Origin of the sequence: Prescottella agglutinans, assembly GCF_004011865.1 — a bacterium.
Classification (GTDB): Bacteria; Actinomycetota; Actinomycetes; order Mycobacteriales; family Mycobacteriaceae; genus Prescottella; species Prescottella agglutinans.
This window is the reverse complement of the sequence record NZ_RKLP01000013.1, coordinates 1-113,498: the sequence shown is the minus strand read 5'-3', so window position 1 is coordinate 113,498 and position 113,498 is coordinate 1. Positions and strand designations below refer to the sequence as shown.

Here is a 113,498-nt window from a genome sequence, read left to right as displayed (position 1 = left end):
GGTCCCGGGTCGGCCACGCCAGGAACTCACCGCCGGTGCCAGCCACGAGCTTGCCGACCTGGTTGCCACCTTCAACCGCTCCGCCGCCGAACTCGACCGCACCGTCGCCGATCTCGCGGCCAAGGAGGCCGACGCCAGGCGGTTCGTCGCCGACGTCTTCCACGAACTCCGCACGCCGATCGCGGCGCTGGTCGCGGTCGCCGAGGTGCTCGAGGAGGATGCCGAGTCGATGGACGCCGACACAGCACGGGCCGCCCGCATCGTGAGCCGGGGCGCGGGGCGATTGTCCCGGCTCACCGAGGACGTCATCGAGATCTCTCGCTTCGACTCCGGCCGCGCCGATCTCGCCACCGAACCGCACGACCTCGTCGACGTCGTGCGGGAGTCGTTGCAGACCCGCGGATTCGAGTCCCGCGTACGCATGGAGGCCACCGCACCCGTGGTCGTCGTCGCGGATCGGCGGCGGATCGACATCGCGGTCGGGAACCTCGTCTCCAATGCGTTCGCGCACGGTAGCCCACCGGTGGAGGTCACTGTGTGCGCCGACGGCGACGATGCCGTGATCACCGTGACCGACCACGGCACCGCCATCCCGGAGGACGTTCGCGAGCACTTGTTCGAGCGGTTCTACAAGGCCGACGCGTCCCGGGGCCGGACCAGCGGCAGTGGCATCGGGCTCGCGCTCGCCGAGGAGAACGTGGTTCTTCACGGCGGGACGATCACCGTGACCTCGGACCCGGCGGGCAACACCTTCACAGTCCGGTTGCCCGGCGCGGCACGCGCGGCAACAGCGGATCGGCCGGGTTGACCGTCGGCCCACCGGAGGCTCACCGGATCGTCGCGGGGCCGGCTCGAGGTGCGATGCCGGCATCACCTCAGTGGGCGATGCTCCGCAGCAGGTCGTTGAGGTGGGTGCAGGTGTCCACGCCCCGCAGTTCACGACGCACCGTCCCCTCCACCCGGTCGAGCGTCATGCCGACCAGACGTCCGGCGCTCGCCACCGCACCCGGGCAGTCGAACCACGGCAACACCCGCGGGGTCGCGACGGCCTCGCGGATCACCCCGGTGCCCTCGTCCGCGATCACGGTCAGTTCGTACTCGTGGATCACGGTCTCGACGCCGTCGGCCCGACCGTACGTGTCGCGGAACATCGCGTCGATGTGGATCGCGCCGTCGACGACCCACCGGTCGATTCGCCGCCGCCGGCGCATCGAGTGAACCGCGAGCGGGCGCGGTGAGCGCCCGAACGCATCGTGGGCGGGCGGGGCGGCCGGCCCGTCCGCGACGGGGCTGCGTCCACGCACCGCGATCGTCGTGATCAACGCTCCGTTCGCGGAGTAGCCCGCGCACTGGTCACCGACGGGGACATATCCGGTACTGGCGGTCACGCTATCGCCGTCCCGTTCCCTGGCCGCGGACACCGCGTGGCCGGAGATCAGCGTCCCCATCGGAACGTCGTCCAGCAGCAGGGCCAGTGGCGCGGACACCCGCGGGGCGGCATCGGCCACGCGCCCGCGGAACCCGGCGATCGCGGAGTGCCCGACGAGGGCGGCGAGTTCCGGCACGGCCGGCGAAGTCTCGATGCCGGAGAGGGTTCGGCCGCCGTGGTAATCCACCGAGGCCCGCAGCGTGACCGCCTCGCGGACCGACGGCCGCCGGTCCGCGTCGATCGCGAAATCCCACGCGCGCCCGCCGAGGACGAGGGTCCCACCGACTCCGTCCGGTCGGTCGATGTCGAGGTATGCGACGCGCCGGACGGAACTCGGATGCACCTTCGGGGAATCGGGTCGCGGTGCGCGGACCGACCCGTGCAACGCCGGATCCGGTACACGCTCGCTCATCTCGCCGAGAGTGCCGCAGGGCTGCCGGGCGAGCAATACGAGGTCTCACCCCGCGGGAACCGCAGGCCACGACGACCCCCGAAACCGTAGTTTGCAATGATCGAGATCGAATAGGTTGATGGAGCGACTGTTCCGCCCGTCGTTCCCACGAGGCGGGCTCAGCCATGACCGAGCCGGGGGGTGCTTCTTGATGACACGGCGAGACGGCAGCAGTTCGAGTCCTGTACCGAGCCGCAATGCCGCATGGGCGCCTCCGCGCACGCGACTCCTGGCCCGGCTGGACCGGAACTCGCCCATCACCGTCATCCGAGCACCGCGCGGGTTCGGCAAGACCGAACTGGTCGTGTCGTGGCTGGAGGCGACTCGATCGGACGTCCGCGCGGTGCTGCGGATTCCGGCCTTCGCGGGCTGCACGGATGCCGAGATCTACTGGCAGTCCATGGCCGACCGAATCCGGGCGTCGGGCATCGTTGCCGGAGAAACGATTCCGAGCACCCGATCCGGGTCCGGTGCCGAGGAGGTTCGAGAATCCCTCGCCCGCAGTGGCGCACCGGTCCTGCTCGTGCTGGACCGCATCGACCTGGTGGAGGACGAGCGGATCGAGGAGGAGATCCTGCATCTCCTCGACCGCTGTCACAACGTGAACATCGTTGCCACGGCCTGCGGGCGCTCGTTGTTCGGTGATCCGATCTTGATGGAGCCGACGCACGAACTCATTCTCGCGCGGGACCTGATGTACACACCGGCGGAAGCCGAGGATCTGTTTGCGCATGCGGAAATCAGCCTCAGACCTGGTGAATTGGAGTACATTCTCGGGCGCGTCTCCGCCGTGCCGGCCTTGATGCGGATCGCGGTCGTCGTCGCCAAGAGCCTCCCCGCCGCCCGCGATCGGCGCGGGCTCCTCGTGTACCGCCTGGACGTCGCGATCGACCGGTTCGTGCAATCGGTTGTCCTCCAACATCCTTCGGTTGACGCCGATCGAGACTTCGTCATCGGCATCGCGGCCGCGCGCATGATCACACCCGAGGTCGCGCGGCTACTGACCGGCGCCGACGATGCCGCGCACCGCCTCGCCGTTCTCGAAACCGCCGGAATCGTCAATCATTGCGAGACAACTGTGGGCGATGCCTGGGAGTACACGCCGGCGGTTCGCGACCGGCTCCTCGTTGTCCAGGAGCGAACCGGGCTCGAACCCGCCCGGCGGCTGACCGCGCTCGCACGCAATGCCGCGGCCCGGGGCGAAGTGGCCGAGGCATTGTCCTACGCCCTCGAGGCGCGCAACTGGGAACTGGCGATCGAACTGCTCGAGGAGCACTGGGTCCGGCTCGTCGGCGGTCATTTCGGCCTCCTGCGTTCGGCGCTGCGTGAACTACCGCCGGATCTCGTCGAGGAACGTCCGGTCATCAAGGCCGGCCGCGATCTGTTCGTCCTCCTCGGCTCACAGCCGACGATTCCCGCCGACGCGCTGCCGCGGGATCCGGCGGCGCTCGAGAAGCTCGGGACGACCGCGGAGGCGCGTGATGCCCTCGCCATCGGTTGCGTGCAGTCGCTCATGCTGCGGCTGGCCGGCGAGCACGATCGCGCCGCCGAGATGACGCGACGCCTGTCGCACCTGGTCCGCGGGGCGCTGGAGGCGCGGCCGGAGGACGTCGGTCCCCAGCTGCCGGTGATGCGACTGCAGTGGGGGATCACCTACCAGCTGGCCGGGGCGTTCGCCGAATCCGCGGTGGAACTGCGGTTGGCCCACCGTGGCGCGCTGGGACAGCGGGTCGATTTCGTCGCCCGCAACGCGGCCGGCAACTCGGCGATGAACTGGGCGATCATCGGGGAGCCCCGGCGAACCGAGGAGTGGCTCGAGCTCGAGGACGCGCACCCGGACCCGGACGGCTGGCTCGAACCGATGGTCAAGGTGGGTGGCCTGGTCGCACGGACCCTCGTCGCGCTCGACCACCTCGATCTCGCCGCCGCCGGACGATGGCTCGACGAACTGGGGGAAGCGTCGGAGCGAGAGGAACTGTGGCCGTACATCACCTATGCGCACTGCCGCCACGCGTTGGCGACCGGGCAGGCGTACACGGGCATGGCCGTCCTCCAGCGGGCCGTCACCTCGCACTCGGCGGCGATCCGCAACGGTTCCGCTATCGCACGGCTCATGACCTCCCTCGAGCTCGATCTGCGCCTGGCGCTCGGCGAAGGCAATCGGGCGCTGGCGACAATCGAGGCGCAGCCGGTCGAAGCGCCGTTGATCGTGGCCACGGCCGCCCGCGTGCACCTGCTCACCGGCTCGCCCGCCACCGCACTGGCACTGTGCCGGAAGTGCGACTGGTTCAGCCATCCGTTCACCCGCACCCAGCTCGAGGTGCTGCTCATCGAGGCGGCGGCCCACCGCACGCTCGGCGAGAAGGCCGCGGCGGCCCGGGCGTGGGCCCACGCCGCCGCCATCGCCGATCGCACCGGCCTCGTCGGCACACTCGCGACCGTGCCGCGCGAACTGGTCGCCGGTCTCGACGCGGCGGCGCCCCTGTCGTCCACGGCGGCGGCGGCGTTCCTGGCGTCCGATGTGCCCGAGATCTACCCGGCCGCGGTGCACCACGTCGAGCTGACCGAGCGGGAGCATGCGGTGCTCGTCGAGTTGGCGCAGGGACTGTCGACGCTCGAGATCGCGCGAAAGCTGTTCGTGTCGAGCAACACTGTCAAGAGCCAGCTGCGGACGCTGTACCGCAAGATCGGTGCGCACTCGCGGGACGAGGCGCTCGAGATCGCATACCGGACGGGTTTGATCGACTGAGCCGATCGACCCCAGGTCGACGCCCCGGCCTGCTTCAATCAGGTATGCAGGCCGACACCGGATCGCGGGCCGGGGCACGGGCGACGCTCGTGCTGGCGACGCTGTCGGCCGGGCAGTTCCTAATGACCCTCGACAGTTCGGTGATGAACGTGTCGATGGCGATGGTCGCGTCCGACCTGGGCACCACGATCACCGGAATCCAGACCGCGATCACGCTGTACACGCTCGTGATGGCGACGCTGATGATCACCGGAGGCAAGGTCGGCAGCATCATCGGACGGCGGCGGGCGTTCGCAATCGGACTGGTGATCTACGGTTCGGGCTCGCTCACCACCGCGCTCGCCCCGAATCTCGCCGTCCTGCTGATCGGGTGGTCGCTGCTCGAGGGCATCGGCGCCGCACTGATCATGCCGGCAATCGTTGCGCTGGTCGCGTCCAACTTCGCCCCCGAGAGACGTTCGAGCGCATACGGATTGATCGCGGCGTCGGGCGCGATCGCGGTCGCGGCGGGACCACTGATCGGCGGCGCCGTGACGACGTTCGCGTCGTGGCGGTACGTCTTCGCGGGCGAGGTGGTCCTGGTCCTGCTGATCCTGCCGGTGCTGCGCAGGATCGAGGACGCCCCGCCGTCGCGGGTGCGCCTCGATCTCGTCGGGTCGGCGCTGTCGGTGCTCGGTCTCGGTCTCGTGGTGTACGGCGTGCTCCGGTCCGGCGAGTGGGGGTGGCTGCGCAGCCGCACCGGCGGTCCCGAGGTGCTGGGACTGTCTCCGGTGGTGTGGCTGGTCCTCGGCGGACTCCTGGTGGTCTACGCCCTCACGCGGTGGGAGGCATACCTGACCCGCCGCGGCCGAGATCCCCTGCTCGACACCCGGCTGTTCGGCAACCGCCAACTGGCCGGCGGGCTGACGATGTTCTTCGCACAGTTCATGATTCAGGCGGGCGTCTTCTTCACCGTGCCGCTGTTCCTGTCCGTCGTACTCGAGCTGAGCGCGCTGCAGACAGGCGTGCGACTGCTGCCGCTGTCGGTGGCGCTGCTGGCGGCCGCGGTGGGCATTCCCAAGCTGTGGCCGCAGGCGATGCCCCGGCGCGTGGTCAGGCTCGGGCTGGCGTCGATGACCGTGGGCATTCTCATCCTCGCGGCCGGGATGGATCCCGGCGCCGGCGCCGGGATCGTCGCCGTCCCGATGCTGCTGATGGGCCTCGGGCTGGGCGCCCTCTCCTCGCAGTTGGGCGCGGTCACGGTCTCCGCCGTCCCGGACTCGCGCAGCGCCGAGGTCGGCGGACTGCAGAACACCGCCACCAATCTCGGGGCCTCCCTCGGCACCGCGCTGATCGGCTCGGTGCTGATCACGACGCTCGGTGCGTCGATCGTCGCCGGCATCGAGAACGATCCGCGGGTCCCCCCGGCGGTGCAGGAACAGGCCACCGTCGACCTCGCGAGCGGCGTGCCGTTCCTCAGCGACACCCAACTCGACGCGGCCCTGGCGGACGCGAACGTCGACCCGCCAGTCGCCGACGCGGTGGTCGCCGCCAACACCGACGCCCGCCTCGAGGCGCTGCAGAGCGCACTGTCGGTGGCGGCGCTGCTGGCCGTCGGCGCGCTGTTCTTCACCGGGAGAATTCCCCGCAGGCCGGTGGGCGAGCGCGACGAGGGACCCGACACGGTGACCGAGACTCCCTGAACCCCACCGTGACGCGCCGGAATGTCGGCGTGAGCCCGAGGTGTCGGATTCGCGGAATCCGACCGGGGAGGAGCTCAGTTCGGCAGCATCGAACCGGTCTCGTTGAACCGCTGGTGGAACGACAGCGACTCGCCCAGCAGGTGCGGGGTGTGCCCGGCCGACGGGTAGGCCTCGGCGCGGTCGACGTAGTCGAGCAGCATCGCCCGGTAGTCCGGGTGCGCGCACTTGTCGATCACCACACGGGAGCGCTTGCGCGGCGACAGCCCGCGCAGGTCCGCGAGACCCTGCTCCGTGACGAGCACCTGGACGTCGTGCTCGGTGTGGTCGACGTGCGGGACCATCGGCACGATCGACGAGATCGCACCCCCCTTTGCTGTGGACGGGCTCAGGAACATCGACAGGTAGCCGTTGCGGGCGAAGTCGCCGGAGCCACCGATCCCGTTCATGATCTTGGTGCCCATGACATGCGTCGAGTTCACGTTGCCGTAGATGTCCGCCTCGAGCATGCCGTTCATCGCGATGATGCCGAGGCGGCGGACGATCTCCGGGTGATTGCTGATCTCCTGCGGGCGCAACACGATGTGCTTGCGGTAAAAGTCGATGTTCGACACCAGTTCGTCGATGCCGGCCTCCGACAACGCCAGCGACGTCGCCGAGGCGTAGCGCACGGTGCCGTGCTTGATGAGGTGCAGCATGCCGTCCTGGATCACCTCGGAGAAGCAGGTCAGCCCCTTGTGCGGGCCGGCGTCGAGACCCTGCAGGACCGCGTTCGCGACGTTGCCGATGCCCGACTGCAGCGGCAGCAGGCCGTCGGCGGGCAGCCGGCCCTGCGCAACCTCGTGCTCGAAGAAGTCGAGCACGTGCGCGGCGATGGCCTGGCTGATCTCGTCGGGCGGGGTGAGCGGGCTCGCGCTGTCGCGGGCGTCGGTCTCGACTACCGCGACCACCTTGTTCGGGTCCACCTTCAGGGTGGGCTGGCCGATGCGGTCCTCGACCGAGGTGAGCTGGATCGGCTTGCGGTACGGCGGCAGCGCGGTGCCGTAGTAGATGTCGTGGATTCCGGCCATCGCCTCGGGCACCCACGAGTTCACCTCGAGGATGATCTTGTCGGCGACGTCGAGCCAGGTCTTGTTGTTGCCGATGGACGCCGACGGGACGAGTTCGCCCGACTCCGTGATGCCCGCGACCTCGACGACCGCCACGTCGACGTTGCCGTAGTAGCCCTCCCACACCTGCTGCGCGACGTGCGACAGGTGGATGTCGACGTAGTCCATGCGGCCGCTGTTGATGTTGCGGCGGGCGGTCGGCTCCGACTGGTAGGGCATGCGCAGCGAGATGCCGTCGACCTCGGCCAGCAAGCGCTCGGTGCCCGCGGACACCGACGCACCCGTCAGCAGGTTGATGGTGAAGTTCGACCCGGCGCCGCGCACGGCGTGGATGCGGTCGGCGAGCGCCGGGATGATCGCCTTGGGCGTGCCGGCGCTGGCGAAGCCGCTGATCGCCACAGTGTCGTGGGGGTGGATGAACTCGACGGCCGCCTGCGCGGAGGTCACCTTGTTCCGGAATACCGAGCTGCGAATCCTGGTCGGTGTGGCCAGCGATCCGGGTTCATCCACGTGCGACGTCACAGTGACAAGGCTAACGGCCGACACTCCGGTGAAATTGCGCCCACAATCAATCGAAATGCCTCTGACATGCAAGTTCTGTCCCAAAATCGGGGATCCGGATCGGCGACGGGACCGAACTGTGCGACGAGCGCGCGAATCGCCGCGACGAGCTGCGTACTCCGGTTCAGCCGAACACCCAATTCAGGAGAACCATGTAAGCCGCGGTGCCCCCGACGATGCTGAGCAGCGCGTGTCGACGCCAGAGATGCAGACCGATCGTCACGCCGAGCGCGGCGACCGCGGGCCCGAGCGACGCCGGCGCGATCGAGACGTTCCGCAGCGTGTAGACGGCGAGGATCAACATGATGCCGACCGGCATGTGGGCGCCCAGGTAGTGCACCAGCGCGGACGAGCGCAGCGGCGCGATCACGGCGAACGGCACGGCCCGCAGCGCGAAGGTGACGGCCATGATCACCACGAGCGCCGACAGGATGTACGACACGTCAGGCACGGGCGCGCCTCCGTCGGTCCAGCGCGAAGCGGGCCAGCAGCGTCACCACGAACACCGACATCGCGACCACCAGCATCTGATCGCGCGCGACCACCAGCGCGACCAGGGCGCTCAGCAACGCCAGGATCGGTGTGGGCACATCCGGGCGGACCCGGTACGCGTCGATCGCCAGCACCACGAACAGCGCGGTGAGCGCGAAGTCCAGACCGAGGAGCTGCATCGGGATCACGTTGCCGACGACCGCTCCGACGACACCGCCGAGTACCCAGTACAGCTGGCAGAACACCTGGATGAAGAGGATGCGCCGACTGCTCAGCGAACGCGGATCCTTGGCAGCGGTGACGGCGTACGCCTCGTCGGTCAACGCGTACATGCTGTAGAGCCGCGCCGCCGGCCCCTTCACCCGATGCAGCGGGAACGACAGCCCGTAGAAGACGTGGCGGAAGTTCACGAGGAACGTCGTCATCGCCACGGAGGCGAGGGGCGTGACCGCGAGCACCAACCCGATCGCGAGGAACTCGAGCGAACCCGCGTAGATCATGAGGGAGAAGATCGGCGCCCACCACCAGTGGAAGCCGGACTGGACGAGAAGCAGTCCGAACGCCAGACCGAGCGGGAACAGCCCGAACCCGACCGAGACGGTGTCTCGGGCCGCCGCACGGAGATCGGACCTGCGCGACTCGGTGGCGTGGGCTCGGAGGCCCGGTTCGGGAAACGCGCTGGTCACCCCGCAATAATAGTGTCGAGGGACTGGCATTTGATTGCCGGATATTGCCTGAACGGCTTATTCGGCGCAATATTCTGCTGTGGATGATCTCGACCGCGCAATATTGCGCGAGCTACGCGCCAACGCCCGGCTGACGAATGCCGAACTGGCCGATCGCGTCGGGCTCACGCCGTCGCCGTGCCTGCGGCGAGTCCGACGACTCGAGGCCGACGGTGTCATCGTCGGCTACCAAGCCGTCGTCGATCCCGACGCGGTCGGACGCGGATGCGAGGTGATCGTCAACGCCGAGATCGTGTCGCAGGACCGCAAGACCGTCGAGCAGTTCGAGAACGAGGTGGGCGCCTTCGACGAGGTGGTCGAGTTCCGCCGCATGATCGGCCTGCCCGACTACTTCATCCGCGTCGCTGTCGCCGACCTCAACGCCTTCGAGGTGTTCCTGCGCACCAAGCTGATGGAGCAGCCGGCGATCTCGAAGATCGAGTCGCACCTGACGATGAAGAAGCTCAAGGGCTAGACCCGGAGAGTCGGCCCCCGCGCCCCAGCGCCGGGGCCGGCTTCTTTGCGTCCGCATGCCATTCGGCTGAGATCACGGTCACAAGGGGGCCGAGCCGGCCGTCGATTCGCGGGCCCATTCGATCTTGTTCTGGTCGAGCGGTCGCAAGCGCCGACCGGGGTTCCATGTCACAGTGACGTAATTCGTCCGCCCGTCACGCCGATTGGGTGCTCGACCTCGATGGACGGCGCCCCAGGCGTTCGGACCCGACGGTCCACTTCGGGCCGCCCCGGCCCCCGCCCGAGCTCGATTTCGGAGCACTCAAGCGCCTGACCAGCAGATTTCCTCGAAACCGGTCGGTTCATAACCTATCAAGATAAAGATCCGATCACGGTGGACGAGTCGATACCTCTTTGTTACTTTTCCGTGACGAAAGATCCGAGGTCGCCGTCCGCAGGACCGACCAGAGACCACAAATGAGGTAACCGCTGTGGCCAATCACCACAGGACGTTTAGTTCCGAAACCCAGACTGCCACGACCCCCCGCGGTCACCGCTCCCTGAAGGCGGCGGCGGTGGCCGTCGCCACCGGCGCTCTGCTCGCAGGAAGCGTGCAAGTCGGCGCCGCCACCGCGTCCGCGGCGCCCCTGCGGCTGCCCGACGTCGGCAACATCCAGCTTCAGCTGCCCGCCGGGCAGTTCCTGCCCGGCATCAACATCCCGGCGCTCTCCGACGCCGCACAGCAGGGGTGGACCCCGCCGTCCGCCGAGCAGTGGACGCCCGCACCCAAGCTGATCGCCCCCGCGCCGGCGCCCGAACCGCAGCCGGCACCGATGCCCGCGCCGCTGCCCGCACCGGCACCGGCACCCGCGCCCGAGGCAGCACCGGTTCCCGCCCCCATGCCGGCCCCGTTCATCGCGCCGCCGCCGCGCCCCCTCTTCGTCCAGCCCGTGTCGGGCTTCCTCACCTCCAGCTACGGCCCGCGCTGGGGTACGCACCACAACGGCATCGACGTGGGCGCCAACCTCGGCACGCCGATCTTCTCGGTCGCGGACGGGGTCGTCATCAATGCCGGCCCGGCGTCCGGATTCGGCCAGTGGGTCCGCGTCCAGCACGACGACGGCACCATCAGCGTGTACGGCCATGTCGACAGCTTCACGGCAGGCGTCGGTGAGCGCGTGATCGCCGGTCAGCAGATCGCGACGGTCGGCAACCGCGGCCAGTCCACCGGCCCGCACCTCCACCTCGAGGTCTGGGATCCGAACGGCTACCAGGTCGATCCGATGATCTGGTTGCCCGAGCACGGCGTTGCCCTCAGCTGGTAGGAGCACCCGCAGCAGCACGGTCGCCGACGGCCCGGCCCCACCGCATCCGGTGGGGCCGGGCCGTCGGCGCAGCGGCTTCCGTCAGGCCGGATCGAGTTCGCTCCGCAGTTCACGCTTGAGGAGCTTGCCGCTCTGGTTGCGCGGCAGGGCAGGGACGAAGCGAATTCGCTTGGGCACCTTGAAGGGTGCGATGTGCTGACGGACGTGCTCGATCAGCACGTCCGCGGTGACCGCATCCGGGTCGGCGTCGTCGCGCAGCGCCACGACCGCCGTCACCGCCTCGATCCACTTCTCGTCGGGCATGCCGATCACGGCCACCTCCGCCACCGCGGGGTGCGTGTACAGGGCGTCCTCCACCTCCCGTGACGCGACGAGGATGCCGCCGGTGTTGATCACATCCTTGATGCGGTCCACCACGGTGATGTAGCCCGCCGGGTCGCGCGTCACCATGTCGCCCGAATGGAACCAGCCGTCGCGGAACGCCTCCGCGGTGGCCTCCGGGTTGTCCCAATACCCTTGGCACAGTTGCGGAGAGCGGTAGAGGATCTCCCCCGGCTCGCCGTCGGGCACATCGTTTCCGTCGGCGTCGACCACCCTGGTCTCGACGAAGAACACCGCGCGCCCGCACGAGGACGGTCGCTCCTCGTGGTCCGCGGGCCCGAGCACCGTGGCCAGCGGTCCGATCTCCGACTGCCCGAAGCAGTTGTAGAAGCCGAGGTCCGGGTACCGCTCGCGGAGACGGTTGAGAACGGTGACCGGCATGATCGACGCGCCGTACTGCGCCTTCTTCAGCGACGAGAGGTCCCGGGTGTCCAGGTCCGGGTGCCCGGCGAGCGGGACCCAGACCGTGGGCGCGAGGAACAACGAACCGATCCGCTCGGCCTCGATGCGCCGCAGGATCTCGGGGATGTCGGGGGTCTGCATCAGGTGCACGGTCGCCCCCACCGACAGGTAGGGAAGCATGAACACGTGCATCCCGGCCGAGTGGTACAGCGGCATGCAGATCAGCGGGTTGTCCTCGGCACTCAATCCGAGCGCGATCACCGACGACACGTACTCGTGGACCAGCGCGCCGTGAGTCATCATCGCGCCCTTGGGCTTCGATGTCGTCCCGGAGGTGTAGAGCAGCTGGACGAGATCACCGCTCGACACGCCGACGGCCAACTGAGGGACGTCACCGGCCCGAACGGACTCGAGCAGCGAGCCGGACGAGTCGCGCAGCGGGAGGACGTGGTCGAGGTCGAGATCCGCCCGCACCGATTCGAGGTTGGCCGCGAGCGCCGGGTCGACGAGCACCGCGCGCGTCCCGGACTGTGCGAGCAGGTAGTGCAGTTCGCCGCCGGTGAGGGCATAGTTCACCGGAACGTGGACGAGGCCTGCGCGCGCGCAGGCCAGGAAGCCGATGACGTACGCGTCGGAGTTGACGCCGTAGCCCGCCACCCGGTCGCCGGGCGCCAGCCCGAGTCCGAGCAGACGCCCGGCGGCGCGGGTGACGGCGGCGTCGAGTTCGCGGTACGTCCAGGTGCGGTCGTCGAATGTCAGAGCAGTGCGATCGGGCTGCCGTGCGGCGGACCGGCGGAGCACTCCGTCGACGGTGTCGGTACGCGGATCCTCACTCATGTGACGCAGGTTATAGGACGTCCAACTATTGCGTAAGGGCTTTCTTTCCGCGCCCGGATTGTGTAGTTTCGCGCACCCGCGCGGCGCTCAGCCGCCGAATGCCGCGGTGATCGCACCCATGTCGAAGTAGTCGCGCCAGGCCGCGATCTTCCCATCGACCACCTCGAACACGCCCATCACCGGCAGCGGGGTCTCCTTGCCGAGCCCACGGAGCACGTCGGTGCGTTCGTTCATCACGACACCGTCAGCCTCGACCTGCCTGTGGATCTGGAAGTCGATGCCGTCGAACGTGGCCAGGAAACCCTCGAGGAACTCCCGGATGGCGTCGCGGCCCTTCACGGGATCCATCGGAATGTTGTGGTACACAGCATCTTCGGTGAAGTACTCCGCGATCACGGCGGGGTCCGGGTCGGACCACAGCCCACAGAACTCCGTGACCAGGTCGGCGGCAGCACTCATGTGTTCTCTCCTGTTCTCGCATCCAGTTCCCGAGCGGTTCGGGTCAGGTGTTCGATGTAGCGTGCACGTTCCTCGGGGGTGACCGCGGAACGCAACGGACCGATCTGCAGTTCCCACACCGCGCGACCGCCGGAGTCGAACACCGGCGCCACGAGATAGCTGATCGGCAGGGCGTCGTTGCTGTCGAGATCCCTTGCACCGTAAGGCCGTCCACTGATCCCCGCGAGCAGCGCGAGGACACGTGCCCGGAGGGTGTGCTGCGACGGATCCACGGCCAGCAACTCGACCACGTCGGCGAGGACGTCGAGCGTGCCGGGATCGGCAGCGCCGATGCCCCACACGCCGACGCCCGTCGCCCGGATCTGCTCGAGCACCGCCGCGGTCTCGGCCTGCGCGTCCCGCGGGAGGGTGCCGAGCCAGCGACGCTGCCGCGCCTCGTCCGCGAAGGCGATGACGGCCGCGCCCGCCGGCGCCCGCAACGGCAACCGCGCGCCGGCGGCGATGCCCGCCGGCAGCCGCCCCCGTCCCGCATCGACCGCCACGAAGGTGAGCTCCGTGGCGGACACGACGCCGAGCGCCGCGCCACAGTCGACCTGGGCGGCCAGGCGCGCGAGGGCGTCGTCGAGCCCGGGCGGCGCACCCATCGCCGCGCGCGCCGCCTCGGAGACCCCCGCCAAGCGCGACCCGAGCCGGTACCGCAGATCCGCGCCCCGCTGCACCCAGCCGTGCGTGTCGAGCGCACCGAGCACCGCGCCGACGGTCGAGCGGCTCAGATGCAGCGCGTCGGCGATCTCGGCGATGGTGCAGGGCGTCTCACGCCCCGCGAGCAGTTCGATGACCGCCACGACGCGATCGGTCGGCGGCGATCCACTTCCACCCTTGTCACGGTCCATGTTTCCTCCTACCCTCGGCACTGTAACCGATATTCGGCTCCTGTGACACGAATATTCGTGTCGCCTTTCTCGGAAGGGTCCCGACGATGACCGCACCGTCCCTGCTCGACACCGTCGACATCGAGGGGGTCGACTTCGCGTTCCAGGACGCCCCGGAGATCCACGCGATCCTCGAGCGCCTGCGCGCCGAGAAGCCGTACGCCGTGGTCCCGTTCGCCGGGGTCCAGGCCGTCCTGCTGCTCACCCACGACCTCGTGTCGGCCGCCTTCAAGGACGAGGAGACCTTCCCAGCCTCCGCGATCTACCCCATGACCACCGGCCCGGTGCTCGGAAAGACGCTGCAGTGCATGGCCGGCCGTGAGCATCGGGTCAACCGCGCGATCGTCTCGCCGCCGTTCCGCCGCAGCAGGATCGCCTCCTACATCGCGCCGGTCCTCGAGCCCCTCGCGCACGAGTTGATCGACCGGTTCGCCGATCGCGGGACCGCCGATCTCGTCGCGGAGTTCACCACGCGATACCCCGTGTTGATCATCAGCCGCCTGCTCGGACTGCCCGTCGAGGACGAGGCCACCGTGCACCGCTGGGCGCACGATCTCTTCTACTTCCCCCTCGATCCCGAGGCGGCGATGCGCGCGTCCCAGGAGTTCACCGACCACGTCACGCCGATCCTCGCCGAACGGCGGCGGAACCCCGGCGACGACCTGATCTCGATGCTCGTCACCGAGTCGGCGGAGGGCGAGACCCTCGACGACGAGCAGATCCTGTCCTTCCTGCGACTGTTGTTCCCGGCGGGCGCCGACACCACGATGCTCGCCCTCGGCAACACCCTCTCCGCGCTGCTCACGCACCCCGACCAGCTGGACCTGGTGCGGTCGAACCCGGCCGAGAACGTCCAGTGGGCGATCTGGGAGGGCCTGCGCTGGGAGCCTCCGGTGGGCCTGCTGCCCCGCGCCTGCCCGGAGGCAACCACGTGGAACGGGATCGAGATCCCCGCACTCACACCGATGATCTTCTCGATCAACGCGGCGCTGCGCGACCCCGCGATCCACGACGACCCGCACCGGTTCGACATCACCCGGAGAACCACGTCGATGCTCGCATTCGGGCAGGGCCCACACAGCTGCGCGGGCAGCTGGTTGGCGCTCGCCGAGTTGAACACGGCCCTGACGATCCTGCTCGATCGCCTTCCCGGCCTGCGCCTACAGGAGGGCGCGGCCGATGGTGCACGGGTCACCAGCCAGGTCGGCGTCGCCCTGCGCGGACCCAATTCACTTCTCGTGGAGTGGGATCGCTGACAGGGCGGCAGAATGGTCGCATGACCAGTCGCAGCCGGATCATGCTCGTCCTCGGAACTGCCGCGGCCGGCGTCTGGTTCTTCCGGCGCCGGCCGCGATTCGACGCCCCACTCAGCGCACAAGAATGGCGCGAGGACGCGATCGGCCCGGACGATCTGGCGGGCTGAACCCGCCTCGCCTCACCGCGGCAGCACGCCGTTCAGCACCAGATCGACGAGCGTCGACGCGAGCCGCTCCTGGTCCTGGACGTCGCGGGCCGACTGCGCGAAGATCGCGGCGCCGGCGATGACGTCGAGCAGGGTGTCCGCGTCGATCCCCGCGCGCAGTTCACCGGAATCGACCGCCCGCGCGATCCGCTGGCCGAGTTCCTCACGGATCACCTCGAGCTGGTCGGTGACCAGAGCCTTGCGCAGCTCCGGGTCGCCGCGTCCCTCGCTCATCAGCCCGGGCACGGCCTCACGCGCGGCCGCGTCGCCGAACAACGCGACCGCGCCGTAGGTCAGTCGGGCGATCTCCTCGCCGATCTCGACATCGTCGGACACGTCCTCCGACTCCATCACCGGATACACCGCGTCGTGCACGATGTGCGCCTTCGACGGCCAGCGCCGGTAGATGGCGGGCCGTCCCACTCCGGCGCGCGTGGCGATCGCATCGATCGAGGTCCCGGCGTAGCCGTTCTCGATCAGCAACTCCCGCGTCGCCCGCAACACCGCCTCGTCGATCGCAGGATCCCGCTGCGGGCCGAGGCGATGCTGGACCTGCCGCTTCCTGGGCATCGAGGAGACCCCTTGCGTCGAAGTGTGATGGTCGTTACATTGTGTCACGTCAAAGACGATACGCAACGTATCGACTAGCGCTCCTTGCGCCCCGAGAGTGTCACCGGGCCGCAACCAGAACTCGCTGTACCAGCTGTGCCGCACCGTTTTTCAACGCACGTGAGGCGTCGCGCGCCTCCGACCGTCGAAAGGTCGCCATGAGTTCCGAGAAGGCAACCGGGGATCAGGACTTCTCCGAGGTCGCCCGGCCCGTCGCCTCCCGCACCGACCCCGGCGAACTCGCCACCCGCCTGCAGGCATGGTTGGGCACCAAGCTCCCCGCCGGCGCGGACCCCGAGGTCACCGACGTGCAGGTCCCGGCCGCGAACGGGATGTCGAACGAGACGATCCTGTTCGACGCGCTGTGGAACGAGGACGACGGACGTCACCACCATTACCTGGTCGCGCGGATCGCGCCGGCCCCGTCGGGGGTGCCGATCTTCCCCACCTACGACCTGGACCAGCAGTACCAGGTGATCAAGGCGGTCGGCGCGCACTCGTCGGTGCCGGTGCCGCGCGTGTACTGGTCCGAAACCTCCCCGGAGGCCCTCGGCGGGGAGTTCTTCGTGATGGAACGACTCGACGGGCAGGTCCCGCCGGACGTGATGCCCTACAACTTCGGCGGGTCCTGGCTGTCCGAGGGCTCGCCGGAGGAGCGCCGGCGCCTGCAGGATTCGTCGGTCCGTGTGCTCGCCGACCTGCACGCGATACCCGCACCCGCGCAGCTGTTTCCGAGCCTGAACCCGGCCCCCGGGACCGACACCGTGACCGCGGACGCCGCGCTGCGCGCGCACGTGGACGGCCAGCGCCGCTACTACGAATGGGCGGTGCAGACCGGTCCCCGCTCGCCGCTCATCGAGCGCGGGCTCGACTGGCTCGACAACAATTGGCCCACCCCCGCCGGACCGGCCGTCCTGTGCTGGGGCGACTCGCGGATCGGGAACATCATCTACCGCGACTTCGAACCCGTCGCGGTCCTCGACTGGGAGATGGCCACCCTCGGCCCCCGCGAACTGGACCTGGCCTGGATGATCTTCATCCACAGGTTCTTCGAGGATCTGGCCACGATGGCGGGGCTACCCGGACTCCCGGATCTCCTGCGCCGCGACGACGTCGTGGGCACCTACCGCGACCTCACCGGCCATCGTGCAACAGATCTCGACTTCTACACCCTCTACGCCGCCCTGCGGCACGCCATCATCATGTTCCGCGTCCAGAGCCGGGCCGTCGCGTTCGGCCAGGCCGAAGCCCCCGCCGACCCCGACGACATGATCCTGCACCGCAAGACGGTCGAGGAGATGCTCGACGGCACCTACTGGGCCCGCGTCGCCGGGCAGGAGGTCGCGTGATGCTTTCGCCCATGGACGATTTCCCGGTCCACCAGATCGCCGAACCGATCCGACACGTCGGCACCTCGGACCGCAACTTCTACGACCGCTACTACTTCAACTGCCATCCCGGACTCGACCACGACGGGCAGCCCCTGTTCCTCATTGTCGGCCTGGGGCAGTATCCGAATCTCGGTGTCACCGACGGCTTCGCGGTCCTGCGCCGCGGCGACGACCACATCGTCACCCGCGCCTCCAAGGCCCTCGGCTCCGACCGCATGGACGTCACCGTCGGGCCGCTGCGCATCGAAGTCCTCGAGGGCCTGCACCGCCTGCGCGTCGTCCTCGAACCCACCGCGGAGGCACCGGACCTGTCCTTCGACCTGGTCTTCGAATCCGACGTCCCGGCAGCGTTGGAGGCCCGCCACTTCCACCGCCAGCTCGAGCGGGTCACCTTCGACACCCAACGGTTCGTGCAGACCGGCCGCTGGAGCGGGACGCTCACCGTCGACGGCGAGACCATCCCCGTCACCCCCGACACCTGGCGCGGCAACCGCGACCGCTCCTGGGGCGTGCGCCCCGTCGGCGAGGCCGAACCGCCCGGACGCCGCGCCGATCCCGCGCTCGCCGCCGAGCAGAACTTCTTCTGGATCTACACCATCATGCAGTTCGACGACTTCTCCATCGTCGCGATCATGCAGGAAGACCGGCACGGTCGCCGGATCATCGAGGACGCCACCCGCGTCTGGACGGACCGCTCGCGTGAACCCGAATGGCTCGGCCGGCCCGAACACGACCTCACGTTCGTGCCGGGCACCCGCGAGGTCGACCGCGCCACCCTCGAATTCCACCGCCCCGGCGGCTACGGCAAGCCCGACGAGATTCTCACCGTCACATGCGAACCCGTACTCCCCCACTACCTCGGCGTCGGCACCGGCTACGGACTCGAACAGGACTGGCGCCACGGCATGTGGCAGGGCGAACTCGTCGTCCAAGGCCTGCGCGAAAAGGTCGCCGACATCGAACCCTGGAAGAAACTCTTCTGCCCCGTCGACAACCTCGCCCGCTTCACCCTCACCGAAAACGGCGACACCCACGTCGGCTCCGGCCTGTTCGAGGTCGGAATCATCGGCCCCTGCGACCGATACGGATTCACCGGCGCCGCCGACGTCGCCCCCTGAAACACACAGCCCCACACAACGAAAGGAACCGATATGCAGGCAGGCTCCAGCCCGTTACGCGTGCGGACCACCCGGTCCGCCACGGCCCTGCTTCTCGCCGGCGGAATGCTCCTCACCGGCAACATGATCGCCTCCGCGCAGGACACGACCGAAACGCCCACCACCACCACCACTCCACCGCCCACGCTGGAAATCCCTGCGGAGCTGCTGGGATCCCTCGGCACCACCCCGGACCCGGACGGGACGACCACTCCGGACCCGACCACCACCGCACCGCCCAACCCTGCCGGGGCGATGGGATCCCTCGGCTCCGGCTCGGCCGACGTCCACCTCGACCCGACACCGCGCCTGTCGTCGATCGCCAACTTCCGCGACGTCGCCGGCAACGAGGGCGGCGGCTACGAGGCCCTCGCCAACCGCCACCTGAAGCGTGGTGTGATCTACCGCTCGAACGATCTGGCGTCCGCCAGCGACGAGGACCTGGCGACCCTGGCGTCACTGAACATCAAGCACGTCTACGACCTGCGCAGCGCCACCGAGATCGCCGATCCGCTGGTCGGCGGCGCCGACAAGATCCCGGCCGGGGCCGACTACACGAACATCCCGATCGACTTCGGCGATCTGGCGGCGCTGGCACAGTCGCTCCAGTCGCCCGACGAGGGTCGGCAGTTCATGGTGGACGTCAACCGCAGCTTCATCACCGACCCGGCCAAGCGTGAGGGCCTCAAGCAGGCGCTGACCGCGATCGCGGACAGCGACGGGCCCGTGCTCATCCACTGCACCGGGGGCAAGGACCGCACCGGCTGGATCTCCGCTCTCCTGCTGACCCTCTCCGGCGTGCAGGAGCAGACCATCATCGACGACTACCTGCTCAGCAACGAGTACCTGGCGGAGTCGAACGCGCAGGCGCTCGCCCAGATCCGGGCCGGCCTCGGCGAACAGGCCGCGCTGAACATCGAACCCGTCCTGGGTGTCGACAAGACCTACCTCGCAGCCGCGTTCGAGCAGATGCGCGCGGACTACGGCGGCCCGATCGCCTACCTGGCCGACGGCCTCGGTATGGAGCAGATGACGATCGCGAAGCTGGCGAAGAAGCTCGTCCTCTGACGAGCTCGCCCCCAAGCACCCGGGCGGTCCTGACCCCGACCAGGACCGCCCGGGTTTTCTTCTGCGCGGACGCCGGAGTCCATGTGTTGCACCCGCCGAACACTCGAGTTATTAATTAAGTGACTGCTCAATTAATAGTTTCGAACGGTGGGAGGACGCGTGCGAACCGTCGACGAGGCTGCCCGGGCGGCCAAGCGAACCGAACTACTCGACGCCGCGGCCCGCTGCTTCGCCGAGCGCGGGTACCACGCGACCCGCACGGCGGACATCTGCGCGCAGGCGGGCATGAGTTCCGGCAACCTCTTCCACTACTTCCCGACCAAGCAGGCGGTGTTGCTGGCGCTGATCGAGCGTGACGGCACCCAGACCGCGTCGTCGGTCGCGGAACTCGCCACGGCGGACGACCCGTTCGACGCGCTGTTGGGACTGCTCGACGACGTCTGCCGCCTGGCCGCCGACTCCACATACTCCGGATTGGCGCTGGAGGTCTCGGCGCTCGCCCACCGCGACGAGGACGTCGCGGTGCGGTTCAAGGCCGGCGATCTGGGTTTCCGGAAGGGTCTCGAGGACCTGCTCGAACGCGCGGCGGCGGCGGGCCAACTCGATACCGATCTGACCACCGAGGACGCGGCGACCTGGATCGCCGCGCTCGTCGACGGCATGTTCGCCCGCGTCGCCGCCGATCCCGCCTTCCGACCCGAAGCGCAGTCCGCGGTGCTGCGCCGCATCGTCAGCCAGCTTCTCCGGGGAGTGCCGTCATGAGCGAAGCCACGACGCGGGCTCCGGAACGCGCCCGCCGCCTGCAGAACGTCGACGCGCTGCGCGGGTTCGCCCTGTTCGGCATCCTGGCGGTCAACATCTGGGCCTTCGCGGATCCGTACTACGCATCGACGGAGACGAACCCGGGCTTCGACTCCGGGCTCGATCACGTCGTGCGTTTCGTCGTGTCGCTGCTGTTCGAGACCAAGTTCTACCTGTTGTTCTCGTTCCTGTTCGGGTACAGCTTCACGCTGCAGATGGCCGCGGCGGAGCGGGCGGGCCGCGGGTTCGTGCCGCGGATGCTGCGCCGGCAGGGCGGGCTGCTGGTGATCGGGCTGTTGCACGGTGCCGCCCTGTACTACGGCGAGATCCTCTCCACGTACGCCCTTCTCGGGCTCGTCCTCCTGGCCTGCCGGAACGTCTCACCGACCACCGCGCTCCGGGTGGGGACGACGCTGATCGTCGCGTCGTCCGCCGTGTGGATGCTCCTGGGCGGCGCGCAACTCGCCACCGGCGACGTCACCGGCCCGGCCGCCTCCGACGCGGCCGACAAGCTCACGGCGTTCCGGGGCGACGCGGCGGCCACCCTGGGCTTCCACTCCGGGCATCTCCCGGACACGCTCGGTGCCCTGTGGGTGCTGCAGGGTCCGAGCGCGATGGCGATGTTCTTCTTCGGCTTCGCCGCCGGTCGACTGCGGGTGTTCGCCGATCCCGAGCGGTACCGCGACGTCATGAAGCGCGTGCTCGCGTTCGGTCTCCCGATCGGCCTGATCGGTGCCGCGACGTATGCCCTCGCCGCCGCGTACGCACCCGGAGGCGGGCTGGAGACGGTGGCGTTCGGATTCGGGCAGCTCACCGCGCCCGCACTCTCCGCGGCTTACGTGGTGGCAGCGCTGCTGCTGTTCCGGACCACCCTCGGCCGTCGGGTCGAGACCGCACTGGCGCCGATGGGCAAGACGGCACTCACCAACTACCTGGTCCAGTCGTTACTTCTCGGTGTGCTGTTCACCGGCTACGGCCTCGGTCTGGTCGATCGGCTGCCGCCGCTCGCGGTGATGGCCGTCGTGCCGGTCGTGTTCGCCGGGCAGATGGCGGCGAGCCGCCTCTGGCTGCGGGGACATCCGTACGGCCCCGCCGAATGGGTGCTGCGGGCCGTGACGCTCGCCGCCGTCCCGCCGTGGCGCTCCCCGCGAACCGCCCCGAGTCGCAGTGATCGGCGGTACCGTCGAGGACGCGAAGAGTAGTTCCGCGTCACCGATCGACAGATTCCGGACGACCTTAGGAGCATCCCGTGGCCTCTCGCCTCAATCCCTACATCAGCTTCGCCGGCAATGCGCGCGAGGCGATGGAGTTCTACAAGAGCGTCTTCGGCGGCACCCTGAACATGAGCACCTTCGGCGAGTTCGGGTCGCCCGAAGACGGGGACAAGATCATGCACGCGATGCTCGAGACCGACAACGGTTTCACGATCATGGGCGCCGACACACCGCCTGGTATGGAACACAAGGTCGGCACCGACATGGCGGTGAGCCTGAGCGGCGACGACGCCGACGAACTCCGCGGCTACTGGGAGAAGTTGTCCTCGTCGGGCACCGTCCAGGTGCCCCTCGAGAAGCAGATGTGGGGCGATCTGTTCGGCGCCTGCGCCGACCGGTTCGGCGTCTCGTGGATGGTGAACATCACCCAGTAGCCCCGTGAACGCGCGGAATCCCCCAGGTAAGTTGCCTTCGCCTGCATTCATGACCAGACTCGGTTTCGCGGGAGACGACACCGTGTGATCTCCAGGAAGGCACCATGGACACCAGCTCGCCGAAGACGACCGTCGTTGTACCCACGTACAACGAACGCGACAATCTGCCGAAACTCGTCGAGCGGCTGGCGGCGTTGGAGGTACCGAACCTGCACCTGCTGGTCGTCGACGACAACTCCCCCGACGGCACCGGAGAGGTCGCCGAGAAGCTGGCGATCGACGGGGCGATCCCGATCCGGGTGCTGCACCGCACCGTCAAGGACGGCCTCGGACGCGCCTACGTCGCGGGCATGACGCGCGCACTCGAGGACGGCGCCGACATCGTCATCCAGATGGATGCCGACCTCTCGCACCCGGCCGAGGTCATCCCCACGATGATCCGCACCCTCACCACCACCGATGCCGCCGTCGTCCTCGGCTCCCGGTACGTCGCGGGCGGCGCGGTCGCGAGCGACTGGCCGTGGCACCGCAAGGCGCTGTCGGCGTGGGCCAACTTCTACGTCAACGCGATCCTGCGGCTCGGCGTGCGGGACGCGACCGCCGGCTTCAAGGCGTGGCACGCCCGCACCCTCGAGGCGATCGACGTCGCGTCGATCCACAGCAACGGCTACTCGTTCCAGGTGGAGATGAATTACCGGACCACCAGCCGCGGCATGCGCATCGCCGAGGTCCCGATCCGTTTCGAGGAGCGCACCGAGGGCGTGTCGAAGATGAGCCTCGGGGTCCAGCTCGAATCGGCACTGGTGCCGTGGAAGCTGCGGTTCGGCAAGAAGCGCTGAGCCGCACCGTCGTCGAGCACCCGCCCGAATATTCGCGGGCGTTCCGTGCCGAAAGCTGCCACCATCGGCAAGCATGACGCCCACAGCAGGTATCCAGGTCCGCACCGCCACCGATAGCGATTGGCCGGCGATCGAGCTTCTCGATTCGGTGGGATTCGGCTACCACCCGGCGGAACCGGACCGGTCCCTCGGTAGGGCGTTGACGCAGATCGAGGACGTCGTTCTGGCCACCGACGACGGCGTACCGGTCGGTGTCGCGCTCCACCTGCCGCTCGAGATCACGGTCCCCGGCGGGTACCGGTCAGCCACCCGCGGCGTCTCCTGGGTGTCGGTGGCGCCAACGCATCGGCGGCGCGGCGTCCTGCGCGCGATGTTCACGCACCTGCATCGCGAGATCGTGGCCGACGGTGTGCCGCTGGCCGCGCTGACCGCGAGCGAAGCCGGAATCTACGGTCGGTTCGGGTACGGTCCCGCCACTGTCACGTCCGAAGTGACACTCGACCGCCGCTTCGCCCGATTCCGCGACGACGCGCCCGACCCGGGCGGCGTCCGAGTGGTCGATGCTGCGACCGCCGAGCAGCACCTGCCCGGGATCTACGATCGCTGGCGGCGCATCACACCCGGCGCGCAGGCACGCCCGAAACCCCACTGGGACTTCACGTTCACCGACCCCGAGTCCGGCCGCGGTGGCGGTACGGCGTTGTTCTTCCTGCTGCGCCACGACGGTTACGCGATATTCCGGCGCCGCGGTGACGGCGACAATCGCACCGCTGTCGTCGAGGAACTGATCGCGGTCACCGACGACGCCCACGCCGCGCTGTGGCGAGCCCTGTGCGGGCTGGATCTGATGGCGTTCATCGAGGCGAGCGTGCCCGTCGACGATCCACTGCGCCTGATGCTCACCGACTCTCGACTGGTGCGCACCACCCGCGTGGCCGACGACCTGTGGCTGCGGATCATGGATGTACCCGCGGCCCTGGAGGCCCGGACGTACGCCGTCGACATCGACACGGTCATCGAGGTCCGCGACCCGTATCTCGGCGCCGGGGGCACGTTCGCGCTGACGGTACGTGACGGCAGCGCGCGGTGCCGACGCACCGACGCATCACCCCGCGTCTCACTCGATCTCGACGTGCTGGGCAGTCTGTATCTGGGGTCCCACCGCGCCCGTCCGTTCGCCGCCGCCGGTCGGGTGCACGCGAAGTCGGATCGCGATCTGGCCCTGCTCGACTCGGCGTTCGCCTCGGACCGTCCGGCCGTGCTCGGTTGGGGATTCTGAGGCCGAATTTCACCCGATCCGGGTGAAATCCAACGACGGTGCGGACCGGTAGCGTGGCAACTTTCGGACGATCGACCGTCGTTGCCGTCGACACGAAGGGATTTCGTATGACCTTCCCGCGCACGTCCGCCGCCGTGGCCGTCCTCGCCGGCGCCACCTGGCTCGCGTTGGCACCTACCGCATCCGCCGCGACCACGTATCAGATCACCGCGGTACCACCGATCGGAACGGTGTACGCCTCCACGATCACCACGCTCGCCGTCGTCGTCACGCCGACGCCCGTCGGCGCGGATGGAACCTCACCCGTGCTGCTCGAGATCACCGAGCCGGACGGCGATACCCACACCACGACGGTGCCGCTCACGATCGGTGGCGCGACGTCGGCCGTTCGGCTGCACGAGGCCGGGCGCTACACCGCAGTCTTCACCTTCGCGCCGCCGGAGGGCGAACAGGCCACGACCACAATGCAGTTCGACGTGTCACCCTCGCCGTTCGGGTCCGGCAGCGCGTCGTAGACGACCTTCTCGACAACGAAGGCCCCGCCGCAAGCAGGCAGGGCCGCCGTAATCGGGTGGCGAGCCGCGATCACTGTCGGCGACAATTGCGACTATGAGTGTCGACATCTCGGAGCCGACCCGGTTGGGCGAACTGCATGTGGCAAACGGGCGGGTAATCGGGTGGGCCGAATGGGGTCGCCCCGACGGGATTCCCGTGTTGCTGTGATCGGGCGCTGCCACCACCCGATCACTCGGTTTCGGCGCGGGCGCCCTGGAGGCACTCGGCGTGCGTCTCATCTCGCTCGACCGTCCAGGCTTGGGAGCGTCGACGCCGCAGCCCGGCAAGTCGTTTCGCGACTTCGCCGCAGATGTCGACGAGTTCGCCGCGCTGCGCGGGCTGGGCAGGCCCGCGATGGTCGGCAACTCTCAGGGCGCGCCCTTTGCGCTTGCCTGCGCGGCGGAGGGCATCAGTGGCGCGCTCGCGATCGTGTCGGGCGCCGACGAGGTGGCAGCCCCGTGGTTCGCGGACGCCCTGCCTGAGCAACTCCGCGGACTGGTCGACCTGACTGCATCGGACCCTGACGAAGCGGAGCGCTTCTTCGCGACATTGGACGCAGACACCATGTGGCAGATGGTCATCGACTCGAGCCCCGCCTCCGACCTCGCCGTCTACCGTGACCCCACGTTCGAGCGCATCTACCGTCGCTGTCTGAGGGAGGCGTTCACCTCGGGCCCTGCCGGCTACGCCCGTGACACGGTCCTGGCCATGGGCCGCTGGCCGTTCGATCTGACGACGATCAGTGTGCCCGTCGATCTCTGGTACGGCGAACAGGACACCAGCCACTCCCCAGACCTCGGAAGTTCGCTGGCTGACCGCATTCCCGAAGCGCGACGACATATCGTGCCCGGTATAGGCGGCGCGGTCTTGTGGACCCGTGCCGAAACGATCCTGCGCACCCTACTCGGGCATACCGACCCGCTCAGGTAGCGGCATTCCGGACGTGAAAACAGCACGGTCGCCGCAACTCCCGATATCGGGTGTTGCGACGACCGCTGGAAGCCGCCGGCACTCGGTGGGGCTTGGTAGAACTCCGGTCAGCGACCGATGAGTGCCCGCCGTTCGATCTCGGCGAAGTCCGTGCCGGCTGCGTCGGGACGTCCACGACCGACCAGCGACCCGATGTAGGCGAACAGGAAGCCCGCGGGCACCGACACCAGGGCGGGGATGGTGAGCGGGAAGATCGGATCGACCCCGTGCACCAGTCCGGTGGGGCCGAGGATGTTCGGGCTGATCGCGACCAGGCCGAGGCTGACGATCAGGCCACCGACCAGCGCCCACGTGGCACCGACCCGGTTGAAGCCCTTCCAGTAGATGCTCAGCAGCAGCACCGGCAGGCTGGTGCTCGCCGCGACGGCGAACGCGACGTTGGCGAGGAAGCCGAGGTTGAAGCCCTTCGCACCCAGCGCGAGGAACATCGCGACGATCGCGATGCCGAGCAGCGACAGCCGCGCGACCTTCAATTGCTTTTCCGCCGAGGCGTTTCCGTTCTTGATGACGTGCGTGTAGAGGTCGTGGGCGAAGGCGCCGGACGTGGCGATCGCGACACCGGCGAGCACCGCGAGGATCGTCGCGAGCGTGATGCCGATGATGACCGCCTCGAGGACCGGGCCGCCGAGTTCACGTGCCAGCTGGACCACCGCGAGGTTGCCCTGCGGGTGCGCCTTGGCGATCTCGTCCTTGCCGATCGCGCGGAGGGCGCCGTAGCCGATGAACGGCAGCACCAGGTAGAAGATGCTGAAGATCCACAGCGCGACGACGCCGGACTTGCGGGCGGCGCGGGCGTCCTTGACCGTGAGGAAGCGGACCATGACGTGCGGCAGACCCATCACGCCGAGGGCGAGCGCGAGCTGCTGCGAGATGATGTCGAACGTCTTGGTGGTGGACTGCGGGTGCGACGACGCGACCGCGTCCGGAACCGCGTCGACCACGTGGAACGGGCTGGGGCCGTACTTCATCATCACCAGGAACAGGATCAGCGCGGTGCCGCCGAGCAGCAGGCCCGTCTTGAGCACCTGCACCCACGTGGTGGCGAGCATGCCGCCGAACATCGTGTAGACGACCATGAGCAGACCCAGGACCACGACGGCCACCCAGAACTTGATGCCGAGCAGGGCCTGCACCAGCAGACCGGCTCCGACGAACTGGATCACCATGTACATCGCCGAGATGACGATCGTGGTGACGGCGAGGCACGCGCGCAGCCCGCGACCGTCGAACCGGGCGGCCACGGCGTCGGCGAGGGTGAACCGGCCGAGGTTGCGCAGCGGCTCGGCGATGATCAGCAGCACCAGCAGGTAGGCCAGCGGGACCGCGGTCGCGAGGTAGAAGCCGTTGAAGCCGGACAGCGCGATGAGGCCGGTGATGCCGAGGAACGACGCCGCCGAGACGTAGTCACCCGAGATGGCCAGGCCGTTGCCGATCGGCCCCACCTGCCCCTCGGCCACGTAGTGGGAGTCGGTGGAGGTGTTGCGCTTGGCGGCCAGGTACGTGATCGCGAGCGTGACGCCGATGATGGCGACCACGATGGTGACACTCAAACCCATTGTCACTCACCGTCCTTCGGGAGTTCGAGCTCGGCCAGGTGGGCGTCGATGATCCCGTCCATGCGGCGCGCCCAGCGGACGTAGAACTGCGCGACGACGAGGATCCCGACGAAGACCCCGAACCCGGCCCAGTAGGCCAGGCCGAGGCCGGCGAATCGACCGGACAGCACGCTGGTCGAGGTCGTCAGCACGATGTAGCCCATGAAGACGATCAAGAGCACCGCCGCGGAGACGAGCGAGACGCGACGGCGACGGCGAGCGACGGCGAGAATCGCGTCGAGGCCGGCATCGGCGGCTAACGGATCCGGCGAAGCCGGGGAGTCTGGGCGCGCGGCATCGGCCGGCGACAGGCCAAGCGACATGGTCACCTCGGGGATATGAGCGGGAGGCATGTGGTCAATGCTTTGACCACTGCGTGGTGGGCATACCGTAGGTGAGGGCAGTCACAATATGCAAGGGGGCGGCCAGCCGATGCAGGAAACCTGCGCAACCGACCCGATCCGGACCTTTCGGTCGGGTCAGTCGCGGGTGTGGAGCTCCGGCGACGACGACGTAGCCAGCTTCTCGAGCAGTCCGATCAGGATCGTCCGCTCCGGCTTGGTGAGCGCGCTCGCCCAGACCTGCTCACGACGGTTGTGCTCGGCGTACGTGGTGGTGATGGCCTCGAGCCCGGCGTCGGTCAGCCGCAATTCGACGGCCCGACGATCCACGTCAGAGCGACGACGCGTCACGTATCCATCGCGTTCCAGGGTGTTGACCAGGGCGGACACCGCCGCGCGGCTCATGCCCGACAGCTTCGCCACCCGCTTGGCCTCGCTGGGGCCGGCCAGCCACAGCACGAACAGCACCCGGAAGCCGGGCCAACTCCACCCGCCGGGACGGTGCACGGTGGATTCGAGGTCGTAGACCAGCGCGCTGGCGACACGGGTCAGTTCCAGGACGAGTTTCATCGACACCGGGTCGACGTCGGGCATGGCCCGGGTCGTCTTGCGCACCGCGAAGTCGACGAACGACAGGAAGTCGAGGTCGTCGATGTCCTCGCGGCCGTCACGGCTCGCAGCGTTCACGCGGTCGGCGTCGGTCATGCCGGACAGATTAGAGCCCGCACCCGCGAGTTTCGTATCGGATTTGGTCAAAGACTTGCATATCTCGTGTGACACGGCTTACCTTGTCCGCATTATCAATCAAAGCTTTGACTATTCGAGGTGACCTCATGGCCGCACTGTCCTTCGCCTCCTCTGCCGACCTCGGCGAGAAGGAGCAGACCCTGGAGGTCCTCGCCGACGGCGTCTACGCGCTCACGGCCGAGGGCGATCCCAACCTGGGAGCGATCGAGGGCGAGGACTTCCTCGTCTGCTTCGAGGCCCTTGCGACACCGGTCGCCGCGCAGGACTGGCTCGCGAAGCTGCGCCAGCACACCGACAAGCCCGTGCGCTACCTGGTGCTCTCCCACTACCACGCGGTGCGGGTCCTGGGCGCGTCCGCGTTCGACGCCGAGATCATCGTCGCGCACGACAACACCCGCAAGCTGATCGCCGAGCGCGGCAAGGAGGACTGGGCGTCCGAGTTCGGCCGCATGCCGCGTCTGGCGAAGGGCGCCGACTCGGTCCCCGGCCTCACCTGGCCCACCCTGACGTTCTCCGACGAACTGACCATCGACCTCGGCGGTGACCGCGGCGATCTGGTGCTCAAGCACCTCGGCCGCGGGCACACCGAGGGCGACATCGTCGCTTGGCTGCCCCAGCAGAAGATCCTCTTCGCCGGCGACCTCGTCGAGGCGCAGGCCGCGCTCTACACCGGCGACGCATTCCACCGCGACTGGGCCACAGGCACTCTCGACGGCATCAAGGCGCTGGGCGCCGAGGCGCTGATCGGTGGACGCGGCGCCGTCAGCCGCGGCCGCGAGGAGGTCGACGCCGCGATCGAGCAGACCCGGCACTTCCTGAACGTGATGCTCACCGAGGTCGGTGCGGTCCAGCAGCGTGGCGGCACGCTCAAGGAGGCCTTCGAGGCCACCCACGCCGCCCTGTTCGAGAAGTACGGCCACTGGCCGATCTTCGAGCACTGCCTGCCGTTCGACGTCTCCCGCGTGTGGGACGAGCTGTCCGGCATCGAGCGCCCGGTGATCTGGACCGCGGACCGCGACCGCGAGGTCTGGGCTCAGCTGCAGGGCTGATCCGGGCGAGCGTCAGGAGTATTTGCGATGGGTGTCAACCACATTCACACCGGAACCGTGGCGGTGATCGGCAACGGTCCGGTCGGCCAGACCACGGCGCTGCTGCTGGCCCGATGGGGCGTACGGGTCGTGCTGCTCGACGGCCGGGCCGAGCGGGACCCGATCGGGTCCAAAGCCATCTGCCAGCAGCGGGACGTTCTCGAGGTGTGGGCCGCGATCGGCGTCGGGGAGCAGATCGCGTCCGAGGGCGTCACGTGGGACACCGCGCGCACGTTCCACCGCGACAACGAGCTGTTCTCGCAGAAGTTCGTCGACCACGGACTGTCGCCGTTCCCGCCCTTCGTCAACGTCTCGCAAGCCCGCACCGAGGAGCTGCTCGACGAGGCCATCGCCGAGCAGCCGCTCATCGAGGTGCGGTGGGGTCACGCGGTCGAGCGCATCGACCAGGACTCGGCCGAGGTCCGGCTCGGGTGTGCGACGGACGCGGGCCCGGTGACGGTGGCGGCCGACTACGCGGTGATGGCCACCGGTTCGCGCAGCAGCGAGCTGCGTCGTCAGCTCGGCGTCGGGTTCCCCGGCCGGTCGTTCGACGACAAGTTCCTCATCTGCGACATCCAGGCCGACATCCCCGGCTGGGGCAACGAGCGCCGCTTCTACTTCGACCCCGAGTGGAACCCGGGCCGGCAGGTGCTGATCCACCCGTGCCCGGACTCGACGTTCCGCATCGACTGGCAGGTGCCCGGCGACTACGACCTCGACGCCGAGGTCGAGAGCGGCGCGCTGGACACCCGGATCCGCCAGATCATCGGCGACACCCCGTACCGGATCGTGTGGAAGTCGGTGTACCGCTTCCACGCCCGGCTCGCGGACCGCATGCGGGTGGGCCGGGTGCTGCTGGCCGGGGACTGCGCGCACATCGTCTCGCCGTTCGGTGCGCGCGGCCTGAACTCCGGCGTCGGTGACGCCGAGAACGCCGCGTGGAAGCTCGCGTTCGTGCTGCGTGGCTGGGCCGACGCGTCCCTGCTGGAGACCTACGACCTCGAGCGACGCGCCGCGGCGGCCGAGAACCTCGAGGTGACGTCGGCGACGATGGATTTCCTCGTCCCGCAGACCGACGAGCAGCACGCCCGGCGCAAGGCCGTGCTCGAGACCGCGGCGTCCGATCCGGCGGCACGGGCCGCCGTGGACTCGGGGCGTCTGGCGGAACCGTTCTGGTACGTCGACTCCCCCCTGACGACGCCGGACGTGCGGCGTCCGTTCGCCGGCCGCCCGGAGCGGGGTGTCTCACCCGCCCCGGTTCCGGGCGTGCTGGTGCCGGACGTCCCGGTGACCGTGCGCGGGCAGAGCTGCGCGCGGCTGCGGGAGATCGCCCGGCACGGTGTGCTGCTGCTGCACGGCGCCGCCGTCGACCCGGCCGACGTCCGGCAGATCGCCCTGGCCGCGACGCACGCCCCGATCCGGCTGCATGCGCTGGCCGACGTCGACACCAGCGGACTGCTCACGGCCGCAACCAATGCCGAGGAGAACGAGGTGTGGGTCGTCCGGCCCGACGCCCACATCGCCGCGGTGGTCGACGGCGGCGACCGGCCGGCCCTCGCGGCCGCGCTGCGACGGGCCGTGGGCGCCGAGGTGGCGGCCGGCGACCGGCAGGTCGGCTGACCTCGGCTGACTCAGCCCCGGAGGCGGTGGGCCTCGACGAGCGCGCAGTCCCGCAGGACCCGCATCAGCGGAGTCACGCGGCTCGCGACGTACACGAGGCTCACCGCGGTGGGCGCCGCGTCGGCGATGTCGACGAAACGCACGTTGTGATGGTGCACGCGGCGGCGGGCGGCCACCGGTACCGCTCCCACGCCCCGATCGGCCGCGACCAGTTCCAGCCACTCGTCGAAGTTGGTGCAGGTCACGATCTCTCGGCTCGGGTCGGGCTCGGTCCACGACTCGGCACGGGTCGTCCCGGTCAGCGTGTTGACGACCAGCGGATACGTTCCCAGCTCGCCCCACGTGACGGTGTCCCGCTCCGCGAGGGGTGAGCGGGCGCTGACTGCGGCGATCCGTGGCTCCGAGAACAAGTGATGCACGGCCAGTGCCCCACGCGGAACCTCCCCGCGCATCACGGCGGCGTCGACGACGCCGTCCCGCAGCGCCGCCACCGGGTCGTCGCACCGCTGCAGCAACACCCGCGCACCGGAGCGTTCCTCGCAGGCGGCGATCGTGTCGTGCGCCCACGGATCGGGAAGCAGCCAGCTGAATCCCAGCCGCACCGTCCGGTTGGCCTGCGCGGACGCGATCGCGACGTCCAGATCACCGAGGACGAGGCGAATACGTTCGGCGAACGCCTGCCCGTCCTCGGTCGGCGCCATCGACCGCGACGTCCGCTCGAGCAGCCGGGTTCCGAGTGTCGCCTCGAGTTGCTGGATCGTGCGCGTCAGTGCGGGTTGCGTGATGTTGAGCCGCTCGGCGGCGGCCGTGAACGTGCCGGCGTCGATCACCGCGATCAACGCCCGCAGATGCCGCAACTCGACATTCATAACCACAGAGCATAGATGCCGTCGAACCGGCATTTCCGTGCGGCCGTGAGCCGCACATAGCGTCGAGGCGACGAAGGGGGAAGGAAGTGAACCTGCCGATGCGGACCGAGACGGTCGCGCCGCGCCGGTACGCCCGCGCGACGGTGGTTCGCGCCGCCGCCGGACTCGCCGCGGCGATGGGCGTCGGCCGATTCGTGTACACGCCCCTGCTCCCCCTCATGCAGGAGCAGGCCGGGGTCTCGCACACGGACACCGCCCTCGTCGCGACAGCCAACTACCTCGGCTACTTCCTGGGCGCCATCGCGCTGGCCGTCCATCCCGCCGGGGCACGCTCGCGCACCCTCTTCCGTTCGGCGATCCTGGCGCTCGTCGTGAGCGAACTCGTCATGGTCACCGGCACCGACGTCCGCGTGTGGCTGGCCGCGCGGGTCGTGGCCGGCATGGCCAGTGCCGCGGTCTTCGTGTACTGCGCCACCGCGGTGGTCGGCCATCCGTCGGCGGGCGTGACGTTCACCGGCGTCGGGGCCGGGATCGCGACGTCGGGCGTTCTCGTCGCGGCGCTCGGACCGGTCGTGTCGTGGACCGTGCTCTGGGTCCTCGCGGCCGCGGTCACGGTCGGCTACTCCGCCGTCGCCTGGAACCTGCCGCCGGGAGCTTCTCCCCCATCCCCTTCCGGCGGATCCCCCTCGCGCACTTCCCCGTCGGTGCACTGGTGGACCCTCGGCACGGGTTACTTCCTCGAGGGCCTGGGCTACATCATCCTCGGCACGTTCCTGGTTGCGGCGGTGTCGGCCGGGGGCGCCGAGTGGACGGGCCCCGCGGCCTGGGTGGTGGTCGGGCTCGCCGCGATCCCGTCGCCGCTGCTGTGGGCGAGAGCGTTGCGCCGCTGGTCCGCGGAGTCACTGCTCGCACTCGCGCTGCTGCTGCAGGCCGTCTCCGCGCTGCTGCCCGCGCTGGTCGCCGGTCCGGCGGCCGCCCTGGTCGCGGCCGTCCTGTTCGGCGGGACCTTCATGGGTATCACCCTGCTCGCCATGGACTCGGCACTCGGGCTGGGGATTCCGCGCGCCGCAGCAGCGCTCACCGCCGTCTACGGGCTGGGCCAGATCCTCGGACCGCTCGTCGTGACGCCGATGCTCGGCGACGGCTTCCGCTCGGCCTTCGTCTGCGCCGCACTCGTTCTCGTGCTGGCCGCCGGGCTGGCGGGCGCCACCCGCCGCCCCCGCGGAGCGCCCTAGGTCGTCGTCCGGTCGAGGAAGTCGGCGATCAGCGGCGCGATTCGCGGCAGGTGGGTCTCGAGCGCGAAGTGGCCCGTGTCGAAGAGGTGGAGCTCGGCGTGCGGCAGATCGTTCAGGTAGGCGACCGCCCCGGGTTCGGTGAAGAACGGATCGTGACGACCCCAGACGACGAGCGTCGGCGGGGTGTGCGTCCGCAACCAGGTCTGCCAGCGGTCGTAGCGCTCGACATTGGAGTGGTAGTCGAAGAGCAGCGCCGCCTGCGCGTCCTTGCGGCCGGGCGAGTCGAGGAAGTGTTGATCGAGGGTCCAGCTGTCCGGGTCGAGCAGGTCGGGGTCCGGGACACCGGTCTCGTACTGGCCGCGCGTGGCGCCCGCGGTCATGAAGCTGCCGACGGTGTCGACGGTCCCCGGCGATTCGGGGTCCAGGACGACGAGCTGACGGAGTGCGTCGCCCAGTCCCTCCGCGTAGGCGTTTCCGTTCTGCACGATCAGCCCGGAGATCCACTCGGGGTGGCGTTCGGCGACCCGGAATCCGACCGGCGCGCCGAAGTCGAAGACGTACATCGCGAAGCGCTCCAGACCCAGTCGCTGGACGAAGCCTTCGATGACGTCGGCGAGACGGTCGAACGAGTAGACGAACCGATCCGGCGTCTCGGTGTAGCCCGAGCCGGGACAGTCCGGAGCGATCAACCGGTAGCGTGAACCGAGCACGTCGATGAGTCGACGGAACTGGTGCGAGGCCGACGGAAAGCCGTGCAGGAGAAGCAGCACGGGCGCATCGGTCCGTTTCGGCAGGGACTCCCGGTAGAAGACGCGGACGCCGTCGACATCCAGATTGCGGTGAATGACTCGGGTACTCGAATCGATCACGACCGACTCCTCTGCGATTGATGCAGCAAGGTGGAGCCTAGCAACGAATCTCGATCCCGACGGCGACGCTGGGGTTTCGATTCGAATGCGCACCCGTGATTTATCCGGCCGACCGCGCCGCCGGAAGACTCTTCTCGGGTTTCACTGCGCCGCAGATGTTCTCGCGGAAGTCGCTACCGGCGGGCGGCACCCGCCGCAGGTAGCAGCAGGTCGACCACCCGCTCGGCGGTGTCCGAATCGACGCGGCCGCCGGTCACCACCTGACGGTAGAACACCGCGCCCGCGAGCGTGTCCATGAACAGGTCGACGTCGAGATCGGCCGGCAGATCCCCACGGCCCACTCCCCTCTCGATCACCTCGGCGCAGTTGGCGCGACGTTCGGCGAGGAACGCGACGCGGAACGCGGCGAGCCCCTCGGGCGTGCGGGCCAGATCACTGATGAGGGCCGGCATCGCGACGCCGAGCGGCGAGCCCGCATAGTTGCGCGCGGTCCCGGTCAGCCATTCCACGAGATCGCGGCGGGTGCTGCCCGTATCGGGCACCGGCCCGGTGTCCATCAGGGTCGCGAGGGCGTCGGCCACCAGTTCGGGCTTGCCCGACCACCACCGGTACAGCGTCGTCTTGTGCACCCCGCTCGCCTCCGCGATGCGTTCGACCGTCAGCTGCGCATACGTCGTCACGGCAAGTTCGTCGACGACCGTGCGCAACACGAGGTCACGCTTGCGAGGCCCGCCTCGGCGGGCGTCGGCGCTGGATACCGGCATGACCACACCCTGCCACGAGGTAAAGTACAACGCAACGTTGCGTTGCATTCGAGGGAGTGGAATGAGGATCACCGCGTTCATGGGATCGGCCACCGGCCACGACCCCGCCCACCTGGAGGCGGCGACGGAGTTCGGCCGCGACCTCGCCGCGGCCGGCATCGGCCTGGTCTACGGCGGCGGCCGGGTCGGACTGATGGGTGCCGTGGCCGACGCGGTGGTCGCCGGTGGCGGTGAGGCAATCGGGGTGATTCCGCGGCATCTCGCGGACAAGGAGATCGCCCATCCGCGCCTGACGTCCCTCGAGGTCGTCGAGTCGATGCACGCGCGCAAGCAGCGCATGGCCGCACTGGCGGACGCGTTCGTGGTCCTGCCCGGCGGCGCCGGCACGCTGGACGAGTTCTTCGAGATCTGGACGTGGCAGCAACTCGGACTGCACACCAAGCCGGTGTTCCTGCTCGCCGCCGACGGCTTCTGGCGGCCACTCGTCACGTTGATCGATCACCTGGTCGACACCGGCTTCGTCGGCGCCCACCAGCGCGACGCGCTGAGAATCGCCGACCGCCTCTCCGACGTGCGCAACGCGATGGCGAATTGGGCTCCGCCGGAGCCGAAGTGGACGGCCCCGCCCGCACCGTCCGTCGACGACGGACTCGAGCGCGCGTGAGTACCTCGCGCCCCGTGGTCGGCGTCGGCATCGTCGTCGAACGCGCCGACGGACGAATCCTGCTGGGTCGCAGGGTCAAGCCCACCGAGCCCGAGACGTGGTGCCTGCCCGGGGGTCACCTCGAGGCCGGCGAGACGATCGAGCAGGCGGCCGCACGGGAGTGCTTCGAGGAGTCCGGGATCGCCGATCTTGCCGAGACGGCGGGGTTCACGGTGGTGGTCGACGCCGGTTCGCACCGCGGAGGCGTCGTCTTCGGCGTGCATGCGCGGAGCACCGGCATCCCCACGGGACCCGGTGAGCCGCACATCTTTCCGGAATGGGTCTGGGTCGACCCGGCGGACCTGCCGCGCCCGCTCTTTCCCGCGAGCGACGCGCTGCTGCGCGCGTGGACCGGGGCGACCCCCGACCCGGCGTGGCAGGTCCATCGCATCACAGGCGGGTGACGTCGAGGTTCCCGTCGTGGAAGTCGGCGCGGAGCCGCTTCTTGTCGAACTTGCCGACGCTGGTCTTGGGGACCTCCTGGATCACCGCCCAGTTCTCCGGCAACTGCCACTTGGCCACCTTGTCGGCCAGGAAGTCCCGCAACTCGTCGAGCGTGGTGTCGCTGCCCTCGCGCAGCACCACCGCGACGAGCGGCCGCTCGTCCCACTTCTCGTCGGGCACCGCGATCACCGCGGCCTCGGTGACCGCCGGGTGGCCCATCACCGCGTTCTCGAGGTCGACCGAGGAGATCCACTCGCCACCGGACTTGATGATGTCCTTGGTCCGGTCCGACAGCGCCAGGTACCCGTCGGGCGTGATCGAGCCGACGTCACCGGTGCGCAGCCAGCCGTCCCGGAACTTGTCCGGCGCCTCGACGCCGTAGTACGACGCCGTGATCCACGGCCCGCGGACCTCGAGTTCGCCCACGCTGTGGCCGTCGTGCGGCACCCGGTTGCCGTCGTCGTCGATCAGGCGCGCCTCCACCGATGCCGGGAAGCGGCCCTGCGTGTAGCGGTACTTCCACCGATCCTCCCCGGCGGCGCCGGCCGGCGGACGGGCGACCGACCCGAGCGGCGAGGTCTCGGTCATGCCCCACGCGTGCAGCACCGAGACCTGGTGGTCGTTCTCGAACGCGTGCATCAGCGACGGCGGCACCGCGGCCCCACCGATGAGCACCTCTCGCATCGACGAGATGTCCTGCGGGTGCTGTTCGAGGTACAGGTGCAGGCCCTGCCAGATCGTCGGCACCGCCGCCGCGAACGTCGGGCGCTCGGCCGCGATCAGCTCCGCCAGCGGGCCGGGCTGCAGGAACCGGTCCGGCATGATCAACGACGCACCGATCATGAACGCCGCGTACGGCAGACCCCACGACATCGCGTGGAACTGCGGCACCACTGCCAGCGCCCGGTCCCCCTGCGCCAGGTTGGGACCGTCGCTCATGCACACCTGCATCGAATGCAGGTAGAGCGAACGGTGCGAGTAGACAACACCTTTCGGATCACCGGTGGTGCCGGAGGTGTAACACATCGCGGCGGCGCTGCGCTCGTCGAGCTCCGGCCAGTCGAAGTCGCCGGGCTGACCGGCGATCAGTCCCTCGTAGGTGTGCACCTGGACGCCCTCGGGCGCCTCGAGCCCGGCCGCCGAGTCGCCGGTGACGATCACGTGCTCGACGGTCTTCATCTGCGCCAGCTGCGGGGCGAGCAGCGGGACGAGTGTCGCGTCGACGATGATCACCCGGTCCTCCGCGTGGTTGGCCACGTGGATCAGCTGGTCCGGGAACAGTCGGATGTTCAGGGTGTGCAGCACCGCGCCCATCGACGGCACCGCCAGGTACGCCTCGAGGTGCTCGGCGTTGTTCCACATGAACGTCGCGACCCGCTCGTCGCCCTCGACGCCGAGACCGCGCAGCGCGTGCGCCAACTGCGCACACCGGCGACCGACCTCCGCATACGAGCGCCGCCGCGCACCGGCCTCGGTCCAGGTGACGACCTCGGCGTCCGCGTGGACGGTGCTCCCGTGCCGCAGCAACTGCGCGACGGAAAGCGGTAGATCGTTCATCGTGCTCAGCATTGTCGGCTCCTCGCTCGATGCACCCCATGTGGCGTGCCGGTGTGGCCCGAAACTATGCCATGCGAGAGACCTGGATCACAGGGCCCCGTTTCGCGGCGTTTCGGACTAATCGGTCGGTGGGGCGCCGGATCCGAGCCGGTAGGCGCGGCGCGCGTTGTCGCCGGCGATCAGCCGCGCGACCCGCTCGGCGTCGACGGGTGACCACCGCCCCTGCCGCGTCTCCCGTTCGAGGAACCCGGTGAGCGCCGTCCGGAACTGCACCGTGCCGACGTGGAACAGTTCCGGAAGGCCGCAGCCGTCCGTGGAGAAGAGCACCGACCCGAACGGCGCCAGTTCCAGCAGCTCGGCGAGCACGCGGGCCGCGCCGTCGCCGCCGACGTTCTGCACCGCGAGCCCGACGTCGACGAACACGTGGTCGAACACCTGCGCCAGGTACGCGGCGTGACGGTGGAACGGGTAGTTGTGCAGCAACATGATCGGCACCCCGCGCCCGGCGGTGGCGCGGAGGAGCGGCGTCAGCAGCAGCGGGTCCCCGTGCGCGAGATCGGCATCGGCGTCGCCGTAACCGACGTGGAACTGGAGAGGCAGACCGAGGTCCACCGCGGTCCAGATCAGGAAGCGGACCAGGGTCTCGTCGGCCAGCCTCGCCGGGGCCCCGGCGGCGATCTCGGACGCCCACCGCACCGCGGCGGTGAAGACGGCCGCGTCCGACGGGCGCTCCGGCGGCAGGTCGAGGCCCACCCGGTACGCCGCAACGGATTTGAAGGCGATTGCGGTGCGGGACGCGTCGGCGAGCCTGCTGCGGCACGTGTCCGCGAACGTGCCGGCACCGCGCTCGGCGATCACCTGCTCGGCGACCGGTTCGAGCCGCGCCACCTCGTGCGCCCTCGCGCCCACGTACGCCGCCAGCTCGTCCGGCCCGGTCAACCGATCCTGCAGAAAGCCTGTGTCGACGAGGAATTCGGATATTCCGGTCGCCCGCAGCAGGCGCCCGGCAACCTCGTCGGCGCCGAGTTCGGCACGCCTTTCGAGGTATTCGTCCGGACCGACGTGCGGCGGCAGGTCGAGGATCGGCGCACACAGCCGACGAACCGAGAATCCGACCTGCGTGTCGAAAAGACTTCCGTGCCACGGCCCGGGCCGGTCGGCCTCGCACAGCAGCGCCTCGAAGGCCGGTCGGTCCAGGGTTTCGCGCACGACGCCGTGGCAGTGGTGGTCGACGAGCGGTAGCGCGTCGACCATCTCCGCAATCGCATCGCCGCCGGAATGCCGCGGCGTATCGTCTGGGAATGACGCCACATCCGCCATTCTGCCGCTGACCGGGCCCGGTGCGAGGGAGATGCGATGGATCGGCACGAACGCGAAGGCCGGGCGCTGGAAGCCGCGCGGCTGACCCGCGACCTCGCCGAGCGCGGCGTCGTCGCGGTCGCGCTGCCGTGGGTCGACAACAGCGGCGTGCTGCGCACCAAGGCCGTCCCGATCGACCGTTTCGAGCACGCCGCCGCATGGGGGGTGGGGGCGTCGCCGGTGTTCGACGCGTTCACCCCGGACGACACGATCGTCGCCGGCCGCTACGCCGGCGGCCCCGTCGGCGACCTGCGGCTGATCCCGGATCTCGGGCGGCTGACGGTGCTCGCGGCGCAGCCGGGGTGGGCGTGGGCGCCCGTCGACCGGTACACGCAGGACGGGGACCTGCATCCGCAGGATGCACGGAGTGTCCTCCGCGGCGCCGTCGCGCTGCTCGCCGACGAGGGGCTGACCGCGAAGGCCGCGATCGAGATCGAATGGGTCGTCGGGCAGGACTGCGACGACTTCGTGCCCGCCACCCGCGGGCCCGCGTACGGGTACACGCGGGTGGTCGAGAGGTCGGACTACCTCGTCGAGGTGGTCACCGCCCTGCGCCGGCAGGGTGTCCGGGTGGAGCAGATCCACCCCGAGTACGCGTCGGGGCAGTTCGAATTGTCGGTGGCTGCCGAGGACCCACTCGGGTCCGCCGACACCTCGGTCCTGGTCCGGGAGACGATCCGCGCGGTGACGATCCGCCACGGCATGCGGGTGTCGTTCTCCCCCAAGGTGGTTTCCGGCGGGGTGGGTAACGGCGGGCATGTCCATCTGTCGCTGTGGCGGGAGGGACGGAACCTGCACAGCGGTGGCGCCGGCCCGTGCGGGCTGACGGCGACGGCGGAGGCGTTCGCCGCGGGCGTCCTCGAACACCTGCCGGGACTGCTCGCGGTGGGGGCGCCGTCGGTCGCGAGCTACCTGCGTCTGGTGCCGGGCCAGTGGTCGGCACCGTTCCGGGCGTGCGGGCACGAGAACCGGGAAACCGCAGTGCGTCTGGTGACCGGCAGCGCCGGGGAGGAGGAGCACGCCGCGAATCTCGAGGTGAAGGTGCTGGACCTGTCGGCCAACCCGTACCTGTGCGTGGCCGGGATGGTGTTCGCCGGCCTGGCCGGTGTCCGCGCGGGCGCCGCCCTGCCGGATCCGGTGGACGTCGACCCGGCGTCGCTCACCGACGAGGAGCGCGGTCGCCGCGGGATCGGCCGTCTTCCAGTCTCGCTCGCCGAGGCCACCGACGCCTTCGAGGCCGACACGATGCTCATCGAGGCCTTCGGGACCGAACTGTCCGCGACCATCGTCGACGTCCACCGCGCGGAGGTTGCGCGGTTCGCAGACGCGACGGACGGGGAGATCGCCGCGGCCCTGCGGTGGGCGTTCTGAGGTGTGCACGCCCGCCTTCGGCGTTTCGTCCCGGCAAGGACCGCTCCGCCGGGGCAGACTGACCGACATGACCCAACCGAGCGACATCGGTCCCGTGGAACTGGTCGTGCTGACCTTCCCCGGAACCACCGCCGACCCCGCCACCGTCGCCGCGCTGCAGGACGTCGTCGACCGTGGATACGTCACCCTGCTCGACCTCGTCTACATCGCGAAGGACTCGGCGGGCAACCTCACCGAGATCGACGTCGAAGAGGACCTCGCGGACGCCGGCCTGGCCGACCTGGCCATCGAGGCACAGGACTGGATCAGCGACGACGACCTGGATGTGGTGCGCGCATCGCTCGAGCCCGGAACGTCCGCGGCGATCATCGTCTACGAGGAGTCCTGGGCGCGTCGGATCGCCACGGCGGCCCGCGCCGCAGGCGGCGAGGTGGCCCTGCACGTTCAGGTACCCCGTGACGCGGTCGTCGCCGCCGTCGAGCACGCACGGTAGAAGGGAGAGTTCACATGATCGGAAGGCGCATGGGCCGGCCGGGGCTGTTGGGGACGGTGGCGCGCACCGCCGTCATCGCCGGCACCGCGAGGGCGACGACCAACGCGATGGACCGGAGTTCGCAGCGGCGCGCGGCCGAGCAGCAGGCATACGCGGACCAGCAGGCGGCCGAGCAGCAGGCGGCGATGGCGCAGCAATTCGCCGCTCAGCAGCAGACGGCCCCGCCGGCCGCCGCACCCTCGGGTTCCTCCGGGGACGACCTGATCGCCAAGCTGCAGCAGCTCGGCCAACTGCACCAGTCGGGTGTTCTCTCCGACGAGGAGTTCGCGGCTGCCAAGGCCAAGCTTCTCGCCTGACAACCCGCCTCGCGAACTTGACTATGACGCAACGTCATAGTCGATGCTGTCGATATGCGTATCAGCGACATCGCACAGGCCGCCGGGACGACGCCTCGGACCGTCCGCCACTACCACCGACTCGGCCTGCTCGACGAGCCCCGCCGGCTGGCGAACGGCTATCGCGAGTACGACATGGCGGATCTGGTTCGCCTCATGCGGGTGCGCTGGCTCGCGGGGGCCGGCGTGCCCCTCGGGTCGGTGTCGGCGATCGTGGCCGCGACGACCGACGATGACGCCGCCGACGACCTCGAGGCGGATCTCACCGCGCGGCTCGACACCATCGAAGCCGAGCAACGCGTACTCGCGGCGAAGAGTGCCAGGCTGCACCAGATGCTCGACGCCCATCGCGCCGGACGGCCGGTGTCGCCGCTGCCGCCGGACCTCGCGCTGGTGTTCGGCGAACTGATTGCGGGCGAGACCGATCCGGCGGTGCGGGCCGAGTTCGCGCGCGAACGCGACGCCTGGGAACTGGTGGCGATCTCCGGGTCGGCCCCCGAGGAGTTCTTCGAATCCGCGACACGCCTGCTGTCCGATCCGGCGGCCCGGGAGCGGATCGTGGTGCTCTACCGGAGGTTCGCGGCACTTCGTGGACACGACGCGGACGGGCACACCGCCGAGATCGAATCCCTCTCCGAGGCAATGACGGGCGCTGTCCGAGCCCTCTTCCTGGAGTCGGGCGTGCTGGACCGATGGCAATCCGAGATCCACCCCGACCGCAGGTCCGGTATCCCGATCGCCGATCTCGTCCCCGACCCGGCGCAGGCCGAGGTCGTCCTCCGCGTCCTGCGGCGACTCGACATCGGTTCGCAGGCGGAGGCGTCGTCGTGATCCGGCCACTGTGGCTGTGGTGCCGCGGACGGGTCGACGGTGCCGGTGAGGGCGTGTCGACGTTCGGTTACACCGCCGGCACCCTGGCGATCCCGGCGGCGTTCCTCGTCGCGAGCCTCGTCGAGGCGGTCGCGGTGCACCTGCTCGTGCCCTGGACCTGGCTGCGCGCGGCGCTCCTCGTGATCACCGTGGCCTCGGTCGTCGCCGTGGCCAACTGGTTCGCGGCCCGCGCCGTCCACCCCCACTTGGTCACGTCCGACGTACTTACGCTGCGATCCGGCCGCGACACGGTGCTCTCGGTGGACCGCAGCCGAATCGTCCGCGCCGTTCCCGCCCGCCGATTCGAGCACACCACGCCGGGCATCCACGACGGCCGCTGCTACCTGCCCGGTCCGGACGGCACGGTGATCGACATCGACTTCGACGCGCCCGTCAGGGTCGAACCCGGCACCCGGATCGGGTCGTCCCGCCCGCAGGCGGTCACCGGCGTGAGCCTGCACGTGGACGCACCGCGGGATCTGTGCGCCCGACTGAGCATGCGGGCCTGACAGGCCCGCCGGTCCGCGCGGTTCAGGAATCGAGCCGCCCGAACCCGACGACGGCGCCGTCCGACTGCCAGTCGAGGCTGTGCACGCGGATCTTCCCGAGTTCGTTGCCGCCGACCGTGGTGGCAGAGTCACCGTCGACGGCGACGACGAAGTTGGTGTGCTGACCGAGGCGGAACTCGTTGTCGTACAACACCACGTCGCCGACCTTGGGGGTGTAGCCGTTGCCGGCCGGCTCGAACCGGCCCTGGGATTCGTAGAACTCCTGCAGCGTGTAGACGCCGGGAATGCGCCACGACCCGGAGTTCGGGTTCGAGAACGGCTCGCCGGCCTCGCGCATGATCCAACTGACGAAGTTGGCGCACCACGGCTCCTGGGCGCCGTCGGAGTAGAAGGTGCCCGGCCGCTGATCGCTGTGCTCGGCCTCGAGCAGATCGACGACCTTCACCTGCAGCGGCGACAGCGCCGTCCGGTCCACGTCGGGGAACGACGCGGTGTCCCAGGGCAGGTACCGCGCGGGCACCGACAACAGCACCGCGCCCGCCGCCACCGCGAGCACCGCGACCGCAGCGGCGATCCAGACGGCGAGGCGGCGGCGACGGACGCCGGGTTGTGCGCTCATGCCCTCGAATGTAGCCGGAAACGCGAGAGCGGCGACAGACGCTCAGATCTCGTCGAGGTCGCGCTTGGCCTCGAGTTCCTGGATCCGTTCGGCGGCCTCGCGGAGGCGCTTCTTGCGCGACTTCGCGTCCTCCTCCTTCAACTCCTCGTAGATCTCCTCATCGGTGTCGCTGTACCGGAGGATCATCCGGGGGAGGCTGAGGGTCACCACCAAGGAGGGCCACACGATCCAGGCGTAGTCCCAGTCGACGATCAACTGCAGCACCAGGAACGCCACGAGGGTGATCCCGAAGATCACCCCGTCGAGCGACTCGACCAACCCACCCCGCTTCCGCAGCGCCGACAGATCGGATTCGTCGCTGCGGGCGGCCGAGGACGCGAGAGTGCGCCCGGCCCCCGTCGACTCGACCTGACCGCCGACGGGGAGCTTCCTGACGTGCCCGTCGATGACCGCGAGCGGCGGTCCACCGGGGAGTCCGCGGAACGAGTCCCGCATCGCGTCGAGTGTGCGTGCCGACGCGATCACTCCCGAACGGTCGTAGAACTCGCTCGCGTCCAATCTTCCTGCCGCATAGTGCTCGCCGATCACGTTCAACGCGTGCATGCGCTCGTCATCGCTGAGTAGCAGATCGTCGGGGTCGGGATCGGTTGACACGTCACGCGTCTCTCTGTGAGCGGTAGTCGGATTCTCCCCGACAATCCTAGAGCAGGGCGGAGACTGCCGAGGAGCACGCGTGCGCGGGAAGCCTCGCCCGACACCGCCTCACCGGATCTCGATGATCAGCTGGGGCGGATCCTCGACGGTGACAACCTCGAACGGTCTCGGTCCGCTACGAAGACCGATGAAGGACTGGGTGATTCCGTTCACGTCGCGCGTGTCGGGCAGCAGGTAGAGCTGCGTCACACGGGCCCCCTCCGGTCCCGCCAACGGTGGTGCGACGAAGAAGAGGTTCCGCGCCGGCGTCGCGGTGCCCATGATGTCGACCTGCATGATCGCCTGGCCGGTGACGGCCAGGCTCGGACCGCCGCGATGCGGCACGGCCTCGGCGACGTACCCCGCCCGGAAGAAGGGGATTCCCGTGCCGGCGAACAGGTAGACGACCCGCTCGATTCCGGTGTCGGCGTCGACCTCGATCCGCACGTCGTCGATGGCGACCGTGGGCGTGTACACCTCCGGTGGCGGGAGATCGGTGGCGGGCGCCGAGAGAGTGGACGGCGGTGGGGGCGTCGGACCGATCTGCATCCGTCCGGTGCGGTTGGCCGGGGTGGAGGTGACAGGCGCGACGGGTCCCGAATCCGCTTGCACAGATGGATCATTGCTGCAGCCCACAAGGAGCACACTCGCCACGACCCCGATGACCACAGACTTCACCGACGACACTGTTCCCCCTCGCTGATCGCTACCCGCCCCACCCTGGACTCTACGTCCGGGATGGGGCGGCCCGCGGCCGGTTCACGGTAAGGAACGGAGCGTCACCGCTCCACCGCCGTCAGGCCGACACGTCGGCGAGACCGGTCAGGGCCGGCGGCAGCGGCCCCTGATGCAGGACACCGAGGCGCTGGGTGGCGCGGGTGAGGGCGACATAGAGTTCGGCCGCGCCGCGCGGGCCGTCGGCGAGGATGCGTGCCGGATCGACCACCAGGACGGCATCGAACTCCAGGCCCTTCGTCTCGGACGCCGGAACCGTGCCGGGGACACCGGGTGGCCCGATGACCACGCTGGTGCCGTCCCGGCCGGCCTCGTCGCGGCCGAATTCGTCGATGGCAGTTCCCAGTTCGTCCTCCGAGACGTGTCGGGACCACGGCCTGACGCCGCACGCGCGGACCGACTCCGGCGGCCGGACTCCGGGGGCGAACTCGGCGAGCAGCGCGGCGGCGACGGACATGATCTCCGCCGGCGTGCGGTAGTTCACCGACAGCGACCGGTAGACCCAGCGGCCGGGCACGTACGGCTCGAGCATCGCGTCCCACGACGTCGCGCCCGCCGACGACCGCCGCTGCGCCAGATCGCCGACGATGGTGAAGGACTTGCTCGGGCAACGCCGCATCAACACCCGCCAGTCCATCTCGGACAGTTCCTGGGCTTCGTCGACCACGATGTGGCGGTACGTCCAGTCCCGGTCCGCGGCAGCGCGTTCGGCGAGGTCGCGGGTGTCGACCTCGTCGAACCGCTCGGCCAGCACCTCGGCATCCAGCACGTCGGTCGCGAACAGCCGAAGTTCGTCGTCCTCCATGTGATCTGCGCGGCTGACCAGGCCGCTCAGCACGCTCTCGGCGTATGCGGTGCGCGCCTTCCGCTCCCGCTCGGCGGCCCGGTCGACCCGCTGATCGCGGCCCAGCAGTTCGACCAGTTCTTCGAGCAGCGGCACGTCCGACACCGTCCAGGCGCCACCGTCGGCGCGCCACAGTACCGGATCTGCGCCCGCCGCACTCAGCCGCCCCGGAGACGAATAGAGCTCTGCAAGCAGTGAATCCGGCTCCAGGATCGGCCACAGTGCGTCGAGCGCGACGGCGAAGCCCGCGTCCTGGGCAAGCTCCTCGAGCAACTCGGTGCGCATCTGCTCCCACGCCTTCCGGTCGGAGCGGGACAGCCAACCCTTGCCGATTCGGCCGATCGCGCGCTCGGTGAGCACGTACGTGACGATCTCCCGGAACACCGCCCGCGCCTCGTTGTGCGGCCGCCCGCCGGCACGCGCCTCCTCGCGCGCCCACTCCGCCGTGGCGGCGTCGATCTGCAGCGCGACCCCCGAGAGTTCGATCGGCAGCGGCTCCTCGGGCAACCGCTGCCGATCGGCGATGGCCGCGGCAAGCACGTCCAGGATCTGCAGCGAGCCCTTCAGCCGCGCCGCCTCCGGGGTGTCCTCGCCGGTGACGTGCACGCCCGGCATCAGGTCGCCGGTGGTCGTGAACACGACGTTCGTCTCGCCGAGCGAAGGGAGAACACGATCGATGTGGCGCAGGAACGCCGCATTGGGCCCGACCACGAGCACCCCGTGACGTTCCATCTGCTCCCGCTGCGTGTAGAGCAGATACGCGACGCGGTGCAGGGCGACGACGGTCTTCCCGGTGCCGGGACCACCCTCGATCACCAGCACACCCGGGTGGTCGAGCCGGATGATCTCGTCCTGCTCCGCCTGGATGGTCGCCACGATGTCGCTCATCCCGTCACCGCGCGGTGCGTTGACGGCGGCGAGCAGAGCCGAATCACCGCTGCGGTCCGGGCCGGAGCCGTCGGGGCGGCCCAGGACCTCGTCGGTGAACTCGACCACGCGACGCCCGCGGCTGTGGAACTGACGCCGTCGGCTCATTCCCTCCGGGTTGGCGGCGGTCGCCACGTAGAACGCGCGCGCGGCCGGCGCCCGCCAGTCGAGGAGCAGAGGTTCGAAGTCGCGCTCCTCGTCGAAGATGCCGATCCGGCCGATGTACGACCGCTCCCCCGCGACCGCGTCCAGGCGGCCGAAGCACAGCCCGTTGTCCGCCACGTCCAGCCGCTGCATCTCTCGCGCCAGCGTGCGGACCTCCACCTCGCGATCCACGAGCGTCCCGCCGTGATCGCGCAGCGCGGCGCCGTACCGCGACTTCACCCGCGCCCGCTCGGCGTCGAGCCGCTCGTAGAGCCCGGTCACGTACTCCTGTTCCGCCTGCAGTTCGTCCTCGTATTCCCGTGCTGACATTGGCCCCTCACTTTCCCCGGGTCCGCGATTCGGGCGCACTCACGGCCACGGGTTTCGACTCAGGTCAGCGATTCTGGGGCATGACCGGGGCCTTGCCGCAAGCCCCCCAGTCGGCTATATGTTGGAGGTGGAAAGGAGTGGGTTTCCTCCTTCCGCCTCCGGCCCGAACAGGGCAAACCTCCACGCCGCACCGCGCTTGCCGGCTCTGACGGACCGCCGACCCGACAGGGTGTTTCGCGTCAGCTCTCCTGCCGAATCCGCCCGAACGAATGGCGTGTCCCGCGATACAAGCAGCAACCGGATTCGGGAATCCGGCGACAAACGTCGCGGCTGCATCTAGGTTGTGCGCGTGACGAAGTTGAGCAATCGGGCTCGAGCGCTGTTCGTCGCCGTTGCGATCGTGGGGGGAACCACTACTGCAGCGACGTCTGCGCAAGCCGCGCCCCTGCCGGAATGCGGCAACTGGCAGGTCGAAACCGTAGTACAGGGTTTGGAGCAGCTCGAGAACCTGGAACCTGACGGCAATGGTGGGTTCTATCTGTCCGGAGATACGAAGCTCTACCAGGTGGATGCCGCCGGCCAAGTTCATACGGTGCTCGATGATTTGGCAGCCCCGGGTGGCTTGCAGCTCGACGGTTCGAATCTGACCTTCCTGACTCGCCAGGACGGGAAGCTGTGGGACCTGGATACCGCAACCGGTCAGCTGTCGTCGCCGACTTCGTTCGCGGGCAACGGATTGCTGCGTCTTCCCGACGGTGATCTCCTGACGACCTGGGTGGGAACGGAGGGCTACCCGTCGAAAGGGCTGTCCCGGTACCTCCGCGAATCCGACGTGGTCGCACCCAACTGGTCGATGGTTCGGCGGTCGGAGGGTCTGGCGCTGAGCCCGGACCGCCGAGCGGTGTACACCGACGATCTGTTCACGGGCCAGATCCTCCGTGTCCCACTGGACAATCCTGACCAGTGGACGGTCGTGGCGACGCTGCCCAGCTTGCTCCCTGGTCCCGATGATCTGACCATGTCGCAGGACGGAACGCTGTACGTCGCGGCTCATATCGAAGGTGCGGTCTACCGTGTCGACCCGCGCAGCGGCGAGGCGTGCGCCATCGCTTCGGGCCTGTCGAGTGGGTGGACCGGGCCGAGCTCGGTGCGCATCGGTTCGAACGGCGACGGCTTTGCGCTTTACGCCACTGCCTTCGACGGCACACTGCGCCGCCTGGTCCCACCCGCCGGCGTCGACCTGTCCCCGGTTCGAGATCGCTGACAGCGAACGACTGTCGACATGGCGCGCGTCCGGCTCGCAGGAACAGCCGAAATCGACTAACAAGCAAGCTCGTTCGACAGTCCTACCAAATACTGCACCTAGCCCCGAGGGCGCCTCAGCGTGACGACGAACTGGCAGGTGCCGGTGGTTGCGGCAGTGCTGTCGCGCAGTTCGACGTCAACGGGGACATCGCAGCCGCGCCCAGCAATCAACTCGGCTTGAAGGTGGGCGGCAAGGTCGCTGTCGACCTTGGCGCTTGCGGTGACACCACCCTGGGCCGGGCGCTGGTACTCGATGGCCGCGCGCTTTATGACGGTGTACGCCCCGGTGCCTGCGACCCCGGCCGCGATGACCGCCGCGCCGGCGCCGGCAACTTCGGCCACTCCGTAGATCACCGGGGCGTTCACGTGACCATTGTGGTTCAAATGTTCAGCCTTCGGACGCCGTTGGATGACGCGAAACGATCCGTCGCTACCGAACTCGGTGTCCAGATCGAGCCACCGTATCCAGGGCATCTCGGTCATATCAGCAGTGGCAGCCATTCAGAACCCCCTCTAGAGCAATGCTCTAACTTTTCGGTTAGCATAACCGAGTGCCCCTCAATCCTGTAGCGCAACAGCTTCTGCAGACCGCACTCGAGATCGTCGATCGTGACGGCTCAGAGGCGCTGACCATCCGAGCGCTGGTTCGCGAGTCGGGGATCAGCAACGGGAGTGTCTACCACCATCTGGGGTCGCTGGAGAGGGTGCGCGAACTCGTGGCAGGCGCAGCGCTCGAGGAGTGGTCCGACGAATTCCTGACAGCACTGCGCTCACACGGATACGCCTCCGCTGCCGAATCCGATGGCCGATGGGCGCGTCAACACCCCGAGCTGGCCAAGCTCATCGAAACGGAAGCCAAGAACGGCAGACTAGGCCACAACGCAAAAGACTTCGGCACACAGCTGCGCCAATGGCTCGACGACCGGCAACTGGCTGCAGGCGCGAACGCACATCTGGTTGCGGCCGTCGTGATCGGCCCATTGATCGAGCTTCGCCGACAGGAACGCGCCATCGGAAAACGCGCAACTGGAAAGGATCTCGCGGCACTCGAGGATGCCGTCACCGCCGCACTCGGCGCGCTGAGTACCACCACCACAAACATCCTTCAATGAAGGTCCAGCCGTCCGCGCACGACTGTCGCCTACGGCGATGTTCTGCAATCGGTCGTCGTCAGCGCCGAAACGAACAGCTTGCCGCCGATCTCGACAACAGAATGCGAGATCGAGACCACGACCCTGTCCTCGCGTTCGAAGAGGACGTTCGCGAAGGTCGAAGTGTGATTGGACAGGTCGCGATGCAACTCCGCCAGTGTGTCGTAGGGGCCGAGTTCGAGGGTGTAGACGTCATAGCTGTGGTCCGCGCTCATCGGTCGAACATATCGGCGCGGACGGGCTCTCGGCGCGGTGCGCTCACGCGCCCGGACGATAGCCCGCCGGATCGACCGGGCCCGCGACCGGATGGGCCTGCTGGGTGCCGTCAGCGACCCGGTAGCTCGCCGCGTGCCGCGCGGTGCCACGCGGATCCGTCGGATCGTTGACGTAGAACCAGTCCATCTGCGCCCCTTGCCTGTCCACCTCGAAGACGCCGTAGCCGTGCGAGTCGAGTTCGACGTACCGGACGTGACGGTTGATCGACTTGAACGCCTCCTCGATCGCGACGGTCGCGGTGCGCGGCGGAACGTTGAGTGTGTCGTCGATGTTGGGGGACGTCACCGACGGCACCACGAACTCGGTGCCGACGGTGCCGGCGCCCGGGTAGTTCGCGGCATCGACCGGCAGGTCGCACGCCCACGACGTGTGGATGTCGCCGGTGAGGAAGACGGTGTTGCGGATCCCGTTCGCGGTGATCGCGTCGAACAGTCGACGGCGGTCGGCGGTGTAGCCGTCCCACTGGTCGGTGTTGTAGGGAATGCCGGCGTCGGGCACGCCCACCATCTCGGTGATCGCCCCCATGGTGCGGTTGTCGAGCGGGGGGAACACGCACGGCGTGATCATCACCGGATTGCCGACGATCTTCCATTGCGTCGGCGAGGTGACGATGCCGCTGGTCAGCCAATCCAGTTGCGCGCGACCGGTGATGGTCCGGTCGGGGGAGTCGACCTTTCGCCACCCGGCGCCCGCGGACGCCTCCTGGTCACGGTAGGTGCGCAGGTCCAGCATCGAGATCTCGGCGAGATTTCCGAACCGGAACCGTCGGTAGAGGGGCGTGTCCGGTCCGAAGCCGCTGACCCGCACCGGCATCCACTCGAAGTAGGCCCGCGCCGACGCGGCCTTGCGGGCAGCCCAGTCGCCCTCGGTGGCCGGGTCGTGGTTCTCGGCGCCGCCGGCGTACGAGTTGTCCGCCGACTCGTGGTCGTCCCAGGTCGCGACGAACGGCACCTTCGCGTGCAGCGCCAGGAGGTCCGGATCGGTCTTGTACTGTGCGTGGCGGATCCGGTAGTCGGCGAGCGAGACGATCTCGTGCGCCGGATCGTGCAGGCGGACGGACCCGTTGCGGGCCCCGTACTCGCCGCGGCCGTACTCGTAGATGTAGTCGCCCAGGTGCAGAACCGCGTCGAGATCGTCGCGCTCGGCCAGGAACCGGTACGACGCGAAGTAGCCCGCCTCCCAGTTGGAGCACGAGACGACACCGAACCGCAGCCGTCCGAGATCCGCGTCGGTGGCGGGGGCGGTGCGGGTGCGCCCGACCGGCGACGTCTGTCCGAGCGCCGTGAATCGGTAGTAGTAGCCGGTGCCGGGACGCAGCCCCGTGACGTCGACCTTGACGGTGTGGTCGGTGTCGGGGCCGGCGGTCACCGCGCCGTCGCGCACCACGTTCGCGAATCCCGGGTCGGTCGCGACCTGCCAGGTCAGCGAGACCGTCGGCCCCACGCCCGAACCCGGCAGCGCGTCCCCGGACGGCGTGATCCGCGTCCAGATGATCACGCGGTCCGGGAGCGGGTCGCCCGACGCGACGCCGTGCACGAATCCGGGTGCCGGAACGCCGGCCGACGCGCGTCCCGTGGCCGCGGCGGCGACGCCGGCACCTGCCAGCACCACCGAGCCGCGCAGCAGTCCGCGACGGCTCACTACTCCGGTCTCAATGTTCTCGAACACCACTGGATCACAACGAATCTCGGACGCTCGTTCAACTCGAAAGGGGAGAAGTACCGAGTGTTCACCCGATGTTCGACTCGTGCAGGTGCTCAGTACACCGGGTGGGCCCCGGGCCGGTGGACCACGCCGCGCGCGACCAGTTCGATCGCGACCGCCACCGCGCACGTCTGCGCGAGCAGCACACCGACGAGCACCAGGATCTGCACCGCACCCGCCTGGACCGCCGAGCCGGTGGCCAGCAGCACACCGACGAACGCGCCCGGCAGCGTCACCAGGCCCACCGTCCGGGTCTGATCGAGGCTGGGCAGCAGGGCGTCGGACGCGGCCGGTCCGACCACCTCCATGCGGGCGTCCCGGACGCTGAAGCCGAGGCTCAGTCCGGCCTCGACCTCACCCCACCGCTGGTCGATCGCGTCCAGTCCCCGCTTGGCGGCCAGGGCCGTCGCGGTCATCGCGTTGCCCAGGACGATGCCGCCGATCGGCACGAGCGCGACGCCCTCCAGCGGCACCACCCCGCTGACCAGCATCAGCGGAATCACCACCCCCGCACCGCAGGCAAGCGCGACGGACAACCACGCCGCCGATCGCCCCGCCTCCGCCCGGCGGCCCGCGGTGACCGCTGCGGCCGCGAACATGACGGCCAGGACCAGGAACGACGACCACAGGTGTGCGAGCGCGGCCGCCAGGACCAGGGAGACCGCGGCCAGTTGCAGCGCGCCGCGCGCCGCGGCCCACGGCGCGGTCAGCGGGTTGCCGAGCCCGGCGATCCGGTACACCACCGCAGCGACGGCGACCATCACCACGCACAGCGCGAACAGTGCGAGGCCGGGGTTCGCCAGCGCGTTGCTCATCGGGTCGGCGCCGGGGGGAGGAAGTCGTCGGCGAAGTCGTCACCGGCCAGCGCCGCATCGACCCGCGCCCTGATGTAGCCGCCGGTGACGGGACAGTCCCTCGCCTTGTCGGTTCGGCAGCCGAGCATGTGCTCGAGCACCGCGACCGCCCGCGACATGCTGCGGACGCGCTCCTTCATCGATTCGCACTGCTCCTCGATCATGCGGTTGCGTTCCCCGACGGTGTCCGAGTCCACGATCGCCTGCGTGTCCGCCAGGGAGAGCAGCCCGTCGTGATGCCACAACTGGACGTAGGCCAGGCGGGCGAGGCCGTCACGGGTGTAGTACCGCACCCGCCCACGGCGCTCGGACGACGGGACCAGGCCGAGTTCGTCGTAGTACCGCAGCGCCGCCACCGACATGCCGAAGGCGCGAGCCACCTGGCCGATGGGGAACAGATCCGGCTCTGTCACATCGGCACCTCCGTCCGACTTGCACTCAAGTTCACTTGAGCGGGAACCCTGTGAGCCTATCCGCAGGAGGGAAACAGCAGTGCAGTCACCGCAGACCGTTGCGCGGGACCGACCGATCGATGCCACCCCGACACCGAGTCCCCGGGCCTCGGCGGCGATCCTGGTCGTCGGGTTCGTACTGATCAGCGCCAACACACGCGTCGCCTTCGGCCAGATCGGCCCGCTGGCACCGGTGGCCGGCTTCGACGCGTCCGTCGTGACGCTGCTCGGCCTGATCCCACCGCTGGTGATGGGCCTGTTCGCGCCGGTGGCCGTCGTCGCCCGCCGACGACTGGGCGAGGAGCGAGCACTGTTCGCCGCCAGCGTCCTCCTCCTCGCGGGCGCCCTGATCCGGATGGCGGGAATGCCCGGACTGATCGTCGGCACGATCGTCGTCAGCATCGCGACGGCCGTCGTGAATGTGCTCGTACCGGTGTTCGTGCGCAAGCGGTTCGCCCCGAACCGCACCGGTGTGATGATGGGCGTCTACGCGATGGCGATGGGTGCCGGGTCGGCGGTGATCACCGCCCTGATGATCCCGGTATGGCGTGCCGCGGGCGAATCCTGGCCGCCCGCAATCGGACTCGCGGTCATCCCGGCGACGTTGGCACTGATCGGAATCGCCCCGCAGTTGCGGTACGCCGAGCGACCCCGTGTCCACGCCCCCGCGGAGCACGAACGCCCTCGCGTGTTGCGCACGTGGACCACGTGGAGCCTGACGATCTTCTTCGGTCTCCAGACGCTGCTGTTCTACGCGACACTGGCCTGGCTGCCCTCCATCCTGGTCGGCGCCGGCGTCGACGACGCGGTGGCCGGCAACATGCAGGCGCTGTTCATCGTCGGTGTCGCGACGGGAGGCCTCGTCGCGCCGATCCTGGCCGGACGAGCCACCGATCAGCGCCCGCACATCGTCGCGATCGCGGCGGTCTGTGCCGCCGGGTTCGCCGGACTGCTCGTCGCGCCGACCGCGGCGCCCGCGGCGTGGGCGATGGTGCTCGGCGGCGGACTCGGCGCCGGCCAGGCCGTGGCGGGCGTGCTCTACGCGCATCGCGGGCGCACGCCCGATCACGTGGCCGCGCTCTCCACCGTCGCGCAGACCGGCGGCTACCTCATCGCCGCCTCGGGCCCACTGCTCGCGTCGTGGCTGCACGCCGTGACCGGGTCGTGGACCGTGCCGATCGCGACGTTCCTTGCCCTGCTCGCCGTCAACGTCGTCGCGAGCATGCGGGCGGGGCACGACGGCCCGATCCGGATGAGATCTGGCAAGCCGTGATTCGACAACCACGGCCGAGGAATAGACTGTTTACATCTATCCGTTGACAACATTCTGTTCACAAGGCAGGCTGTCGACATGTCCGACGACCAGTTCACACCGCCGAACCCCAGCCGCGAGCGCGCACACCGCGAGTACGCCGGCCTGTTCCGGATCGCAGAGCGGCACGGCGCCACCCCCGAGCAGCGCGCGCGGCAGTCCCACCCCGAGATGCTCGACCCGCTGGGCGCGATCCGCGTGGTGGCCGCGCTGGCCGGCGGCGTCCACACCCCGGACCCTGGGGAACCGGAGATCGACGACGCCGACGTCACCGCGGCGCTCGGCCTGATCCCGAAGGCGCGTGCGGAGATGGACCAACTGGAGGCACTACTCCTGGGCATCGCGCGTCAGCGCGGAATGACCTGGCAGGAAATAGCTTTCGGATTGGGCCTGGGAAGCACCCAGGCGGCGCGACAGCGTTACGACCGACTGGTCAAGCGCACCTGATCCGGACACGGAGTCGGGCCCGAAGCCAATTCTCGGCTTCGGGCCCGACAGGCGCGCTGTATGGAATGCGGTGTGCTGCTCAGAGGAACAGGACAGCAACTCCGGCGATGCCGGCAACCAGGCCGACGATCGTCGAGAGCAGCGATGCGCCAGCTGCGACCTTGCCGAGATCATCTGCGGTAGAGCCCATTTGATTCCCCTTTGTCCCGTGAAGCGATGCTTCCCTTGTCTCGCCGTTGTCGGCGCCACTGCATGTCTAACGGACTGGACGACCGTGTTCCAAGCGGTAATCCCCGGATTGCGCAATGCCTTACAGAAAAGAAACGCGAAACAAGCTAGGCGTAAAGGCGGCGACACGCGGTGTTAACACGAGGCCCCGCGAACCCGCAGATCGCGCGCCAGATGGTCGCGCTGCTCGAGCATCAACCGCCGCAGCGCGCCCGGGGCGTCCGCGTTCGCGGCGAGCCACGAATCCACCGCACCGACCGACTCGGACGCCGGGAAGAGCCCGAGGACGATCCGACGGGCGATCTCGATGCTGCGCTGCGCCCACACTCCACGGATCGCCGCGAAGTAGGCGTCGTCGTACCCGGCGATCAGGTCACGCCGCTCGCCGGCCCGGAACCCTCCGATGACGGCGTCCAGGTGGTCGTTGCTGAGCGCCGTGTCCTCGAGCGCCGACGACCAGGCCCGCGCCTTGACCTCCGGGTCCGGACGGGCGGCGAGCGCCCGCAACTGGGCCGTCCGCCCCGAAGCAGTGTCGTCGCGCGCCAGTTCGACGTCCAGTGCGTCCGGGTCGGCCTTGCCGGTCGCGGACAGCGCCGTCCACAGCGCCCAACGCAGGTCCGGATCCAACCGCAGCCCCTCCGGGCCCGGCCGGTCGCCGTCGAGGATCGCGCGGATGTCCGCCGCGCGATGGTCGTCGACGACCGCCGCGGCCGCGACGGCACGGGCCCAGGCCAGCTGCCCGCCCGAACCCGACTCGGCTTCCTGCATTGCCGACCAACAGGTTTCGAGCCAGTCGCGACGCCACCGGTCCCGCCTCTCAGCGGGTAGGTAGTGACCGATCGCGAAGGACGCGTTCGCCAGGACCGCGGTCAGCAGCGCCATGTTCGTCTCCGAGGGCGCGAATGCGCGGGCCATGTCCAGGTAGCGCTCGGGCGCGAGTTCACCGTCACGGGTGGCGTTCCACAGTGCCGACCAGATCAGGCCGCGGGCCAGCGGGTCGACGACCCGATCCAGCGAGCGCTGCACCGTCGCGAGCGATCCGGCGTCGAGTCGCACCTTCGCGTACGTGAGGTCGCCGTCGTTGAGCAGGCGCAGGGGAGCGTCCGGCAGTTCGACGGGCGTGCGCTCGGCGACCACGTCCAACTCCACCCGGTCCCGTCGGACGAGGTCGCCGGCGTCGTCGACGTCGTACAAGCCGACGGCCAGCCGGTGCGGACGCGGATCGGTCTGCACGATCTCGTACCCGGCACTCCCCCCGCCACCCTCGAGGGTCAGCGTGGACACCCCGCTGGTCTGCAGCCACGCGCGCGACCAGGCGGCCAGGTCGCGACCGGACGCTGCCGACAGTTCCGCCAGCAGGTCGGCGAGCGTGGTGTTGCCGAACGCGTGCTCGCGGAAGTAGCGGCGCGCACCCTCGAAGAACGCATCCCGCCCGACGTAGGCGACCAGCTGCTTGAGGACACTCGCACCCTTCGCATACGTGATGCCGTCGAAGTTGAGCTTGGCGGCCTCGAGGTCGACGATGTCGGCGACGATCGGGTGCGTCGTCGGCAACTGGTCCTGCGAATACGCCCACGCCTTACGGCGATTCGCGAACGCGACCCAGGCGTCGACCCATTCGGTTGCCTCCGCACTCGCGAGCGCGCCCATGTAGTCCGCGAAGGATTCCTTGAGCCACAGGTCGTCCCACCACACCATCGTCACGAGGTCGCCGAACCACATGTGCGCCATCTCGTGGAGGATCGTGTTGGCCCGCGCCTCGTACTGGGCGGCCGTCGCCGCACCGCGGAAGACGTACGCTTCGGTGAACGTCACGCAGCCGGGATTCTCCATCGCGCCCAGGTTGTACTCGGGCACGAACACCTGGTCGTACTTGCCCCACGGATACGGATAGTCGAAGTTCTCGGCGAAGAAGTCGAGACCCTGCTTCGTTACCTCGATGATCGTGTCGGCGTCCAGGTACCGCGCGAGCGAGGCCCGGCACATCACCCCCAGAGGCACCTCGAGATCACCGCGGCGCCAAACTGATTCGATGCGATGATACGGTCCGGCGACGATCGCGGTGATGTACGTCGAGATCGCCAGCGTGGCCGAGAACTCCACCGCCTGGCGCTCGCCGTCGTCCTCGATCACCGCCGCCGGTCGGTTCGACGTCACCTCCCACCCGGTAGGGGCGGTGACCGCGAACGTGAAGGGCGCCTTCATGTCCGGCTGTTCGAAGCACGCGAACACCCGCCGCGCATCCGACGGCTCGTACTGTGTGTAGAGATAGGTCTGGCCGTCGACCGGGTCGTGGAAGCGGTGCAGCCCCTCGCCGGAGCGGCTGTACTGACCGACCGCGCTGACCACGACGGTGTTCGACCGCCGCAGCCCGTGCAGTGCGACTCGGGCCCCGTCGTACTCGACGTCCACGAACTGGCCGTTGACGATCACGGAGCGGATCTCGAGTCCGATGAAGTCGAGCCACGTGTCCGCGGCGGTCGCGTCGAACTCCACCGTGGTCGTGGTCAGGAATCCCGCCTCGGAGGGGTCCGGCGCGGCCGACACGTCGAGTTCGACACGGTAGGAGCGGACGGTCACCGCCGCGGATCGCGCGGCGGTCTCGGCACGGGTCAGGTTCGCGATACTCACACCCCGATCCTGCCAGCCACGACGAGAGTCCGAACGATCTCCGATGAACCACTCCGAACGGGTTCGCGACACGGCCGGGCACTTCACGCTGCGTGCCGCGCGAAAGGACGCCCCCGCGTAGGCGTTACGAACCAGGTCGACGATCGAGGCCTGACCGCGTCACCGCGCCCGACTGCCCCGCGTTCGCGCCCGATTCTCCCGGTCGCGGGACACCGACTGCCGTCGTAGCATCGGGACAGCCGAGCGATTACGGGAAGGTGCGCCATGGAAATCCCTGTCACGACGGAGGTCGACGCCGAGACGGGCATCGCGACCGCGGTACTGACCCGCCCAGATCAGCGGAATCCGCTGTCCGTCAGCACAATGCGAGGTGTCACGGCCGCGCTGCGCAAGTTCGCCGACGACGAATCGGTGCGGGTGGTCGTGATCTCCGCGGACGGCCCGGTGTTTTCCGCCGGCCACGATCTGTCGGAGATGATCGACCGGAGCCTCGAGGACGAGCGAGTGATCTTCGAGGTGTGCACGGAGATGATGGACACCGTCCAGGAGATCCCGCAACCGGTGATCGCCGCGGTGCAGGGGCCCGCTATCGCGGCGGGCTGCCAGTTGGCCGCGTCGTGCGACCTGGTGGTGGCGTCGTCGAACGCGGTGTTCGGGACGCCCGGCGTGCGGATCGGCCTGTTCTGCTCCACCCCGATGGTCGCGCTCAGCCGCGCGGTGGGACGCAAGCGTGCGATGCAGCTGCTGCTGACCGGCGAGACCGTCGACGCCGCCACCGCCGCCGAGTGGGGGCTCGTCAATTTCGTTGTCCCACCGGACCAACTGGACGCTCGTGTACATGAGCTGGCGACGCGGATCGCGTACGCGAGCCCGCTCACCCTGGCCATCGGCAAGCAGGCGTTCTACCGGCAGATCGACCTTCCGCAGGACGAGGCGTACGAGCTGATGTCCGAGACGATGGCGACCAACGCCGTCACCTGCGACGCGCAGGAAGGCATGAGCGCCTTCCTCGAGAAGCGAAAGCCGTTGTGGAAGGGCAAATGAGACGAACCGGAACCGCCGCTCGACACGCGGGGCGCAGTTGACGCGCGCCGGGGCGGTTCCCGTTCTAGCCTGAGGTTCATTCCGGGTACCGCGAGAGAGAGGCACATCCATGGCATTGCCCACCTTGACCCCCGAACAGCGCGCCGCCGCGCTCGAGAAGGCCGCCGCGTCCCGCAAGGCGCGGTCCGAACTGAGAGAAGGTCTCAAGTCGGGCAAGCTCACGTTCGTGGAGGTCCTCGACAAGGCGGAGACCGACGAACTGGTCGGTAAGACGAAGGTGCTGTACCTGCTCGAATCCCTGCCGAAGGTCGGCAAGATCAAGGCCCGCGACATCGCCGAGTCCGTCGGCATCGCCGAGACGCGCCGCGTCTCCGGTCTCGGCGCCCGTCAGCGTGCCGACCTGATCGCCAAGCTCAGCAGCTGACCACCGTCGGCGAGAAGGCAGCGACCCGCACCGCCCGGTGCGGGTCGCTCCGTTTCCGTCGTCGATCTACCTCGTTCGGGGCTGGGTGGCGCCGTCAGGCGTGCACGACCCCGGCAACCGGGGCATAGTCGCACGGCGGCAGATTCCGACTGGTGTTGTCGAGCACGCTGCCGGAAACCACGAAAACAACTGTTCCCCGACCGGTTTCGATCGTGTTCGACAGCGTCCGGGGATGGTCCGCTGGCCGCTCCTGGTACAGCGGTGCGACACCGGATCGCATCGTGTTCAGGTTCAGCCACGAGACCGTCAGCGGATCGGCCTGGAACGGATCGGACATCGACGTGTTCATCGCGTTGAACAGGACGTTCACGGTGCCGGGCGGGATCACGGGCACGGGCAGGCTGGTGTCGACGGCGGGTCCGGCGATCGCCTGCGCGATGCCGACGGAGTCGTCGCGGCTCCCGAATCCGGGCGGCAGGCAGTCCGCGGCGGCCGTGTCGTACAGGAACGGCTGGACCACGCCCTCGACCAGGTGCGCCGAGCGCGGAAAGAAGTTGTACCGCGGCTCGCCGGCAACGACGCGGCCCAGCGTGGTGAGGATCGACTGCGCAGTGCGCGCACCGACCGGCATCCCCCCGTGCAGTGCCGACCGGACGGCATCGACGTCATCGATCGGCTGCGCCGCCGCGGGCGTCTGGCTCACGATCCCCACCAGAATTCCGACAGACGCGGCAATTCCCACAATTCGTCTGAGCATGCCCGGATGGTAGTTCAGCGCGCCAGCAGGATTCGCGCGATCTCCACCTGAATCTCGGCGAGGCGGCTCTCGCCGTCCGCGACATCCCACAGCCCGTTCTGCAGGATCCGGCCCAGCGTCCACGCCAGGGCACGCTCGCGGTCGAGGCCGAGGACGTCGGTCATGAGGTCGAACCGCCACAGCACCTCCGCCGGGTCGAACCGGTCGGTCAACGCGGGCAGGATCTCGAACCCGGGATCACCCGCGAGGGGCTTGGGGTCGATGGCGAGCCAGGGCTCCCGCTCCGACGCGAGGACGTTGTCGTAGTGCAGATCCCAGTGCAGCAACCTGTCGCCGGGCTCGGCCACGACCTCCCCGACCGCCGCGGCGCAGTCGGCCAGCAGGCGGCGATCGCCCGGATCTGCGAGTCGGCCGGCGGCGTCGGGTGTCTCCCGCAGCATCGCACCGGCCACATCGCCGAGTCGGCGCATGCCGTCGGGCGCGGTGTGCGCCGTCAGGCGCGCCAGCAGGTCGGCGAGGATTCGTACCGCGGCGCGCGAGTCCTCCACGCCCGAGAGGTGCCGCGAGGAATCGAGTCGCTCGAGGAGCATGGCACCGGTGTCGGGGTCGTGCGCCTCGAGCCGTACCGCGGCGTCTCCGGCCCACATCCGCAACGCCACCGGTTCTCCGGCGGTCTCCTCGTCGACGGCCTGCAGTTTGAGCACCATGTTCCGGCCGTCGCCGTCCCGGACGGGCAGCACCAGGGCGGCCCAGCCGTGCATGGGAGCGCCGGTCGGAGCGAGATCCCAACGGTCGAGCATCTCGTCGGCGATCCGAGGGAGCGCCGCGACGAACGCCCGGCCGGCGGCACCACCGTGCTTGTGTTGCGCAGCCGCGAGGGCGGCCGGAACCTCGATCATGATCCGATCGTACGAACCGCTCGGCGGCGCGTCCCTCTTCTTCGGACTGGTGTTCGAGCTGTCGCGCCGCGACGCTCATCGCGATACCGTGCAGTACAGCAGTGGTTCACTCGTGACCCTGGAGGATCCGATGAGTCGCGATCACACTTCCAGCCCGAACGGGACCGGCGCAGGCGCACCCGAGCACTTCGATGTCCTCATCGTCGGCGCCGGATTGTCCGGGATCGGGGTCGCGGCCCGACTCCGCCGCGAACACCCGGACCGGTCGCTACTGATTCTCGAGGCCCGCTCCGCGTCCGGCGGCACGTGGGACCTGTTCCGCTATCCCGGGACCCGGACCGACTCCGACGTGCAGACCTACGGGTACGACTTCAAGCCGTGGAGGGGTCGCAAGGCGCTCGCACCGGCCGCCGACATCCTCGACTACATCCGCGAGACCGCCCGCGAGTACGACATCGAGCGTCGTATCCGCTACAACCACAGGGTGATTCGCGCCGACTGGTCACCGACGGAGGCGCGCTGGACGGTCACCGCCCACGTCGGTGACGGAGCCGAGACCGTCACGTACACGGCGCGCTGGCTCTTCTGCGCGAGTGGCTACTACAACTACGACAAGGGTTACACGCCGAAGTTCCCCGGAGCCGAGCGTTTCGCGGGCCCGATCGTCCATCCGCAGCACTGGCCCGCGGATCTCGACTACGCCGGCAAGCGGGTGGTCGTCATCGGTTCCGGAGCCACCGCCGTCACCCTGATCCCGGCGATGGCCGACGCAACCGCGCACGTCACGATGCTCCAGCGGTCGCCGTCGTACGTCCTGCCGCTGCCGGCGGAGGACTCGCTCGCCGAGGCCTTCCGTCGTGTCCTCGGCGACGAACGTGGCTACCGGATCGCACGGAAGAAGAACATCGCGCTCAACGTCTGGATCTACAAGTTGGCGCGCCGCTTCCCGAACCGGTTCCGGTCCGTGATCCGCTGGCTCAACAAGCGTCGGCTACCCGCGGACTTCGACGTCGACACCCACTTCAATCCCCGCTACGAGCCCTGGGACCAGCGATTGTGCATCGTCCCGGGCGGGGACCTGTTCGCGGTGATCCGCAGGGGCAAGGCGTCGGTCGTCACCGACACGATCGAGACCTTCACGGAGACCGGGGTCCAACTCGCCTCCGGTGAACACCTCGACGCGGACATCATCGTCACCGCGACAGGACTCGACCTGCTCGCACTCGGCGGCATCGAACTACGCCTCGACGGCGAACCCGTCGACATCACGAAGCAGGTGATGTTCAAGGGAACGATGCTGTCGGACATCCCGAACTTCTCGTTCGCCATCGGCTACGCCAACGCCCCCTGGACCCTCAAGCTCGACCTCGTCGCCGGATACCTGTGCCGGTTGCTGACCGTGATGGACCGTCACGGTGCGACGGTGGCGGTCGCCGAGAACCACCGGCCGGACATGGAGACCCAACCGCTGCTCGCTCTCACCTCCGGTTACATCCAGCGGGCAGAGCAGCGGTTGCCGCGGGCCGGCACCGAGGACCCGTGGACCCTGAACACGGACTACTACAGGGACGTATCGGTCCTGCGGGACACTCCCGTCGACGACGGCACGTTGACCTTCGCGAACGTCCAGCCGACGACGCCGAGCGGAACCGGCTGACGCACCGCTCAGCTGCCGTTACTGCTGCTGGAACTGCTCGACGGCATGCGTGCACGTAGCCAGTCGACGAGGTCCGCCGTGCTGCGGGTCTGCATCCACACGCGTCCCGGTCCGGTGAACTCGGTGACGATGCCCTCGCCGCCGAGGATCATCGACTTCCACCCACCGGCCTTGCGGATGCGGTACTGCACGGTCTCTTCGAACGCGACGACGTGCCCGGTGTCGAGCGTCATCGTCTCGTCCGGCGCGAGGGTCACCGGCCGGATGGCACCGTAGCTGGACAGCAGGATCTCCCCCGTTCCGCTGCAGCGCAGCAGGACCAGCCCGGCACCGCTGAAGAAGCCCTTGCTGCCGCCCCATTTGGAGTCGACGTCCACGGTCGCGTCGGACGCCATCCAGCAGCCGGACTGGACGAGCAGCGCCGTCTCACCGTCGAGGGTGGTCTCGGCGATGTCGCCGGGCAGCGGCCCCGCGACGGCCACGATGCCACCGCGTTCGCTGCTGAAGTCGTTGACGAAGAAGCTCGATCCGCCCAGCGTGCGGCGCAGGCCCTTCATGAAGCCACCGCGGGTCGACGTGGTGATCTCGATGTCGCCGCGCATCATGGCCATCGCTCCGGCCTCGACCCGGACGGATCCTCCGGGCGGGACATCGATCTCCGCGAACGCGAACGCCGGTCCACAACTGATGTCTGTTTTCACGATTTCCTCTCGATGACAGGCAATCTCGTCTGCGAAGGTCACAGAGCGGGTGACGGCTCCCCGGCCCGGATCCGGGCCACCTCGTTTCGCGCGAATTGCACCCGATCGGTGTCCGCACCGTGCGCGGACGCCAGTTCGTCGGCGAGGTCGAACGCGGCCTCGAGCACGTGAGCCCGTCGCGCGCGGCCACGGTGATCAGCGGCACCCTTACGGAAGGCTTTGCGCGTCTTGCGATCACCGCACATCGCCTCGAACTCCTCCGCAGTGAGAACGCCGCCGGCCACTTCGGGGGCGACGATATCGCGCAGGAAATCACGCTCACGGGCCACGGTCATCTTGAAGACCCGCACCACCACGACCAGCGCAACGATCACGATGCCCGCCAACAGGAGATAGGTCAGCACGAGATTCCCGCCGGAGATCGCCCCCACCGAGTCCCAGAGCCCGTGCAGGACCATCGCACTCGCCATCAACGCGAGCCCACGACCCACTCGCCGCGGCTCGGCGGGACGGCCCAGCAGATACACGAGTCCGGCGCAGAACACCGCACTGTAGAGAATGTGGGCCGTCACCCCGAACGCCATCCGCATGACGATCGTGCCCATGGCGGCGTCCACCTGATTCGCGCCGAACTGCGAACCGGCCGACGTCATCGCGTACGCGATGTCCTCGACGATCTGGAAGCCCAGGCCGATGAAGGCACCCAGGATGAAGCCGTCGAAAGCGGTCCGAACCAGCCTGGGCGCCATCGCGATCAACAGCACCAGGCCGGCGCCCTTCGCGATCTCCTCGGTGAACGGTGCCGCGAGGCCGGCGCCCCAGTCGAACGACCATGCCTGACCGAGCGCCTTGGCGTACAGCGCACGGATCGCGTCGTTGGCGTGTGCCGCCATCGCCCAGGTCGCAGCGAAGCCGCCCCACACGAACGCCACCACCATGAGCTTCACGGGCTGGCGCGCATAACGGTCGATGTGTTGGGTGAACCAACCGAACACGGCGCCGTAGAGGGCGAAGACGACCACCGCCAGAGTGATCGCCTGGGGGTAGGCGTCGTACGAGCTGATCAGTGCCGAGACGAACGTGACCGTCCCGGTCACCACCAGCAGCAGGTAGGCCCAGAAGGCCAGATTGCGCGGTTGGTAGAACGTGAACGACCGACTCCAGCCGGAATCGTGGATCGCGGTCGCGCGCTGGATCTCGAGATCGGTTGCGGTACTGGACATCATCGCTTCCCCTCGTTCGCATACTCGATGCCGGCGATCATCGCCGCGATCTCCGCGGTGGGGTTGTCGATGGCGTCCGGGGACCCGTACGCGGTCACCTGCACGCCGCGGTCACCGAAGACGAAGGCCGCGATCAAGCCGTCCGAGCGGGCGCCCTGGAACCGTGCGGCGACGCCGCGGTCTCCGCTCGCCGTGACGATATCGGTGGGCTCGCTGGTGAAGTGGAAGCCCTGGCTCCCGTCCAATGCGGTGGTCGTGGTCCGGATCTGCTCGAGCAGGGCGTTCGCGTCCCCCTGGAACGGTGCCGTCTTGATCGAGAACGAGACGTCGCCGTCCACGACCGTCGCGGTGTCGGGATACGACCCGCTCACCGGACGCTGCCCGGACCGCACGCCGTCGGTGATGCCCCACCCCACCGGGGGCACGAACGTGACGCCGCCGTCGACCTCGATGACGTCGCCGGCGGCGACCTTGTCGTCGTAGGCCACCGATTGGTTGATCGCGGGGAGCACGCTGCCCATCAGGAGGGCCAGAGCGAGCACCACGAGCGCCGGGAGAATCGTCCGGCGGTCGAGGCCCAGCCACCGCCGGTCGACCGGCACCCATCTGTCGCCGGGATCGAATGGTTCTTGCACGGCAGACCGTGCCGGCCGCATCTCCATCTCCGTCATGGTGCATACCCCGAACGCCGGATCGAATCGGACATTCAGAAAGTAGCGCCGCATTCACGTTCCCGCGCGCCGAACGCAACAGAACGTGCCGAGTCGTGACCCGCGGGCGCGGTACCGTCGAGGTGACACCCACGAACCGGGGAGCGCCATGGTCGATGCAGTGTCCGATGCACGGTCCCGGCGACGTGATCGCCTGCGCCGCCTGAAGGAACCCGCCCTGTTGGTGGTCACGCTCACGGCGCTCGTCGCGGGCGCGATCGCGTGGCTCGCCGACGCCGACGACGTCGCCGACGCGTGCTGGATCGCCGGAACGGTCGTCGCGATCGTGCCCGCAACCTGGTGGGTGATCGACGCTCTCCGCCGCCATCGCGTCGGCGTGGACCTCATCGCCGTCCTGTCCCTGGTCGGCACGCTGCTGGTGAGGGAGTACCTCGCCGGGGCGCTCATCGGCGTCATGCTGGCCACCGGGCAGGCCCTGGACGCCGCGGCGGAGCGGCGCGCGACGAAGGACCTGCGGTCGCTGCTCGACCACGCCCCGCGCACCGCGCGGCTCCGGACCGGCGACGACGTGGAAACCGTTCCGCTCGACGACGTCGCGGCCGGCGACGCCCTCGTGGTCGGCCCGGGCGAGGTGGTCCCGGTCGACGGTTGGGTCACGTCCGATTCGGCCGTGCTGGACGAATCCGTCCTCACCGGCGAGCCGTTGGCCGTCCAGCGACGCCGCGGCGAGGCCGTTCGCAGCGGAATCGTCAACGCCGGAACGGCCTTCGAGATGCAGGCGCGCGCCACCGCCGAGGACAGCACGTACGCGGGCATCGTGCGACTGGCCCGCGACGCCGCCGCCGAGAGCGCGCCCGTGGTGCGGATCGCGGACCGCATCGCGGCCTGGTTCCTGCCACTCGCGCTCGCCGTGGCCGGCGCCGCTTGGCTTTTCAGCGGTTCGGCGACCCGCGCCGTGGCGGTACTCGTCGTCGCGACGCCGTGCCCGCTGCTGCTGGCCGCACCGGTTGCCATCGTGTCCGGGCTCTCGCGTGCATCGCGTCTCGGCGTCGTCATCCGCAGCGGCGGTGCGCTCGAGAACCTCGGTCACGCAACCACGTTGGTGATGGACAAGACCGGAACCCTCACCACCGGCCGCCCCACCGGAACCGACGTGCTCACCGCACCGGACGGCGACGCCACCGAGGTGCTACGCCTGGCCGCGTCGGCCGATCAACTGTCCCCGCACGTGCTCGCCGACGCGATCGTGCAGGAGGCCAGGATGCGGGGCCTCGCCCTGGCCCTGCCGACCGACGTGGACGAGGAAGCCGGAACCGGCGTCACCGCCACCGTCGACGGCCACCGCGTCACCGTCGGCACCCTGAGCCTGCGCGACGACGCTCCCGGCTGGGCACGGTCCGCGCACGGTCGGGCCGCGCTCGACGGCGCCGCGATCGCGTGGGTGACCGTCGACGGCGCCCTCGCCGGCGCGATCCTGCTGGTCGACCCGGTGCGTCGCGACGCGTCCCGCACACTCCGGCGCCTGCGCGCGGCCGGCCTGAACCGACTGGTCATGCTCACCGGGGACCGGCGCGAACCCGCCGAGGAGATCGGGTCCGTCCTCGGACTCGACGACGTCCGCGCCGAGCAGACCCCGGCCGACAAGGTCGCGGGCGTCCGCGCCGAACGCGACCGGGCGGTCACCGTGATGGTCGGTGACGGTGTCAACGACGCACCGGCGCTGGCGGCCGCGACCGTCGGCGTCGCCATGGGCGCCCGCGGGTCGACGGCCACATCGGAGGCCGCGGACGTCGTCCTCACCACCGACCGCCTCGACCACCTCGCCGACGCCATGGCGATCGCGCGACGCTCCCGACGGATAGCCGTTCAGAGCGCGACCGTCGGAATGGGGTTGTCCTTGGTGGCCATGGGTTTCGCCGCGTTCGGGCTGCTGCCGCCGGCGGCCGGCGCCCTGCTGCAGGAAGGCATCGACGTCGCGGTGATCCTCAACGCCCTGCGCGCGCTCCGCGGCGACCGCGCCGAGGAGATCCCGCTGCCGGAGGACACGGAGGCGATGCTGCACCGTTTCTCCGCCGAGCACGACGAACTGCGCGACCAGCTGTCGATCCTGCGGGACACCGCGGACCTCCTCGCGACCGGCGACCTGCCCGGGGCACACGACGCGCTGCGACGGGTCGACGCGTTCCTCTTCGACACCCTGCTGCCGCACGAGGAGGCCGAGGACCGCGAGCTGTACCCGGCGCTGGCGACGCCGTTGGGCAACGTCGAGGCCACCGCGACGATGAGCCGCATGCACGCCGAGATCGACCGGCTGGCCCGACGGCTGCGCACCCACCTCGCCCGGGCCGACGAGGCCGGCGGGATCGCCGCCGACCAGGTCGACGACCTGCTCGCGTGCCTGTACGGGCTGCACGCCCTGCTGCGTCTGCACTTCGTGCAGGAGGAGGAGAACTACTTCACCCTCGCGCCGGAGTCGGACGCCGCCCCGAACGCGTGACGCGTCGAGGGGGAAGCACCACGGCGACCCCCGTCCCGGGACGGGGCAAATCCCCCTACACCCCCGCGGGGAACCCAACTAGCGTTCGGATTGCTGGCCGGTCCATCCGGCCGGTAACCGCGGCCCCCCGGACCCCCGACCTGGCGGGCCGCGGCCGGACGGTGGCGCCGGACCCCTTCCGACGCCACCGTCCGGGCCTCCGACTCCCGCTTCCGACACGCCGCGGTTGTTGCCGGGGCCACTCTCGATGGCCTACAGTGCACACGCGCGCCCCTCGGGGTCTCCTGCAGCCTTGTCGACGTCGGGTCTGCTTGTAGCGCTGTTCCACGACTTGTCGATTCGGCGTTCCTCCGAACACGCATCCCATCGCGACCGGTGACGCCGCCCCTCGACTCGGCTCGGCCCACGACGCGGGTTCCCGCGCACGTCGAGCCGTACGGCCACCGGGCGATCCGTCCGAAACCCCGACGCGGACGGCCCGCCCGGTGGTCACCGCCTTCGTGAAAGGTGTTCCCCGTCATCGCGATCGCATCCCCGCGACGTGCAGTTCACGTCCGCATCTGGTAGTCACAGTGGAGCACTGGAGTGGGACGAAGGGGAGTTCGTTGGGGTACTTCGATCGTCGTGTCGTGGCCATCACCGGCGCGGGCACCGGCATCGGCCGCGAGTTGGCGATCCAGCTGGCACAGTCGGGCGCCGTCCTGGCCCTGTCCGGCAACGTCGAAGGGCCCCTCACGGAAACCGCGGAACGCTGCACAGAGACCGGGGCCCGGGTGTCGGCGACGGTCGTCGACGTGACGGACCGCGAAGCGGTGACCGCCTTCGCGGCCGAAACCGCCGAACGGTTCGGCCGCGTCGACGCGGTGATCAACAATGCCGGAATCCTCTACACCGGTGAGGTTCTGGCGTCGGAGTACGGCGACGTCCAACGGGTCATGGACGTCGACTTCTGGGGCGTCGTACACGGGACCACGGCGTTCCTGCCGCACATCCTGCGGTCGGATCGGGGGCACGTCGTGAACCTGTCGTCCGCCTTCGGGCTGATGGCCGCGCCCGGGTACTCGGCCTACAACGCAGCCAAGTTCGCGGTTCGCGGTTTCACCGAGGCACTGCGTCAGGAGATGGACAGCGCCGGGCACCCCGTCAAGGTGACCTGCGTCTTTCCGGGTGGGGTCCGAACGTCCATCGCGCGCACCGCCACCGCCGCACCGGGCGTCGACCTCGGCGAGGTGGTCGACTCGTTCGACCGCCGGATCGCCCGCACCGATCCCGCCGAGGCCGCCCGGGTGATCCTGCGCGGCGTCGAACGCGGGCGGGCACGGGTGCTCGTCGGGCCGGACGCCCGCGTCGTGGACGCGGTCACCCGGGTACTCGGCCCGGCGTACCAGTGGTTGCTGCCGGCGGTGAAGCGGCGCGCAGGCTAGCCTGCGGGGTCCTTTCCGGGGAGGAGTCGACGGCCGTCCCGTCCGTGGGGCCGTCGCATGACACAGGGGGTCGATGAAGCATGGCAACGGAGTGGTTGCTGATCAGTACTTTCGGGGGAGGAGAGCCCTCGTTGATCGGCGTAGGGTCCACGCCCAAGCCGTTCGTGCCGCTCGAACAGCACTTCAAGGTCCGTCGAGGCCAGGCCAACCGATCCCTCGACGACGTTCGTTCCGCGGTCCTGGGTGTCATGGCCGACCCGCACCACCGCCGGATCGACCAGGTGTCGGACGACGGCCGCAAGCGAATCGTCGTGGAACCGTTGCTCAATTCCGAATCCCGCCTCCACGGGGTGCACCTGTGGCGGGGGAACGTCGACGACACCCCGCCCGGGCGGGATCCCGCGGGTGCCTGGCACTTCAATCTGACCGCCGGCAAGGCGAGCGGCAGCGAGGACCTGTTCGATCTGTACGGCGTCGCGCCGGAGGATCGCCGGTCCGAGGCCGCACTGGCGGGAGCGTTCAACCGTCTCGTCACGAACCACGACGAGGGCAAGGCGCTCGCGAAGATCGTGCAGTCCGAGCCGGGCACCGAGCATCAAGCGGTGTGGAAGGTGCGGCGTGACGACGGCAGCGAACGGGCGGCGCACTTCTCCTGCCGGATGCTCGAGGAGAGGCCGGACCCCGCGAGCGATCGGCGCGAGGTCATCCTGCGGGGCATCACCCACGACATCGGTCCGGCCGACGGCGTTCCCTCGGCCCCACCGCCCGTGATTCTCGAGCACCGGGTGCTCGACGCGGTCCTGGCACCCGGCGAGTACCACGCGTACGTGGACCTCAAGCGGTTGACGCTGATCAAGTGGCGCGACCGCCCAATGCCGGGCATCGCGTGGGGCGACGCCGTGGGCGAACCGGACCCGGCGATGCATCCCGACGACCTGCCGATCGCGAAGGCGATGGTGCGGGACCTCGCGCATCGAAACGTGGAGGGAGTCATCCGGTTCCGGGGCCTGGACGGCGAGTGGAAGCCGCTGCACCTGTCGGTGGCGCTCATGGCGTTCGACGAGTCCACCCACGGCGGGTTGGTCACCGTCGCGGAGGCCCCGGCCGCTCGGGAGTGAGCGGCCGGGGCCCGCGTTCCGGTCGGATCGACCGCTCTACCGACTCGGTGCCGAGGTGACGGTCGTGGTGGGCGTCGTCGTCGGGGCCGCGGTGGTCGTGCGCGCCGCCGGAACGGTCGAATCCGTCTGGGGCGCCGTGGTCTGCGGCGCGACCGGAGTATCCGTCGTCTCGGGGGTCTCCGACGTCGCGGCCTCCGGTTCCGTGGTCGGCGGCGCGGGGGCCGGCGACACTGTCTCGGTGGGCCCGGACGTCCCCGCCGCCGCGTCGGCGGTGGGCTGCGCCGACGATCCGTCGGACGGTGCGGCCGACGCGGACGACGGATCGGCCGAGGACGCGGTGACCTCGCTCAGCGCGGCGGACAGTTCGGTGGCGGTCAGCTTCGCCGACGGGTTCACCTGCTGGCCGGCCTGCGCCTGCTTCGCCAGGTGTGTCAGCCACGCGGCGGCGTAGTCGGCGGACGTCAGCGGCTTGCCGTTCGCCGGGTCGGCATCGCGCCAGTAGTCGAAGTGGTGCCCGACGTCGCGGGCCAGCGTCAGCTGGTACGGATCGCTCATGATCACCGGGATGGTGTTCTGGTTCGTCACGATGAGGCCGACGATCTCCTTGAACAGCTTCTGCGGCAGGTAGGCCAGCGGCGACATCTTGTCGGTCGAGATCGAATCCGTCTCACCCGGCGTCGTACCCGACTCGGTCGTCGTCGGCGGCGTGGTCGGTGTCGTGGTCGGTGTGGTCGTGCTGGGCCCCTGGTACGACGGATCGGACACCTGGAGCAGCACCTGCAGGAACGTCTGGTCGCCCTGCATCCAGTCGGGCTGAGAGTTGATCTCCGCGAACGCGTTGAGCGCGATGCGCGACAGGACCGTCGCGACGTCCATGCCGGTCGCGGGGGTCAACTGCTCGCGCTCGAGTGCGTCGATGTTCAGCTGCCGCCCCACGTTGACCACCAGCTGCAGCAGCGAGATGTTCTGCGGCGCAGCACAGGTGAGGTCACCATCCGAGCAGAACGACGCCACCCGACCGGCGAGGGCACCGAAGTCGGAGCCGCCGGTGTCCGGCGTGACGCCCTGACCGGGGACGGGCTTCTTGCCGTTCTGGTACTTCAGGTCGAATCCGTCCGGGTTGCTGAACGGGTTCTGCGCGCCCGGGAACGGGCCCTGGCCGGCATCGCGGCCGGCGTCGGCAACGATGACGACGCCGACGACGTTCGCCGGATCCACGAGCCCGTACTTGCCGTCGGCGTCCGCCTCCTGGTGGCCGACGTTCATCGCGACGCGACGGGCGACGTCGGCGCCCTCGCTGTAGCCGACGATGGCGAACTTGGTGTCCGGGCACGACAGGCGGATCGCCCGGATCACCGACTCGGCGTTCGCCACCCCGGTGTTCACCGAGTTCTCGTAGCTCGACATGTCCGCCGGGTAGGCGATGTACATCGCGGCATACGACCCCGGCGCGACAGCCTTCAGCGGCGCGCTGGACGCCTGGTCGATCCACGTGCTGACGTAATCGTCGGCCGACGCCGCGGGCAGTTCCCTGCCGTTGGCGTCGACGAGCATCTTCGTGGTGCCCGGGCGCGGGGTGTCACCGCGGCCGGCGATCGAGAGGGTGACCATGTCGTGACAGTCGGCGGTCGACGCCGTCAGTTCGGTTTCGATGGTGCGCGGCGGCGCCGACCACAACGCCCACGTCAGGGCCACCAGCAGTGCCACACCCAATGCGGCGGGGGTGATCACCCCCGTCGCAGTCCGGTGCCGCTCGAAGAAACCGCGAATAGTCATGTCCACTCCCCAAACCCGACTCACCGATTACGCGTGGACAGACCCCCCGTACCGCGCGTCACGTCAACACTGACGTCGGACGGTTGCGTGGCCGCGTTACATCGTGTGGTCCCGGCCGGGTGCCATGGCGGAGGATAATGGCCTCCGGAGGACAGTCATGACCGCACAGACTTCCCGAGATGAACGATTTGTCGGACGCGTCCGAGAGCTGTACGCGACCGATCCGCAGTTCCGGGCGGCGGCACCGTCGCACCAGGTGACCGCGGCCGCGCACAGACCCGGGCTGCGGCTGACCGAGGTTGTGGACACCTACCTCGACGGCTACGCCGACCGCGCCGCGCTGGGACAGCGCGCCCACACACTGACGCGGGACGCGAACGGACACACGACCACCAGTCTGCTGCCCAGCTTCGAGACGATCACCTATCGGGAGCTGCACGATCGCATCTCGGCACTGACCGGCGCGTGGCGCACCGACACCGGGATCGATCCCGGTGACTTCGTGGCGGTACTGGGCTTCACCAGTGTCGACTACGCGCTGATCTACCTCGCCTGCCTGCACCTGGGTGCGGTGTTCGTCCCGCTGCAGAGCAGCGCTCCGGCCGGACAGCTGGCGCCGATCGTCGGCGAGACGTCACCGCGGCTCCTCGCCGCCGGGATCGACGCGATCGACACCGCCGTCGACGTCGCGATCGATGCACCGTCGATCGAACGCCTGGTGGTGTTCGACTACGACGACGGGGACGACGAGCAACGCGCGCGCTACGAGGCCGCGCGGGCCCGCCTCGCCTACGCGGGCCGCACGATCGAGGTCGGGCCCCTCTCACACGACCTCGACACCGGCCGGGCCCTCCCCGACGTTCCGGCGTTCGTGGCGTCCGCGGGCGACGACGCGCTGGCCTCGCTGATCTACACGTCGGGCAGCACCGGCACCCCGAAAGGGGCGATGTACACGGCCGACATGATGACGCGGCTGTGGCTGCGCCCGTCCGGCCCGACCGAGGACGTCGACGGCCGCCTGCCGGCCATCCACCTGCAGTACATGCCGCTCAGCCACGTCTTCGGCCTCGGCTGGTTGATCACCACACTGGCATCCGGAGGTACCGGATACTTCACCGCCCGCAGCGACATGGCCACCCTGTTCGACGACCTCTCGCTGGTGCGGCCGACCGCACTCAATCTCGTTCCGCGCATATGCGACATGATCTTTCGTCGATACCGCAGCGAGCTGGACCGGCGGCACGCCGGCGACGATGCCGCCGACAGCGTGAAGAGCGCGCTGCGCGACGACGTTCTGGGCGGCCGGGTGCTCGCGGCCCTGTGCGGCAGTGCGCCGCTGTCGAGCGAGATGCGGGACTTCGTCGAGTCCACCCTCGACGTCCCCGTCTCCGACGGCTACGGGTCGACCGAGACCAGCGGAGGCGTGATGCGCAACGGCACGATCCTGCGCCCACCGGTTACCGACTACAAGCTCGTGGACGTTCCCGAACTGGAGTACCGCACCACCGATCGGCCGTACCCGCGTGGTGAGCTACTGGTGAAGTCCGCCAACCTGATTCCCGGCTACTACAAGCATCCCGAGATGTCCGCGGACATCTTCGATCCGGACGGTTTCTACCGCACCGGCGACATCATGGCGGAGGTCGCGCCCGATCATCTCGTCTACCTCGACCGAAGGAACAACGTCATCAAGCTCTCGCAGGGCGAGTTCGTCGCGGTGTCGGCGCTCGAGGCCGCCTACGCGACCTGCCCGCACATCCGGCAGATCTTCCTCTACGGCAGCAGCGAACGATCCTTCCTGCTCGCCGTGATCGTGCCGAATCCCGATGCCGCGGAGGGTGATCTGCGCACGTCGATCGCCGACGAGATGAGACGGGAAGCGGAGGAGCACGCCCTGAACCCGTACGAGATTCCGCGGGACTTCCTGATCGAACCGGAACCGTTCACCCGGACGAACGGCCTGCTCTCGGGTGTCGGCAAGCTGCTGCGGCCGGCGCTGAAGGCCCGCTACGGGGAGCGTCTCGAACGCATGTACACCGAGATCGCCGAGGGGCAGGACGCCGATCTGGACCGACTGCGGGCCGACGCCGCGGCCGTCCCCACCCTCGCGACGGTCCGCCGGGCCGCCGCGGTCACGCTCGGGCTACCCATGTCGCCGGAACTGCCCGACGACGTTCGATTCGCCGACCTGGGCGGGGATTCCCTGTCCGCGTTCTCGTTCGCGACCCTGCTCGGTCAGGTGTTCCAGGTGGACGTACCGGTACAGACCATCGTCGGCCCCACCGCGAATCTGACAACCATCTCGAATTACGTTGATCGCGAACGCCGTTCGACATCCACACGCCCCACGTTCGCATCCGTCCACGGCCGCGACGCCGAACTGGCCCGCGCAGAGGACCTCGAACTCGGCAAGTTCATCGACACCGCGACGCTGGCCGCCGCGCCCGCCCTACCGGCACCGACCGCCACCGCGCGGACCGTCCTCATGACCGGCGCCAACGGGTACCTCGGCCGCTTCCTGTGCCTGGCGTGGCTCGAGCGCCTCGCGCGCAGCGGTGGCACGCTCATCTGCATCGCGCGCGGCGCCGACGCGGAAGAGGCCCGCCGGCGGATCGAGAACGCTATCGACAGCGGCGACGCCGAACTGTCGGAGCATTTCCGCGCGCTCGCCGACCGCCATCTCGAGGTACTGGCGGGGGACCTGGCCGAGGCCGATCTGGGCCTCGACGGCTCCACCTGGGACCGCCTCGCACGGTCGGTGGACCTGATCGTGCATTGCGCGGCGCTGGTGAACCACGTGCTGCCCTACCGCCAGCTGTTCGGCCCCAACGTGGTCGGGACCGCGGAGATCGTGAAGCTGGCCCTCTCGACGAGACTCAAGCGCGTCGACTACATCTCCACCGTCGCGGTGGCGGCCCTGCCCGGAGGCGGCTCGATGACCGAGGACGACGACGTGCGTCGAGCGAGTCCGGTTCGGCCGCTCGATGATTCGTACGCCAACGGCTACGCGACCAGTAAATGGGCGGGTGAGGTACTGCTGCGCGACGCACACGACCTCTGCGGGCTCCCCGTGGTGGTGTTCCGGTCCGACATGATTCTCGCGCACACCCACTACGTCGGCCAGCTCAACGTGCCCGATATGTTCACCCGCCTCCTGTTGAGCATCGTGGCGACCGGCCTCGCGCCGCGCTCGTTCTACCGACTCGATGTCAACGGCCACCGGCAGCGGGCCCACTACGACGGGCTGCCCGCCGACTTCACCGCCGAGGCCGTCACCACGCTCGGCGCCGACGCCACCACCGGCTACCACACCTACAACGTGCTCAACACGCACGACGACGACATCTCGCTGGACCGGTTCGTCGACTGGCTGATCGAGTCGGGGCACGACATCGAGCGGATCGACGACTACGGCGAATGGCTGCGCCGATTCCGGTCGGCGATCGAATCGCTGCCGGACAAGCAGCGGCGGCACTCCGTCCTCCCGCTGCTGGACGCGTACGCCGAGCCGGCACCGCCGACCTCGGGAGGGCGGATGTCCACCGAGAGATTCCGTGCCGCAGTGCGATCCGCCGGGATCGGCGAGACGTCGGACGTGCCCCACCTGACGTCTCCGTTGGTCGACAAGTACGTCGCCGACCTCCGGCGCCTCGGCCTGCTCGACGACGCCAGCTGAGCGTCACACGGCGTCGATCGCCAACCTGACGGTGCCGGCGAACCCGGTGCCGCCGACGTCGAAGGTCCAGTGTCCCCGAGCGGTCCGCCGGGCGCGCTGCACGTCGTCGCGGGGGTCGTCGGTCGCGATCCGGTCGATCTCGTCGGGGGAGTCCAGGCCCGACCCGCCCAGGTACCTCTCCGAGGTGTGCAGGAACATCCTCGGGCCGCCCGGCTGGGGGAACACCTGCGCGTAGTACTGCTTGCCGAAGATCAGGTTGTCGGAGAAGCCGATTCCGCGGGTGTCGCGCTCACCGACGTACAGGTCGAGTCGGAACACCAGCCCGGGCGCCGACTCCTCCACCTTGTCGCCGGCGTCGACCCACCCCTCCCAGAGCAGCCGCTCCGGTCCCGCCCACCCCGTCGTGTCGTCACCGGTCGCCGCCAGCGGCTTTCGGAGTTCCTGCTCGAGGTCCGGCAGAGTGTCGGCGAGGTCCTCCCTTCGGCACGGTCCGTAGCAGTTCTCCGCCTCGCTGCTCTGGTGGAACAATTCGAAGTCCACATAGCGCGGCTTGATCGACACGCCGAGGTAGAACTCGCTCCTGCCGAACCAGTCGCCGCCCCGCGTGATGTCGGCCCGGTCGAGCCACAGCCGGACCCGATGGGTGCCGTGGAAGAAGCGCATGGCGATCTCGTAGGACTCGCGCGCGGTCACCAGCGAGTCCACGCCTCCGTGACACTTGTGCACGAATGCTCTCGGAGCGCCGGGTAGTTGCGCCGCAGACTGTTTGACGAGGCCGTCGCTTCGGTTCGTCTCCAGCGTGCCGCCGTCGAACAGATTCGACAACCGGTTGGCGAACGACGCCGCCGTCGCGCCGTATGCCCGGTAGTTCGTGCCCACCACGGTGAGGATCCGATCGACCGGAAATGCCTTCTCGATCTCCAGGAACCGCGTGCTGGACGGCGAGAACGAGGCCAACTCGTCGGACGCGTCCTGCGCCAACGGGAGGGCGTCGAGGATCCACCGCGGGATGCGTTGGAAGGCGATGCCCCGATGCGGTGTGCCCAGGGTGACGATCCGGTGGATCAGGTCCTGTGCCGAGTTCGGTTGCCGCCGTTCGAGCGCCAGCAGCGCCTCGCGCACCACAAGCCCGCCCATGCTGTGCGCCACCACGTCGATTCCGCTGAAGGTGATGCCGTTCTTCTTCATTCCGATCTCGATCAGGTCGAACAACCGCACCAGGCCGGCGCCGTACCGGGCGAGGGAGCGCGGCTCGAGGTCGTAGTACCGGTACACCCAGATCGTGCTGGGCGGGGCGCCGGCCAGCACGCGGGCCGCCGTCCCCGGATCGATGGCCACCGTGCCGCTGACGTCGCCCGCGTCGAACCCGTCGTGCTCGTCCGGGGCCTCGACCGGAGCCTTGTAGTAGCCGATCACGTTCGTCGCGTCGGAATAGCGATACCTGTCGGATTTCAACGCGCGCAGGACGAATCCCTCGTAGATGTAGTTGTCGCCGCGCTTCTTCTCGTACACGGTGCCGTCGTTGAAACCCTGGTAGGCACTGCTTCTCTCGTCCGCGACGTCGAGGCCGCCGAATCCGCGGATCAGAACCAGCGGACGGCTTGCGTATGTGACCATGGCGATCTCCTGGGCCCGACTGCGCCGGATCCGTGATCGCCCCACCGCGCGCACGCCCCGACACCCCAGCATCGCGCGGATCGGAACCCGCCGGGCGAAGCTTGCTCCGCTCGATACGAAATCGACACCGGCGCTGTCCTATTCGCCGGGATGCGCCGCCGCGGCCCTGTCCAACAGGTTCTTTCGTTCCCGCTCGTTGCCGGTCAGCCGTGCCGCCGCCTCGAACTCGGCGCGTGCCTCCGCCGGCCGGCCGGCGCGCACCAGCAGTTCGGCACGGGTGGCGGGCAGCAGCCGGTAGCCGGCAAGTCGCCCGTCCGCGACCAGACCGTCGACGATCTCGAGTGCCGCGTCGGGTCCGGTGGCCATCGCCACGGCCACCGCGCGGTTGAGGTCGACGACCGGCGACGGCGCGAGTCGACCCAGCGCCTCGTACAGCAGCACGATCCGGTCCCAGTCGGTGTCGTCGACGGACGCCGCGAGCGCATGACATTCCGCGATCGCCGCCTGCAACCCGTAGGCGCCGCGCCCGCGGCCGAGGGCGTCGGCGCGGGCCAGGGCGGCGCGGCCGCGCACGATGGCGCCGCGGTCCCACCGGCGGCGGTCCTGGTCGGCGAGCAGCACCGGGTCACCGTTCGCGTCGACGCGCGCCGGGAAGCGCGCCGCCGTGAGCTCCATCAGCGCGACCAGGCCGTGCACCTCGGGTTGGTCGGGCACCAGTTCGGCCAAGCTGCGGCCGAGCCGCAGCGCCTCGCGGCCCAGGTCCGGCCGCATCCACTCGTCGCCGGCGCTCGCCGCGTGCCCCTCGTTGAACACGAGGTACAGCACGCCCAGGACCGCGCCCAGCCGGTCCCCGAACTCGGCGCGCTCGGGCACCGCGAACGGCACCCCGGCCGCGGACAGGGTCTTCTTCGCCCGCACGATCCGCTGCTGCACGGTGGCCGTGGGGACCAGGAACGCCCGCGCGATCTCCTCGCTCGACAGGCCACCGACCGCCTTCAGCGTCAGCGCCACCCGCGCCTCCCGCGAGAGCACCGGGTGGCACGCGACGAACACCAACCGGAGCACGTCGTCGTCGATGCGGTCCGGGTCCCAGGGCAGTTCGTCGGGGACGGAATGTGATTCGTCGGCCTCGAGGTCGCGGGCGATGGCCGCGAGGCGCTCGTCGTAGCGCTCCTGCCGTCGCCAGCCGTCGATCGCCTTGCGTTTCGCGACCGTCGTCAGCCAGGCGCCCGGGTTCGCCGGGACGCCCGTCTCGGGCCACTGGGCGAGCGCGTCGGCCAGCGCCTCCTGCGCCAGGTCCTCGGCGAGCCCGAAGTCGCCCACCGCCCGGGTGAGCGTCGCGACGATGCGCGCCGATTCGATGCGCCACACCGCCGCGACGGAGCGCCGCGCGGACTCCACCGGGTCCGCGTGGCGCTCCGTCCGCGAATCGCTCATACGCTCACGCCTTGCGGCCCTCGAGCTCCTCGCGCCAGCCCTCTTCCTTCTGGATCCACTCGTTGTCCTGCGGGAAGTCCTCGACACCGGTCACCCGGCGCACCTCGATCTTCGCGCCCGGACCCAGCGGCACCCGCTTGGCCCACTCGGCCGCCTCCTCCTTCGACGCGACCTCGAGGATCCAGAAGCCGTTGAACAGTTCCTTCGTCTCCCCGTAGGGGCCGTCCGTGACCAGCGGGGTCTCACCGGAGAAGTCGACGACGAAGCCCTCCTCCGCGTCCGAGAGGCCCTCGCCGGCCAGCAGGACACCCGCCTTCATCAGGTCTTCGTTGAACCGGCCCATCTGCTCGATGACCTGCTCGAACGGGACATCCTTGTATGCCTCGACGGCCTCGTCGGTGGCGCGCATGATCAGCATGTACTTCATGTGTTCACTCCTTCGTCCCGGGTCGCGAATCGACCCTCTCATCCAGGACGTCGAACGGGAAGACGCCGGATCGACAACCGCCGGGAATTTTTTTCGGGCGCCGGTTCGGTGAGCGTGACGTGCATCAGTTCGGTCCGCGCGACCGCCCGGTCGCGCTCGGAAGGACGACGGCACCGCCGTGGTTGATGCGGATATGGACACCCACGATCACCACTCGCGCATCACCCGGGAACGGGCCGACACCGAGCGCCGCATCGACACCCTGGTCCGGCGTTTCCGCGAGATCGTCGAGGGTTCCGAGTTGACGACCGACGACGACGAGCACGATCCGGAAGGGTCGACCATCGCCTTCGAACGCGCGCAGGTCTCGGCCCTGTTGACCGCCGCCAGACGCGAGGTCGAGGAGTTGGACGCCGCCCTGCGACGCCTGGAGGACGGCACCTACGGCGTCTGTGTCCACTGCGGAGACGCGATCGCGGACGCCCGGCTGGACGCGCTACCCGCGACGCGCACCTGCATCGACTGTTCGGAACGGTGACACGTCCGACCAACCGTCGCGGTGTGCGCGCCCAGCCGGCGACCACTCACGCCGTCTCGGCGTTCGAGCCCAGTCGGGGGAACGGCTCGGTGGAGAACACGACCTCCACCGCGACCTCGAAATACTCGGCGATCCGCAACGCCAGGTGCAGGCTCGGGCTGTACTCCCCGCGTTCGAGGTACCCGACGGTCTGATAGTGGACGCCCAGCGCCTCGGCCAACTCCCGCCGCGAGACGCCCCGCTCGGCGCGCAGCATCGCGATGCGGTTGTAGATGACCTCAGAAGGCACGCTGCATCGCCTTCTCCCGTCGTGCAGCCATACTCGATCCTGATTCGTGACGCGCCATGCGCCGCAACACTACCGGCGCGATCAGCAGTCCCGCGACCGCCCAGGCACCGAGCACCGCCGCGGTCTCGACGTGCCGCCAGGACTCGCCGATCTCGACCGCCACCGCGTCCGACGGCAGCAGGGCCGAGCGCATGCCAAGGCCGCTCCAGTAGATCGGGAACGCCTGCGCGACGCCCTGCAGCCATCCCGGCAGTGCCGTGATCGGGTAGAAGATGCCCGAGATCGCGACGAGTGCCATCAGCGGCATCGTGAGCAGGAAGGTGGCCCGCGGACCGTCGAGAACGGCGCCGAGGATCGCACCGGCGGGCAGGGCCGCCAGCAGACTGAGCGCCAGCACCCAGACGAACGTCACCCACGCACCGGCCCCGTCCAGCGACGACCCACCGATGACCAGCATGCCGACCGCCAGCACGACCGCCACCTGCACGACGACGGATCCGGCAGCCGAGACGACCTTGCCGACGAAATAGCCGATCATGCCCCCCGGCACCGTCTTTGCCCGCAGCAGCGTGCCGTCCTCACGGTCGAGCACCAGCACATTGGTGATCGCGAACAGGCCGTTGAACACGATGATCGAGCCGATCAGGCCGGGCAGCGCGAGTTCGGAGATCGAGAGATCACTGCCCGCGTACTGCTTGTTGCGCAGCAGGTAGAGCACGACGAGCGAGATGACCGGGGTCATGAACTGCCCGATCAGGTCGGGGCCGGCGGTGAACAGTTGACGAAGCTCGATCCAGCCCCGGGAGAAGCCGGCCCGGACGGCGGTAGCAGTGGGATTCATCGTGTGACCTCCGCGAGAGTGAGCGTCCCGGACCCGACGTCGCCGGATTCGTGGCGACGGACCAGCGCCATGTAGGTGTCTTCCAGCGAGGCGCGGCGCACCTCCAGGTCCCCGATGGAATCGCCGTGCTGCTTGAACAATTCGTGGACGAACTTGGTCGACTCGGTGGTGGTGTGCACGAAGCGCTGGTCGTCGACGGTCCACCGCACCTCGGCCTCGCCGGCGATCGCGCGAGACAACTCGTCCGGCGACCCGTCGGCGATGATGCGGCCGCCGGCCAGGATCAGGATCCGGTCGGCGATCTTCTCCGCCTCGTCCAGGTCGTGGGTGGTGAGCAGCACCGTCGTGTCCTCGAGGTCGGCCAACCGGTGCACGAGGTCGTGGAAGTCCCGCCGGGCCGCGGGATCGAAGCCCGCAGTGGGTTCGTCCATGAACAGCACGTCCGGCCGACCGACGATGCCGATCGCCACGTCCAGTCGACGACGCTGACCACCCGACAGCGTGGCGATCTTGGCACCCGCCTGTTCGGAGAGTCCGACGAGCTCGATCAGTTCGCCTGTATCCCAAGGAATTTTGTCGCGATCGGCGCAGTACGGTCGATAGAACGTCGCGAGATGGTCGAGCAGGTCCCGCACGCGCCACTTGGCGTGGTCGCGCCAGGACTGCAGGACCACTCCGACCCGAGCACGCCAGTGCTCGTCCCCGTGTTCGGGATCGGCACCCAGTACCGCGACGCCGCCCGCCGAGCGGGCGCGGAAGCCCTCCAGGATTTCGATGGTGGTGGTCTTGCCGGCGCCGTTCGGGCCGAGCATGACCAGCACCTCGCCGCGCCGAGCCTGGAACGTCACGTCGCGCAGAACGTCGTTGTCGCCGTATCGCATCCGCAAACCGTCGACGTCGAGCACAACCCCACTTCTGGAACTCATGAACCCTCCCCGGTCATGGATCTTCTATGGTTTGTAGCATATGTACTACATATCGCCGTGGCAATACTGCGGGACGGATTCGACGGGAATCTGCTTCCGTCCGGGGCTACGCCGACTCGACCAGCGCGCGGAGCGCGCGAAGCATCTTGCGGCTCATAACGAAGCTGATCGGTTCGAGCAGCGCCGGACCGAAGGAGAGGACGTCCTTCCAGTCGCCGCCGTGCGCGTTGCGTCCCCGCTCGATCAGGCGAGTGCCGCCGTGACCGTCGTCGAGCAGGTGGAACGCCCACAGCGACGCGTTCGCGCTGTCGGGTGCCGAACCGAGCAGCACCAGATGATGCGGTGGGTCGAGCGCGGCGACCGTCAACGGCGGCGCCTTCGGGTGCAGCGACACCGGGTCACCTACCGCGAGATCCTGGAACCGGTCGAGCACCTCGGTCGCGTTCTCGATGCGGCACCCGACGAGGTTCTCGAGACCGACGTAGCTGTAGAACCCACCGCGACCCTGACCTATCTGAACGATCCACGGCCACAACCGCTCCGGCGGTGCTGCGACGGTGATCGCGTGCGTGGAGCCCCAGTCCGCATCGGGGACCAGATCATCGCCCGGAAGGGTGACTGCAGCCTCCTCGGCCGTCGCCCCCCAGGTGGTCCGCCGGCCGCGGAGCGGCCGCGCGAGCAGATGGAACGCGATCAGAACGGCCGCGCCCACCGACTCGACCACCGTCCGCGCGACGCCCACGGATTTCGCTCCGGAACCGTCGAATACGACCGTCTCCGAATCCGGCCGATGTCCACGCTCGGCAAGCCACTCGGCCCGGCGCAGCCCCGGTACCACGTGATGGCGGATCGACCCGCGCACGCTCACCGGCGCCAGCAGCCACCACAGTGCGCGCACATACGCCTCCGCGCGCTCCGGCCCGTCCCACTCGTACACGCCGCGATAGATCTCGTGCTCGTCGTGGGCAACCCACAGCTTCGAGACGAATCCGGGAAACCCCGCGAACATCGGGGTGTTGAGGAGGCTCTCCCACCGGAACAAGGTGTGTGCCCGACCGTGGACCCCGCGCAGACGGAATTCGACCACCAGCACGCACGGGTCGACGGTCGGCGGTCGCACCGCCGCCGTGTCCCGGTAGACCCGGCCACGCCCGTCGTCGAACGCGAGACACTCGTCGACCCACTCGGATCGACGACGGATCCGCCGGCGCGACAACAGCAGGGCGGTCACCCCGACGGAACGGACAATCCTCGCCGCGGCGACGCCGAGAGACAGATGCTCGGAGGTCCGACCGAACATGATCGCTCTTTTCCGGCGGCGACGGCGATCTCGTCCACGCGGCCGCCTCGTCAACAGCCGTCATCCGTACCGTAGCCACACTTCGCGGGGGCTGTCGATACGGCCTCGTCCCCGCGATTCCCGGCATCCGCCCAGGCATCCGGGCAGTCGGCGGCATCCTCGGAAATCGTCGGGAACCTTTCCGCGTCCGGTCGCATCTGACTGATGGACACGGAGGAAACGGTCCTCCGCTCGGTGAGGAGAACGAGATGAGCAACCCGGAGAACATCGACGACTATCCGCGTCTGGACGAGGTCGAGAAGAAGATCGACGACCTGTACGACGGCCCGCCCCAGCCCGCCGATGAGCCGGCGCCGACTGCAGTCGCGCCGGATCCGGCCGTGCCGGGTGTCGACAGCGGCGCGAACCCGGTCGTCACCGGGGACCCGGAGACGGCGTCGTTCGTCGACCCGTCCGCCGCACCGGCCGATCCCGCTGTGGCTCCGGGCAACTACACCTCGGCCCGCGACATCGACGGCGACGGGATCGTCGACTCCACGATGATCGACCTCGACGGCGACGGGGTCGTGGACCAGATCAACCACGACACCAACGGCGACGGCCAGATCGACGTCATCGAGTACATCGGCGGCGCGGGCAAGTTCAATGCGATCGACCGGGACACCAACTACGACGGCGTCGTCGACCGGGGCGAGATGGACATCGACGGCGACGGCCGCACCGACTCGGTCGCGTTCGATTTCGACAACGACGGCAAGCTCGACGAGATCGACATGGACACCGACCATGACGGCGTCATCGATGCCGTCGCCCTGGACACCAACGGCGACGGGGTCATCGACTACATGGGCATCGACACCGACGGCGACGGCCTCGCCGACGAATTCCTCACCGACGCCGGCCAGACCGGAGACTTCAACGCGGTCCCGGACGCCGCCGACCTCCTCTGACCTGGCCCGCGACCGACGCGAGACGAGAGAGCCCCTCATGGACGACACCTACGGCGTGAGCATCGGCGACGAGCTGATCACCCCCGCCGGCAACGACTCGACCGACCCGCTCGACGTCGGGCTGGAGATCGGGGATCCGCTGCTCCACGACCCGCAAGCGCAGCCGGCGGACACCGACTTCGGCGTCGAGGTCGACGGCGCCCCGACCCCCGCGGCCCCGCCCGCGGCAGATCCGGTGGATCCGGCCGTGTCGGTGCCGGAGCTCGACGAACCCACCGATCCCGCGGTCGATACCGACGACACGATCGTGGTGCCGGACGCGGAATCGGACGGCGGCACCCACGGCAACGCGGGCGCGTGGACGCAGGACTGGTTCTTCCAGGAAGTGGACGGATACTGCGGGCCGTCGTCGGCCGCGCAAGTCGTCTCCGAGTACACCGGCCTGGACATCTCCGACCCGCAGCAGCTCGTCGACCGGGCCCTCGAACTGGGCCTGTTCATCGACGGGGACCCGACGAGCGGCATGACCATGGCGTCGCTGGAGGTGCTGCTCGAGGACCAGGGCGTTCCGTGTCACATCGAGATGAGCAGCATGGACGATCTGGCGGCGAAGCTCGACGCCGGTTACGGGGTCATCGCGATGGTCGATTCCGGGGAGATCTGGACCCCTGGCGGAGAGGCCGTCGAGGACGACACCCCCGACCATGCCCTCGTCGTCGCCGGCATCGACACCGACCGCGGCGTGGTGATCCTCTCCGATCCCGGCAACCCCGACGGCAACCAGAGCGAGGTGCCGATCGCGCAGTTCGAGGACGCCTGGACCGACTCGGACAACAAGATGCTCGTCGCCGACGACACCGACCCGGACCTGGCCACCCCGGCCGCGGTGGACGAGACGGCGATGGCGTTGCAGCCGCGCCCGTGGGCGATGGTCGACCTGATCGGGGCGTGAACTGTCGCCGAGAGGCCGGACACGTCAGAATTGGCCGGGAACTTTTCGATCGTCGACGGCATCCAAACCGGTAGGCGACTTTTGTCCGAACGAGAGGCGGTATCGCGATGACGGACCCGGACGCGAGCCTGTGGCAGGCCCTCGGCCTGTCGGTCGACGACGCCCTCGACCAGGTCCCCGACGACGTGTGGGCCTCGGCGGTGAGGCACGCCGTCGACCCTTCGACACCCGAGGTCGACACCGCGCTGGTACCGGAGATGGACGACTCGACCCCGGACGAGTTCGACGGCGACGATGACCTGACGAGCCTGCTGGACGACGACCCGTCCGTCCACCACGACGGTCACGACACCGACCACCACGGCGGACTCGACGACGACGCGTTCATCTCGGGCTGCCCGGATGACGGTGACGGAATCGACCTCGACGACGGCGGCATCTGACCGAGCCCGATGACGCCGTGCGGGCGCCCGGCCCGGACCTGGGCGGGGAGCCTTCACCGGACTCCCGCTACACTTCCCGGCGGCTGATCGGGCCGACCGAAAGATCCGGGGGGGATCCAGAAGTGACTGATGGTGAGTTGCTGGCAGCGTGCCGGGAGGGGGACGGCACTGCGTTCGCGGAACTGGTCGGACGCTACCGTCACCGCCTCTGGTCGATCTGTTTCCGCGTCACCGGCAACCGTGAGGACGCCGAGGAGGCCGTCCAGGACGCCCTCACGTCCGCGTGGCAGAACCTCCACAAGTTCCGTGGCGAGGCGAAGGTGTCGACCTGGTTGTATCGAATCGCCGCCAACGCAGCCCTCGCGGTGGTGCGTAAGCGCAAGGACGCCCTCGCCGCCGATCCCGACATGATCGAACTCGAGGACCCGGCACCGCTGACCGCGGACCGGGTCGCCGACGTCGACGCCGTCCGGCGTGCGCTCGCCGAACTGCCCGAGGACTTCCGCGTCGCAATCGTGTTGCGCGAGTTCGCCGAACTGCCTTACGCCGACATCGCCGAGCATCAAGGTGTCCCCGTCGCGACGGTCAAGACCCGCATCAACCGGGCACGCAAGCAGCTGATCGCCCACCTCGCCCCGACCCGCGCAACATAGGGCCGTAGGGAATTCCGACTCTCATCAGCGGCGGGCCATCATCGTGTAGGTGGCCAGCAGCGCGGTCAGTGCGGCGTCCTCGGCCGCGGACATCGTGGAGATCGACTGCCGCTGCACCCACACCAGCCGCTCACCGATCGCGGCCTGCACCTGCGGCCGGTCCGCAGTGGGCGGAAGTCCGACCCGTTCGGCGTCGCACGTGCCGAGCAGGATTCGGGTGAGTTCGTCGACGACGGGGGAGTCGGGGTCGGCGGCGAGCATGCCGCGCAGGCACCCGAACAGCACGACGTCGTCCATCACGTGCTCCGAGCGCACACCGTGGACGATCTGCCGAATCTGGTCGCGCTGCGGGTGGGTGTAGGCAAGTTGTTCCAGCTCGTGGAGGATGCGGCCGGCCCGGTGGATGGCGGCGAACCGCCCCAACGTCCGGTGGAGCACCTGCTGCAACCTGGCGGTCCCGGAGGCGTGGGAGAGCCACTGGTTGAGCGCGTGCGCACCGCCGGTGGCGGCGTCACGGCCACGGATCAGCCCGTACTCACCGACCAGGTCCAGCAGCCGGTCCCGCACCTCCGAGGACAGCGGCGCCGGATCATCGGAGTCGACGAGGTCGATCAGATCGAACGGATCCAGACCGGCCAGCGCGGCGACGGCGCGGGCGTCGGCCTCGGTGAGCCGGCCGGTGTGGCTGGTCTCGGCCAGCAGCCCGGCGACCGGCAGCACGGTCAGGACGGTGCCTGCGAGTGCCCTGGCCAACACCTGCGCGTACTCGTGGGCGTGCTCGAGCGGATCACGCTGCCCCAGAGCACCTTCCCCGAACCCGTCCGCCCGCGAGAGCACACCGAGGGTGTTGAGGGGTGTGAATCCGAGCTGGCGCAGGAACGCGATCTCGTCGGCGCGGGGAACCGAATCGAACAGGAACACCGCCGCGTCGGCGTCGACGGAGGCGCTGCGGGTCTGCTCGAACCCGTCGATCAGCGCCCGCCGGGTGGCGGCGTCGTTCTCGACGGTCAGCGTGGCCAGTCCGGGGGTGTCGATCAACGCGAGGTCGCGGATCGCGGCCGACGGCAGAAAGCGATGTACGTAGGCGATTTCGGTGGCGGGCCGGCCGAGGTCGGTGGCGTGGCCGCGTTCGATCGGACGCTGCGTGCGTTGCCCGTCGAGGCCGACGACCTCGATGCGTGACGGCGCCCCGTCCTGATAGATCGCGACGACGTTGGTGGCCTCGAGCGCCGCGGTCTCGGCGACCGGTGCCCCGATCAGGGCGTTCACCAGGGTGGACTTGCCGGCCTTCAGGCGCCCGACGATCACCACCCGCGGCGGGGACCACAGGGTCTGGCCGATCCGGTTCGCGTGCGCCACCAGATCCCCGCCCAGGGCAGCGAGCGCGTGCAGGCTGCGGTCGAGCACCGCGCGTACCGGATCCAGCACCGTCTGTGCCTGTGCCGGGTGCACCATCACGCCACCCCTCCGGCGGCCGGGACCTGCGCGGCCGCGGTCAGTCGGGCGATGACGTTCTCGATCTCCTGGCACTTGGCGGTGATCACCCGCTGGTTCTTCGACAGCCTCGTCACGGTCGCCTCCCGGGTCGCGGCATCCAGGCGTGCAGCCTCTTTCGCTTCGGCGATCTGCGCCTGGACCTGCTCCATCGTCGAGCGCACGTGCTCGCGGTAGCGGATCACGACCTCGGGCCGACTCGTCGACAGTGTCGCCTCGAGCATCCGGGCCGTCGAAGAGCGTGCGGTAGCGAGGGTTTCGCGCAGCCAGGTGAGTAGGTTCGACTTTCCGCTGCGCATCGCCTTGTATCCGAGGTTCACACCGACCCAGACGACGCCTGCGACGGCACCGACACCGATCAGGGCGCCGAGCATGCTGGTGCCGATCATGCCCATCGTCAGAATCGACGGATCCAGCAGCCCGTGGCGCTTGCTGGCCACCTCACCGGTGGTCAGCCGTGGATCCAATGACGCGAGCACCTGCTGCTCGATCTCGGCCCACACGACCTCGGAGTCGAACAGCCGCAGCACGATCGCCCCGACACCGTCGAGGAACACCTGCACCGACGCGGTCATCGCCGCCTGCAAGTCCTTCTCGATCTGCGCGGTGAAATGCTGCGGATTCTTGCGCAGCACCGTCATCCCGGACTTGTTGATCGTCGTCGTCCACCGCGTCTTGATCTCCTCGAGCCGCTCGTCGAGTACAGCGAGCGCGGCCTGCCGAGCGAGGGTCAGATCGCGGCCGAGGTACTGCTCCCACTGCCCGGAGTGATCCTTCAGCTCCTGCAGTCGGTCGCGTTCGGCGGCCAGCTCCGGCAGGGTCGCGCCCGAATCCTGAGCGATCGCAATGTCGCTCGTGTTCTTCGCGTTGATCTTCCGCAGTCCCTCGAGCGCGGTGCGCAGGCCGTCCACGGCCGGTAGCGCGGCACCGAGGTCGAGCCGCGTCCGGATCTCGGCCCGAAGCTGCGCGATTCCCGAGGACTGGTCCCCGGCCTGCCGGCGGCCCGGATCCGTGTGGTCGGCGGCGGCGAGCGCGCGCAGCGACGACACGCCGATCACCGGGACCTGCCTGCGCAGATGCTGCTGCAGCAGGCGACGGTTCTCGGCGGCGATCGGCTGCCACCGGCGCAGGTTCTTGTCGGTCTTGGTCACCGCGACCACGACGGAATCGACTGTCGCCGAAGCTCCCCGAACGAACTCCATCTCCGGCGCCGTGAGCGGGGTCGTCGCATCGCACACCACCACGAGCACGCAGGCGGTTTCGGCCGTGCGGGCGGCGAGCTGCGCGTGCGCCGGATCCAGGCCACCCGCGCCGGGGGTGTCCACCACGACGGCCCCGCCGAGATGGTTCGCGGCGGTGGCCACGACCGCGCCGGTCGGCAGCACCTCCGTTGCCGGGTCGGTGACACGGCGGCCGCTGGTCGTCACCCAGTCGGCCAACTCGGCGCGGTCGATGCGCTGCACCCCACCGGGAATCAGCAACTCCGCGGCGCCCGCGGGGAGGGTGTCGGTGGCCGGGACGAAGTGCACCGTCGCCGACGTCGACGAGGCGACGTCCACCGGGGCGGCCCCACGTTCGCCGATCAGGGCGTTCACCAGCGACGACTTGCCGCGCTTGACTTCCCCGACCACCACCACCGAGCGGGTCTGAGTGTCGGCCCGGGACTTGGATTCCGCGAGATCCGCGGTCGCGTCGTACTTGTATTTGCGCAGGATCGACACCGCCGACGACAACGCCGCGGTTGCCTGCTCGTCGAGAGAGAGGCCGGCCGGAGCGGCGGACGGCGCAGGTGTCGTCGCAGCCGACGACGCGACAGTTCCACCTGACGACTCCACGAATCTCCCCCAGTAGTCCCACCCCACGTGGATCCCCCGTTCGATCCACGACCGCCCACGAGGCTAACCAAGACGCCGAACGCCGAGCACCGGCACCCCGCGCAGAGACTCGCTGTGGCGTGCGACGCGCTGCCGAGCGATCCCGCCCGCTCATCGCGACTGCACCGGGAACTTTCCGGCCGCACGCGGCATCTCACCGAGTGATTGCCAAGACGCGCAGTTCTCCTGACCGGAAGGAATCGAACGAACCATGACCACCCCCGCTCCCCAGAACACCGGCAACCCGAGCGACTCGGACGTCACCGTCACGATCGGCGGCGCGGGATCGGCCGCCGGATCTGTCGTCGACTCGTTCTCTGTCGACCTCAGTGACATGCTCGCTGACCCGGGATCCGCCGAGGTGTCGATCCAGTCCTTCGACGGTGGGATCTCGATCGGGGGCGGGGTCGCGTTCAGCGGTGGCGTGGACATCTCGGTCGCGAACCAGGACGGGATTCCACAGGTCAGCGTGGATGCCGGTGGCCAGTTCGGGGCCGAGGGGCAGTTCGAGTCGTACGGCAGCTACGACTCCGTCGACCTCAGCGCGGACGCGGGGACGGGCACGAGTGATGTGTCGATCGAGTCGGCGGACGCCGGGATGTCCGGGTACTCGGGAGTGCAGGGCGCCGGCGAGTTCGACCTCGACTTCGGTGCGAACCCCGTGGGTGGAGTCCCGGAGATCAGTGTCGACGCCGACGTCGAGTTCGCCGCGGACAGCGGGTTCGACATCGGCGTCGGCTACGACCACGTCGAGATCCACGACGACGGTGGCGCCGGGATCTAGCCCGCGCGGCGGTGGGCGCTCCACTACCTGATCCTCGCCTGGGCGAAGTGATCCTTCGATGCGACAGCAGTTTTCGCTGTTGACGGCTTGCACCGTGCCCCGGTAGTCCGCCTCGGACGCCGGGGCACGGCCACGTCTGCGGCGCACGGAGGCCGTCAGGGTCGGGGCTCCGAAACGCACGTTCGGGAACTTCATCCGGTCAGGGTGAGGAGACGGCCGTGTGGGGGTGCCATGCTCGCCTGATCCGATCCTCACCGAGTCGCTCGGGCCGGTGGCGGTCACCGACTGCAAGTGTGGTCGCGCGTTGCAACTCCACCGGGGTGCGTCCGACCCACGGAAGGGGCCTGACATGCGAATCTTGGTTCTGGGAGGCGACGGATTCTGCGGTTGGCCCAGTGCACTGCACCTCTCGAAGCACGGGCACGACGTCACGATCGTCGACAGCCTCGTTCGACGCCGTATCGACGACGAGCTCGGCGTCCAGTCGCTCACCCCCATCCGGTCGCTGCACGAGCGGGTGCGGGCCTGGCACGAGGTGAGCGGACGGCGCATCCGTGTCGTCGAACTCGACCTGGCGCACGACTACGACGGGCTGGCCACGCTGCTGGCCGCGAAATGGCCGGACGCCGTCGTCCACTTCGCGGAGCAGCGCGCGGCGCCGTACTCGATGAAGTCGCCGTCGCACAAGCGGTACACGGTCGACAACAACCTCAACGCCACCCACAACCTGCTCGCCGCGCTGGTGCAGGTGGGTGTGGACGCCCACGTGGTCCACCTCGGCACGATGGGGGTGTACGGATACGAGTCGCTGCCAGTGGATCTGCCCGAGGGCTATCTCACGGTCAGCTACCCGGACCGCCACGGCCGGTCACACACGCGGGACATCCTGTATCCCACGCAGCCAGGAAGTGTGTACCACCTGACGAAGTCGTTGGACCAGTTGATGTTCCAGTTCTATTCACGCAACGACGGGCTGCGGATCACCGATCTGCACCAGGGCATCGTCTGGGGCACGCAGACCGACGAGACCGTCGCCGACAGCCGCCTGATCAACCGATTCGACTACGACGGCGACTACGGCACGGTGCTGAATCGCTTCCTGGTCCAGGCGGCGATCGGGTACCCGTTGACGGTCCACGGGACGGGCGGGCAGACCAGGGCGTTCATCAACATCCGGGACACCGTCCGCTGCATCCGACTGGCGGTCGAGTCCGGATCCGAGGTGTCCGGGCGGGTGCGGGTGATGAATCAGGTCACCGAGACGCATCGGGTGGCGGATCTCGCCGACCTCGTCGCGACGACCACCGGCGCCACCGTGCAACACGTGTCGAATCCCCGAGCGGAGGCCGACGAGAACCGACTGAGTGTGCGCAACGACCAGTTGCTCGGGCTCGGTCTGGAACCGACGACGCTCGCGACAGGGCTGCTCGAGGAATCGGTCGAGATCGCGGAGAGGTACGCCGACCGCATCGACCGGGACCGAATTCCGTGCCTGTCCTACTGGAACGAAACTCGCCGATCCGCGGTCGAGGAGTACACCGGCGACGTCGTGCCTCGCGCCGCCGGTTGAGGAGCGCTGCATGAAGGACCAGGACGGATCGAACGAGCCCGAATCGCCCGCGCCCGGGCCGGACGAGCCCGAACGCGCGGAGTACTTCGCCGGCGAGAAGGGCCGCACGGTCCCACGGTCGGCCTGGTGGATTCTGGGTCTGGCACTGGTCGTGTTGCTGAGCTTCGTCGTCGTGCGGCCGTCCTGGTTCACGAAGGACGCCGACGACACCAGCCTCGACGTCCCGCCCGACCGGCATTTCACCAAGACGTTGGCGGGTTCCGGTCACGCCGACGGGGTCTGGCTGACCGACGGCTCACCGTCGACGAGCTACCTCGTGACCCTTCCGACCGATTCCGGTCGCGACGAAACCCGGTTGCATCTGACCGGCACCACCCAGGTTGCCGACGACAGCACCGTGTTCCTCGTCGTGAGCATGGACGGCCAGCAGGTCTACAAGGATCAACTGCCCGCGGGGAACAGCACTCTCGACGCGTTCGTCGGCGTCCCCGAGCAACTGGCGAGTGACGGCCAGGTGCGCGTGCAGGTGCGCGCCGAGGGAACCAGGCATGACGAGATCTGTACCCCCGACCACTCGGCGGGCATGCAGATCCATCTCGATCCGACCAGCGTGGTCGAGGCGGCACTCACAGAGCCGATCCACACGGTCCGGGATGCGGTGGCGTCGTGGGACCGGCGGATCACCGTGGCGCTCGCCGACGTCGGCGACCAGTGGCGCACGACCGCAGCACAACTCGGCATGGCGCTCACCCGGGAAGGCCACGAGGTTGTCTACGCCGAGGCGCCTCCGGCGAGCGATCCGCGGAACTCGATCCTCGTCGGTCCGGCAGACGAGCTCGCCGAGAAGTTCGGATGGGCGTCCGACGAGGAGGGCGGTGCGGGGGTCGTGGTCGGCAGCGTTGACGACACACCCGTGACCGGCATCGTCGAACCCGACGGCGCACTGCTGTCGACCTTCCTGCTGGAGCCGACCGTGGCCACGGCCGATTCCGGCGGCGCCGATCCTCGCGCGGTCACCACGGCGAAGCCGGTGGGCGACCAGGTGTCGCTCGAGGCGCTGGGTGCCGACATGTCGGTCGGACAGATCACCGAAACCCGTAGGTGGCGTGCGACTTACTCGCTCGCCGATCTGCCGGGTGGACGGATTCCCCAGTCGGTTCGCGTCGAGGTGGCACTGCCCGCATCGCCCGACGATCTCACGTGGATCCTGAACGCCGACCTCAACGGCAACCTCGTCGGCAGCCAACGCCTGAACCCGACGGCCGGTGTCGTCACGATCGCGCTGCCTCCGGCGCGTCAGTTGCTCGAGAACACCCTGACCCTCACGGTCGAGCGCGATCGCGACCTCGGCGGCTGCAACGTACGTGTCACGAGCTACCCGATCCAGCTCCGGGGCGAATCGGCTCTGCTACTGGGTGACGACCCGGGTGCCGGATTCACCGCACTGCCCCGTCAACTGGCCGCCGGTTTCGCGGTGTACATCCCCGACGCGGGTGCAGCGGACGCGATCGGGCAACTCAACGCCGTCACGCCCGCGCTGACGGCTTTCGTTCCGGCTCACTACGATCCGGAGTTCCGATGGAACACCCAGCCGGCTCCGGGAAAGCCGTTCATCCTGGTGGGTGACAGCCCCGAGGTGTCGACCCCGGTGCAGATGCGGGACGGACGGATCGTGGCCGGACCGGACGCGGCGATGCTGAACCTCTCCTCGTTCGACAACGGCACGATGGTGGAGACGGCGACCGTCGCCGGCGGGGCGCCGGGCCTCGCGATCGAGTACGTGGGCGACATCGGGAACACCCCACTACCCGATTTCGGCAGGGAGTCGGCACAGGTGGTGACGCCCCAGGGCAGCTTCGTGGTCGCCGACGACGGCACGATCGCGCCGACGACACCGGTTCGCAGAGACCCGCCGCGATGACCACGGCCCCTCCGCCGCCCGAGATCGCAGCGATCTCCGACCACTTTCGATCCGTCGACAGCGCACCGAAGGGCTACGCCGTCGATCGGCCGGCCAGTGCCGCCAACGGGTTCCTGGTCACGTTCGCCGCGATCGGCATCCTGGTGCTGTGCGCGCGAACTCTGCTCATACACACGGGCTTTGCGGATCTACCCCGCGACCTCGTGCTGTTCTCCCACGGCCAGGGCAACGTGGTCTTTCCGCTGCGGATGTTCCTCGTCGTCTTCTTCGTCACCTACGCGGCCTTCGCCTACTCGAACCGGTGGCGCCGCGCGTTCATCGGGGCATCGCTGCTGGGCAAGTTCGCCGTGTTCTGTGTCGTCGTCGACGTCGGCGCGTGGATCCTGCACGACTCCGGAATCGTCTCGATCTCCGCGTTCGGACTGCAGATGATCTCCGGACTGGCCGCCCTGGCCATCTTCCCGCACACCATCCTGCGCCAGGCCCACCTGCCCGACCGGACTCCTATGCCGGCCAACCCCGGTACGCCCGTGCGGGCCTTCGTCATCTGGTTCGGCTGTCTGGCCGGATCGATCCTCGCCACCGCCGTCGCCCTCCGATTTCTCGCCGACGTCGTCGGCGTCCTGAAGGACTGGGCGATCCTCGGCGGAGTCGGCGCCGGCGTGTTCCTGGTCCAGCAACTGTTCGCCGTCTCGACGGCGTTCTTCGGCGCGCGCGAGCTGAACAGGTCCCGCACTGCCGGAATGGGTTTCGAACCGCCGGCAGCGATCCTCGTGCCCGCCCACAACGAAGCACACAGCATCGGTGCAACCATCGCATCGGTGGACGAGGCCGCGGCCACCTACCCCGGCCGAATCCGTATCTACGTGGTGAACAATGCGTCGTCCGACGCCACGCACGCCGTTGCCCGACAGGCGATCGACGACTGCATCAACATCACCGGTGAGGTCCTCGAGTGTCCGACCCCGGGCAAGGCGATCGCGCTGAACATGGGCATCGCCCACATCACCGAGGACTTCGTCGTCCGCATCGACGCCGACACCGTCATCGGGCCCGGCTGCCTCCAGACCGCGATGGCCCACTTCGTCGACCCGACAGTCGGTTCCGTGGGTGGAATGCCGATGCCTGCGACGGAGACGACGTGGATCGACAAGGTCCGCCTCGTGGAAGTGTTCATGCGGCACGGCTTCTTCCAGGTGTCGCTCGACGGCTACCAGGGGGTGCTCGGCGTCCCCGGGATGTTCACCGTCTACCGACGTTCGAAGGTGATCGAGGTCGGCGGCATGGTCGAAGGCATGAACGGCGAGGACACCGACATCTGCATGAGGCTGACCGCCGCCGGCTACCGCAGCGTCGCCGATCCCGCCGCCGTGTATCACAGCGAAACCCCCGCGTCGTACGCCCATCTCAGGGAGCAGCGCACGCGATGGTTCCGCAGCATCTACCACCTGTCCGCACGGAACGGAGCCATCCTCTTCGATCGCCGTTCCATGACAGGGACTTTCGTGTTGCCGTTCCAGCTGGTCAACGCCGCCCGCCGCGCCATGCTCGGCCCCCTCCTGCTGTTCGCCGTCGTCACCGAACTCTTCTTCCACGCGACCTTCACCACGATGCGGTGGCAGCCGGTGGTGGCAACCCTGCTCGGGATGTCGATGTTCGTGACGATCGGCGTCTGCCTGGTCCGGCGGCCGAGTGCCGTGAAGTACGTGCCGGCCTACCTCGGTTTCCGCGTCCTGCGCAGCTACTTCACCCTCCTGTCGGCCCTCACGCTCGTCTACCCGCCGATGCACCCTCGCCTGTCCGGGCGGCCACGGCGGAATCGGCCGGGCCGGGTGACGGTCGACCCGCGCGAAGGCGCTCCGCGGCGCACGGCCCATATGATCGGGTGAAGCAGAGGAGATCGTTGTGGCGACTCGTTCGACACCCCCGGCCACCGTCAGCGAGGTGATGGCTGAACTGGCGGCCCTGGAAGACCCGAAGATCCGCGCGGTGAACGAACGCCACGGCGACGAGCACGGCGTCAACCTCACCAAGCTGCGCGCGGTGGCCAAGCGCCTGAAGACCCGGCCCGAGCTCGCCGGTCAGCTCTGGGAGACCGGGGATGCTGCGGCCCGCCTCGTCGCGATCCTGATCAGCCACCCCAAGGCGTACACCGCATCGGAGTTGGACGCCATGCTCCGCGACGCGCGGGTCCCCAAGGTGCACGACTGGCTGATCAGCTACGTCGTCAAGAAGAGCCCGCACGTCGAAGAACTTCGCACCGCGTGGTTCGCGGACCCCGATCCGGTGGTCGCAAGCGCCGGGTGGGCGCTGACCAGCGACCGGGTGGCGAAGGCCCCCGACGCACTCGACGTGGCCGCGCTCCTCGACCTCGTCGAGGCACAGATGAGGGACGCACCGGATCGCCTGCAGTGGGCGATGAACGAATGCCTCGCCACCATCGGCATCCATCACCCCGAGCATCGAGCCCGTGCGATCGGCATCGGCGAACGTCTCGGAGTCCTCGAGGACTACCCCACCCCGCCGAACTGCACGTCCCCGTACGCGCCTGTCTGGATCAACGAGATGATCCGTCGCAAGGCACTCGAGTAACCGGCGTCAGGGCTGGTCGTGCAGGGGCGAGGGAATCTTGGTGGAGCGGTACGAATCGCCGCTCCGGGTGGGGCGCCAGAGTCGCCAGTGCTTCGCCGACAACCGGAACGGGAGATGACCCTGGAGATGCCGGGCACCGGGGGACAGCCGGTCGTCGGCGGGCAGGTTCAGCCACAGGGACAGCGACGACGCCGCGGTGCCGAGGGTCGCGCGGAAGCCGGATTCGCCCAGCAGCCGGCCGTAGCCGTCCACGGCGAAGCGACCGCAGGCGGCCGGGGTGATGTCGGGATACGGGGCGCCGGCGTCCGGGTCGACGAGGCGCACCGGCGTGCTGTAGGTGAGCGCGGCCAGGGACCGGCCGTGGGTGGTGACCGCGTCCGGGCCGACGGCGATGAGGGCGTCGAGCGCGAGGTCCACGGATTCGAAAGGAACGTTCCACTGCGTGTGGGTCCGCGCCCGGTGGCGGGGCCCGCCGAAGCGCTCGGTGGCGAGCGCGACCAGTTGCTCGGTCGCCGGGTCCGGTCCACCCGCAGCGATCTCGAACGCCCACGACGACGACACCGGTTCGGTGCACGCCTCGACGAAGCGGTGCAGACGCCGGAACGCCTCGTCGGGACGCTTGGCGCGAAGCGAATGCGCACCGCCCGCGGACCCGGGCAGCCCGTCGTACGTCACGACCTCCGGGAGCGTGATGCCCTCTGTTTGCGCCATGCGCCCAGACTAGGTGGCCTCGTACGGACGGCCCGAACGGATCTTGGAGCGGCCGCTCGACTCACTTGTCCGACGCCTGGGTGCCCTCCCCACCCGTGCCCTGGTTGCGAGCCTCGATGGCCTCGACAGACTTCTTGAGTTCCTTCCCCAGGACTCGGCTGCCGAACATTCCGAGCACGCCCGCAAGCAGTCGCCCCCGGAGGTTCTTGCCGTCGCGGACGACGACCACGTCCACGTCGGTCCCACCGGTGGGCTCCTGCGTGAGCGTGTAGGTGTGGCCCGAGGCGCCGCCCCACAGGTTGGAGTCGGTGGTCGTCATGACGACGTGATGGGGGTCGGCCCAGTCGTAGTGCAGACGTTCCCAGATTCCGCTCGACCCCTCCGTGACATCGGCGTCGTGGGGACCTTGGTGATGGACCTCGAGGTAGTTGTCCGAACTGTTTCCGAAGAGTTCCCCGCGGCCCGGTCCGAAGTCGGTGAGGCCGGCAAGGAACTGCTCGGGCGTCGCAGTGGTCGTCTGGTGGAGATGGATCGTGGTCATGGTGTCTTCCTCGGCAGCTGGATGCTCCACTCCGGCCCTGGCCGGAGGGCGGTGACACATCCAGCACACCACTCGCGCGAACACCACGGAAGAGGGCCGATCGAGTTCGCCCGCCTCGATACCCGACCTCCCCGGCAAGCACCGCATACCGACCCGGCATCGAGGGTCGGCGGTGCAGCCCCACCGCGATGAGCAGATCGACCACTCTCCGCGTGTTGCCCGCATCCGTCGCTTCGAATGCGGCACCGTATGCGGATCCACCGAACAACCACGGAGGCCGTCGCTCCCCATGAGGTACACGTTCGACTTCGGCAACCCGCTGCCACCCGGCTGGATCGGACTGGCCGACCAGGACCGCCACTGGGACAGGTTCACCCGCAGGTTCGGCTTCCGCCCCGGCCTCGACGAATCGACATGGCCGGCGATTGCCGAACCGATTCCGTCGATGACCTTCGACCTCACTGCACCTGCCGGCGTCGACGGGGCCTGGGAAAGCCGTTTCGACGCCGTCAATGCCGAGGCATTGCGATGTTTCGCCACCGAGTTCCCCGACGACCCGACGTTCGTGGTGCTCGACTGGCAGCACCCCGGCTACCGGTTCGACGCGGCCGTCCACGCCGCGACCCGTGACAGCGAGTGGCGAGTACCCGTCTACCCCGACGGCGACTACTACATCTTCGTGCGAGAAGACCTCGGCGAAGGCACTTTCGGACATCCCTGGGAACAGTCACTGTGCGTGTTCGGCGAGCGTCTGGTGAGCTCACTCGGCCGCACGCTGGCGACCTGGCTCCCCGTCATACGACTCGACGGGAGACGTTGCACCTGACCGACAAAGGCCGCAACCACTAGTTCACCCAGGACGGACGCCAGACCGGCGCCGGGAGCGGTGTCAGGCTTCCGAAGTGGTCGATGATCGCCCGCAGCCCCGGGTGTGGATTCGGCCGGGGGAAGACGAGCGAAATCGGGTACACGAGAGTCGGATTCACGATCGGAATGCGCCGTAGGTCGTAGTTCGTCGGCCAGATGTACCGGTCGCGCGCGGCGACGAAGGTGGCGACGTCGGCGGAGTCCGCGAGGGTGTCGAGCAGCACCTCGTTGCCGAAGTTCGGCCCTGCCGCGTCGATTCGGAGGTCGAACTCGGTGGCGAGCTGATCGTAGAACTCCGCCCATTCGCTGCGGGGCGCGATACCCGGCACCCAGATTCGATGCCGGCGCAGCTGCGGCGGCGTCAGTGTTCGCGCGGACGCAAGGGGGTGCTGCGGGCCGACGAGGAGTTCCAGCGGGGAGTCGAACGCGTGGATCATCTGCACGTCGCGCGGCAACGCAGCCGGATCTGTGACCGTACGGAACGAGGCGTCGATTTCGCCCGCTTCGACGGCGGCGACCGCCAGGCGCGGATCGTTGACCTTGAGGGTCACCACATCGAGGTCGACCTCGGGATGTGACCGCCAATAGTCGTGCAGGACAACGGCCTGAGCGGATCGCAGGCCGAGGACGTCGATCCGGAGGGCCCGCGAGCCCGGTCTGATCGCGGTGACGGCACGGTCGACGCCCGTGACGATGCTCCGTGCGTGCGGAAGGAACGCCTGGCCGTCCAGCGTCAACTCGACCCCACGAGGGGTACGGGTGAACAAGCGGACCCCGAGTTCCCGCTCCAGGGTCGCGATCCGCTTGGACACGGCCTGCTGCGTCACCCCCAGCTCGTCGGCCGCGTGTCGCAGTTGCCCGAGCTCGGCCGCGCGGACGAACGATCGCACTGCCTCGGTGTCCATGGGACGAGCCTAGGCGCGCACAACCGATCGTTGTGGATCACCGGCGAGCCAGTTGTTTGATCCTGCGCCGACACGGCTGTTGTGATTTCAGACCCGAACATCGGTTGTCGTGGAGGAGTCGGATGCGCGCGCAGTTGGGACGCAGCTTCGGTTGGCTGTGGTCGGCCTACGCCGTCAGCACCTACGGCACGTGGATCGCCTTCGGCGCGTTCCCGCTCATCGCCGTCCAAGTGCTGCACTCATCCGCGTTCGCCGTCTCGCTGCTCGAGGCGGCCGGGCTCACCGTCGCGGCGATCGTCGCGGTGCCGCTCGGGCCGTGGGTCGAGCATCGGGCCAAGCGGCCGGTGATGATCGCGACTGACCTGGCCCGCTTCCTCGCGATGGCGAGCATTCCGGTCGCGTACTTCCTCGGCCTGCTGACCTACGGCCAACTGCTGGCCGTCTCCGTCGTCTCCGGGACGGCGAGCATCGCCTTCACCGCCGCGTCCGGCGCCTACCTGAAACACCTCGTCCGCGGCGATCACCTTCTCGTCGCGAACGGAAGATTCGAGGGCACGAGCTGGGTGGCGACCGCGGCAGGACCGCCGCTCGGCGGTGCGCTCGTCGGGCTACTCGGCCCGGTCGTCACCGTCGCCGTCGACGCGCTGAGCTTTCTGCTGTCCGCGCTCGGCGTCCTCCGCATCCGGGGCGACGACGTCGCCGCGCCCCGCGACACGTGCACCGGGATGCGTGCCACCGATCTTCTGGTCGGCTGGCGATGCATCCTCCACGACCGCGTCCTACGACGCCTGTTCCTCAACTCCGTGACGGTCGGCGGCCTGATCATGGCCGCGGTCCCGCTCCTGGCCGTGCTGATGCTGGGCGAATACCAGTTCCCTGCATGGCAGTACGGTCTCGCGTTCGGTATCCCGGCGCTCGGCGGCTTCGTCGGCGCCCGCCTCTCCACCCGCCTCGTCGCCCGCCACGGCCGCCACCGGGTCATGATCGTCACCGGTTGGCTGCGCTCGACCTTCCCGCTCGGCCTCGCCCTCACCCAGCCGGGCATCGCCGGACTGCTCACGGTGATCGTCGTCGAGGGCCTGCTGATCACCTGCATGGGCATCTTCAACCCCATCAACGCGACAGAACGCCTGCAGCGCACTCCCGCCGATCGGGCCGCTCGAGTCCTCACCGCGTGGAGCGTCAGCAGCAAACTCGCCCAGGCCACGCTCATGGCAATCTGGGGCGTCCTCGCGACGCTCACCAGCCCACTGGCCGCGATCACCGTTTCCGGCGTTCTCCTGCTCGCGACCCCGCTCCTGCTGCCGAAACGGGCGGATACGTGCAGATCCGGGGACACCGCATCGGCCCGATCAACGTCCGACGCCCGGTGACGCCGACGCGGCTACCTCGGGCCAGGAGACATGTCCTGGATGGAGGAGCCGGAGCCGCCGAACAGGGAACTCACAACCGCCACAGCGAGTCCGGCAAGCACGCAACTGTCGTTGAACCGGTCGGCAACGGAATCTGCTGGGGCACAGAGGAACAGCCGACTGTAGCCGCGGTCCGGCCGCGTGCATGACCGATGACCGAACGATCCGGACAATCCGGTCGACATCGTGCGGTCTCCATGGCGCTGACACCGAACCGTCTGCTTGCCTTCGATTCTCGGAGTTCCGACGTCGACGTGCCTCACTCACGGGGACCTGGACCATCACCTCGGACGAGCCGCCGGATGTGTTGGAAGAAGCGAATCTCGGAATTCTCATGTGCGCCGCACAGTGCTGCGATAGCGTCCGCGAGTCGAGAGTCGATGCCGACTGTCGGCACCCAACGCGACTACATAGGAGAATGCCAATGAATCGCCGTTTCGCTGCAAGTCTGATGTTCGTCACCGCCGGAATCCTGTTGGTGCCCGCGGCCGGTGCCGCCTCGGCCGCCACGCAGGCCGGGGTCGGGTCCGTGTACTGCGGCTCCGGTGAACAGAAGTCCGAGGACGGCCTCTCCTGCAGCACGTCGAATGTGAACGGGGAACTGGGCAGCGGCTCCAGCATCCTCGGCTTCGATCTCACCACCCTCGCGTCGCTGTTCGGGTCGATCTCGCAGAGCTGAACCCGGCAGGCAGTGCGACTCGCATCCGCACGCCCCGGCGCGGGCACGGATCCGCAAGGAGCCGTGCCCGCACCGAGGTGCGCCGGACCGAGGCAGGTCCTCTCAGAGTCGCGACACTGCTGATGACGTTGACGGCCAGTCATATACATGACCCGGGCATCCGGGCGAACGCCTGTCACAGGGTGCTCTTCCGGCGTGCAGTGATTGCACCGAGAGGCCTGCGGTCCATTCTCGTACGTGTCTCGATCACCTCGAAGCCGGCCCTGACCAACTCCTGGCCGAGGTCAGCTACCGGCCATCGATAGGCTGTGGTTACGGCATGGTCGAACGCCTCTACGGTTGCTCCCTCGAAGAAACCCACCAACAACCCTCCGCCCGGCCTGATCACACGCGCGAACTCCGCGAGCGGAGTCTGGATGTCCTGCGGACTGTGGTGAATGAGCGAGTACCAGGACAGCACACCGCCCAGCGATTCGGTCGTGGCGTCCAGTGCGTCGATGCTGCCGACTTCGAACAGAAGGTCTGGACGCTGCACGCGAGCCCGTTCAACGAACTCGGCGACCAGGTCGATTCCTTTCACCGCCAGTCCGCACTCTGCCAAGAAGCCGGCCCACTGCCCCGGACCACATCCCGCGTCCAGCACAGGACCCGTCAGGGTGGCGGCCCAACTGCTCACCAGGTCCCGATCGGATGGGTGCGTGGAGGCCATGGAGCCGAAGAGATCCACGTATTCCCGGGATCTGGCCGAGTAGGAGTCTCGGACGATGTCGCCTTGTCGGGAGCTCGTGTTCCCCATGCCGTCAATGATCGCCGATGGGGTGTCCATCGTGTCGAAAGAAGGTGGGACAGGTCCCAGTGGTCGGGCTCAGCTCTCGTGGTGGACGGTCAGGGTGTCGCCCTGATCCCACACGGCGACAAGGAGCTGGTCGGTGGGCTTGTCGGCGCCGATTGCGAAGTCGAGCGCGAGGACACGTTCCGTCGCCGCGGGGCTGATCGCGATGCCGACCAGGACCAGATGGCCGAGGAAGACCTCGTCGGTGACCACCTCACGGGTGTCCACGTCGAACAGGTCGCACACCATCTCTTCGGGGATCTCCTCGACATGGAACTCGCGAAACAGCGAAGTGGTCGACCCGGGATCGGTCAGCTCGGCGGCGAAGGCGGCGAAAGCCGCAGCGACCAACGTCTTCACGTCGTGGAGAGCCGCTTCCGCCTTGTCGAGTTCGCTCTGGTTCAGCGACTCGTCGCCCTGAATCCAGTACCAGGCACCCGCTCCGAATCCGCCTATTCCGGCAGGTAGCGCGGCACCGGCCCCCGAATCGTCGCCGAAATCGAGGCGCCCTGCGAACCGGCTGATCAGTTGCGTCATGGTCGGATCGTGCCATCCGCCAGGGACGGGAATCCAGGCCGCCCAGTTGATCCGGGACGGATCGCGGTCCCGGCGATCGACGGCTCCGGGAACCGGTGCAACAATCGGCGCATGGGGGGAAGCGAACTATGAGCGTTGATTTCGACGAGCTGGAGCTGCGCCTGATGCGCGAGTTTCTCGAAAGCGCGTCCGCGACCGAGTGGCTGGTGGCGGCACTCACGATGAACTACGACGGCAAGCCGGAACTGATCGCATGGATGGCCGCGCATCCGAAGCTCGATCGTGCCACCGCGGCCGCCCTGTTCTGGTACTCGCAGCCCGGCTACTACCAGAGGTTCCGCAGCGAGGCCGACGTCCCGTCGGTCAATCACGCGGGATGGGCGAATGTGCTTGCCCTGCAGGATCGTGTCGTGTCCGGCACGGTGGCATCCGCTGGTGGCGCGTCGTTCGACCCGGCGAACGACCTTTCGACACCGACCGGGAATCCGAGGCACCCCGGCCAGGACTGGACAGCCGAAGCGCTAGGCGAACACGACGATCCGGGATGGATGATCCCTCCGGTGATGTTCGAGGCGGTCACCGGAGACGACGTCGACATTCGCGGATACGCGGAGGCCAACGGATGGGTCGAGGGGATGCCACCTGCTGTGCTCGAAGAACTCGAAGTTGCCTGGCGGTCCGAGGGTGAGGACGACTAGGCGGTGCGAGGTGAGTAGCTACGAGGTAGTCGAGAACTCCGTTCGTGAGTGCGCAATCCGCGCTACTGCCGCGGCACAGACCGAGTTCGGGATCGCGGTCACGCGGGAACTGCTCACTGCGGAGGGCGTGGCGGAGGCAGCGGCAGCGGAGCTGACGGACGCCGGAGCACGAGCGATCGGTGCGGCGGCCGACGGAGTGGGTACGGCGTCCGCCGAGCAGCTCCGGGCATGGATCGTCGAGATCGACAAGGGCGACCTGTCGGATGGCGACATGGATACCGATCTCCTGCGCGCGATCACCGCGTTGGAGACGTGGGCCGCCTACCTGGAGGAACGATCGTCGGAGCGGATCGCCGCACTCGGCATCGCGCTGCTCGAGCAGGCGGACTTCCGGGCGGGCGGGGCGCCGCTGGACGACTTCCTCGCGACGCCGGAGACCCGGCTGGCGTTCGAGCGGCTTCGTGCGGCACTCGCCGAGCCGGCGGTGCATGGAAGCGATGGGAAAAGCACCGGAGATGAGTGACGAGGGCCGCGATCAGGCGTGGCGTGAGGACCGAGGAGTGCGTCCCGTGAGCGAAACCTACGACTGGGATCGACTCTTCCACGCGTATGCCGTGGCGACCGACACGCCGGCGCATCTGGAGGCGTTGGTGGGTGCCGACGGGACGGCGTTCTCGGCGGCGATGGAGCATCTGGACGGTGCGGTGCTGCATCAGGGCACCATCTACCCGGCAACGGCGCCCGCGGTTGCCGTTGTTGCACAGGCTGTCTCGTTCTGGAGTGGCGGTGCGGACCCGGAGACTGCGGCAGCGCGCCTGCCTGCCCTGGTGAATTTCCTCGATGCGGCGGGCGACAGCCTGACCCTGGCCGGGGAGTTGCTTGCGGACGAAGGCGAGGTGGTTCCGCCTTCCGACGAGGAGGCGCGTGAGTTCTTCGAGGCCCTTGCGTCCGACGACGAAGAAGAATCGGAAGAGGCGTGGGAGTCGCCTGTGGCAGGCGTCCTCATGACTCTCGCCATCCCGGCGCTCCGGCAGCAGACGAACCCGGTCCTGGAGGGGCTGCTTCAGCTGACGGGATCGGATGCCGTCGCCGACAAGGCTGGGGTGGTGAGCGCGCTGGCGCGGTGGAGCGGCGATTCCACCGCGCCGTATCAGCACCGGGTCGCCGCGGCGCTGCGTTCCTTCGCGGACAACGCGACGGAGCGTGACGACCGAGCCGCGGCGGTTCTCGCCCTCGGCACCGTCGGGGCCGACGTCAGCGGCTGGCTCGCCGACGCCGATCCGGCGATCCGCGCGTGCGCCGCCCTGCATCTGCCGCGCTCCGCGCAGGCGACGGAAGAACTCGTTCGTGCGCTGACCCGGCCGGAGGAGGCCGACCGGTGGTTCGAACGCAAGCCCAGCGGCTTTCCCATGCACGTCCGGTTCACGCTGCTGAACTCGCTCCTGCGACGGGAACCGGCGTTCGCCGCGATCCTGCCGGCGGCCGTTGCGATAGCACAGCTTTCGAGCCCGTACACGGCCGACAACGACTGGGGACCGTTGCTTCGTGCCGCGTTCCCCGAGGTCGAGTTCGTTCCGGGGGAGTACCCACCGGCACCCGAGAACATCGGCGCGCCTCAGCGACAGTTCCTCGCGGCTCTGGTGGCGAACGAGAGGTTGTGGGGAACGAACGTCGGCAACGCAGGTCTGGCGTTCATGCGCGTCGGCCTGCCGTACGACCGCCAGGCGATCGCGGGGTTGCTGAACGCGGGGACCGGAGATGAGTGACGAGGGTCGCGATCAGGCGTGGCGGGACGAGCTGATCCGCCTCGGCGGCAGCATCCACCAGGACGAGGCGGAGCCGCTCAACGACGAGGAGGACGCCGTCCAGCAGGCGGGCGTCGATCGGTACCTCGCGATGCTCGACGCCCTCGACGGGCCGGCCATCGAGGCGGAAACCGTCGAGGCGATCCTGTGGTCGTTGCACCCGCTCGACGACTACGGCATCTACGAGGCCGCCTACGGCGTTCTCTCGCAGGCCGATCCGGCGACGTGCGGTGCCGCCACCGCCCGGGTGCTGCCGAACTGGCTGGAGTCGCGCGGGGATCACGACAGCATCCGCACCGGCTCGATGTTCGTCACGGGCAGCGACGACGGGAGCCGCGCGTTCCTCGCGGTGACCGAAACCTGGGGCGATGCGCAGCGCGCGCTCGTGCGCCGAACGCTCGGCCGCTGGCTCCGGGACGACGAGCGGTGGGAACCGCTCCACGAGGCACTCGGCGGCACGAACAGGAAGCCGGTGCTCGATCCGATCCCGGACGACTGGCCCGACGACTGGAAATCCGCAGCCGAGGCGTTCCGCGAGAGCGGTCGGGTCGATCGCGCCTGGACGAACGAGAAGGACTTCCCGAGCAACTTCGACCGCGTACTCGCGATCATGGAACTCGGCCACGGCGCACGCTGGCGGGAGGTGCCTGGGTTCCTCAATGCGCTGCTCCTGCGCCGGAGGAACGAACTCCCGAAGTTCGTCGGCGCGCTCGCCGCACTCCCCGACGATCGCCGCGAACGGATCGTCGGGGCCGTCGAAGCCGCGCGCCCGGACACCGGCGAGTACCTGCGCGGGCTCGTGGAAGCGCGGTGAAAGCTGTGGCCGTACCGGTCCACAGGTCAGTGAGCAGCTTGCGGACGGCGGGCGCGAAGTCGGGGTAGGTGTCGAGCGGCGCGTCCGGATACTCAGCCGGTGCCGGCGCCAGACCATTTCGACCCCAGATCCGCTGAGGCACAACAACTGGAATCACCAACTGCTGACGCGCATAATGAGCCCGAAGCCCGGCAACCAACCTGTAGGTTCCGGGCACACTTGCCCGAGCCACCTGGGATTTTCAAGATCGTCCACGACACTTGTCCCCGAAATTCCGCGCGAAGATGTCCCTTTTCACAGTCCTGGCTCGAGTCGATGCCAGATCATCACGGCCATGCCGAATCTCGGTCTCCACCGTCACCGTTCCGCAGCTACAAGAATCCACCACCGCGGACGCCGCCGGCACTCGGTGCGGGTTCCTGCCAGCCCATCCGGGTCTCAGTCAGCCCTGCGATCTGCTTGACGATCGTCGACCAGGGCATCCAAGTAGGCGTCGGACCGTATTCCAGCCGACATTCGAGCGCGCACAGCAGCAAGATCCGCTGTACGGATCGGCCCCACAGGCCAAGCCACGTAATCCGGCGATGATGCTACGGGGATTGCTGATTCACCTGTGCCGGCGTCAACGGCGATGCCGAGGGACCCGACATGGGTCAGATCGACGATCTGGGTGTCCCGCGGTGTCGGTCGCGCGGTGAGGCCGGTCGGCCAACCGGGAGACCGAGGGCTCGCCGACGTAGCCGAACACGTGGCCACGATGGTGCTGTTTCCGTCTCTCGGACGGCCTTCGAACTTCGAGTGGCAGGTGGCGAAGAAATGTCCACACGCACGCCGGCCTCCTGGAAACTCCTGGCCGCTAGGTCGATCAAGCGACCCCAGTCGTTGACCCGCTGCCGTCGATGCTGGCCAGCGCGGTCAGGCATCCCGGGCAGCGGGGAGCCGGACGTAGCGTCCAACCATTGGTGCGGGCAGCGGACTCTGCCGCAGCCTGGGTCCGGGCGGCGGCCCGGAAGGAGTGGTCACAGCACGTGCAGTGGAACGACCACTGGCGCCAGTCGGATCCGTCAGTGGCCGGCATGACGGTCCTCCAGCCTCATCACCGTCCGCCACCAGATGCGCAGCGGACTCGGCTCCGGCCACCGGATCGGCTCGTCGGACGCCGGGCCGAGAGGTTCCCGGCCTTCACGAGGCCCCCACCCAGGCGAGATGTCTCGATTCGCGCGGCGCACAGCTTCACACCTCCCTGTGTCTCGCCGCCGCGCCCACCGCGTGGGCGCGGCCTACGGTGCGCACCCACCATAGTCCCGGAAACCGCGAACTCTCTACCCTACGGAACCGGAAATCTCTGTCATCTGCCACAGAAAAAAGTATGTCGGAGGACCTCGAGGCCGGACGGAAGCAGGTCCGTTTCAGCCGGTGGTGGCGGCGACCAGATCCTCCCGCAGCTGGGCGTTGTCGACCTCGAGTCGGTGGTTGTCGGCCGCGAGCCGGTGGTTGTCGGCCTCGAGCTCGAGGATGCGGGCGATCCCGGCGATGTTGATCCCGGCGGAGACGAGCTTGCCGATGTGCTCCAGGGCGATCAGGTCGTCGTCGCTGTAGCGGCGGCTTCCGCCCGGGGTACGGGCCGGGGTGAGCAGGCCGCGCCGTTCGTACAGCCGCAGGGTCTGCGGGTCGATCCCCGACAATTGGGATGCTACCGAGATGCCGTAGACCCCGAGCCGGGACCGGGGGGTCGACTCGTGCGCCATCAGGCCTCCTGATCGGGTTTTCTCCTTGTCTCATACTAGCGGCGGTGACATCATTAAACCTGTGTAGGGAATAACAGATCTTCTGACGACGTTGTTCACCGTGCCTGCGAAGATCGGCAGGCGCACACCTCTGGAGGTGACGATGATGTTGATGCGTACAGATCCGTTCCGCGACTTCGATCGCCTCGCCCAACAGGTGTTCGGCACCACCGCGCGACCCGCGGTGATGCCGCTTGACGCCTGGCGTGACGGTGACACGTTCGTGGCGGAGTTCGACCTGCCCGGCGTGACCGCCGACTCGATCCATCTCGATGTCGAGCAGAACGTGCTCACCGTGCACGCCGAACGCCCCGAACTCGACCCCGATCGGGAACTGGTGTCCGCGGAGCGCCCACGCGGGATGTTCAGCCGGCAGCTGTTCCTCGGCGAGACCCTCGACACCGACAAGATCGAGGCCAACTACACCGACGGCGTGCTTCGGGTCGTCATTGCGGTCGCGGAGAAGGCGAAGCCCCGCCGAATCGAGATCACCGGCTCGAGCGAAGCCAAGGCCATCGACGCCTGACCGGAGCGCGAGCGGGCCTCGGGCGTGATCTCACCACACAGGTGATCACGACCATCGACCCGAAGCAGCCACCACTCGGCGCGGTGAGCCCCGCGAACCGACGTCCCGGCCAGGTCATACAAGTGTCGCCGGCCCGCACAAAAAATTCTGGCGCCACCGCCACCGGGTTGATCTCGGTGCTCGGGCGCACAGCCATCGAAATGGCACACCAAGATGCGGGCCGTGCGACGACCCGACGGCGCCAGGTGCGGCGAGGTGCGAAGTCCACGCCACGATTCCGCTCAGGAAACAGTCGGCGACAGCGGTGATGAAGGGACACCGACACGACGGGCACGAAGGGAAGGAGTTGCGATGGCCAGTGAACGTTATGGGCATCGGCCACGCCCACAGCCGGTCTCGATCACCGACAAACGTCGCCTCGACCCGAGAACCGGACAGGTCCGCGAGGCCCCGCCCGCCCCGGTGATCGTCACGCCGGAGGGCATTGCACCGGAAGGCGACACGCCCGGACCAGACGACGACAGCACCGACACCGCACCCGCCCGGGACCCCGTGTCCGAGCTGACCGCCGACCTGCAACGCGTGCACGCCGAGTACGCGAACTATCGCCGACGGGTCGAGCGCGACCGGAGAGTCGTCGCCGACACCGCGAAGGCAGCGGTACTCACCGAGCTGCTCGAGGTGCTCGACGATCTGGACCTCGCACGCGCACACGGAGACCTCGAGGGGCCGTTCGCGACCGTCGCGGGCAAGCTCACCGACACACTGAGCCGGATAGGACTGACCGCTTTCGGGGATGTCGGTGACCGATTCGACCCCGCCCTGCACGAGGCCATGCGCCACGAGGGCGAAGAAGATCAGCTCACGGTGGACACCGTGTTGCGTCGCGGGTATCGGCTCGACGACCGGCTCCTGAGGAACGCACTGGTCACGGTCTCCGATCGAGTCCGCCCGAACCGACCTGAACCACCAGCGGGGACAGTCCTCGAAAACGGCTCCTGCCGTGCGGAGCCGCCGCCGGAGCCGAACCTCGGGAGGCAACCCGCCACGCCATGTGCCACCGGTCCATTTGATGCGGTAACGGAACCACGCTCCGTTCCCACCAGCCAGAGCCCAGAAGCTGCACAGATGGATACGCATGGTCGCGGCGACACATACCGAATGTCACGGGCAGCGCAAGGGCAGTGGCCCTGACCTTCCCCGGAGCGCCATAGGCCGAGGATCGTGACGCTTCGACCTCGAACCTCGCTCCACTCGAATGCTGGTAGGAAAGGTGGTGGTAGACAAGCAAATCGAAACCCACGCTCACGCGTTCGTATATGAACGCAACCGATCGCCCCGCGCTCTTGGCGGGGCGGTCTCACTTCGCCCGGCCACAGGCAAGGATCGTCCATCATTGCGTGCGTCGAATCCCGCCCAAGCGAGCCCTGACCTGCGTGACTACAACCCGAGACCCGTGCACACCACTGCTGAAATCGGTGCAGTCGACTTCTGAAACTGACGTCCTCGTCAAGCTGTTGTCGAGATGCAGCGCAGATGAGCGAGACACGCCCCGCTACTTTGACGGGTCTCGGGCAAGTCGCCGAAGTTCGTCAAAGTATGTGCGTCGGACCGCGCGGCGGTTCGAGGGGCATACGCCCACCCTTGACCCGACTCCCTTCCACAGAGGGCGGCCAGTATGAGGAAGCAGGGAGAAGAACAGTCCCCGGGCGGACAGGTTGCGTGCGGTATGCGGCATGAGGTGTGTCTTGATGTCCGGCTGCACGGTTGGAGCGGGCTGGCTGGCGGGGTTCGGAGTGCATCGAGGCCGGCTTGGTTGAAGGCGCGTAGGTCGAGGTGGCGGGGAAGATATTGGCGGAGCAAACCATTGATGGTTTCGATGCCGCCGCTATACCTCTCGTCGGGCAGGCGTAGACGGCCCGCGATCGTCGAACTCATCGCTCTTGGCGGCATGCTTCGTGCGAAGGGCCTCGAGTTGGGCAGACTTGGCCGCGGCCCTGCGTTCGCGGGTGGCGGTGGTACGAGATGGAGCCGGCGCCGGGGCGGGGTGGCGGCGGGGAATGCCCGGGCGACGCGCCGCGGGCCGCGGAGGCGCGGGGACCTCGACGGTGCGCACCGCGTCGGCCAGCAAGACGAACGGGAGGATGAAGACCCAGAGGAAGATCCGGTACTCGCCACTGTGGAAGAACACGGCCAGGTAAATGCCGTAGCCCAGGAACGCGGCGCCGATGAGACCGTTGACAACGCGGCGGCCGGGGTGCAGTTCGGAGGCCACCAGCGCCACAACGATCACGACGATTCCGCTGACGAACAGCATCGCCACATAGAAGCCGAACACGTATTTCCCCCATCACGAGCAGATCGAACGATGATCAACCTAGATCACCGGCGCCGCGTTCGAGCAGCACTTTCAGACAAAGACCAGGTCAACGGCGTCGAGGTTCGGCTGCGGTCCAGTTAAGCTACCGTCGCGTTTCGCTGATCTTCGCTGCATCTCGACAGCTGTGGGTTCCCGATCTATTTGTCCGAGCCACCTGGGGATTTTCAAGATTTTTCACGACACTTGTCCGCAAAATTCCGCGCGAAGATGTCCTTTCCGCAGCACTGGCCCGAGTCGATGCCAGATCAGCGCGGCCAGGTTTGCTCGTGATCTCCGCCGTCACCGATCCGCGATCTCAAGCGACCATCATCACTAATGCCGCCGGCACTCGGTGCCGTTTGGTGCCAACCCATTCCGGATTCAGGCAGTCCCGCGACCGACCCGACATAGTGGCTACTCGAGGGGGCGCTGTGCAGGCATGGGCCATGCGTCGGCATGGTCTGTGACAGCCTGCCCTGCCTGGTGATTCGAGGCAGGGCAGGCTGTCGCGGCGATGATACGCAGAGACTGGTGGATCAGATCGCTGTTTGACCGCCATCGATGGTGAGTGTCGTGCCTGTGATGTTGGCCGCCGCGTCCGATGCGAGGTATGCGATAGCGGACGCGATCTGTGAGGGCTCGGAGGCCTTTCCTGTCAGCGGCGCGAGGCGACTCATCAGGTCTAGATCCGTGTCGGGGCCGGGTCCGGGACCGCCAGCGGTCATGGGTGTCAGGACGTGGCCAGGGCATACCGCGTTGACGCGTACGCCTGCGCGGGAGTACTCGACAGCGAGTGCCTTGGTCAACCCGATGAGCCCCGTCTTCGTTGCACTGTATGCAGCCCCGTAGGGGACGCCGACCAGAGCTGCGGTGGAGGCCACGTTGACGATGCAGCCACGGGTTTCGAGGAGATGGGGGATCGCTCGCTTGCTGATGTAGAAGGGGCCGTTGAGGTTGACTCCGACAACCTTCTGCCACATCTCGTCCGTGAATGAACCGGTGGGCCCGATACTGAGAACCCCGGCGACGTTGCAGACCACGTCCAGGGTGCCGAGGTGTCGAATTGCGTACTCGATCAACTCAGTGCAGGAGTCGGGATCGGCGGTGTCGCATGGGACGCCGAATACTTGTCCATCTCCGGCTGGGTTCAGCGTCTCCACAGCGGTCGCCAGTCCGCCTTCGTTGATGTCGGCAACGACGATGCGGGCGCCTTGTTGAGCGAAGAGGGCCGCTGTGGCGTAGCCGATGCCTGATGCGCCGCCGGTAATCAGTACCGACTTTCCTGTGAAAGTCATGCTTGCATTCCTTCGAGTTGAACTGGGGTAGACGGAGTTTCAGTGCAGCCGTGCCGACAGGGCGAGAAGTGAAGTGAGAGGGCACGCCGACTAGGCGGTGTAGGCCTGTGACCGACTGGGCACTTCCAGCCGGCCCCGCACCTGATCGACGGGTCCGTCCGGCCCGGTTACGGGCTCAGCTTCCGAAGATTGGCCTGCCGCCGTGCGCGCTTCCGCTGCCGACGGAGCGCTCGAGGTGTTCGGGGTTCTCGATGTCGAGGGAGGTGCATTCCGCGGGAGCGTTGACGGGGTTACAGCGAGCGGGTGTGCCGCCGGGAACGTCGACCTGGAAGGTGGGGTCGTAACGGGGATCCGGTTCGGGGAAGTCGGTGCTGACAATCTGTGCGCCGGAGGCGAATGCTGCGTCGCGGCGGGCGATGTCGCCGGTGACGGCGTTGGCGTCGGCGCGGGTCCGCACGATGTAGCCCTGACGCACCAGATCCGCGATCTTGGCGAAGTCCTTGGGGTTCTCGACGCGCACGACGGCCGCATCAGGGTTGCCCGGCTCCGAGGCGGGGAACAGGACCCGGCCCTCGAGACTGCCGTCCGGGCGCAGGTAATCGACCCGGTGCCGATCGTTGACCAGGCAGTTGCAGTTGATGAACATGAACTTCCCGCGCGACTCGGCGAGAGTCGGCCACGCGTTGTCCCTGACGGCGGCTTCGAGTGTCGGATACTTGCCCTGGACGTCGTCGGGGGTGATGAGCTTGTTGCCCAGCACGGACCGGATCTCTGCATCGAGTCGGTTGTAGTCCTCGGGCCCCCACGGGGTCAGGGGTGGCCGGGGATCGGTGTTCATCACGTCGATGTCCTTGATCTCGACGACGATCATGAGCGGCAGGTGGCTCGGGTTCTGATCGGACCACGTCTTGAGTTCGTCAAGGCACTGGGTGAACTTCACGCACGAGGTCTGCTGGTCGGCCTGCGGAACGTGGAAGACCTTCAGCCCCGGCTCCTTCCACGCGGGATCGGCCATGGTGGTGGGTGCTCCCACCTCGGCGAGCATCGGCGTGTCGGCGTAGCGGCCGCCCTGCGGATCGGCATAGACGTCCAACACCAGGTGCCGGACACCCTGATTGTCGAGCTGCTCGGTCAGGGGCTTGTGCCGGTAGTCGAGTGCCTTCGTGATCTGCTCGAGCGTGTATCCCGGGTAACTCGCTGTGACTGACGGCGGCAGCCCCTGCGGGATCAGCCCGGTGTGGTAGCTGTTGTGCGTACCCATCGTCTGGATCTGGTTCATCCGCAGGGTGTCGTCGAGCGGATACGGATCCTGTCCGAGGCTGCCGATCGACCCGGTACTACCGATCTGCGCGGCAATTCCGGCGGGTGCGGCGACGCCGGCGAACAGCGAACACATCGCTGCTGCGAGACCGGCTCTGAGGGCCCATCTGCGCTTCGATGTCGGCCGTGGAATGTGCATGGTTCTCCTTGGGTCGGTTTGTCTTTCCGGCTATTTCGGCTGAGTCAGGAGGCGCGCTCGACCAGGACGCAGCGGGCACCCGAGAAGATCGTCGGCATGCACTTGTTGCAGTGGATGCACAGTGACTTCGTGCGCGACTCCGCCTGAATGCGATTGATCAGGTCGGGCTCGCGCAGCAGAGCGCGCGCCATCGCGACGAACTCGAAACCCTCGGCCATCGCGGTGTCCATGCCGGCCTTGTCGGTGACGCCGCCGAGCAACACCAGCGGCATCTTGACCGCGGCCCGGATCTGACGCGCCTCCTCGAGCATGAACAACGGCTCGTACGGGTACGTCTTGATGAACGCCTTGCCGACCATCTGCACACCGAGCTTGACCGGCTGCGGCATCGCGTTCGCGAAGTCACGGACCGGGGCATCACCCTTGAACAGGTACATCGGGTTGAGCAGCGAGCTGCCCATCGTCAGCTCGAGCGCGTCGAGGCTGCCGTCGGCCTCGAGCCACTGCGCCACCTGGATCGCCTCGTCCACCC

107 protein-coding genes and 1 pseudogene (1 of these 108 running past the window's edge) are annotated in these 113,498 nt (G+C 68.7%); 57 read left to right on the top strand and 51 right to left on the bottom strand.

Features of this window, described 5'->3' with window-relative positions; translation table 11 throughout:
* Positions 1-808: the 3' portion of a sensor histidine kinase gene (locus EGT67_RS22450; protein ID WP_127918309.1), read on the top strand. The gene continues 605 nt to the left of window position 1, outside the view; 808 of the gene's 1,413 nt are visible here — the last part of the coding sequence; its start codon lies off the left edge, out of view; its stop codon occupies positions 806-808.
* A 67-nt stretch (positions 809-875) separates the two neighbouring features.
* Here the strand turns inward: EGT67_RS22450 and EGT67_RS22445 are convergent, their stop codons facing one another.
* Positions 876-1,841 carry a DUF2889 domain-containing protein gene (locus EGT67_RS22445; RefSeq protein WP_127918308.1) on the bottom strand — a complete coding sequence of 322 codons (966 nt, stop codon included), beginning with the start codon at positions 1,839-1,841 and terminating at the stop codon, positions 876-878.
* Between the two features lie 190 nt (positions 1,842-2,031).
* Here EGT67_RS22445 and EGT67_RS22440 point away from each other — a divergent pair, with 190 nt between their 5' ends.
* Positions 2,032-4,629, top strand: coding sequence for a helix-turn-helix transcriptional regulator (locus EGT67_RS22440; RefSeq protein ID WP_127918307.1), 2,598 nt, complete (start codon positions 2,032-2,034; stop codon positions 4,627-4,629).
* Between the two features lie 44 nt (positions 4,630-4,673).
* On the top strand, positions 4,674-6,311 hold the full coding sequence (locus EGT67_RS22435) for an MFS transporter (RefSeq protein ID WP_127918306.1): 1,638 nt from the start codon (positions 4,674-4,676) through the stop codon (positions 6,309-6,311).
* A gap of 74 nt (positions 6,312-6,385) precedes the next feature.
* Here the strand turns inward: EGT67_RS22435 and EGT67_RS22430 are convergent, their stop codons facing one another.
* The 3 genes from EGT67_RS22430 to EGT67_RS22420 form a co-directional block, all read right to left on the bottom strand.
* The gene (locus tag EGT67_RS22430) at positions 6,386-7,927 is read right to left on the bottom strand and encodes an acetyl-CoA hydrolase/transferase family protein (RefSeq protein WP_421958159.1); all 1,542 of its coding nucleotides are present in this window, start codon (positions 7,925-7,927) and stop codon (positions 6,386-6,388) included.
* 175 nt (positions 7,928-8,102) lie between these two features.
* A complete protein-coding gene (locus EGT67_RS22425) occupies positions 8,103-8,429 on the bottom strand; it encodes a branched-chain amino acid transporter permease (protein WP_127918304.1) in 327 nt (108 codons plus the stop codon).
* Positions 8,422-9,156, bottom strand: coding sequence for an AzlC family ABC transporter permease (locus EGT67_RS22420; RefSeq protein WP_241566189.1), 735 nt, complete (start codon positions 9,154-9,156; stop codon positions 8,422-8,424). Before EGT67_RS22420 ends, EGT67_RS22425 begins: the two co-directional genes overlap by 8 nt.
* A 79-nt stretch (positions 9,157-9,235) precedes the next feature.
* Between EGT67_RS22420 and EGT67_RS22415 the strand changes: the two genes are divergently transcribed.
* Positions 9,236-9,670, top strand: coding sequence for an Lrp/AsnC family transcriptional regulator (locus tag EGT67_RS22415; RefSeq protein ID WP_127918302.1), 435 nt, complete (start codon positions 9,236-9,238; stop codon positions 9,668-9,670).
* Between the two features lie 469 nt (positions 9,671-10,139).
* A complete protein-coding gene (locus EGT67_RS22410) occupies positions 10,140-10,973 on the top strand; it encodes a M23 family metallopeptidase (protein ID WP_421958155.1) in 834 nt (277 codons plus the stop codon).
* An 81-nt stretch (positions 10,974-11,054) separates the two neighbouring features.
* Here EGT67_RS22410 and EGT67_RS22405 read toward each other — a convergent pair whose 3' ends face one another.
* The 3 genes from EGT67_RS22405 to EGT67_RS22395 form a co-directional block, all read right to left on the bottom strand.
* Positions 11,055-12,593, bottom strand: a complete 1,539-nt coding sequence (locus EGT67_RS22405; RefSeq protein WP_127918301.1) for an acyl-CoA synthetase — start codon at positions 12,591-12,593, stop codon at positions 11,055-11,057.
* Between the two features lie 87 nt (positions 12,594-12,680).
* Positions 12,681-13,052 (bottom strand): limonene-1,2-epoxide hydrolase family protein, encoded by a 372-nt coding sequence (locus tag EGT67_RS22400; protein WP_127918300.1) that lies wholly within the window; start codon positions 13,050-13,052, stop codon positions 12,681-12,683.
* Entirely contained in the window at positions 13,049-13,945 is an 897-nt protein-coding gene (locus EGT67_RS22395; RefSeq protein ID WP_127918299.1) for a helix-turn-helix domain-containing protein, read from the bottom strand. Before EGT67_RS22395 ends, EGT67_RS22400 begins: the two co-directional genes overlap by 4 nt.
* Before the next feature lie 86 nt (positions 13,946-14,031).
* Between EGT67_RS22395 and EGT67_RS22390 the strand changes: the two genes are divergently transcribed.
* Both EGT67_RS22390 and EGT67_RS25175 read left to right on the top strand, forming a co-directional pair.
* The gene (locus EGT67_RS22390; RefSeq protein ID WP_127918298.1) at positions 14,032-15,240 is read left to right on the top strand and encodes a cytochrome P450; all 1,209 of its coding nucleotides are present in this window, start codon (positions 14,032-14,034) and stop codon (positions 15,238-15,240) included.
* A gap of 20 nt (positions 15,241-15,260) precedes the next feature.
* Positions 15,261-15,407 (top strand): hypothetical protein, encoded by a 147-nt coding sequence (locus EGT67_RS25175; protein ID WP_164877640.1) that lies wholly within the window; start codon positions 15,261-15,263, stop codon positions 15,405-15,407.
* A 12-nt stretch (positions 15,408-15,419) separates the two neighbouring features.
* Here the strand turns inward: EGT67_RS25175 and EGT67_RS22385 are convergent, their stop codons facing one another.
* A complete protein-coding gene (locus tag EGT67_RS22385) occupies positions 15,420-16,016 on the bottom strand; it encodes a TetR/AcrR family transcriptional regulator (RefSeq protein ID WP_127918297.1) in 597 nt (198 codons plus the stop codon).
* A gap of 197 nt (positions 16,017-16,213) precedes the next feature.
* On the opposite strand from EGT67_RS22385, the gene EGT67_RS22380 reads away from it, so the two are divergent.
* The 10 genes from EGT67_RS22380 (at position 16,214) to EGT67_RS22335 (ending at position 25,723) form a co-directional block, all read left to right on the top strand.
* Complete coding sequence (locus EGT67_RS22380) at positions 16,214-17,404, top strand: phosphotransferase family protein (RefSeq protein WP_127918296.1); 1,191 nt, start codon at positions 16,214-16,216, stop codon at positions 17,402-17,404.
* Positions 17,404-18,564: an Rv3169 family protein gene (locus EGT67_RS22375; protein ID WP_127918404.1), complete on the top strand. Its 1,161-nt coding sequence runs from the start codon at positions 17,404-17,406 to the stop codon at positions 18,562-18,564. The genes EGT67_RS22380 and EGT67_RS22375 overlap by 1 nt, the downstream gene beginning before the upstream one ends.
* Positions 18,565-18,597: 33 nt before the next feature.
* Positions 18,598-19,671 carry a tyrosine-protein phosphatase gene (locus EGT67_RS22370; RefSeq protein WP_127918295.1) on the top strand — a complete coding sequence of 358 codons (1,074 nt, stop codon included), beginning with the start codon at positions 18,598-18,600 and terminating at the stop codon, positions 19,669-19,671.
* A gap of 159 nt (positions 19,672-19,830) precedes the next feature.
* Positions 19,831-20,433 carry a TetR/AcrR family transcriptional regulator gene (locus EGT67_RS22365; RefSeq protein ID WP_127918294.1) on the top strand — a complete coding sequence of 201 codons (603 nt, stop codon included), beginning with the start codon at positions 19,831-19,833 and terminating at the stop codon, positions 20,431-20,433.
* Positions 20,430-21,674, top strand: a complete 1,245-nt coding sequence (locus EGT67_RS22360) for a DUF418 domain-containing protein (protein ID WP_127918293.1) — start codon at positions 20,430-20,432, stop codon at positions 21,672-21,674. Before EGT67_RS22365 ends, EGT67_RS22360 begins: the two co-directional genes overlap by 4 nt.
* Before the next feature lie 47 nt (positions 21,675-21,721).
* Positions 21,722-22,120 (top strand): VOC family protein, encoded by a 399-nt coding sequence (locus tag EGT67_RS22355; protein ID WP_127918292.1) that lies wholly within the window; start codon positions 21,722-21,724, stop codon positions 22,118-22,120.
* 104 nt (positions 22,121-22,224) lie between these two features.
* On the top strand, positions 22,225-22,959 hold the full coding sequence (locus EGT67_RS22350) for a polyprenol monophosphomannose synthase (RefSeq protein ID WP_127918291.1): 735 nt from the start codon (positions 22,225-22,227) through the stop codon (positions 22,957-22,959).
* Between the two features lie 73 nt (positions 22,960-23,032).
* Positions 23,033-24,238: an enhanced intracellular survival protein Eis gene (locus EGT67_RS22345; protein WP_127918290.1), complete on the top strand. Its 1,206-nt coding sequence runs from the start codon at positions 23,033-23,035 to the stop codon at positions 24,236-24,238.
* A 107-nt stretch (positions 24,239-24,345) separates the two neighbouring features.
* Positions 24,346-24,753, top strand: a complete 408-nt coding sequence (locus tag EGT67_RS22340) for a hypothetical protein (protein WP_127918289.1) — start codon at positions 24,346-24,348, stop codon at positions 24,751-24,753.
* Between the two features lie 253 nt (positions 24,754-25,006).
* Positions 25,007-25,723: an alpha/beta fold hydrolase gene (locus EGT67_RS22335; RefSeq protein WP_277750171.1), complete on the top strand. Its 717-nt coding sequence runs from the start codon at positions 25,007-25,009 to the stop codon at positions 25,721-25,723.
* Between the two features lie 107 nt (positions 25,724-25,830).
* Here EGT67_RS22335 and EGT67_RS22330 read toward each other — a convergent pair whose 3' ends face one another.
* From EGT67_RS22330 to EGT67_RS22320, 3 genes are all read right to left on the bottom strand, one after another.
* Positions 25,831-27,339, bottom strand: a complete 1,509-nt coding sequence (locus EGT67_RS22330; protein ID WP_127918288.1) for a solute symporter family protein — start codon at positions 27,337-27,339, stop codon at positions 25,831-25,833.
* A 2-nt stretch (positions 27,340-27,341) separates the two neighbouring features.
* On the bottom strand, positions 27,342-27,731 hold the full coding sequence (locus tag EGT67_RS22325; RefSeq protein WP_127918287.1) for a DUF485 domain-containing protein: 390 nt from the start codon (positions 27,729-27,731) through the stop codon (positions 27,342-27,344).
* 126 nt (positions 27,732-27,857) lie between these two features.
* Complete coding sequence (locus EGT67_RS22320) at positions 27,858-28,424, bottom strand: MarR family winged helix-turn-helix transcriptional regulator (RefSeq protein WP_127918286.1); 567 nt, start codon at positions 28,422-28,424, stop codon at positions 27,858-27,860.
* A 128-nt stretch (positions 28,425-28,552) separates the two neighbouring features.
* Here EGT67_RS22320 and EGT67_RS22315 point away from each other — a divergent pair, with 128 nt between their 5' ends.
* Positions 28,553-29,515, top strand: coding sequence for an MBL fold metallo-hydrolase (locus tag EGT67_RS22315; RefSeq protein WP_127918285.1), 963 nt, complete (start codon positions 28,553-28,555; stop codon positions 29,513-29,515).
* Between the two features lie 27 nt (positions 29,516-29,542).
* Positions 29,543-31,174, top strand: coding sequence for an FAD-dependent monooxygenase (locus EGT67_RS22310; protein WP_127918284.1), 1,632 nt, complete (start codon positions 29,543-29,545; stop codon positions 31,172-31,174).
* Between the two features lie 11 nt (positions 31,175-31,185).
* Here the strand turns inward: EGT67_RS22310 and EGT67_RS22305 are convergent, their stop codons facing one another.
* Positions 31,186-32,043 carry a LysR family transcriptional regulator gene (locus EGT67_RS22305; protein ID WP_127918283.1) on the bottom strand — a complete coding sequence of 286 codons (858 nt, stop codon included), beginning with the start codon at positions 32,041-32,043 and terminating at the stop codon, positions 31,186-31,188.
* A 98-nt stretch (positions 32,044-32,141) separates the two neighbouring features.
* Between EGT67_RS22305 and EGT67_RS22300 the strand changes: the two genes are divergently transcribed.
* Complete coding sequence (locus tag EGT67_RS22300) at positions 32,142-33,278, top strand: YbfB/YjiJ family MFS transporter (RefSeq protein ID WP_127918282.1); 1,137 nt, start codon at positions 32,142-32,144, stop codon at positions 33,276-33,278.
* On the opposite strand, the gene EGT67_RS22295 is transcribed toward EGT67_RS22300, so the two are convergent.
* On the bottom strand, positions 33,275-34,147 hold the full coding sequence (locus EGT67_RS22295) for an alpha/beta fold hydrolase (protein WP_127918281.1): 873 nt from the start codon (positions 34,145-34,147) through the stop codon (positions 33,275-33,277). The two genes, EGT67_RS22300 and EGT67_RS22295, sit on opposite strands and share 4 nt — an antisense overlap.
* Positions 34,148-34,320: 173 nt before the next feature.
* On the bottom strand, positions 34,321-34,959 hold the full coding sequence (locus EGT67_RS22290) for a TetR/AcrR family transcriptional regulator (protein WP_241566187.1): 639 nt from the start codon (positions 34,957-34,959) through the stop codon (positions 34,321-34,323).
* Positions 34,960-34,972: 13 nt separating this feature from the next.
* On the opposite strand from EGT67_RS22290, the gene EGT67_RS22285 reads away from it, so the two are divergent.
* Both EGT67_RS22285 and EGT67_RS22280 read left to right on the top strand, forming a co-directional pair.
* The gene (locus EGT67_RS22285) at positions 34,973-35,575 is read left to right on the top strand and encodes an LOG family protein (RefSeq protein ID WP_127918280.1); all 603 of its coding nucleotides are present in this window, start codon (positions 34,973-34,975) and stop codon (positions 35,573-35,575) included.
* On the top strand, positions 35,572-36,018 hold the full coding sequence (locus EGT67_RS22280; protein WP_164877639.1) for a nucleotide triphosphate diphosphatase NUDT15: 447 nt from the start codon (positions 35,572-35,574) through the stop codon (positions 36,016-36,018). Before EGT67_RS22285 ends, EGT67_RS22280 begins: the two co-directional genes overlap by 4 nt.
* Here EGT67_RS22280 and EGT67_RS22275 read toward each other — a convergent pair.
* Both EGT67_RS22275 and EGT67_RS22270 read right to left on the bottom strand, forming a co-directional pair.
* Positions 36,005-37,627 carry a long-chain fatty acid--CoA ligase gene (locus EGT67_RS22275; protein ID WP_127918278.1) on the bottom strand — a complete coding sequence of 541 codons (1,623 nt, stop codon included), beginning with the start codon at positions 37,625-37,627 and terminating at the stop codon, positions 36,005-36,007. The genes EGT67_RS22280 and EGT67_RS22275 overlap by 14 nt on opposite strands.
* A 105-nt stretch (positions 37,628-37,732) precedes the next feature.
* A complete protein-coding gene (locus tag EGT67_RS22270; RefSeq protein WP_241566197.1) occupies positions 37,733-38,935 on the bottom strand; it encodes an amidohydrolase family protein in 1,203 nt (400 codons plus the stop codon).
* A 36-nt stretch (positions 38,936-38,971) separates the two neighbouring features.
* On the opposite strand from EGT67_RS22270, the gene EGT67_RS22265 reads away from it, so the two are divergent.
* From EGT67_RS22265 to EGT67_RS22245, 5 genes are all read left to right on the top strand, one after another.
* Entirely contained in the window at positions 38,972-40,345 is a 1,374-nt protein-coding gene (locus tag EGT67_RS22265; protein WP_127918276.1) for a type I glutamate--ammonia ligase, read from the top strand.
* A 67-nt stretch (positions 40,346-40,412) separates the two neighbouring features.
* Entirely contained in the window at positions 40,413-40,838 is a 426-nt protein-coding gene (locus EGT67_RS22260) for a DUF6325 family protein (protein WP_127918275.1), read from the top strand.
* A 14-nt stretch (positions 40,839-40,852) separates the two neighbouring features.
* Positions 40,853-41,194: an SHOCT domain-containing protein gene (locus EGT67_RS22255; RefSeq protein WP_127918274.1), complete on the top strand. Its 342-nt coding sequence runs from the start codon at positions 40,853-40,855 to the stop codon at positions 41,192-41,194.
* Between the two features lie 54 nt (positions 41,195-41,248).
* The gene (locus tag EGT67_RS22250) at positions 41,249-42,064 is read left to right on the top strand and encodes a MerR family transcriptional regulator (protein WP_127918273.1); all 816 of its coding nucleotides are present in this window, start codon (positions 41,249-41,251) and stop codon (positions 42,062-42,064) included.
* The gene (locus tag EGT67_RS22245; protein WP_241566186.1) at positions 42,061-42,612 is read left to right on the top strand and encodes a hypothetical protein; all 552 of its coding nucleotides are present in this window, start codon (positions 42,061-42,063) and stop codon (positions 42,610-42,612) included. Before EGT67_RS22250 ends, EGT67_RS22245 begins: the two co-directional genes overlap by 4 nt.
* Positions 42,613-42,634: 22 nt before the next feature.
* On the opposite strand, the gene EGT67_RS22240 is transcribed toward EGT67_RS22245, so the two are convergent.
* The 4 genes from EGT67_RS22240 to helR form a co-directional block, all read right to left on the bottom strand.
* Positions 42,635-43,231 (bottom strand): CHAP domain-containing protein, encoded by a 597-nt coding sequence (locus EGT67_RS22240; protein ID WP_127918272.1) that lies wholly within the window; start codon positions 43,229-43,231, stop codon positions 42,635-42,637.
* Positions 43,232-43,273: 42 nt separating this feature from the next.
* Positions 43,274-43,834, bottom strand: a complete 561-nt coding sequence (locus tag EGT67_RS22235) for a DUF1707 SHOCT-like domain-containing protein (RefSeq protein ID WP_421958158.1) — start codon at positions 43,832-43,834, stop codon at positions 43,274-43,276.
* Positions 43,835-43,993: 159 nt separating this feature from the next.
* Positions 43,994-44,536 (bottom strand): AMIN-like domain-containing (lipo)protein, encoded by a 543-nt coding sequence (locus EGT67_RS22230; RefSeq protein ID WP_127918270.1) that lies wholly within the window; start codon positions 44,534-44,536, stop codon positions 43,994-43,996.
* A gap of 184 nt (positions 44,537-44,720) precedes the next feature.
* On the bottom strand, positions 44,721-46,904 hold the full coding sequence (helR, locus tag EGT67_RS22225; protein ID WP_206612466.1) for an RNA polymerase recycling motor ATPase HelR: 2,184 nt from the start codon (positions 46,902-46,904) through the stop codon (positions 44,721-44,723).
* Between the two features lie 349 nt (positions 46,905-47,253).
* Between helR and EGT67_RS22220 the strand changes: the two genes are divergently transcribed.
* Complete coding sequence (locus tag EGT67_RS22220; protein ID WP_241566185.1) at positions 47,254-48,168, top strand: SMP-30/gluconolactonase/LRE family protein; 915 nt, start codon at positions 47,254-47,256, stop codon at positions 48,166-48,168.
* Positions 48,169-48,266: 98 nt separating this feature from the next.
* On the opposite strand, the gene EGT67_RS22215 is transcribed toward EGT67_RS22220, so the two are convergent.
* Positions 48,267-48,710 (bottom strand): DUF4442 domain-containing protein, encoded by a 444-nt coding sequence (locus EGT67_RS22215; RefSeq protein WP_127918269.1) that lies wholly within the window; start codon positions 48,708-48,710, stop codon positions 48,267-48,269.
* A gap of 50 nt (positions 48,711-48,760) precedes the next feature.
* Between EGT67_RS22215 and EGT67_RS22210 the strand changes: the two genes are divergently transcribed.
* Positions 48,761-49,321, top strand: a complete 561-nt coding sequence (locus EGT67_RS22210; RefSeq protein WP_127918268.1) for a TetR/AcrR family transcriptional regulator — start codon at positions 48,761-48,763, stop codon at positions 49,319-49,321.
* Between the two features lie 29 nt (positions 49,322-49,350).
* Here EGT67_RS22210 and EGT67_RS22205 read toward each other — a convergent pair whose 3' ends face one another.
* From EGT67_RS22205 to EGT67_RS22190, 4 genes are all read right to left on the bottom strand, one after another.
* On the bottom strand, positions 49,351-49,575 hold the full coding sequence (locus tag EGT67_RS22205; protein ID WP_127918267.1) for a hypothetical protein: 225 nt from the start codon (positions 49,573-49,575) through the stop codon (positions 49,351-49,353).
* A gap of 43 nt (positions 49,576-49,618) precedes the next feature.
* Complete coding sequence (locus EGT67_RS22200) at positions 49,619-51,277, bottom strand: alkaline phosphatase D family protein (protein WP_421958154.1); 1,659 nt, start codon at positions 51,275-51,277, stop codon at positions 49,619-49,621.
* A gap of 116 nt (positions 51,278-51,393) precedes the next feature.
* Positions 51,394-52,155, bottom strand: a complete 762-nt coding sequence (locus EGT67_RS22195; protein ID WP_127918265.1) for an ABC transporter permease — start codon at positions 52,153-52,155, stop codon at positions 51,394-51,396.
* Positions 52,152-52,607 carry a helix-turn-helix domain-containing protein gene (locus EGT67_RS22190; RefSeq protein WP_241566184.1) on the bottom strand — a complete coding sequence of 152 codons (456 nt, stop codon included), beginning with the start codon at positions 52,605-52,607 and terminating at the stop codon, positions 52,152-52,154. Before EGT67_RS22190 ends, EGT67_RS22195 begins: the two co-directional genes overlap by 4 nt.
* Before the next feature lie 79 nt (positions 52,608-52,686).
* Here EGT67_RS22190 and EGT67_RS22185 point away from each other — a divergent pair, with 79 nt between their 5' ends.
* Positions 52,687-53,919: an MFS transporter gene (locus tag EGT67_RS22185; protein ID WP_241566183.1), complete on the top strand. Its 1,233-nt coding sequence runs from the start codon at positions 52,687-52,689 to the stop codon at positions 53,917-53,919.
* 78 nt (positions 53,920-53,997) lie between these two features.
* Positions 53,998-54,405 (top strand): DNA-binding protein, encoded by a 408-nt coding sequence (locus tag EGT67_RS22180; protein ID WP_127918264.1) that lies wholly within the window; start codon positions 53,998-54,000, stop codon positions 54,403-54,405.
* Between the two features lie 363 nt (positions 54,406-54,768).
* On the opposite strand, the gene pepN is transcribed toward EGT67_RS22180, so the two are convergent.
* A complete protein-coding gene (gene pepN / locus EGT67_RS22175) occupies positions 54,769-57,264 on the bottom strand; it encodes an aminopeptidase N (RefSeq protein ID WP_127918263.1) in 2,496 nt (831 codons plus the stop codon).
* 264 nt (positions 57,265-57,528) lie between these two features.
* Here pepN and EGT67_RS22170 point away from each other — a divergent pair, with 264 nt between their 5' ends.
* Positions 57,529-58,308, top strand: a complete 780-nt coding sequence (locus tag EGT67_RS22170; RefSeq protein WP_127918262.1) for an enoyl-CoA hydratase — start codon at positions 57,529-57,531, stop codon at positions 58,306-58,308.
* Between the two features lie 109 nt (positions 58,309-58,417).
* A complete protein-coding gene (gene mihF, locus EGT67_RS22165) occupies positions 58,418-58,732 on the top strand; it encodes an integration host factor, actinobacterial type (protein ID WP_127918261.1) in 315 nt (104 codons plus the stop codon).
* Positions 58,733-58,826: 94 nt separating this feature from the next.
* Here the strand turns inward: mihF and EGT67_RS22160 are convergent, their stop codons facing one another.
* Together EGT67_RS22160 and EGT67_RS22155 are read right to left on the bottom strand one after the other, a co-directional pair.
* The gene (locus tag EGT67_RS22160) at positions 58,827-59,489 is read right to left on the bottom strand and encodes an Rv1157c family protein (RefSeq protein ID WP_127918260.1); all 663 of its coding nucleotides are present in this window, start codon (positions 59,487-59,489) and stop codon (positions 58,827-58,829) included.
* A 14-nt stretch (positions 59,490-59,503) separates the two neighbouring features.
* A complete protein-coding gene (locus tag EGT67_RS22155) occupies positions 59,504-60,388 on the bottom strand; it encodes an aminoglycoside phosphotransferase family protein (protein ID WP_127918259.1) in 885 nt (294 codons plus the stop codon).
* Positions 60,389-60,518: 130 nt separating this feature from the next.
* Here EGT67_RS22155 and EGT67_RS22150 point away from each other — a divergent pair, with 130 nt between their 5' ends.
* The gene (locus EGT67_RS22150) at positions 60,519-62,045 is read left to right on the top strand and encodes a flavin-containing monooxygenase (protein ID WP_127918397.1); all 1,527 of its coding nucleotides are present in this window, start codon (positions 60,519-60,521) and stop codon (positions 62,043-62,045) included.
* 8 nt (positions 62,046-62,053) lie between these two features.
* Here the strand turns inward: EGT67_RS22150 and EGT67_RS22145 are convergent, their stop codons facing one another.
* Genes EGT67_RS22145 through EGT67_RS22135 form a run of 3 tightly spaced genes read right to left on the bottom strand, consistent with a single transcriptional unit; the run spans position 62,054 to position 64,640 of the window.
* Positions 62,054-62,746: a TIGR00266 family protein gene (locus EGT67_RS22145; RefSeq protein ID WP_164877638.1), complete on the bottom strand. Its 693-nt coding sequence runs from the start codon at positions 62,744-62,746 to the stop codon at positions 62,054-62,056.
* Positions 62,747-62,784: 38 nt separating this feature from the next.
* On the bottom strand, positions 62,785-63,969 hold the full coding sequence (locus tag EGT67_RS22140; RefSeq protein WP_127918396.1) for a PrsW family intramembrane metalloprotease: 1,185 nt from the start codon (positions 63,967-63,969) through the stop codon (positions 62,785-62,787).
* Entirely contained in the window at positions 63,969-64,640 is a 672-nt protein-coding gene (locus EGT67_RS22135) for an RNA-binding protein (protein ID WP_127918257.1), read from the bottom strand. Before EGT67_RS22135 ends, EGT67_RS22140 begins: the two co-directional genes overlap by 1 nt.
* 148 nt (positions 64,641-64,788) lie before the next feature.
* On the opposite strand from EGT67_RS22135, the gene EGT67_RS22130 reads away from it, so the two are divergent.
* From EGT67_RS22130 to EGT67_RS22120, 3 genes are all read left to right on the top strand, one after another.
* The gene (locus tag EGT67_RS22130) at positions 64,789-67,137 is read left to right on the top strand and encodes a heavy metal translocating P-type ATPase (RefSeq protein WP_127918256.1); all 2,349 of its coding nucleotides are present in this window, start codon (positions 64,789-64,791) and stop codon (positions 67,135-67,137) included.
* 605 nt (positions 67,138-67,742) lie between these two features.
* Positions 67,743-68,561 carry an SDR family NAD(P)-dependent oxidoreductase gene (locus EGT67_RS22125; RefSeq protein WP_127918255.1) on the top strand — a complete coding sequence of 273 codons (819 nt, stop codon included), beginning with the start codon at positions 67,743-67,745 and terminating at the stop codon, positions 68,559-68,561.
* A gap of 80 nt (positions 68,562-68,641) precedes the next feature.
* On the top strand, positions 68,642-69,679 hold the full coding sequence (locus tag EGT67_RS22120) for a GAF domain-containing protein (protein ID WP_127918254.1): 1,038 nt from the start codon (positions 68,642-68,644) through the stop codon (positions 69,677-69,679).
* 36 nt (positions 69,680-69,715) lie between these two features.
* Here the strand turns inward: EGT67_RS22120 and EGT67_RS22115 are convergent, their stop codons facing one another.
* Positions 69,716-71,455, bottom strand: a complete 1,740-nt coding sequence (locus EGT67_RS22115; RefSeq protein WP_127918253.1) for a cutinase family protein — start codon at positions 71,453-71,455, stop codon at positions 69,716-69,718.
* Between the two features lie 157 nt (positions 71,456-71,612).
* Here EGT67_RS22115 and car point away from each other — a divergent pair, with 157 nt between their 5' ends.
* Positions 71,613-75,131, top strand: coding sequence for a carboxylic acid reductase (car, locus tag EGT67_RS22110; RefSeq protein ID WP_127918252.1), 3,519 nt, complete (start codon positions 71,613-71,615; stop codon positions 75,129-75,131).
* Positions 75,132-75,134: 3 nt separating this feature from the next.
* On the opposite strand, the gene EGT67_RS22105 is transcribed toward car, so the two are convergent.
* The 3 genes from EGT67_RS22105 to EGT67_RS22095 all read right to left on the bottom strand — a co-directional run bounded on the left by EGT67_RS22105 (position 75,135) and on the right by EGT67_RS22095 (position 78,612).
* Positions 75,135-76,748: an esterase/lipase family protein gene (locus EGT67_RS22105; protein ID WP_127918251.1), complete on the bottom strand. Its 1,614-nt coding sequence runs from the start codon at positions 76,746-76,748 to the stop codon at positions 75,135-75,137.
* 138 nt (positions 76,749-76,886) lie between these two features.
* Positions 76,887-78,185, bottom strand: a complete 1,299-nt coding sequence (locus EGT67_RS22100; RefSeq protein WP_127918250.1) for an RNA polymerase sigma factor — start codon at positions 78,183-78,185, stop codon at positions 76,887-76,889.
* Positions 78,186-78,189: 4 nt separating this feature from the next.
* Entirely contained in the window at positions 78,190-78,612 is a 423-nt protein-coding gene (locus EGT67_RS22095; RefSeq protein WP_127918249.1) for a YciI family protein, read from the bottom strand.
* Positions 78,613-78,805: 193 nt separating this feature from the next.
* On the opposite strand from EGT67_RS22095, the gene EGT67_RS22090 reads away from it, so the two are divergent.
* On the top strand, positions 78,806-79,150 hold the full coding sequence (locus tag EGT67_RS22090) for a TraR/DksA family transcriptional regulator (RefSeq protein ID WP_127918395.1): 345 nt from the start codon (positions 78,806-78,808) through the stop codon (positions 79,148-79,150).
* A 46-nt stretch (positions 79,151-79,196) separates the two neighbouring features.
* On the opposite strand, the gene EGT67_RS22085 is transcribed toward EGT67_RS22090, so the two are convergent.
* From EGT67_RS22085 to EGT67_RS25405, 4 genes are all read right to left on the bottom strand, one after another.
* Positions 79,197-79,439, bottom strand: a complete 243-nt coding sequence (locus EGT67_RS22085; RefSeq protein WP_206612464.1) for a helix-turn-helix transcriptional regulator — start codon at positions 79,437-79,439, stop codon at positions 79,197-79,199.
* A complete protein-coding gene (locus EGT67_RS22080; RefSeq protein WP_127918248.1) occupies positions 79,429-80,280 on the bottom strand; it encodes an ABC transporter permease in 852 nt (283 codons plus the stop codon). Before EGT67_RS22080 ends, EGT67_RS22085 begins: the two co-directional genes overlap by 11 nt.
* The gene (locus tag EGT67_RS22075; protein ID WP_127918247.1) at positions 80,277-81,206 is read right to left on the bottom strand and encodes an ABC transporter ATP-binding protein; all 930 of its coding nucleotides are present in this window, start codon (positions 81,204-81,206) and stop codon (positions 80,277-80,279) included. The genes EGT67_RS22080 and EGT67_RS22075 overlap by 4 nt, the downstream gene beginning before the upstream one ends.
* Before the next feature lie 106 nt (positions 81,207-81,312).
* Entirely contained in the window at positions 81,313-82,506 is a 1,194-nt protein-coding gene (locus tag EGT67_RS25405; RefSeq protein WP_241566181.1) for a hypothetical protein, read from the bottom strand.
* Between the two features lie 248 nt (positions 82,507-82,754).
* Between EGT67_RS25405 and EGT67_RS22065 the strand changes: the two genes are divergently transcribed.
* The 4 genes from EGT67_RS22065 (at position 82,755) to EGT67_RS22050 (ending at position 85,504) form a co-directional block, all read left to right on the top strand.
* Positions 82,755-83,456, top strand: a complete 702-nt coding sequence (locus tag EGT67_RS22065; RefSeq protein WP_127918246.1) for a hypothetical protein — start codon at positions 82,755-82,757, stop codon at positions 83,454-83,456.
* A 37-nt stretch (positions 83,457-83,493) separates the two neighbouring features.
* Positions 83,494-84,408 carry a C39 family peptidase gene (locus EGT67_RS22060; RefSeq protein WP_127918245.1) on the top strand — a complete coding sequence of 305 codons (915 nt, stop codon included), beginning with the start codon at positions 83,494-83,496 and terminating at the stop codon, positions 84,406-84,408.
* 107 nt (positions 84,409-84,515) lie between these two features.
* Positions 84,516-84,851, top strand: coding sequence for a hypothetical protein (locus EGT67_RS22055; protein WP_127918244.1), 336 nt, complete (start codon positions 84,516-84,518; stop codon positions 84,849-84,851).
* Between the two features lie 122 nt (positions 84,852-84,973).
* Complete coding sequence (locus tag EGT67_RS22050; protein WP_127918243.1) at positions 84,974-85,504, top strand: RNA polymerase sigma factor; 531 nt, start codon at positions 84,974-84,976, stop codon at positions 85,502-85,504.
* A 24-nt stretch (positions 85,505-85,528) separates the two neighbouring features.
* Here EGT67_RS22050 and EGT67_RS22045 read toward each other — a convergent pair whose 3' ends face one another.
* Positions 85,529-86,959 carry a GTPase gene (locus tag EGT67_RS22045; protein WP_127918242.1) on the bottom strand — a complete coding sequence of 477 codons (1,431 nt, stop codon included), beginning with the start codon at positions 86,957-86,959 and terminating at the stop codon, positions 85,529-85,531.
* Positions 86,959-88,833 carry a dynamin family protein gene (locus tag EGT67_RS22040; protein ID WP_241566180.1) on the bottom strand — a complete coding sequence of 625 codons (1,875 nt, stop codon included), beginning with the start codon at positions 88,831-88,833 and terminating at the stop codon, positions 86,959-86,961. The genes EGT67_RS22045 and EGT67_RS22040 overlap by 1 nt, the downstream gene beginning before the upstream one ends.
* 250 nt (positions 88,834-89,083) lie before the next feature.
* Between EGT67_RS22040 and EGT67_RS22035 the strand changes: the two genes are divergently transcribed.
* The 5 genes from EGT67_RS22035 to EGT67_RS22015 all read left to right on the top strand — a co-directional run bounded on the left by EGT67_RS22035 (position 89,084) and on the right by EGT67_RS22015 (position 95,739).
* Positions 89,084-89,656, top strand: a complete 573-nt coding sequence (locus EGT67_RS22035; protein ID WP_127918241.1) for a hypothetical protein — start codon at positions 89,084-89,086, stop codon at positions 89,654-89,656.
* 349 nt (positions 89,657-90,005) lie between these two features.
* Positions 90,006-91,226, top strand: coding sequence for an NAD-dependent epimerase/dehydratase family protein (locus tag EGT67_RS22030; RefSeq protein WP_127918240.1), 1,221 nt, complete (start codon positions 90,006-90,008; stop codon positions 91,224-91,226).
* A 10-nt stretch (positions 91,227-91,236) separates the two neighbouring features.
* The gene (locus EGT67_RS22025) at positions 91,237-93,147 is read left to right on the top strand and encodes an ML domain-containing protein (RefSeq protein ID WP_127918239.1); all 1,911 of its coding nucleotides are present in this window, start codon (positions 91,237-91,239) and stop codon (positions 93,145-93,147) included.
* Positions 93,144-95,036, top strand: coding sequence for a glycosyltransferase family 2 protein (locus EGT67_RS22020; protein WP_127918238.1), 1,893 nt, complete (start codon positions 93,144-93,146; stop codon positions 95,034-95,036). Before EGT67_RS22025 ends, EGT67_RS22020 begins: the two co-directional genes overlap by 4 nt.
* 58 nt (positions 95,037-95,094) lie before the next feature.
* Positions 95,095-95,739 carry a DNA alkylation repair protein gene (locus EGT67_RS22015; RefSeq protein WP_127918391.1) on the top strand — a complete coding sequence of 215 codons (645 nt, stop codon included), beginning with the start codon at positions 95,095-95,097 and terminating at the stop codon, positions 95,737-95,739.
* A gap of 6 nt (positions 95,740-95,745) precedes the next feature.
* Here EGT67_RS22015 and EGT67_RS22010 read toward each other — a convergent pair whose 3' ends face one another.
* Positions 95,746-96,450: a hypothetical protein gene (locus tag EGT67_RS22010; protein ID WP_127918237.1), complete on the bottom strand. Its 705-nt coding sequence runs from the start codon at positions 96,448-96,450 to the stop codon at positions 95,746-95,748.
* Positions 96,451-96,511: 61 nt separating this feature from the next.
* Entirely contained in the window at positions 96,512-96,991 is a 480-nt protein-coding gene (locus tag EGT67_RS22005; RefSeq protein ID WP_127918236.1) for a hypothetical protein, read from the bottom strand.
* Positions 96,992-97,280: 289 nt separating this feature from the next.
* Between EGT67_RS22005 and EGT67_RS22000 the strand changes: the two genes are divergently transcribed.
* Entirely contained in the window at positions 97,281-97,817 is a 537-nt protein-coding gene (locus tag EGT67_RS22000; RefSeq protein WP_127918235.1) for a DUF2716 domain-containing protein, read from the top strand.
* Between the two features lie 19 nt (positions 97,818-97,836).
* Here EGT67_RS22000 and EGT67_RS21995 read toward each other — a convergent pair whose 3' ends face one another.
* Complete coding sequence (locus EGT67_RS21995) at positions 97,837-98,763, bottom strand: LysR family transcriptional regulator (protein WP_127918234.1); 927 nt, start codon at positions 98,761-98,763, stop codon at positions 97,837-97,839.
* Positions 98,764-98,885: 122 nt separating this feature from the next.
* On the opposite strand from EGT67_RS21995, the gene EGT67_RS21990 reads away from it, so the two are divergent.
* Both EGT67_RS21990 and EGT67_RS21985 read left to right on the top strand, forming a co-directional pair.
* Entirely contained in the window at positions 98,886-100,136 is a 1,251-nt protein-coding gene (locus EGT67_RS21990; RefSeq protein WP_127918233.1) for an MFS transporter, read from the top strand.
* Between the two features lie 463 nt (positions 100,137-100,599).
* The gene (locus EGT67_RS21985) at positions 100,600-100,854 is read left to right on the top strand and encodes a hypothetical protein (protein ID WP_127918232.1); all 255 of its coding nucleotides are present in this window, start codon (positions 100,600-100,602) and stop codon (positions 100,852-100,854) included.
* Between the two features lie 175 nt (positions 100,855-101,029).
* On the opposite strand, the gene EGT67_RS21980 is transcribed toward EGT67_RS21985, so the two are convergent.
* Positions 101,030-101,650 (bottom strand): class I SAM-dependent methyltransferase, encoded by a 621-nt coding sequence (locus EGT67_RS21980; protein WP_206612472.1) that lies wholly within the window; start codon positions 101,648-101,650, stop codon positions 101,030-101,032.
* Positions 101,651-101,719: 69 nt separating this feature from the next.
* Positions 101,720-102,223: a DUF2004 domain-containing protein gene (locus tag EGT67_RS21975; RefSeq protein ID WP_127918231.1), complete on the bottom strand. Its 504-nt coding sequence runs from the start codon at positions 102,221-102,223 to the stop codon at positions 101,720-101,722.
* A 128-nt stretch (positions 102,224-102,351) separates the two neighbouring features.
* On the opposite strand from EGT67_RS21975, the gene EGT67_RS21970 reads away from it, so the two are divergent.
* The 4 genes from EGT67_RS21970 to EGT67_RS21955 are packed head-to-tail and all read left to right on the top strand — an operon-like array spanning position 102,352 to position 105,540.
* Complete coding sequence (locus EGT67_RS21970) at positions 102,352-102,921, top strand: DUF4274 domain-containing protein (RefSeq protein ID WP_127918230.1); 570 nt, start codon at positions 102,352-102,354, stop codon at positions 102,919-102,921.
* Between the two features lie 10 nt (positions 102,922-102,931).
* Positions 102,932-103,444, top strand: a complete 513-nt coding sequence (locus EGT67_RS21965; RefSeq protein ID WP_127918229.1) for a hypothetical protein — start codon at positions 102,932-102,934, stop codon at positions 103,442-103,444.
* 46 nt (positions 103,445-103,490) lie between these two features.
* On the top strand, positions 103,491-104,687 hold the full coding sequence (locus EGT67_RS21960) for a hypothetical protein (protein ID WP_127918228.1): 1,197 nt from the start codon (positions 103,491-103,493) through the stop codon (positions 104,685-104,687).
* On the top strand, positions 104,680-105,540 hold the full coding sequence (locus EGT67_RS21955; protein ID WP_127918227.1) for a hypothetical protein: 861 nt from the start codon (positions 104,680-104,682) through the stop codon (positions 105,538-105,540). Before EGT67_RS21960 ends, EGT67_RS21955 begins: the two co-directional genes overlap by 8 nt.
* Before the next feature lie 1,409 nt (positions 105,541-106,949).
* Here the strand turns inward: EGT67_RS21955 and EGT67_RS21945 are convergent.
* Positions 106,950-107,288, bottom strand: a complete 339-nt coding sequence (locus tag EGT67_RS21945) for a MerR family transcriptional regulator (protein WP_127918225.1) — start codon at positions 107,286-107,288, stop codon at positions 106,950-106,952.
* Positions 107,289-107,430: 142 nt separating this feature from the next.
* On the opposite strand from EGT67_RS21945, the gene EGT67_RS21940 reads away from it, so the two are divergent.
* Positions 107,431-107,853, top strand: coding sequence for an Hsp20/alpha crystallin family protein (locus tag EGT67_RS21940; protein WP_277750170.1), 423 nt, complete (start codon positions 107,431-107,433; stop codon positions 107,851-107,853).
* Between the two features lie 351 nt (positions 107,854-108,204).
* Entirely contained in the window at positions 108,205-109,047 is an 843-nt protein-coding gene (gene grpE, locus EGT67_RS21935; RefSeq protein ID WP_127918224.1) for a nucleotide exchange factor GrpE, read from the top strand.
* Positions 109,048-109,741: 694 nt separating this feature from the next.
* Here the strand turns inward: grpE and EGT67_RS21930 are convergent.
* The 4 genes and pseudogenes from EGT67_RS21930 to EGT67_RS21915 all read right to left on the bottom strand — a co-directional run.
* Positions 109,742-110,191 (bottom strand): hypothetical protein, encoded by a 450-nt coding sequence (locus EGT67_RS21930; RefSeq protein WP_127918223.1) that lies wholly within the window; start codon positions 110,189-110,191, stop codon positions 109,742-109,744.
* Positions 110,192-110,748: 557 nt separating this feature from the next.
* Positions 110,749-111,507: an SDR family NAD(P)-dependent oxidoreductase gene (locus tag EGT67_RS21925; protein ID WP_127918222.1), complete on the bottom strand. Its 759-nt coding sequence runs from the start codon at positions 111,505-111,507 to the stop codon at positions 110,749-110,751.
* Positions 111,508-111,682: 175 nt separating this feature from the next.
* Positions 111,683-112,903, bottom strand: a complete 1,221-nt coding sequence (locus tag EGT67_RS21920; RefSeq protein WP_241566179.1) for a Ca2+-dependent phosphoinositide-specific phospholipase C — start codon at positions 112,901-112,903, stop codon at positions 111,683-111,685.
* Between the two features lie 107 nt (positions 112,904-113,010).
* A pseudogene (locus EGT67_RS21915) lies at positions 113,011-113,498 on the bottom strand (NADH:flavin oxidoreductase); the annotation flags it as partial.

Bases quoted from the DNA above. Each gene is read 5' to 3' on its own strand.
- EGT67_RS22445 (WP_127918308.1), bottom strand. From the start codon at position 1,841: ATGAGCGAGCGTGTACCGGATCCGGCGTTGCACGGGTCGGTCCGCGCA.
- EGT67_RS22440 (WP_127918307.1), top strand. From the start codon at position 2,032: ATGACACGGCGAGACGGCAGCAGTTCGAGTCCTGTACCGAGCCGCAAT.
- EGT67_RS22435 (WP_127918306.1), top strand. From the start codon at position 4,674: ATGCAGGCCGACACCGGATCGCGGGCCGGGGCACGGGCGACGCTCGTG.
- EGT67_RS22405 (WP_127918301.1), bottom strand. From the start codon at position 12,593: ATGAGTGAGGATCCGCGTACCGACACCGTCGACGGAGTGCTCCGCCGG.
- EGT67_RS22400 (WP_127918300.1), bottom strand. From the start codon at position 13,052: ATGAGTGCTGCCGCCGACCTGGTCACGGAGTTCTGTGGGCTGTGGTCC.
- EGT67_RS22395 (WP_127918299.1), bottom strand. From the start codon at position 13,945: ATGGACCGTGACAAGGGTGGAAGTGGATCGCCGCCGACCGATCGCGTC.
- EGT67_RS22390 (WP_127918298.1), top strand. From the start codon at position 14,032: ATGACCGCACCGTCCCTGCTCGACACCGTCGACATCGAGGGGGTCGAC.
- EGT67_RS25175 (WP_164877640.1), top strand. From the start codon at position 15,261: ATGACCAGTCGCAGCCGGATCATGCTCGTCCTCGGAACTGCCGCGGCC.
- EGT67_RS22385 (WP_127918297.1), bottom strand. From the start codon at position 16,016: ATGCCCAGGAAGCGGCAGGTCCAGCATCGCCTCGGCCCGCAGCGGGAT.
- EGT67_RS22380 (WP_127918296.1), top strand. From the start codon at position 16,214: ATGAGTTCCGAGAAGGCAACCGGGGATCAGGACTTCTCCGAGGTCGCC.
- EGT67_RS22375 (WP_127918404.1), top strand. From the start codon at position 17,404: ATGCTTTCGCCCATGGACGATTTCCCGGTCCACCAGATCGCCGAACCG.
- EGT67_RS22370 (WP_127918295.1), top strand. From the start codon at position 18,598: ATGCAGGCAGGCTCCAGCCCGTTACGCGTGCGGACCACCCGGTCCGCC.
- EGT67_RS22360 (WP_127918293.1), top strand. From the start codon at position 20,430: ATGAGCGAAGCCACGACGCGGGCTCCGGAACGCGCCCGCCGCCTGCAG.
- EGT67_RS22350 (WP_127918291.1), top strand. From the start codon at position 22,225: ATGGACACCAGCTCGCCGAAGACGACCGTCGTTGTACCCACGTACAAC.
- EGT67_RS22345 (WP_127918290.1), top strand. From the start codon at position 23,033: ATGACGCCCACAGCAGGTATCCAGGTCCGCACCGCCACCGATAGCGAT.
- EGT67_RS22340 (WP_127918289.1), top strand. From the start codon at position 24,346: ATGACCTTCCCGCGCACGTCCGCCGCCGTGGCCGTCCTCGCCGGCGCC.
- EGT67_RS22330 (WP_127918288.1), bottom strand. From the start codon at position 27,339: ATGGGTTTGAGTGTCACCATCGTGGTCGCCATCATCGGCGTCACGCTC.
- EGT67_RS22325 (WP_127918287.1), bottom strand. From the start codon at position 27,731: ATGCCTCCCGCTCATATCCCCGAGGTGACCATGTCGCTTGGCCTGTCG.
- EGT67_RS22320 (WP_127918286.1), bottom strand. From the start codon at position 28,424: ATGACCGACGCCGACCGCGTGAACGCTGCGAGCCGTGACGGCCGCGAG.
- EGT67_RS22315 (WP_127918285.1), top strand. From the start codon at position 28,553: ATGGCCGCACTGTCCTTCGCCTCCTCTGCCGACCTCGGCGAGAAGGAG.
- EGT67_RS22310 (WP_127918284.1), top strand. From the start codon at position 29,543: ATGGGTGTCAACCACATTCACACCGGAACCGTGGCGGTGATCGGCAAC.
- EGT67_RS22305 (WP_127918283.1), bottom strand. From the start codon at position 32,043: ATGAATGTCGAGTTGCGGCATCTGCGGGCGTTGATCGCGGTGATCGAC.
- EGT67_RS22300 (WP_127918282.1), top strand. From the start codon at position 32,142: ATGCGGACCGAGACGGTCGCGCCGCGCCGGTACGCCCGCGCGACGGTG.
- EGT67_RS22290 (WP_241566187.1), bottom strand. From the start codon at position 34,959: ATGCAACGCAACGTTGCGTTGTACTTTACCTCGTGGCAGGGTGTGGTC.
- EGT67_RS22285 (WP_127918280.1), top strand. From the start codon at position 34,973: ATGAGGATCACCGCGTTCATGGGATCGGCCACCGGCCACGACCCCGCC.
- EGT67_RS22275 (WP_127918278.1), bottom strand. From the start codon at position 37,627: ATGCTGAGCACGATGAACGATCTACCGCTTTCCGTCGCGCAGTTGCTG.
- EGT67_RS22270 (WP_241566197.1), bottom strand. From the start codon at position 38,935: ATGGCGGATGTGGCGTCATTCCCAGACGATACGCCGCGGCATTCCGGC.
- EGT67_RS22265 (WP_127918276.1), top strand. From the start codon at position 38,972: ATGGATCGGCACGAACGCGAAGGCCGGGCGCTGGAAGCCGCGCGGCTG.
- EGT67_RS22260 (WP_127918275.1), top strand. From the start codon at position 40,413: ATGACCCAACCGAGCGACATCGGTCCCGTGGAACTGGTCGTGCTGACC.
- EGT67_RS22255 (WP_127918274.1), top strand. From the start codon at position 40,853: ATGATCGGAAGGCGCATGGGCCGGCCGGGGCTGTTGGGGACGGTGGCG.
- EGT67_RS22250 (WP_127918273.1), top strand. From the start codon at position 41,249: ATGCGTATCAGCGACATCGCACAGGCCGCCGGGACGACGCCTCGGACC.
- EGT67_RS22240 (WP_127918272.1), bottom strand. From the start codon at position 43,231: ATGAGCGCACAACCCGGCGTCCGTCGCCGCCGCCTCGCCGTCTGGATC.
- EGT67_RS22235 (WP_421958158.1), bottom strand. From the start codon at position 43,834: ATGCACGCGTTGAACGTGATCGGCGAGCACTATGCGGCAGGAAGATTG.
- helR (WP_206612466.1), bottom strand. From the start codon at position 46,904: ATGTCAGCACGGGAATACGAGGACGAACTGCAGGCGGAACAGGAGTAC.
- EGT67_RS22215 (WP_127918269.1), bottom strand. From the start codon at position 48,710: ATGGCTGCCACTGCTGATATGACCGAGATGCCCTGGATACGGTGGCTC.
- EGT67_RS22205 (WP_127918267.1), bottom strand. From the start codon at position 49,575: ATGAGCGCGGACCACAGCTATGACGTCTACACCCTCGAACTCGGCCCC.
- EGT67_RS22195 (WP_127918265.1), bottom strand. From the start codon at position 52,155: ATGAGCAACGCGCTGGCGAACCCCGGCCTCGCACTGTTCGCGCTGTGC.
- EGT67_RS22180 (WP_127918264.1), top strand. From the start codon at position 53,998: ATGTCCGACGACCAGTTCACACCGCCGAACCCCAGCCGCGAGCGCGCA.
- EGT67_RS22170 (WP_127918262.1), top strand. From the start codon at position 57,529: ATGGAAATCCCTGTCACGACGGAGGTCGACGCCGAGACGGGCATCGCG.
- mihF (WP_127918261.1), top strand. From the start codon at position 58,418: ATGGCATTGCCCACCTTGACCCCCGAACAGCGCGCCGCCGCGCTCGAG.
- EGT67_RS22160 (WP_127918260.1), bottom strand. From the start codon at position 59,489: ATGCTCAGACGAATTGTGGGAATTGCCGCGTCTGTCGGAATTCTGGTG.
- EGT67_RS22155 (WP_127918259.1), bottom strand. From the start codon at position 60,388: ATGATCGAGGTTCCGGCCGCCCTCGCGGCTGCGCAACACAAGCACGGT.
- EGT67_RS22150 (WP_127918397.1), top strand. From the start codon at position 60,519: ATGAGTCGCGATCACACTTCCAGCCCGAACGGGACCGGCGCAGGCGCA.
- EGT67_RS22140 (WP_127918396.1), bottom strand. From the start codon at position 63,969: ATGTCCAGTACCGCAACCGATCTCGAGATCCAGCGCGCGACCGCGATC.
- EGT67_RS22135 (WP_127918257.1), bottom strand. From the start codon at position 64,640: ATGACGGAGATGGAGATGCGGCCGGCACGGTCTGCCGTGCAAGAACCA.
- EGT67_RS22130 (WP_127918256.1), top strand. From the start codon at position 64,789: ATGGTCGATGCAGTGTCCGATGCACGGTCCCGGCGACGTGATCGCCTG.
- EGT67_RS22120 (WP_127918254.1), top strand. From the start codon at position 68,642: ATGGCAACGGAGTGGTTGCTGATCAGTACTTTCGGGGGAGGAGAGCCC.
- EGT67_RS22115 (WP_127918253.1), bottom strand. From the start codon at position 71,455: ATGACTATTCGCGGTTTCTTCGAGCGGCACCGGACTGCGACGGGGGTG.
- car (WP_127918252.1), top strand. From the start codon at position 71,613: ATGACCGCACAGACTTCCCGAGATGAACGATTTGTCGGACGCGTCCGA.
- EGT67_RS22105 (WP_127918251.1), bottom strand. From the start codon at position 76,748: ATGGTCACATACGCAAGCCGTCCGCTGGTTCTGATCCGCGGATTCGGC.
- EGT67_RS22100 (WP_127918250.1), bottom strand. From the start codon at position 78,185: ATGAGCGATTCGCGGACGGAGCGCCACGCGGACCCGGTGGAGTCCGCG.
- EGT67_RS22095 (WP_127918249.1), bottom strand. From the start codon at position 78,612: ATGAAGTACATGCTGATCATGCGCGCCACCGACGAGGCCGTCGAGGCA.
- EGT67_RS22090 (WP_127918395.1), top strand. From the start codon at position 78,806: ATGGACACCCACGATCACCACTCGCGCATCACCCGGGAACGGGCCGAC.
- EGT67_RS22080 (WP_127918248.1), bottom strand. From the start codon at position 80,280: ATGAATCCCACTGCTACCGCCGTCCGGGCCGGCTTCTCCCGGGGCTGG.
- EGT67_RS22075 (WP_127918247.1), bottom strand. From the start codon at position 81,206: ATGAGTTCCAGAAGTGGGGTTGTGCTCGACGTCGACGGTTTGCGGATG.
- EGT67_RS25405 (WP_241566181.1), bottom strand. From the start codon at position 82,506: ATGTTCGGTCGGACCTCCGAGCATCTGTCTCTCGGCGTCGCCGCGGCG.
- EGT67_RS22065 (WP_127918246.1), top strand. From the start codon at position 82,755: ATGAGCAACCCGGAGAACATCGACGACTATCCGCGTCTGGACGAGGTC.
- EGT67_RS22060 (WP_127918245.1), top strand. From the start codon at position 83,494: ATGGACGACACCTACGGCGTGAGCATCGGCGACGAGCTGATCACCCCC.
- EGT67_RS22055 (WP_127918244.1), top strand. From the start codon at position 84,516: ATGACGGACCCGGACGCGAGCCTGTGGCAGGCCCTCGGCCTGTCGGTC.
- EGT67_RS22045 (WP_127918242.1), bottom strand. From the start codon at position 86,959: ATGGTGCACCCGGCACAGGCACAGACGGTGCTGGATCCGGTACGCGCG.
- EGT67_RS22035 (WP_127918241.1), top strand. From the start codon at position 89,084: ATGACCACCCCCGCTCCCCAGAACACCGGCAACCCGAGCGACTCGGAC.
- EGT67_RS22030 (WP_127918240.1), top strand. From the start codon at position 90,006: ATGCGAATCTTGGTTCTGGGAGGCGACGGATTCTGCGGTTGGCCCAGT.
- EGT67_RS22025 (WP_127918239.1), top strand. From the start codon at position 91,237: ATGAAGGACCAGGACGGATCGAACGAGCCCGAATCGCCCGCGCCCGGG.
- EGT67_RS22020 (WP_127918238.1), top strand. From the start codon at position 93,144: ATGACCACGGCCCCTCCGCCGCCCGAGATCGCAGCGATCTCCGACCAC.
- EGT67_RS22015 (WP_127918391.1), top strand. From the start codon at position 95,095: ATGGCTGAACTGGCGGCCCTGGAAGACCCGAAGATCCGCGCGGTGAAC.
- EGT67_RS22010 (WP_127918237.1), bottom strand. From the start codon at position 96,450: ATGGCGCAAACAGAGGGCATCACGCTCCCGGAGGTCGTGACGTACGAC.
- EGT67_RS22005 (WP_127918236.1), bottom strand. From the start codon at position 96,991: ATGACCACGATCCATCTCCACCAGACGACCACTGCGACGCCCGAGCAG.
- EGT67_RS22000 (WP_127918235.1), top strand. From the start codon at position 97,281: ATGAGGTACACGTTCGACTTCGGCAACCCGCTGCCACCCGGCTGGATC.
- EGT67_RS21995 (WP_127918234.1), bottom strand. From the start codon at position 98,763: ATGGACACCGAGGCAGTGCGATCGTTCGTCCGCGCGGCCGAGCTCGGG.
- EGT67_RS21990 (WP_127918233.1), top strand. From the start codon at position 98,886: ATGCGCGCGCAGTTGGGACGCAGCTTCGGTTGGCTGTGGTCGGCCTAC.
- EGT67_RS21985 (WP_127918232.1), top strand. From the start codon at position 100,600: ATGAATCGCCGTTTCGCTGCAAGTCTGATGTTCGTCACCGCCGGAATC.
- EGT67_RS21980 (WP_206612472.1), bottom strand. From the start codon at position 101,650: ATGGGGAACACGAGCTCCCGACAAGGCGACATCGTCCGAGACTCCTAC.
- EGT67_RS21975 (WP_127918231.1), bottom strand. From the start codon at position 102,223: ATGACGCAACTGATCAGCCGGTTCGCAGGGCGCCTCGATTTCGGCGAC.
- EGT67_RS21970 (WP_127918230.1), top strand. From the start codon at position 102,352: ATGAGCGTTGATTTCGACGAGCTGGAGCTGCGCCTGATGCGCGAGTTT.
- EGT67_RS21955 (WP_127918227.1), top strand. From the start codon at position 104,680: ATGAGTGACGAGGGTCGCGATCAGGCGTGGCGGGACGAGCTGATCCGC.
- EGT67_RS21945 (WP_127918225.1), bottom strand. From the start codon at position 107,288: ATGGCGCACGAGTCGACCCCCCGGTCCCGGCTCGGGGTCTACGGCATC.
- EGT67_RS21940 (WP_277750170.1), top strand. From the start codon at position 107,431: ATGATGTTGATGCGTACAGATCCGTTCCGCGACTTCGATCGCCTCGCC.
- grpE (WP_127918224.1), top strand. From the start codon at position 108,205: ATGGCCAGTGAACGTTATGGGCATCGGCCACGCCCACAGCCGGTCTCG.
- EGT67_RS21925 (WP_127918222.1), bottom strand. From the start codon at position 111,507: ATGACTTTCACAGGAAAGTCGGTACTGATTACCGGCGGCGCATCAGGC.
- EGT67_RS21920 (WP_241566179.1), bottom strand. From the start codon at position 112,903: ATGTGTTCGCTGTTCGCCGGCGTCGCCGCACCCGCCGGAATTGCCGCG.